Below are 115343 nucleotides of genomic sequence, written 5' to 3'. Positions count from 1 at the left end.
CGGGGATACTGGGCACGGCTTTATCTATTCTGCTATTGATGGAAGCACAGCTATACGCCGAATCGCTGCTCAATGTATATTATATTGTGATGAGTGTTTATGGCTGGGTATACTGGGTAAAAAAGCGCGATCAGCCACCAGTGAAGGTCACCTGGTCAACAAAAACAGAGTGGATCATCAGTCTCACTATATCATTGGGTGGCTGGGCGGTACTGTATTTTTTGCTCCGGTATTTTACACCATCAAACGTGCCCCTGTGGGATGCTTTTGTATCCTCCACTGCCTGGGCAGGCATGTGGCTGCTGGCCCGCAGAAAAGTGGAGAATTGGATATTTTTAAATGTATCCAACCTGTTTGCCGTACCGCTGTTATTTTATAAAAAGTTGCCCATGTTTGCCGTGCTCACTATATTCTTATTTATCGTAGCCTGTTTTGGCTATTTTGACTGGAAGCGGAAAGTAGTGAGTTTTGAGTGAAGGCTCAAAACAATGGCTAATTAATTTACTTTTTACTCACTACTCACTACTCACTACTCACTACTCACTACTTAAATGCATCCCTCAACTCACCTCAAACCCGAATGGGTAAATATCATCAGGGAAGCAGTACCCGCTGCCGAAAAGGCGGGAATGTTGCAACCATCGCAACTGGCGCTGGTACATGAGCAGGGCTGGTTTAAGTTTTTGGTGCCCCAGGTTTATGGTGGCTTACAACTCTCGCTGCCCGATATGGTTAGGCTGGAAGAAAGCCTGGCCTGGGCTAATGGCAGCCTGGGCTGGGTAGTTACCCTTTGTGCGGGGGCAGGTTGGTTTGGCGGGTTTTTATCGCCGCAGGTTGCGCCGCATATTTTTGCCCATCCCGCTTTATGCCTGGCCGGTAGTGGAGCTGCCACCGGTACAGCAACCATAACCGATGGCGGTTACCTGATTAGTGGTCACTGGAAATATGCCAGCGGGGTACATCACGCTACGCATTTAACCGCCAATTGTATCATTAAACAAGGCGAAGAAACCGTACTGAACGATGACGGCTCAACATTGATATTGCCCTTTATTTTTGATCGTAAAGATGTTACCCTGATATCGGCCTGGAAATTTATGGGCATGATGGGTACCGGCAGCGATGCCTATGAGGTACGCGATCTTTTTGTTGAAGACAACCGGTGCTTTAAAATTGACCCGGGTAATGCAGCTATCGCGGGGCCTTTATACCAGTATCCCTTTATGCAACTGGCCGAGGCTACGCTGGCCGCCAATATCTCGGGCATGGCGGTTCACTTTACCGATCTGTGTGCTACTATTTTTGATGAAAAACCCGAAAATAAATATCTGACCACCAACAGGCGGACGATCATCAAACAGCTCCATGAAAAACTGACCGGCCAACTAAACGCCGCACGACTGGAATTTTACAGCGCTGTTGATGCCTCCTGGCAGGGTGCCCTGATGGGGAAAGCAACACAGCTACAGGAAATTGGTCAAAGCAGCCGCAAGCTGGCCCGTATAGCCCGCGAATGTGTGGATGAGTTATTTCCCTACTGCGGCCTGCAAGCTGCCAATCCCGATACGGAACTCAACCAGGTATGGCGCGATCTGCATACGGCCAGTCAGCATTCGTTATTGGTGTTTGAGGAGTAATTACTGACCTTCGTTTAAAAAGCTATTTGTCATGCTGAATGGAAGTGAAGCATCTATTCTGCCGTCGGCATAGTTCAACAATAGATCCTTCGTGCCTCAGGATGACAAAATAAAATCAATCGATAAAAAGGCCTGTCACTCTGAGCTTGTCGAAGAGCGTGCGCAGAGGCCTGCCCATCATGCTTCGACGATGCTCAGCATGACACCGGGTCAGGGAATTAAAGTGTTAATCTATATTTTCCAGTGTAAAAACCTTATCCAATAGCTTTAGGTTGACGCTGTCTGGCGTTAAGTATTTTAAGGTCAGATTTCTCAGACCAATCGCAAACGGGTTGTGCCAGTGTGCCACTTCGCCAATCTTCCAGCTGGTATTAACGATGTAGTGTGCTTTTTTTCTTCTGATCTCCGGATATTTCCGGAAAGCATCTGTTAAAGGATATTTTTTCGCCAATTCGCCCAAAGTGTACGCGTCTTCTATGGCCTGGCAAGCGCCCTGGCCCAGGTTAGGTGTTGTGGCATGGGCAGCATCGCCAACCAAACAAACATCCTTTTTACTCCAGGTGCCGATCGGTTTCAGGTCATATAATGGCCCCTTGATTATTTTCTCTTCGGCCGAAGCTTTTACAAGAGCAGTAACCAGCGGATCCATATCCCTGAGTAGCGAAATAATGTCGGGGTTGTCCGTTATTAAACCAGTATCAACTACTGCATACCAGTAAACCAGATCTTTGCTTATCTGCACAAAGCCAAAACGTTTGCCTTTTCCCCATACTTCCATCGCTTCATGTGCGTATGCTTTGGGCAAAGTAAAATTAAGTACACCGCGCCAACAAATTTGTCCGGCATCCCGGTATTCGTTTTCAGAAAATAGTTGTTGACGAACCTGCGACCTGATGCCATCCGCACCAATAATGTATCCGGCCTGTACATCGGTGCCATCCTCAAAAGTCAAAACATATGCCTTATCTTCTTTTTTGATGTGTTGTAATCTTTTATTGGTTTCGATGTGTTGATGTCCAATGGCGTTGGATAAAATGCCATGCAGATCGGCGCGATGGATGGCGTGATTTTGTACCTGGTACTTTTTCTCAAAAGGAATTAAACTGACCCTGGACAATGGCGAAAAATCGGGCCTGGCAATCGTCATCGCATTAATCAGGTTACCTTTTTGATATACTTCCCGGTGAACACCCAAATGCCGAAATACCTGCATGGCATTATTGGCCATGATAATGCCCGCGCCAACAGCTTTGATTTCGGGCGCAGCCTCGTATACCTTAAACCGAATGTTGGCTTGTTTTAAGGCCAAAGCCGTTGTTAAGCCACCTATTCCTCCTCCAATTATTGCGACTTCCATTTTTGTGAAATATTAATGTTGAAGCCGCAAACTTAGGGTATGCAGCAGTCAAAAAACGTTCACTTAAGTTAACTAATTAATGTGAATGCGGATTAAGATATAGGTATGCCTTGTCAACAAAAATTTGTCATTTCGAACGACGAAGGAGGAGAAATCTTATACGGCAAGTATTTTCGACAACCTGATGTAAAAGATTTCTCCCTGCGGTCGAGAGACAGTTTCTCCTCACTCCACACATCGTCCGTCGCTGTTTGTCGAAATGACATGAGGTGTTTTCACCCGGTTATTCTTTTTCTGATACGGCTCAGAGATTGCGGTGTTATGCCCAGGTAGCTGGAAATATATTTCTGCGGTATTTTTTGAATAATTCCGGGCGACTTTTTCAGAAGATTCAGGTAACGCTGTTCGGGGTTGTAAAACAGAAGATCGTTTATCCGCTGTTTGGCATCCAGAAATACCAGATCGGATATTTTTTTGGCAAAGCCGAGCCAGAAAACATCCTGACTGATGAGCTGTTCGATTTTAGCTTTCTCAAAAAAAACAACTTCTGTTTTCAATAGCGTTTCAATGATCAGATCCGATTTTTTGCCGGTTATATAACTTTCATAATCACCCAAAAAATCGCCGTTTACCTGTAGTAAATAACTAATTTCTTCGCCTGCTTCATTAACATAATAAGCTCTTGTCGCCCCATCAACAATATAGCCCAGGCGGTCAAAAATACGATTGGCCGTTCCAATAACCTCATTCCTGTTGTACGTTACCACATAGGTTATGTCCAGCAATTCATTCAGCCTTTGTTCGGGTATCTGAAAAATCTCTAAAAGGTTTTCTTTTATTGAGGCATTCATCCCGGTAAAAGTAGTAAAAATGGTATTCTTCCGGTTTTTAGCCTGTAGCCGGCGATGAATCTGGGTAATCCCATAATCATATGAACCCGGATACAGAATGAATTTTCGCAAGAAACGGGTTTCTCAGGTTGGCCCCCTCTTGCATATTTGGCCCATAAAATAAAAAACATGATAAACTTAACAGGTAAGACAGCTCTAATAACCGGAGGAACAAGTGGCATCGGAAAAGCAACTGCAATTGATTTTATAGAAAATGGTGCAAAAATTATTATAACGGGACGCAATCAACATACGGTTAATGAAACAATAAACGAATTAGGTGATCAGGCTTACGGTATTGTTTCTGATTCCGGAAAAATGTCAGATCTGTTGGACCTCGGCAACAAGATAAAGTCAATAACACCGTATATTGATATTTTATTTGTTAACGCCGGGTTTGGAAAGTATGCACCGATTGAACAAATTGATGAAGCACATTTTGACGAACAGTTTAATGTTCTTGTAAAAGGAACACTGTTTACAGTTCAGCAAATGCTGCCACTGATGAAAGAAGGAGGAGCCATAATCCTAAATACTTCTATCGTAACCGAAATTGGAATGTCAAACTCTTCTGTTTACTCAGCCGCAAAATCAGCCGTTCAATCGTTCGTAAAAACTTTTGCTTCCGAACTGGCGTCAAGAAAAATCAAAATAAACGCGGTAAGCCCCGGACCAATTCAAACCAATTACTTCGATAGATCTAATTTAAGTCAGGAGCAAATTCAAAATATGGCCGGGGCTGTACTACCACAAGTTCCTTTAGCGCGTTTTGGGCAGCCATCAGAAGTTGCAAAAGTGGTTACTTTTCTTGCTTCGGATGCTTCTTCATTCATGCACGGTACCGAAGTATTTGTTGATGGTGGGTTCCCTAAAATAAAATAAGGAGTACGCCCAAAACTATCATTCAATTTTTCCAAAAATTGAATGATAGTTTTGGGTAATTGTGTACTTCGATGTGCACGCGGTACGCGTACGCCAGCAATTGAAATAAAAGCGACATTACCAAAACCGGATTTAATCACTAATTCACTAAATCAATAATTCAATAATTAAACTGCGATAGCAGCGAAGTCGATACCAAGTTTCCGTAACAAACATTATATTTAACAAAAAACTATACCGCATTTTAAAAGCATTGTTGATATTTGGGCTTCTCCAAACTCTTAAAAAATGAAGCTTAAACATCTACTCCTTGTTCCCTTATGCGTTGCTGCCGTTTCGGTATCGGCACAAAAAAAGAAAGTTAGTACCATTCCCGCTACCGCCTCATTATCACATCCAAAGCTGGTTGTGGGCCTGGTGGTTGATCAGATGCGCTGGGATTATCTGTACAGGTATTATGATCGTTACCAGACAGGAGGTTTTAAGCGTTTATTGAACGAAGGTTTCACTTGCGAAAATACCAATATCGACTATATACCTACCGTAACCGCTGCGGGCCATACCTGTATCTATACCGGCTCGGTACCGGCGCTGCATGGCATAGCAGGTAACGATTTTATTATACAAGCCACTGGAAAATCTATGTACTGCACAGACGACAGCACCGTGCAGGCTGTAGGCAGCACATCAAAAGCCGGTCAGATGTCGCCCCGCAATTTGCTGGTGACTACCGTAACCGACGAGCTGAGACTGGCTACCAACTTCCGCTCCAAAGTTATTGGTATTGCCCTGAAAGACAGGGGTGGTATCCTGCCAGCCGGGCATACGGCCAATGCTGCTTACTGGTTTGATGATGAAAGCGGCAACTGGATTAGCAGTACTTACTACATGACCGGTTTGCCGGCCTGGGTTACGAAATTTAATGATCAGAAAATAGCCGAAAAATACCTGAAACAGGATTGGAACACACTATACCCTGTCAATACCTATGTACAGAGCACACCTGATAACAGCCCTCGTTATGAAGGTAAATTTGGCGGAACAGAAGCACCAACCTTCCCCATTAAAACATCCGAATTATACAAAGGCAAAGTGGGTATGATCCGCTCAACTCCGTTTGGAAACAGCATGACGCTCGACCTGGCCCGCGCCGCGGTTGAAGGCGAACAACTGGGAAAAAATGTGGTGACCGACTTTTTAGCGGTGAGCTTGTCTTCTACAGATTACGTTGGTCATCAATTTGGCCCCAATTCGGTAGAGGCAGAAGATACTTATTTAAGGCTGGATAAGGACCTGGCCTCGTTTTTTAGCTATCTGGATGCTACTGTGGGCAAAGGCAATTACTCTGTTTTTTTAACAGCCGATCATGGCGCCGCGCATAATCCTACATTTTTAACCGATCATAAAATACCGGCCGGTTTCTGGGACGATTATAAGGCTGTTGTTGATATGGAGAAACTGATGGAAGATAAATTTAAAGTGAAAAACCTGATCAGGAGTATGGCCAATTACCAGGTTACCTTCAATAACTCCATCATCAAAAAAGAAGGATTGAATATCGACGCGCTGAAACAAATCTGTATTGATTACCTGCAGGCACAGCCGGCTATTGCTTTTGCTGTGGATATGCAGAGGGCTCAAACCGCCAACATTCCCGAAGATCTGCGTACCCGCATTATCAACGGATATAATGTGGAACATAGTGGTGTGATACAAATTATCCTGAAACCCGGGTACTTTACAGGGCACGGCAGCACCGGTACTACCCATGGTGCCTGGAACCCGTATGATACCCATATCCCGCTGGTATTTATGGGTTGGGGTATTAAACACGGCAGCCTTACCCGCCAAACACACATGGCGGATATCGCCCCAACAGTAGCATCTTTACTGCACATACAAGCACCAAACGGTAATATTGGCAAAACTATCAGCGAAGTGCTAACGCAGGAGAAATTATAAGTTGGAATATCCTAGTTTATAATGTACAGGCATGTGGTTGCTATCATTAGGAAATACATGTGATGAGAAAAAGTAGAATTACATTTATAATATTAGGATGCACTATTTTGTTATTTATTATAGTGAATTATTATGGAAGACAAGACATAAGGAGAAAATTTCTCAAATTCAATAACTCCAAAATAGATGGAAAACTTGTAGATGTTATTCATGGCAAAGGAGTGGTAGATATTGTAGTCAATAATCAGAAATTTACTTTTGCCCCTTCTGTAATCAATAATAAAATGGACTTCCCTTATTTTGCAAAAAAAGGCGATAGTGTTTATAAAGCGGCCAAGGCAGACACGTTAAAGTTAATTCATAATGGGAAGGTGTTTTTATACACATTTGAGAGTTATTAATGTATTTGCTTGAATTATCTCCTTACGCGGGCATATACACCCCTGTGTAAGGAGATAATTCTGACTAAGAAAGAGTATGAAAAAGTACATTTCCAAATTTCACTACCTCACGCAGGATCTGCCCGATCGCAGTCATGTTCAGCAAGTGCAGATAGCCTGCGAAGCGGGTGCTAACTGGGTGCAATACCGTTGCATGACCAAGGCAGAAGATGAACTGATTGACGAGCTGAACGAAATTGCAGGAATCTGCGATGACTGGGGCGCAACCCTCATCATCACCAATCACTATCATTTACTGGATAAGGTAGATGCCCAGGGCGTGCATATCGAAGATCCCCTGGCCAATCTGGCGGCTATACGCAGGGTGATCACAGATGAAAAAACATTAGGCGCATCGGCCAGCAACCCGGATGCCCTGTTAAAAATACAAAGCCTGGGTATTGTGGATTATTGCGGCTATGGCCCCTTTGCGCATACCCATACCAAACAAAATGATTACCCGCTACTAGGTTTTGATGGCTACCGGAAACTGGAACAGCTCCCTATTGATATCCCCGTAATAGCTGTAGGCGGCATACAACTGAATGATGTGGAACACCTGCTGCAGACAGGCATTTATGGCATAGCCGTATCAGGAGCCGTTAACCTGGCGCTCAATCCCGGAGCAGCGTTGAAGGAGTTTTACAGGAAAGTTTATTAAGTTCACAGTCTCAAGATTTATTTTTCGTATCTTTATATAAATCACAGCCTGGCTTTCTTTTTATAGAGAACCGGGCTGTTTTGTTAAGGAATAAAACAGTCCAAAAATCTATTGTTTTATATTTAGTTATTTGACAATCAATAAATTAATACTTTTTAAACTTTTCAAAACACATCAAAATCATGTTTGAATTTGTTAAAAAGTGTTAAAATGAGTGTTTTTAGGTTGATTTTTGAACAGTTTTGGCCTGTTTTTAAGCCGGAAAGTGTTAAAATTCAAGGTTTAAAAAGTTTTTTTGGAGTGGTATACTATTTTAACATTTGTTGTTTAAACACATTCATTAAATATTCATTTATTCTATCTACTTTTAATCGATGTCTTCTCACCATATTGTAAGGGAAAAGCAGGAGCCGGCATTACTGGTGCTGGGGCTTGATGATTTTCCGGAGGAGTTACTGGGGCAGTTGCTGGAGTGGAGTCCCACGGTAATAACCATCCCGCATACCGCCGAAAAACTCCATATGTTGGGTATTAAGGTGGATTGGGTGATTGGCAACGGCGGAGAAGACATGATACAATCAGATGTAAAACTGATGCCCCCCGGCGATAATACGTTGGCAGTAACGGCATTAAATTACCTGATAGCCAACCATTACCCGGCCGTAAACGTAATAACAGACGAACCTGCATTTGATGATCTGTTAAATTATGCCGGGAAAATTGATCTGGTGATATTTCAAGGGTATCAAAAAATTTATGCCATAAGTTCTGGTTTTAGCAAATGGAAACCAGCCGGCGATGAAATACGAATCCTAAACAGTACAAAAGGGTTAAATTACACTGGTTTGGAACAAATAACCCCAGGAAACTTTAAAACCACGCATGATGGTTTTTTTACGCTGAGCTTTCAACAGTCCTTTTTATGGGTTGCAGAAGGGCTGGATTAGGTCAGAAAAGTGTATAATTGAGCTGTTTTTACAGCAGAATACTATATTGGTGTACTTTTTGTTAAATATAATTAAAAACGGATTAAACCGTTTAATCATTTATTAGTCTATATACTTATATCAGCAAAGAATACCCGGCTGATTAGTTAAAAAATTTTCATCATGAAACGCACATATAAAAAATTATTCACTCTAGCTTTAGGAACTCTGTTGAGTTTGTCTTTAGCTTTTACCGCCAATGCACAGCATAGAACCGGCGGTGGTGGTGGCGGCGGTGGCGGCTCAAGATCATCCGGCGGTGGTGGCGGAGGAGGCGGTGGTTTCTCCCGTTCATCCGGTGGTGCAAGCTTTTCACGTCCATCGTTTAACGGTGGTGCGCAACGATCTGCAATAGCTGCACCTCAGCGTACCTATGGTAGCAGTGGCTTTGCCTCACGTACCAACGTTACTGCAGCTCCACAACGTACTTATGGTGCCGGAACCCGCAGCAACATAGCTGTAGCACCTGGTGGTAACCGTGTTAGTACCGGAACAGCTACACGTAGCTATGGTTACGGAACCCGTGGATATGCCAGCGTGAGCAGAAATTCATATGCCGGTGGCCGTGGTACTTACTACAGAAGCGGCGGTAACGGTTACGGTTCCCGTGTTTATCCTAGCTACCGTTATGGCGGTCGTGGCGGTTACTTCGGAAATCATTACTGGTATCCTTACCGTAACTACTATAACTCATACTATTTGCCAAGATTAGGCTTTAGCATAGGATTTTTACCTTATGGTTACTATCCATTTTTCTGGGGCGATTACCAGTACTACTATAGCGATGGTTTATACTACCAACAGGTTAATGATCAATATACTGTAGTTGAGCCACCTGTGGGTGCCGAGATCAAAACATTGCCAAAAGATGCACAGTCTATCATGATTAATGGCGAGCAGTATTATGAATCAAATGGTGTTTACTATCAGCCAATTACTAAAGACGACGGAACCGCCACTTATGTAATTGCAGGTAAAGACGGCGAATTAAATACTGACCAGGGTGGTAACGGTGATGTTCAGCAAGCACCTCAAATAGGTGATATAGTTGGCCAGTTACCACAGGACAGCAGAAAAATAAAGATCAACGGCGAAAAATTGTATGTATCTCCTGATGGTTATTACTACCAGGATACTACAGACAATAATGGTAACAGAGCTTACAAAATTGTAGGTACACCATCTGATGATCCTGCCGATCAGAATCAACAATAAGGCATATAAATTACCTTAGATAGCATATAACGGGCTGCCTCTTCATTGAGGCAGCCCGTTTTTTTATAAATTCAGGGAACACTGAGGCGGTAAAAACGTTATAGAAGTATTTGACCGGTATCCGGTGAACTAATTTTACGCTACAACTATTAACCTGATATGATAAAATATATAGCTGGTTTACTCTTTGCCCTATTGCTGCAGCTATCCTATAACGCCCATGCAGCTTCCCCTAAACAAATCTTAAAATTATACAAGGCCAATAGTGCTTATATACAATACATAGGGCGGATTGACTTCACCAATCCGCTAAGACCCAGGATGTGGTCGCCGGGGGTTTATATCAAACTTCGCTTTGAAGGCAAAAAATGTGAGTTACTGATTAATGACGAGGTGCTGTACGGCAAAAGCCACAATTACCTGGAAATTGCAGTTGATAATAATACGCCCTATCGTATACAAACTACAGGCAAAACCAATGTAATCACCGTAGCAGATGGATTGACAGACGGCGAACATACAGTTGTTATTTGCAAGGACACCGAATCGCAGATCGGCTACATTGATTTTATGGGAGTGAGATGCGTTAAACTTTTACCTCCAACCGCTCAGCCCGCACGTAAAATTGAATATATCGGCGATTCTATTACCAGCGGAGCAGGTATGGATCAGTCTACCACCCCATGCGGTAAGGGCGAGTGGTACGATCAGCATAATGCTTATATGAGTTACGGGCCGCGTACCTCACGTAACTTAAACGCGCAGTGGCAGCTTACTTCGGTTGCAGGTATTGGTATGGTACACAGCTGCTGTAATATGGATATTACCATGCCCCTGGTGTTTGATAAGGTTTTCCTGCGTAATGACTCTATTGCCTGGAATTTTAAACATTACCAGCCCGATGTAGTAACCGTTTGCCTGGGCCAGAATGATGGTGTTGGTGATTCCATCCGCTACTGCGATATCTATACCAAGTTTATTAAGACGGTAAGACAAAAGTATCCGACAGCCGATATCGTATGTTTAAGCAGTCCCATGGCCGATGATAAACTATCTGCCGCGTTGCAAAATTACCTGAGCGCTATTACTGCCGAGGTCAATAATAGTGGCGACAAAAAAGTATATAAATATTTCTTTTCCAGGCGATACTATCAGGGCTGCGGTACACATCCTGATATGAAAGAACATGAATTTATAGCCGATGAACTAACAACCTATTTAAAGCAGCTTAAAGGGTGGTGATTTTTCATCAGAGTAATTATTCGTTAATAAGTTGTTTTTCCATGGAGCTCATGAATGCTGTGTAGTTTGTTTTTTAATGGCGATGAAGTTATCATGAGCCGGTTTGCTCATTCCGGTTTGCGAGCCTTAGCTCATGATGGTTTCAAATAAAGAAAACCTTTTGGGGTTTTTGGGTATTGTTATAGTATACCAATTAATAACATAGCTATGAATAATCATGATCATCAGCAATTAATTCAGAAGCTGTTTAATTGCGTGCTGGCCTGCGAACATTGTGCAACGGCCTGCTTACGTGAAGAGGATGTAAAGATGATGGCTCAGTGTATCAGGCTCGACAGGGATTGTGCTGATATATGTAACCAGGCAGCCCGGTTATTACAACGGGACTCGGCCATTGCCTATCAGTACCTGGTTATATGCGAGGAAATATGCCGGCTTTGCGCCGATGAATGCGGCAAACATCATCACGACCATTGCCGGAAATGTGCAGAAGCATGTTTGGCTTGCGCAGAGGCATGTCATCAACACCACGAACCTGTGACACAGGATTAAGTAAAAAGCCCCATCACAGCTCAGCGATGGGGCTTTTTACTGTACAAGACGGGCAATTAATCCTTTTTCACAAATACACCGTTCTCATCAAAAATCAGGTCGCCACCTTTTATTTCCGCTTCGTAAAATGTTTTCCCGGCCGCATCGGTAACCTTACCTGCTTCCTTGATCTTTGCTCCATTATAATGTACACTCACATAAGGCGCTATGCTTTTGGGAAGATCGGTAATGGGGATGGCCTTTACAATTTCTACAAAGGCTCCGGAGGGAGTAAAAACAGCCGAATTATCTTCGCCCGATTTGCCACCCCAGTTGGCCTCGTAATTACCTTTCTCTTTTTCCCAGTTTACTTTGCTGGCTGTAGGATACTTTGATGCTAGTGCTGATTTAACAACAGCGGGCACATCCTTTGATTTCAGGTTCTGGGCTAATGCGGCATTGGCTATAAAGCCCAGGCCCATCAGCAGTGATAATGTCTTTTTCATGATATTTTTGCTTTACACAAGTATAAAATATCAAGCTGTAGGAAAACTGATGGCTTTTTGTGGAAAATCTGTACTTAAATATTTACCGGATGTTACTCGTAACTATGCCGCTCAAAATCATAATCTGATTGCGAGGTAATGATCTTCTTTCGTCTTTCAATATCGGTACCAACGGAGTGATCATAAATATTGTCGGTAACGGTGTTTTCCCTTTCCTTATCACGCTCAGCGAAATGGATATTGGCCTCGGCGGTTTTGGCTATAGCTACATCATATGGCCCTTTGGGCGACATCAGCTTTACAAATACCGGCAAGCATTCAAACAGGATAAACAGGTAGCCTATAAATGATATAGCCAGGTAAGTATCCAGATCGCGGGTGCCATTCTCGTTATAGGTTAGCTGGCCCAGGGCCCAGTTACGATCGCTGAAGCCGGCAATATTAGTTAGGCTATCCAGCTGATGCTCGGTGAAAAGGCGCGTACTATTTAATCCCTCATAGTCCTTTCGGGCGGCCAGGTATTGGTCCATCTGGCCTAAATTCTGGGTTACTTCCTTTAGACGGCTTTCTTTTTCTTCCAGTACGGCCTGCTTTTGCTTGGCATAAGTACCGTAGCCGGTAATGCCCGATGTTTGGTTGGTTTTATCGCCAAAAACCTCCTGGTTAAGCTGATAGCGTGAGCGATTGATATCCTTTTCCAGCGAATCTTTTTCCTTTTTCAGATCGCCGTTTTTGCCCATCTCCATCGCATATTTTTGCTGATAGGTTTTTTCTAGAGTGTCAATTTTGCGGTGCTGCCCCTTCAGGTACGCTGTTTTTAATTTCTGACGGATCTCTTTATCAAATATTTTCAGCTCCAACGGGCGCGAAATAACCACGCCTATCATAATGGCCAGCAAAATACGCGGCGAAGCCTGCAATATCTGCTGATTGGTACTGCCCTCTTTATTGATGCTCGATACGATGTACCTGTCCATATTAAAAATGGCAGTACCCCATAGCAAACCAAATAAAATGGCAAAGCCTACAGCAAAGGCATCGCCATTAAAAACAAAATACATAGCATAGCCGCCAGATAAGGAGGCAAACAATGCCGTGAAAAATATGGTGGCACCAATGCCCACATATTTATTATGTTCAATAGGATATTTTTTTAGGGTATCAATATGCGCTCCTGAACAAAACCAGAAAAAGCGTGTAACTTTTTTCATCTATTATGATCCATTTTATGGACGATCGTGTTGGGTTAATGTAAACCTTTTCAGCGCTCATCTCTTTTTTCATTGCACGTAAACGTAACAAAACACAAATATTGTGCAATATTATACATAAAACGCACTTAGACATCGATTGTTACAAAAATCGGGCTTAATTATTTGATATAGAAAAAAAGCTACCTTTGGATTATAATTTTATTTAACATGAATGAGATAACCGTACAGGAACTAAAAGAAAAACTGGACAAAGGCGAAGATTTTCAACTGATTGACGTAAGGGAAGAGTTTGAATATGAAACCTCAAACCTGGGCGGACAATTAATACCGCTTGGCGGCATTTTAATTGAAGCCGACAAAGTAAGTAAAGAAAAGCCCGTAGTGGTGATGTGCCGCAGCGGTAAACGCAGCGCGGCGGCCATTATGCAATTGCAGCAATTAGGCTATAGCAACCTGACCAATTTACAGGGTGGTATTTTGGCTTGGGCGGCAGAAATTGATCCATCACTTAATGTGTATTAATTATGGGTTTAAAGTTAGTGCTTAACGTGCTGTATACTGTAGGTATTGTATTATGCCTGTTTGTAGCGTACCAGGCCAACTCCAATAAAAACTTTACTTTACTGGGTGCCGCTATATTGGTTGCCGGGGTAGTTATTGTATTAAAAATAAGACTGTTAAAAGACGTAAGGAACTCGCAAAAAAAGCAGTAACTTCATTGCATGTTTATAGCAATTTTGGGAGTTATTGTGCTCATTGCGGGTATAGTGCTCAAACGCTCACCTGAGCCGGCCGGCCGCTTTAGCGGTACGGCAACCGTTGTTGGATTAGCCCTGGTAGCCGTAGGCCTGCTGCTATCCATATTTAAAGTAATTGAGCCCGGTAAAGTGGGTGTGCAAACTCTTTTTGGTAAGGTACAGGATAATGTACTCGAAAGTGGTTTGCACATCATTAACCCCTTGGTTGATATCACCACCTTTGATATACAAACCCAAACTTACACCATGAGTGCCGTAAGTAACGAGGGCCAAAAGGAGGGCGACGATGCCATCCGGGTGCTGTCGAGCGATGGGCTGGAGGTTACTATTGATCTTTCGGTATTATATAAGGTAACTGCAGACAGGGCTCCTTTTATTTTGCAGAATATCGGCGAAAATTATCTGGATAAGATTGTTCGCCCGGTATCGCGCACTGCTATACGCGATAATGCGGTTAATTATGCCGCTGTTGATCTGTACTCCACTAAACGACAGGAGTTTCAGGATAAAATAAACCGTTATATAACCGCTAATTTTGCTAAACGCGGGCTGGAGCTACAGCAGATCCTGGTGCGTAATATCACCCTGCCAGCCTCGGTAAGGGCCAGTATCGAATCAAAGATCAATGCCGAACAGGACGCTCAGAAAATGCAGTTTGTGTTGCAAAAGGAGCGTCAGGAAGCCGAACGTAAGCGCGTAGAAGCCCAGGGTATAGCCGATTATCAAAAGATCCTTTCTACCGGATTATCAGACAAGCAACTCCAATATGAAGCTATTAAGGCTCAGAAAGAAATCGCCTTATCGTCCAATACCAAAGTAATTATTATTGGTGGTAAGGGTAACCCTATTATGCTGAGCGATAAGTAACACCTGAACAGGTGGGATATTTTGTTAGAAAAAGTGGGTTTACATGGTTTACATAATTTATGGTTTATATTTAGTTAATTAGTTTATAATCAAGTAATTAAATTGAATTTTGCTGCAAAAAGTGTAAACCATGTAAACCGTTCGGCGCAAAGTATTCAATGTTAAGTTTCATCAGTATATTGCTGTGATTTTATAATATCTTCGGGCATGAAATTATCAGTATCAGACCAGAACACTGGCGGCGATCTGTTGCTGCATCACAATGAACCGCAGCTCGACCGACTATTTTACACACGTGATTACGACTATAAATACTTTACCATAGCCTGGAACCGGGGCGAAAAACAAACCGTAACCATTGATGGAGTGGCATATGATTTTATGCCGAATACGGTATTGCCACTTATGTTTAACCAGTCGTTTTATTTTGAGCGCCCCAACGATGTGGTTGCCTGGCAGTTTAACCGCGAATTTTACTGTATTGTTGATCATGATACCGAAGTAAGCTGCGTTGGTTTTTTATTTGGGATGAATGATAATGTATTCATTGACCTGGATGAGGATACGCAACGAAAATTGAAGGTGCTGCTGGATGTATTTATTGAGGAACTCAATACCAGGGATGGTATCCAGACCGAATTGCTCATGATGCTTTTAAAGCGGCTTATTATCATGATCACCAAGTTAGCCAGGGCCAGTAGTTTCCCCGAAGTGAAACTGAATGACGACCGTTTTCACATCCTGCGCAAATTTAATTTACTGGTTGAAATGAATTTCCGCGAACAGCACAGTGTGAGTTATTATGCGGGCAGGTTAAATAAGTCGCCAAAAACTTTATCCAACCTGTTTGCGCTGTACAATCATAAAACGCCTATCCAGATCATCCAGGAGCGGATATTGATAGAAGCCAAGCGCCTGTTGTTCTATACCGATAAATCGGCCAAGCAAATCACCTATGAGCTGGGTTTTGATGATGCCGCTTATTTCAGTAATTTCTTTAAAAAACATACCGCATTATCGCCATCTGATTTCAGAAATAATAAGAAAATGGTGGCCTAGGGAAAAAATTACAAGTCGTCGGGAAGTATGCCCATTCCTCAGGTGCAGGAGTTGCTGCACCTTTGTATCGTTGATTCAAACAACAAACATCAACGAACAAAACAATGAAAACTCAAACTCTGAAAAACGCATTAAAAACAGGCTTAGCTGCCTCAGCTATTATTTTATCAACTATTATTGGTTCAGCCCCTAAAGCAGAAGCCCAAACCGTAAAAAATATAGTATTGGTGCATGGCGCCTTTGCCGATGGTTCTGGCTATAAAGGTGTTTATGATATCCTGACTAAAAAAGGCTATAACGTAACCGTTGTTCAAAACCCTTTAACATCGCTTAAAGATGATGTGGATGCTACCAACCGTGTTATTGACAAACAAGACGGACCTGTAATATTGGTAGGTCACTCATGGGGTGGTACCGTAATTACCGAAGCCGGTACCAATCCTAAAGTAAAAGCACTGGTTTATATAGCCGCCTTTGCTCCTGATAACGGAGAAACTACTTTGAAACTGGTTCAATCATTACCAGCCGCTCCCGAAAACGGCATATTGCCTCCGGACGAAAAAGGCTTTGTTTATTTTGGCAAAGAAAAATTCCACGCCGGTTTTGCCGCCGACCTGAGCAAAGAAGTAGCTGACTTTATGTACGCTTCACAAGGCCCTATCGCTGCACAATGTTTTGTGGCCCCTATTACCGAAGCCGCCTGGAAAACTAAACCCAGCTATGGTATAGTAGCCACCGAAGACAAAGCCATTAACCCGGACATTGAACGTAACATGTACAAACGTGCCGGCGCCAAAGTAACCGAAATAAAAGCAAGTCACGTGGTATTCATCTCACACCCGGATGCCGTTGCCAAAGTGATTATGGATGCAGCTAATAATGTGAAATAATTTTAGGATCATAAAATAGCAAGGCCGCTTATCTTAATGATAGGCGGCCCTTTTTGTCGTTAGTTACCTCCGCATATAAAAGATTGTCATGCTGAACGCAGTGAAACATCTAATTTACAGCTTGCCAATTCACGAATAGACTCTTCGTTCATACCCATGACGTGCCCCCATCATGTCATTGCGAGGAGGAACGACGAAGCAATCTCGTAGCTATTTTTATCCATAAGAACGCGAGGGGATTGCTTCGTGCCTCGCAATGACATATTTTTATAAAATTGAAACCTTAATTAAACGCGTCATTTCACCCTTAAAGGCCCCTGATTTTACAACTCAGGACGACAAATTAAGTTAAGGCTGTCATCCTTCGACAAGCTCAGGAGGACAACTCATTCATGAAATTCGCAATAATTAGAAAAAATTCGCGCTTACTTCCTTATACCCAAGCCTGGGTCATTATTCAAAATATATTTACCATCAGCAAAATCGGGCATCTGGTAGGGGTTGTTGCTTACTAAAAAAGGCCCATCAAGGTCAACCCAGTCGCTTTGGGGGGCGAGGGCCAGGCCGGCGAGGGCGGCGCAGCTGGTTTCGGTCATGCAGCCTATCATGATCTTGAGGTCGAGTTCACGGGCTCGTTTGATCATCCGGCTGGCTTCATATATCCCTGCCGATTTCATGAGCTTGATATTGATGCCGGTATAAACGCCCTTGGCTTTATCCACATCTTCAAAACGCTGTACAGCCTCATCGCCAATAATAGGGATAGGGCTGCGTTCAGTGAGCCAGGCATTGCTGTCGGGATCGGTTTTGAGCATGGGTTGTTCTATCAGTTTTACGCCTTGTTCTTGTAACCAATAGGTCATGTCGAGGCTTTGCTGCAGATCAGTCCAGCCCTGGTTGGCATCTACATAAAGGGGCACATCAGTCACGGAACGTATGGTAGTAATGAGTTCTTTGTCGTTATCCTTACCCAACTTTACTTTGATCACCTTAAAGCCTTCGGCCTCTTTTACTTTTTTGATGATCATTTCTGGCGTATCAATACCTATGGTAAAACTGGTCACCGGCATTTTTGCAGGATCGCTACCCAGCAGTTGCCAGCAGGGTTGTTGTTTGATCTTTCCATCCAGATCGTGCAGGGCAATATCAATGGCTGCTTTAATAGCCGGGTTGCCCGGAGCTATGCTATCCAGATAATTGATCACCGCACCAAAATCAACGGGATAACTGATCTGGCTGATATCAACCTTACTCAAAAAAGCGATAGCAGTTTCGTGGCTTTCGCCCATATATGGCACCATAGATGCTTCACCATACCCGGTATGGCCTTCGTGCTTAATTTGCACCAGCATAATTGGGGTAGAGGTACGCGAAAACTTGGCTATGGTAAAAGCGTGTTTGAGTTGCAGTTCAAAGGGTTGATATGTCAGTTCCATGGGTTTTTAAATATGCGGATGTGCAAATATGCAGATGTGCAGATGAAAAATAATGTGCGGATGTGCAAATTTTAAATGTGCAGATGAAAAATGATGTGTAAGTTATGTCAAAAAATCTGCACATCTGCATATTTGCACATCCACACATCTAAAACCATCCTTATCTTTGCGGCCATGTCGGCACAAATTTATTCACCGTTCGAGCGTTTTAATTTCAGTAATAATAAGTGTTTCCTGAGCGGGCAGCCTTTGAATTCTGAAGAAGAAAAGATACAGGTTTTTCCGCAATGGCTCATGAGCCGCTACGGCCTGGAAGATAAGCCTTTTAAACTGCTCGACGAAAGTATGGCCACCTACAAAGACCTTAAACTGCCCTGCACTGCCGATATCAACGAACAATTCCTGGAACCCCTGGAAGCTGAAATAGCCGCCGCTTTTAATGCAGGTTACGATGCTGTAAAACAAGTGGATGAGCTGAAACTATTTCAGTGGGCCGGTAAACTGCTGTACGGTATTATATTTAATGAGATCCAGGCCGGTATTAAACAACAGCATGCCCAGGGCGAAGAGTTCAGCATGTCGCAGGCCATTATTCATAAATTCAGTCACCTGCACCTGATGCTGCAAAGCCTCAACCTGCCTATCGAGCTGGATGGTTTTAAGCCTTTCAGTTTAGTATTGTTCAAGGTTGATAATGCCGAAGATATTTTTGGCTATCGCGATGAGATCAATACGCTGACGTTCTCGCTCCGGATCAAAGATTTTGGCCTGATCATTTGCCTGCAGGATAATGGCGCGAATGCCAGCTATCACCAGGCGGCCTTAGAAAAAATTAAAGGCCAAACCCTGCACCCGGTACAATTTGAGGAGGTTAACGCGCGCTTTTTTTATTCGGCATACTTGTTTAACCGCCTGCCTGAATATAATATACTACCCGTTGAAGATATCATTTATATAGAAGCCATGCCGCTGCGGGGCACCAGTACCAAACCTTTGTTTGATGATTGGGTACCCAAAGTTTACGGCCAGGTACTGGAAAATTTCTGGAAAAACTGGGGTTTCCTGTTGTTCGAGATCATCAAGAATCCCGAAGACCCCATGAGTTTCCTGTTTGATGCTGATGGTAATCCTATCAGTGCAGCATCGATTGAACTCGCTCGGTAATTTGCTGAAAAAAGCCAGGTAAAATGCCAGGGTGAAAAATAATGGTGATCATCAATCCACTAAGGGCACCGTACAAGTGGGCATCGTGATTAATATTATCACGGGAGTATTTGGAAGCATAACTGCAATAAACCAGGTATAGTATACCAAATATTACCGCTGGTATAGGTATCGGGATTGGGAGGATCATCATTTGGCCCAATGGATTATATAATATGGCGCTAAAAACCACCGCACTCACCGCACCTGATGCACCAAGGCTATAATAGTTGTAATTTTCCCGATGCTTAAGCACCGATGGCATATCACTTAAAATTAAGCTGGCCATGTACAGTACAGCAAATTGCCAGTGCCCTAAAACAGGTTCCAGATTAAAGGCAAAAAAATAGAAGGACAGCATGTTAAAAAACAAGTGCATCCAGTCTTTATGAATAAGTCCGCTGGTGATAACGGTATAAACATAACGGCCGCGCGAAACGTTGTAAGGGTGTAATATCAGTTTGCCGTATAGGTTTTCGTTGGAAAAAGCCATCAGCGTGGTGATGATGGTAATAACGAATATGACACAGGCAACGGGAGCGGTAAGCAAGTTTTCCATTTATTTAAGATCGAGTTTGGTGTCGGTGAGCAGTCTGCCCACCGGATAACGCATAAAAGTTTTTTCAAAATAGGGTGAATTGCGGTAAACAAAGAATAATTGTGCCTGCGCGCTGCCGGCCAGTTTGGGGTCTTTGCTTTTCGCGTCATCGAGTTTCTTTTTCAGTTCTGGGTCTTTTTTTAATAAGTTGGCAGCGATATCTTCAAATACATAATCAGAAAAATATTCTTTTTCGCCCAGCATCGAATCAAAAAAGTTCCAGGCAAAAAAGGAATCGACACCCTGCGGCTCCAAAGTTTCCACAATATAACGGTTAATAGACTGGTTAGTATATACCACATAATCGCCGGCATAAAATTTAACCCGCGTATCCACCGGATTCAGTTTAACAGCCGAGTGCAGGTAATGTCCTTCAAAAGGTTTTTGCGGGGTTTTATAGTCTTCAATATAATACATCTGTAAACCCAAGGTGGTGTCATGCGCCAGTTGCTGCATTTTAACCCCGTTCAGTTTAAACAGGTCGATCACCTTACCCCAGGCTTGTGGTATCACATAGGCTACCGGTTTATCGGCCGTGGTGGTAACTTTATAGGTGTTCCAAAAGTTAATGGTTTTGGTGTAAGGTTTATTCCGGTCATAATACAAGCGGTTTAAGCCGCTCACTTCGCTGGTTTTATAGCCGGCCTCGTAGCCTTTGAAAGTAATGGTATCTCTGGCTTCCCGGTCTACAGTCCAGTTCAGCGCGAAATTTTTTTGCTGAGCCACCTCTGCATCGGCTTGTTGTTTCAGTTGACCTATCAGTTTGGCATCGCGCTGATAGATATTGATGAGGTGCTGCATAAAATCATACGTAGCATATACCCGTTTGTCAAAAGCCTTGAGCATATGCGTTTCGGTAATATAACTGATGATATTATGCTGGGCGGCAAAGCCGGTGGCAAAGCGGGGTGTTTCCAGAAAGCTTACGATGCCCGAGTCGGGCAGGCCTTCTTCGCCGGCACCATAGGGGATCATTTCATACCCGCTTTTTTTCATGTGGCTGTACAAATAGGGTGTAAGCGTTTTGGAGGTATAAGTAGCCAGGATAGGGTTTTGTTTATCCTTTTGCGTTTCAATAAGGGTCATTACATACTGGTAATCGGCGCCATCGCTGGTATGGTTATCCAGGAATACCTCGGGTTTCCAGGCAGTGAGTATTTGTGTAAACGCGAGGGCGTTGCGGCTGTCGGCTTTGATGAAATCGCGGTTCAGGTCCAGGTTACGATAGTTCCCCCTGAAACCATATGCTACCGGACCGTTCTGACTAACACGGCTCAAACCCCGGTTCAGGTTACCATCAATATTGTATAAAGCAATAAGGCATATCACTACGTCTTTGGGCAGCTGATCTTTTTTCAACAGATCGCGCACCAACATCATACTGGCATCTATGCCTTCGGGCTCACCGGGATGTATGCCATTGTTGATGAGCAGCACGCGTTTGTTTTGTTTTTTGATCGAAGCCGGATCAAAAACTTTATCCCGCGACAGAACAATGAGCGTAAGCGGTTTGCCTATATCGGTAGTGCCGTAATTGATCAGCCTCATTTGTTGAGGATACAGCTTATTCAGGTTTTTATAATAAGCTATAACTTCGGCATAGGTAGCGGTGTAATTATGATCCTGATGCTGCTCAAACGGCGTTAACTGAGCTTTAACCGACAAGGAGATTAAGCAAATTAATAAAGCGGATAGAATTTTCTTCATCGGGATGTATTATTGCTCAAATATAGTATTTGGGAGCCAAGAGATGAGATGCAATGGCTAAGAGAATCTCAAATAAGGTAATTAATCTTCGTTCCTGTATCTCAGCTCTTCCTTCAGCTCAGCCTGTAGTTTTTTCGATAGACCAAGAACCACCTGATCATAAGAATGATCAATCATTTCGCAGAGTTGCTTATGGGTTAGTGAACCATCCATGTAAACGGTGTTCCACATTTTTTTATTCATATGATAGCCTGGTTGTACTTCGCTATAACGCTCACGCAGGTCGACGGCAAGCTCGGGTTCGCACTTCACATTAAACCGGTTACCGTTTTCTAACCCGATCAGTAAAAATAATTTACCGCTAACTTTAAAAACAAGGGTATCCTCGCCAAAAGGAAAGCCTTCTGTTACTCCTGGCTTTTGCAGGCAATAATCACGTAATTCTTCTATATTCAAAATCTGAAATCTCTGATCAGTTTATTATAGGATACGGTATTACCAAAATTGTACCGGAAACCTATCGTGAAGTGGGCATATTGGTCGGGAGCATTGTTTTTAAACTTAGCCGGAGGGTCATCATATCCATCAAGACCTTCGCCAAAAGTATAATTATGTTCATACCCTAAGGTAATGGTATAACCAACCTGATTGTATGAATCATAAATTTTAAACTCATAGCCAAAACGTAGCGGTAAAACCAGGTTGATACTTTTGTCTTTACCCTGAAAGCCTTCTTTGGTACCCAAAGGGCCGTGATAGTAAGAATTGCTGGGATCGGAAAACGCGGGTGGGTTGCCACGCTGTATAAATTTCATGTTGTTAGATATAGCACCGATCCCCGTACCTACATAAAAGTTTTTAACCGCGTTTAAAAAACCATTGTCTGCATAATCAATAAAGCTACCTAATTGGGCATCAGCATGCAGCAATAAAGCTTTATAAGCATTCTTGTACATACGTCCGTAAGCATCTTTATCGGGGGTAAGTCCCCCTCCGGACAGTGTACCAAACTGGTATTCCAGTGCAACAGGCACGTAAGGATTAAAGTTGTAGGCCAGGTTTAGGTTATAAATAGCATGCCAGTCCTGCCTTTTGGTATCGGCATAAGCCCTGCCATAACCAATGCCGCCGCCAACACCCCATTCATAATAATTATACCCTTCCTGTGCCTTTACCTTAAACCCTGCAACTGCTAAAACAAAAAACAGAATAAATTTTTTCAAAGCTAAATTTTAATCAATATTTACAAAAGGAACATGCCGGGTACGGTTGCCGGTAAAACTTTACTAATATATAGCTTTATGAATTTTCATTCATTATTAAACTTTACCGTTACCGAACGCTTCTTGCGTTACGTTACCCTTGATACGCAATCAGACCCCTCTTCTGTTTCATTTCCGTCGACAGAAAAGCAAAAAGATTTGGCACGGCTGCTGGTTGATGAGCTTTTAGGCATAGGAGTTGCCGATGCCCATATGGACAAATATGGTTATGTATATGCCACTATACCATCCAATACAGATAAACAGGTGCCTGTAATTTGTTTTTGCTCGCACATGGATACCGCGCCCGATTGCAGCGGGAAAGACGTAAAGCCCATTGTTCATAAAAATTACCAGGGACAGGATATTATATTACCGGATGATACTTCTCAGATTATAAAGCAGGCGGAACACCCCGACTTGAAAAATCAAATAAGTAACGATGTGATAACTGCAAGCGGTACCACACTATTGGGAGCCGATAATAAAGCCGGTGTTGCCGAGATCATGGACGCTTGTTACCAGCTGATGAACCACCCCGAAATAAAACATGGTGATATCCGGATATTATTTACCCCCGATGAAGAGGTGGGCCATGGAGTTGATCATGTAGATATTGCCAAACTGGGTGCCTATGCCGGTTATACTATGGATGGTGAAAGCGCAGGTAATATGGAAAATGAAACTTTCTCGGCAGATGGAGCAAGATTAACCATTAATGGCGTAAGCTCGCACCCGGGCTTTGCCAAGGGTAAAATGGAAAGCGCCATTAAAATTGCAGGAGAGATCATCGCCGCTTTGCCTGATGATTTGTCGCCCGAGCATACAGAAGGTATGCAGGGTTTTATACACCCCGTAGCTATTGAAGGGCATGTAGAGACTGCCGGCATTGATTTTATCATCCGTGATTTTGACGCAAAAAAATTGAGTGATCATGCTGATGTGATCCGCAAAACGGCTGACTTGGTATTAAAAAAATATCCTGCATCAACTTATAGTTTAACGGTAAGCGAGCAATACCGCAATATGAAAACAGTATTGGATAAGCATCCGGAGATTGTAGAGTATGCTATGGAAGCCATCGGTCGTACAGGTATTAAAGCCAAACTTTGCAGCATCAGGGGAGGCACCGACGGATCCAGATTGTCCTTCATGGGTTTGCCTTGTCCTAATATATTCGCAGGCGAACATGCTTTTCACAGCAAACAGGAATGGGTATCGGTACAGGATATGCAAAAAGCCGTGGAAACCATATTGCACCTCTGCATGATCTGGGAAGAAAAAAGTTAATAAGATTTGAATATGTATACAATAAGAACAGCGACCGTAAATGATGTAGAAACCATCATCCAAATAGCCGACCAAACCTGGTGGGTTACTTACAGTCCGATACTGGAAAAAGAACAGATCTCTTTTATGCTGAATGAGATCTACTCGACGGATAAGATCAGCAAGCAGATTGAAACCGGTGCGCAAACTTTTATCCTGTTATTGGAAGGAGAAGAGCCTGTAGCTTTTGCAGCCTATTCGCCGCGTGAAGAGGATGCTGATATTTATAAACTGCATAAGCTGTATTGCCTGCCCAAAACACAAGGTAAAGGTTATGGTAAAGTGCTAATTAATGAAGTGATTCAAAGAACAACAGATGCCGGTAAACAGATACTGGAATTGAATGTGAACCGCTATAACAACGCCAAAACCTTTTATGAAAAAATGGGATTCGTAGTCGCTTCAGAAGAGGATATAGCCATTGGCCCGTATTGGATGAATGATTATGTAATGCGGAAGGAGTTGTAAAACATATTAAAACCGATTTGAAGTTGGCCAATAAAAGAGATCATTATAAGGATATATTGCTCGGTGTTGCCATTGGAGACGCGATGGGGGTGCCAGTGGAATTTGAAGAAAGGAGTCAGCGCGTAAAAAATCCCGTTACCGATATGATGGGCTTTGGTACGTACAATATGCCTCCCGGAACATGGTCCGACGATAGTGCCCTGACCTTCTGCCTTGCAGAAAGCATCGCTAATGGATTTAATTTACAGGGATTAGCTGGCAATTTTACATCGTGGTTATATCAAAGTTATTGGACAGCTACAGGCGTAGTTTTTGACGTAGGCATAGCTACACGAGAGGCAATAAATCGCTTGCTGGAAGGTTGCAGGGCCGATTTAGCAGGAGGATTTGATGAATCATCAAATGGAAACGGCAGCCTTATGCGAATACTGCCTTTGGTATTGTATGTAAAGGATATGCCAATAGAGAGTCGGTACGAGATCACAAAACAGGTATCGTCTCTTACACATGGACATATACGATCGGTAATTGCTTGTTTTTATTATCTTGAATTTGCCCGTCAACTTATCCAGGGTACCGATAAACTTACCATATACCATAATTTAAAAAGAGAGATATCTGATTTTTTAACATTACGATCGATCAATCCTGAAGAAGTTAGTTTATTTAACAGATTGCTTTTGGATAATATATTTCAAATAGAGACCAAAAAGATACATAGCACTGGTTATGTATTGCACACTTTAGAGGCAAGTATCTGGTGTTTATTAACTACTGATACTTATAAAGAAGCTGTGTTGAAAGCGGTGAATCTGGGATTGGACACTGATACTACAGGTGCAGTAACAGGCGGGTTGGCAGGATTGTTATATGGTGCTGATCAAATTCCGGTTAATTGGGTTAAGGATATAAAAAGATTGCCGGATATCCTGGATCTGGCCCAACGGATGAGGAATGCCTTAACATAGATGGATAAGCTTCAAAAAAACTTATCCATCTATATTACAATCTACCAAATCTTTACCCGCTTAGCCGGGTCTATCCACATTTTATCACCTTTTTTAACTTTAAATGCCTGGTAAAATTCAGGTACATCGCTAAAAGGACCGTTTACACGCAAAAATCCTGGGGCATGAACATCCGTTAGTATCTGATTGGCCAGGGCCTCATCCCGTTCCTGGCCCAGCCAGCCCAGCGCATAGCCTAAGAAGAACCGCTGCATAGGGGTTAATCCGTTTATCAGTTTACCCTGCTTATATTGCTGGGTCTTTTTAAAAGCATCAATGCCTAAAACAATACCGCCCAAATCGGCAATGTTTTCGCCAAGGGTAGCTTTGCCGTTTACGTGCAGGCTATCCAATACTACATAACTGCTAAACTGATCGGCCAGTACTTTAGCACGTTGGTTGAATTTAACCGAGTCGGTGGCGGTCCACCAGGTTTTTAAGTTGCCCTTGGCATCAAACAGGCGGCCCTCATCATCAAAGCCATGCGTAATTTCATGGCCAATTGTAGAAGCGGCTACATAGCCATAAGCTACTGCATCATCAACCTCGCTATCCTTAACACCGGGAATAGTGAACTGGGCAGCAGGCAGTGTGATCTCATTATTGGATGGGCTATAGCTGGCATTATAGGTTTGCGGTGTCATGCCCCACTCGGTATGATCAACCGGTTTGCCCAATTTGTTAATGTTCACCGCATAAGCCCAATGCCGGGCACGCATCACATTACCCGCGTACGACTCACGGTCCATCACCAGGGTCGAAAAATCTTTCCATTTGTCCGGATAGCCCACTTTAGGATGTATGGCGTTCAATTTTACGATTGCTTTTTGCTTGGTTTGGGGGCTCATCCAATCTAGCTTGGCAATATGTTCGCGGTAGGCTTGTCTGATGGCTTCTACCATTTCGGTATAACGCAATTTAGCCGTTGCCGGGAAATATTCTTTCACAAACAGCTGACCCAAAGCTTCACCCATCAATCCGTTCTCGGTATCCAGTACGCGTTTCCAACGGGGTAATTGTTCCTTTCGCCCCGATATCACCTTGCCGCTAAAACGGAAACTTTCCTGTTCGGCGGCGGCGTTCAGATAGGGGGCATAAGATGATATCAGTTTCCAGCGGAGGTAAGCTTTCCAATCATCAAGCTGGAATGTTTTCAGCGCGGTATTAACAGCCCTGTAATATTCAGGCTGACCAACTATGACGCTATCCACCGGTTTTAGTTCCAGCGTTTTAAATACAGTGGTCCAGTTGATATTGGGAGTAAGGGCGTTTAATTGCGCAACGGTCATTTTATGATAGTTGCGATATGGATCGCGCAGGTTTTCGAGTTTACGGCTGCTGTCGGCAAAAAATTGCTCTATCTTATAAATACTTTCGGCTCCTTTGGCCGCCTGCTGCTCATCCCAACCACTGATTTTGAGCATAGTTGGCAGGTGATTAGTTTTATAATCGGTACGTACACGGGTAGTGCGGGCATCGGTTTTAAAATAATAGTCGCGGTTGGGTAAACCTAAACCGGTCTGACTAAGCTGCAGCATCATTTTTGAACTATTCTTGGCATCCTGGCTAACCCGGCTGCCAATGAAATTGCGGGTGCCTGTAGTGGTTAATACCGCGGCAGCGTTTAAGATACCGTTAATGTCGATAGCCTGATCTATCAGGTCCAACTGGGCTTTTAAAGGATTGATGCCTTGTTTCTCGATGTTGACAGTATCCAGACCACTATAATAAAAGTCGCCGATTTTTTGGGTAGTGCTTCCTTTGGGCGCATTGGCGGTTAAGGCGTCTTCATTGATCTTTTTTAGCCGGTTGCGGATCTCTTCCTGCACCACATTGCCAATTCCCCAGCTGGAATATGCTGCCGGGATAGGGTTGCGTTTAAGCCAGCCGCCATTGGCATATTTAAAAAAATCGGTACGCGGATCAACGGATTTATCCAGGTTATCATAAACCGGATCGTTTGAAGTTTCGGACTGTTCAATCTGATAAGCACTTAGTGCTAAAAGCGCTATGGAGGCACAACCAAGAAGCGTTGTTTTGTAAAGTTTTATCATATGGGTATAATGTTTACCAACAAATTTAAATAAAAACAAGCTGTTGATTCACTGGTGTTTGTAACAGTGTTGTTGGGGCTTAATTCAGCTTAACGTCATTGCGAGTAAGAGTTTAGCAATCTCTTCGCGTTTATATGTATGCGAGGAGATTGCTTCGTCGTACCTCCTCGCAATGACATGTGTTGTTTATTGCTACCCCTTTAGGGGGCTGGGGGGCTTTTACCAGATCTTCACGCGCTTATCCGGATCAAGCCACATTTTATCGCCTTTTTTAATGTGGAAGGCGTCGTAAAATTCGGGTACATCGGTAAATGGTCCGTTTACACGCATAAAGCCAGGAGCGTGTGGGTTGGTCAGTATCTGGCTGGATAAAGATTCCTGACGATCCTGCCCAAGCCAACCCAGCGCATAACCCAGGAAATAGCGTTGTATAGGAGTTAATCCGTTAATGGTTTTTCCTTCTTTATATTGCTCGGTTTTCTTAAAGGCATCAAGACCAATCACTATACCGCCAAGGTCGGCAATGTTTTCACCCTGTGTGGCTTTACCGTTTACATGCAGGCCATAAATGCTGTAGCCATTAAACTGATTTACCAGCATTTGAGCACGCTGAGTAAACTTTACCGAATCTTGTGGCAGCCACCAGGCTTTTAAATTGCCTTCGGCATCAAACTGCCGGCCTTCATCATCAAAACCGTGAGTCATTTCGTGACCAATGGTGGAGGCTGCTGCATATCCATATATTACCGCGTCGTCAATATCTTCATCCTTGGCACCCGGGATAGTAAATATACCTGCAGGTAATACAATTTCATTATTTGATGGATTGTAATAGGCATTATATGTTTGCGGTGTTATACCCCATTCGGTACGGTCGACCGGTTTGCCCAGCTTGGCAGCGCTGTATTTATGCCACCAGTTATTGGCACGCATTACATTTAAAGCATAGGGGCCACGGTTAATTTCCAGGCTCGAAAAATCTTTCCATTTATCCGGATAGCCTACCTTAGGCATTACTTTGCTCAGTTTATAATATGCTTTTTCTTTAGTTTGCGGACTCATCCAGTCCAGCTTTTCAATGTGTTCCTTAAAAGTAGCACGCATGGTTTCTACCAATTTCACATAACGGTCCTTGGTTTTTTCTGGAAAGTATTCTTTTACAAATATTTGCCCCAGTATTTCGCCCATTACACCGTTTTCGGTATCCAGTACGCGTTTCCAGCGGGGTAGTTGTTCTTTTTTGCCGTTAAGCACGGTGCCGTAGAAGCGGAAAAGCTCCTGGTCAAAGGGTTTACTCAGGTAAGGGCCAAACTCTGACACCAGGTTTTTACGGAGATAGTTTTTCCAGTCGTCTATATTATAGGTATGGAGTGCCTTGCTGAGCGCCCGGTAATATTCTGGCTGACCAACAATAACGGTATCCACATTCTTGTAATCCATTTTTTCAAATGTGGGTTTCCAGTCAACCTCAGGCACCAACTTGTTTAAGCCAGCCAGCGGCATTTTATTATAGTTATGATAGGGATCGCGCAAATCTTCCAGCTTACGGCTGCTATCGGCCAGTGATTTTTCAAGAGCGTAGGTCTGTTTCGTTGCTGCTGTAGCTGCATCGGGTTGCAAGCCAATCAGCTTAAACAGGGTGGGCAGATGCTTTTGCTGATAATCGTTTCGTACAATAATACTATGTGCATCGGTATTAAAATAATAATCACGATCGGGCAAACCAATACCGTCCTGGCCCAATTGCAAAACGATCTTGCCGCTGTTTTTAGCATCCTGACCCGCATAGGTACCCAGGGGTGTAGTAACGCCGATGGTACTCAGGTGTGCAAACTCCTCTATTAATCCTTTAATATCTTTTACCTGGTCAATTTTAGAGAGCTCATCTTTAAGAGGCGATAAACCTTGCTTCTCGATGCCAACGGTATCCATACCGCTGAAATAAAAATCACCAATTTTTTGAGTATTACTGCCTTTAGGAGCATCAGCCTTAAGTGCATCCTCATTTATTTTTTTCATGCGGTTGCGCAATTCCTCTTCCACTACATTCCCTATTCCCCAGGAAGCATACGCCGCTGGTATGGGATTTTTTTTAAGCCATGCACCGTTGGCATACTTAAAAAAATCGTCGCCGGGCTTTACGGTTGTATCCATGTTTTTAAACACGGGATCATTATCGGCATAGGTCTTGGTTTTATCATTACAGGCGGTAAGTGCCAGCAGACCAAAAACAATTGCGATAGCTGCCGGGGGGAATGTTCTTTTGATCATAAATTTTTGAGTGTGTATGTTATAAAATACAACGGATGTATGGAATAATAGAATTTGAAATAGTAAATTAATAAAAAAATACCTGTTTAATAAATGCCTTGAAAAAAACCGGCTAAAGAAACATCAAAATAGTAACAAACTTTCCTTAAAGTATCTAATCTGATATCAATTTTGCCTGATTCTAAACGGGCTATATTGATGTTTGTTTCGGTAAAGAATTTCTCCTGGGTTACCTGATTCTGTCTTCTCAGGTTTTTAATCTGCAGGGCTACTTTTTTTTTAAAGGCTTCGTCGGAATTGTTAAGGTATTCAAAATCAGTAAGTAGCATAGGTAGTGTCGGCTTGGTTTATAAATTGGGTAATTACCCTTATGAAAAAATAAATAACTATAAGTATTTAAAAATGCGTAAAAATATTGATAATAATATATGTCTGAACAGATATTTACTGACGTTTAAGTTAGTGAAAAGTTAAAATTGTGGCAACAAAATTGTTTACTACAACTCGCCCTGCATTTGATCTGTGAAAAAAATTAAAAAATCATCTACCAATGAAAAACTTTTTTTGAATTCTCAGACGCCCAAGTTGAGATTTTTTGTTCTTTGTTTTGGGTTTAATCAATAGTTTAAATTAATTAGGGGAAAGGGAGCTTTGAAAAGAGCTCTCTTTTTTTATGCAATAAATTTGCTATGCGTGCATAGTAATTACTATATTTATTTTTTTAAATATTATGCAATTCGAATTTACAGAAGAACAACTCATGATACGCCAGGCGGCTCGCGATTTTGCACAAACAGAATTAAAGCCGGGAGTGATAGAACGCGACGAGCACCAAAAGTTTCCGGCCGAGCAAATAAAAAAGCTGGGCGAGCTGGGCTTTTTGGGAATGATGGTTTCGCCGCAATACGGAGGGAGTGGTATGGATGCCATATCCTACGTGTTGGTTATGGAGGAACTCTCTAAAGTTGATGCATCGGCATCGGTTGTGGTTTCTGTAAATAACTCGCTGGTTTGCTATGGCCTGGAGAAATATGGTTCTGAAGCGCAAAAACAAAAATACCTGGTGCCTCTGGCTAAAGGTGAAGTGATAGGGGCTTTCTGCCTTTCGGAGCCGGAAGCAGGATCTGATGCAACCTCGCAGCGTACCACCGCCATTGATATGGGCGATTATTACCTGGTTAATGGTACCAAAAATTGGATCACCAACGGAAATTCCGCATCAACTTATATTGTAATGGCCCAAACCGATGCTTCCAAAAAACATCACGGTATCAACGCGCTTATTATAGAGAAGGGCATGGAAGGCTTTACCATAGGTCCGAAGGAAAATAAGATGGGTATACGTGGATCTGATACGCACTCGCTGATGTTTACCGATGTGAAAGTGCCTAAAGAGAATCGTATAGGCGATGAGGGCTTCGGATTTAAATTTGCCATGAGCACACTGGAAGGTGGCCGTATAGGTATTGCCGCACAGGCATTGGGCATAGCATCTGGCGCCCATGAGCTGGCCGTTCAGTATGCCAAAGAACGTAAAGCCTTCGGTAAAACTATAGCCGATTTGCAGGCCATTCAGTTTAAACTGGCCGATATGGCTACCGAGATTGAAGCTGCCCGTTTATTATGCCTTAAGGCAGCCTGGTTAAAAGATCATGGCAAATCATATACACAGGCTGGCTCCATGGCCAAACTTTTTGCATCTGAAGTAGCTATGCGTACTACTGTCGAAGCTGTACAGATACACGGTGGTTATGGCTTTGTGAAAGAATATCATGTAGAGCGCTTGATGCGCGATGCCAAGATTACCCAGATATATGAAGGTACATCCGAAATTCAGCGGATTGTAATTTCTCGCGAAGTTTTGAAATAGTTCATAAAAGACAATTGCTCAGCAGGGGTGTCATGCTGAGCTCCGTCGAAGCATGGTGGGTAGGCCTCTGCGCTCTACCCTTCGACGGGGCTCAGGGTGACACCCTTTTTTGAACGTTACTTATTTGTCATATCTTTTCATTCGCTATAGTCCCCAAAGCTAAATAGTTTTGAAATAGCGGTCTGTTTTTATACTTTTGACAAAGTATATCAACTTAGTAGACTATTTTTAAAAATGAACTATAAATCGATCATCACAGCACTGATACTCGTTTTAACTTTACAGGCATCATTTGCGCAAACCAAACTTAAAACTGGGGTATGGCGCGGTGCCCTTAAAACAAAATCAGGTACAGATATTCCTTTCAATTTTGAGGTAAAAGATAATGCCGGCAAACAAGAATTGTTTGTGATAAACAGTACCGAGCGGCTGAAAGTAACCGATGTTGCTACCAAAGGCGATTCTGTATTTATCCACATGCCTTTGTTTGATTCGGAATTTAAGTTGAAACTGGATGCCGGTACCTTAAAAGGGAACTGGGTAAGACATTTGGGTGAACGTGATGCTTTAATTGAATTTTCGGCAGAGCCAAATACTTCCTGGCGTTTTACTTCAACGCCCGAAAAGCCTGCTTTTGACATCAGCGGGCGTTGGTCGGCCATAATTGGTGAGGGCGAGCGGGCCGATACCACCGTTGGCGAGTTTAAACAAACCGGCAACAAACTTACCGGTACCTTTTTAACCACCACAGGCGATTATCGTTTCCTGGAAGGATCGGTATCGGGCAATCAATTATATCTTTCCTGCTTTGATGGCGGGCATGCTTACACTTTTACCGCCACTGTTAAAGATGCACAAAGCATAACCGATGGCAAATTTGTAAGTGTAGGGTCGGTACAATCGTGGACAGCAGTAAAAGATGCGAATGCTAAACTGCCCGATGCCTATTCGCTTACTGCCCTGAAACCTGGATATAAAAAAATAGATTTCAGTTTTAAAGATATGAACGGCAAAGTGGTTTCTCTTCAGGATGCCCGTTATAAAAACAAAGTGGTTATTGTGCAGATACTGGGTTCATGGTGCCCCAACTGTATGGATGAAACTGCTTACATGGTAAACTACTATAAAAAATTTCAATCAAAAGGGGTAGAGGTTATAGGCCTGGCCTATGAGCGTACCAATGATTTTGAAAAATCAAAAAAAGCTTTGCAGCAAGTGAAAAACAGGTTTAATGTGCCTTATCCTTTGCTGATAACCGGTTACACCAGTAACAAGGTGGAAACGGCTAAGAGTCTGCCCATGCTGGCCAAAGTAGTTGGTTTCCCTACCACCATTATTATTGACAAAAGTGGCGATGTACGCAAAATACATACTGGTTTCAGCGGCCCCGGAACCGGCGAATATTATACCGAGTTTATCAGTGAGTTTGAAAAACTGACGAATGATTTATTGGCTGAGAGGGTAGAGGCCTCTAAGTAAAGCTTTTCTAGTCATTAAATATTAGGGCATGTCACCCTGAGCCTGTCGAAGGGCGCGCGTAGAGGCCTTTGCCCACGAGTCTTCGACAAGCTCAGACTGACAGGCTCTTTCTAATGATTCTCTTCCTCATCAATACCAGTAACCGGCGTCGCACCTGCCGTTTGCCCAACTCCAAAATAATCTTCCAGCTCGCTTAAGGTAGATGAATTGGTGGCGATATCTTTAATGATCACACCCTTTTCCATCAGCAGGATCCTGTCGCATACATCGGTAATGTGATTAAGGTCATGACTGGATACAATGGTGGTAATGCCTTTGCTTTTATTGGCGTCCTTCAGCATGTTTTTCAGTCTAAACTGTGTGCTGGGGTCGATATTGGCAAAAGGTTCATCCAGCATCAATAGTTGCGGGTTTTGCAACAGGCATGATGCCACACCAACCTTGCATTGGTTTCCTTTTGACAGGTCGCGGATGTATTTGCCCCGGCTTAATATCTCTCCATTAAAAAAATCACCTAAAGTAGCCAGCGTTTCATCAACCTGGGCACGATTTTGCTGATGCAGTCCGCCGATAAAATACAGGTACTCTTCTGGTGTAAGGTAGTCTATTAAAAAGCCCTCATCCAGGTACGATGCGGTGTACGTTTTCCAGTTTTCGTGCCCGGCAACCACTTCGCCGTTTGATAGTATTTCACCGCTTTCCGGGCGTATCAAATCCAATATCATGCGGAACAGCGTGGTTTTACCAGCGCCATTATTACCCACCAGACCAACACTTTCGCCTTTGGCTATGGTCAGGTGCGGAATATCAACAACAGTAACGTCGTTATATACTTTTTTTAGGTTTTTTATCTCAATCATATTATTTGTTTCTGAAGCCTTCGGCTATCTGGTATCTTTTAGAGTAATAGTCGGCTTCCAGTTGTTTTATCCAATAATTACGGGTTAGTATAAATAAAGAGGCAATAACTCCCAGAGCTATCAATCCCATATCAGGATGTTTAAAAACCATAAAAGGCAGGTAAACAAGGTATGGCGCCAAAATAAGCGGGAACGACAATAATAATTGTGTTGCGCCAACGCCTTCCCAATTAAATGATGCTCCTTTTGATAAGTCGATGCGTTTAAAATTGCGGTTGGCAAAAAATAATACCATTGTGGTATTGACGCCGATGTTCCATAAATACATTACAAAATGTACTACTACTATCTTCCAGCCAAAATAAGCGTAGGGCGTGGTTAATAAAAAGGCTACGGTTGATACCATGGTAAACAGCAGGTATTTGGCCTTTAAAAAATCAGAAAAACTAATGTTACTTACCAATATACCATCAAAATGCGATGCCTGCCAGCTAAACATGAATTGCCCATAGCTGATAATGAAGATACCTGTCATGAACATGCCCACAAAAATGTACCAATTTTGGCCATATAAATGGTTGGTATAAAATATAAGCCCGTAAAACATAAAGAACAAGCCCATAACCAGGGCCGAACGCGGTCGCTTATTACGGAGTATCAGTTTTATTTCGTTTGCGGCCAGGTCGCCAACAGCGCCAAAGCGTGCCAGCACCGGAATATCAGTACTGCTTTTATATATTTTTACTTTATGCGCGGTAAGTTCTTCCAGGTACATGTTTTGTTTCAGGTACAGGAAATTAAAATAGTACATCACAACGCCTAATACTAATGGTACAATGGCCAGAGCCGGAATAGCAACCAGGCGACCAAAAAAAGCATAAGATATATCGTGCAGGGAATATAAGTGCCATTTAAAATCGCAGGAGGTGATTAATATCAATACAACTGCAGAAACCAGGAAAACCCAACCGTTTAAGTTCGATTTTCTTTTGATGTATAGTGCCAGGTAATTATTAAAAACGGTGAGCCCGGCAATAGCTATGATAAAAGCAAGCGCGGTAACAAAACCAGAATCGGGAGCAATGATCTTGAATATAAATGGCAGAAACAATACAAAAGGCCACAGGTTAAATACCGAAAAGACGGCGGTCAGCGCCAGGTACCTTACCAGGGTGTTTCTTTTGATGGGGAGGTGCAGATAGGGTTGTACCCTTAAGGTAGGCAATTCCTGTAGCTGCAGCCGCATCAGCAAATCAAACAAAAAATAGATGAGCAGGATGCCGCAAAATGATTTAACCAGGTCGTCATTGGCAAATATTTCTCCGAGAAGCTTGTCTAAAAAAATGCCTACAAATAATACATTTAAAAATAAATAGAGAATGAGCAGCGCCATGACCACACGTATAGCAACGCTTTTACCTGTGTTTTTTGATCGCCAGAAAGCTTTTAATTCGTGCCTGATGAAAGTAGATACCATGGGCTGTTTAAAGTATTAGGTTAAGTAAGGGCTCAATATACAAAATAAGAAACAAGATAGGAGAGCCAGGATATAAGAATCAAGAGTCGGGAGACAAGAATGAAACAACGCCAGGAAATTAGCGGAGTAGATAAATTGCTTTAAAATATTAGTTGTAAGTGCATTAAACCAATATAAAAGAATTAGTCTATCAATTAAACAACAACTCATCTTTAACCCATGAAAACAGCAATTCTGATCCCGATATTGATTGTCGGCTCGGTTTATCATGCCTTTGCCCAGCAAAATGGCAAAACCAAACATATGACCATCTCTATTATGGAAACATACTCCGGGCGTGGGCACGCTCCCAATATGTTTATTACCCGGGATGATACGGCACAGGTTCAAAAATACGTAGAGTTTAATCTTCGCGCTAAAGCAAGCGAACAGGAGGCTGCCCATGAAAACCAGATCATGCAGCTATTGGAACCCTATTATGTTGATGGTTGGAAATTGATTACTACTTCCAGTGCAAAAATTCTGGGTGATGAAAATGTATCCCGGTTTTTCTTTACAAAAAAGGAATAAAGAATAGAGGCAAGATGTTAAAGTCAAGAATCAAGGGGGTGAAAATAAATGCGATTAACTTTTTCTCCTGTCCTGATTCTTGACTCTTATAGTCTTGAGTCTCTAAGCTAATATTTATACCTGTCGCCCCAGAGTTTTCTAAGTTTCTCTTTTGATTCGTTTTCTTTGGCATTATTGCCAGGCTGATAGATCTGGGTGCCGCGGAGGGCATCGGGTAAAAAATCCAGATCGGTAAAATTGCCTTCGTAGCTGTGGGCGTATTTATAATCCTTGCCATAGCCTATATTCTTCATGAGCTTGGTTGGCGCGTTTCGCAGATGCAGTGGCACGGGCAGATCGCCGGTTTGGCGTACCAATGCTATCGCCGCACCAATGGCAGTTGTGGCCGAATTACTTTTGGCTGAAGTAGCCAGGTAAATAGCCGTTTGTGATAATATCAGCTGCGACTCGGGCATACCTATCTTGTTAACCGCCTCAAAACAACTTTGGGCCAGTAAAAGAGCATTGGGATTGGCATTGCCAATATCTTCGGATGCCAGTATCAACATGCGCCTGGCAATAAATAAAGGATCTTCGCCGCCAACGATCATACGGGCCAGCCAGTACACGGCGCCATTTGGATCGGAACCCCGCATGGATTTGATAAAGGCCGAAATAATATCATAGTGCTGTTCGCCGGTTTTATCATACAGGGCCATGTTTTGCTGTACATGTTCCAGCACTACCTCGTTGGTTAAAACTATTTCGGGTGTATCAAAAGCATTGATCAGCAGCTCGAATATATTGAGCAGCTTACGGGCATCACCGCCGGAAAGGCGGAGCAACGCTTCATGCTCTTGGATAACGATCTTTTTATCTTTCAATATCACATCTTCCTTCATGGCCTTGTCAAGCAGGTTGAGCAGGTCCTCCTTGGCCAGCGGCTGCAGTATATATACCTGGCAACGCGATAGTAAAGCCGAGATCACCTCGAACGATGGGTTTTCGGTAGTGGCGCCAATGAGGGTTACTATGCCGCGTTCCACCGCACCCAATAACGAGTCCTGCTGCGATTTGGAGAAACGGTGGATCTCATCAATAAATAATATGGGTAATGTTTCGCCAAGATCTTTAAGCTGTGACGCTTTTTCGATTACTTCCCGAACATCTTTTACCCCCGAGTTAATAGCGCTCAGGGAGAAGAACGGCCGGTATAGCGACTGCGAAATAATATAAGCTAAAGTAGTTTTACCAACCCCCGGTGGCCCCCAGAATAACATGGATGGCAGCGAGCCCGATTCAATGGCTTTACGTAAAACCGCGCCCGGCCCTACAAGATGTTTTTGCCCCACATAATCGTCGAGCGATCCCGGGCGCATACGTTCGGCTAAAGGCGGCAGATTGTTCATAAAGGTAAAATTCAGAAAACTAAACGCTAAATCCTAAAAAAATTAGTAATTTAATCGACGCTAGTATCAACTCTATGTCATTGCGAGCGCAGCGTGGCAATCTCATCCCAAGCATAGGCTCGCGAGGAGATTGCTTCGTCGTTCCTCCTCGCAATGACATATTGGTTAATATCATTCACAACAAACCTATGTTAAAACAGTTCAACCATTCCAACTACCATTCTATTTGCGATAAGCTTGCCGAGGATGATGCCGACCTGGCCAATATCATCAAGGCACACGGTTACCCACCTCTATGGTCAAGGCCTAATACATTTGAAACTTTGGTGCACATTATCCTGGAGCAGCAGGTTTCGCTGGCCTCTGCTTTATCGGCATTGAATAAATTACGGGAATACATACAGGAGATCACCCCGGCAAGGGTATTGCTGCTCACGGATGAGGAATTTAAAGCCTGTTATTTCAGTCGGCAGAAAACCACGTATACCAAATACCTGGCTGAAGCTATCCTGAGCGGACAAATCAACCTAACCGAATTGGAACAATTGTCCGATGATGTGATCCGTGCCAAACTCACAGCCCTTAAAGGCATTGGCAATTGGACCGCCGATGTATACCTGATGTTTGTACTACAACATGCCGATATTTTCCCCATAGGTGATCTGGCCGCTGTGAATGCGCTGAAAAGAGTAAAATCGTTACCCAAAGAAACCACCCGCGAGGATGTGATAGCTATAGCCGAACAATGGGCGCCATACCGTACGGTGGCGAGTATGTTGTTGTGGCATTATTATCTGTCAGCGCCGAAGCCCCCTAACCCCCTAAAGGGGAATGAATAAAAAAGGTTACCCCCAGCTACTATAACAAACGCGTCATTGCGAGGTACGAAGCAATCTCTATGCTATGCAGAGCAAACTTTTATGGTCGACTTGCTTGTGTAGAGATTGCTTCGTACCTCGCAATGACGCGTTGAGATAAATAAAAAACGCGCAGACCAAAGGCCCGCGCGTTAAATGAGATTTTCAAAAGTTCCCCCTTTAGGGGGGTAGGGGGCTTACACGTTAAACAATCCGTTCCGTTCCTGCTCCTGGTAGTTTTGTACGGTTTCGATGGCGTTATCTATCACATCGCTCAGGGCAGTAATAAAAGTGCCGGGTTTGGCCAGACTCATGGCGTGTTTTATAGCATCCACTTCTTTGGGTACTACCTCTACAGGTTTGTTCACATCAACAGATTCGATACCTTCCTTAAGTAAACCAATGATGTTTTCGGCAGTACGACCGCGCAAGTGTTTTTCCTGGCGCAGGATGATATAATCAAACATTTCGGCCGATATTTTGCCCAACTCGCGGATGTCGTCATCGCGCCGGTCGCCGGTTCCGGCTATGATACCTATCTTAAGAGGTGAATCGATATGTTTTAAAAACTCTTTGATTCCATTATAGCCATCAGGATTATGCGCAAAGTCGATCATGAAGCGGAAGTCTCTAAACTCAAAGATGTTCATCCTGCCCGGTGTTTGCGCAGCTGATGGGATAAAGGTTTCCAGCGACATTTTGATGTCTTCAGTCTTAAAGCCCCATAAGAATGCGGCAAGTGTGGCTGCCAGCACGTTCTCGATCATGAAAGGAACGGTACCACCAAAGGTGAGCGGGATCAATATGGTGCGCTGCACGCGGATTTTCCAATCACCTTTTTGAATGGTGATGAACCCGTTTTCGCAGATGGCAGCTATGCCGCCTTTACGGCAATGCGATTTAATGATAGGATTGTTCTCATTCAAGCTGAAATAAGCAATGTTGCAATCGGCTTTATTGCCAATGCGTACACAATGCTCGTTATCGGCATTCAAGATACCCCAGCCATCTTTTTTTACCGAGTTCAACACCACGCTTTTTACGCGTGCCAGGTCGTCCAGCGAATGGATATCGGCCAGTCCCAGGTGATCTTCCTGGATGTTGGTTACCACACCTATATCGCAAAAGCCAAAACCCAGACCCGATCGCAGGATACCGCCACGGGCGGTTTCCAGAACGGCAAAGTCAACCGTAGGGTCGCGTAATATAAACTCGCTGCTTACCGGGCCGGTAGTATCACCCTTCAGCATCATGTTATTCTGTACGTAGATACCGTCTGATGTAGTAAAGCCTACCCGGTGACCGTTATTTTTTACAATATGGGCTATCAGACGTGTAGTAGTAGTTTTACCATTGGTACCGGTAACAGCAATAATGGGTATCCGCGCCGATTTACCGGTAGGATAAAGCATATCTAATACATGACCGGCCACATTGCGCGGCAGACCTTCGCTTGGGGCAATATGCATCCGGAAACCCGGCGCAGCATTTACTTCCAGCACCACACCGCCGTTTTCAGTAAGCGGCTCAGTCAGGTTTTCGGCCATGATATCGATACCACATATATCCAGCCCAATAATTTTGGAGATGCGCTCGCAGATAAAAATATTTTGCGGGTGCACATGGTCGGTCACGTCAACAGAAGTACCACCGGTGCTCAGATTAGCGGTTGATTTGACGAATACCTTTTCGCCTTTGGCCGGTACGGTTTCCAGCGTGTAGCCTTTTTTCTCCAGCAGATCGAGCGTATCGCGATCAATATCTATCAATGTTAAAACTTTCTCATGTCCGTAGCCACGGCGTGGGTCGGCATTTTCTTTGTCGATAAGCTCCTGTATGGTCAAACTGCCATCGCCGATAATATGGGCCGGATCGCGCAGGGCGGCGGCAACCATTTTATTATCGATCACCAGTACGCGGAAATCATAACCGGTAACAAAGCGCTCCACAATTACTTTGTATGATATTTTGGCAGCATGCTGGTACGCGGCAAGGGCCTCTTCTTCGGTTTTAATGTTGATAGATATGCCGCGCCCGTGGTTGCCGTTAAGTGGTTTAAATACCAAAGGGAATCCTATCTTGCGGATAGCTTCGGCCACACCCTCTATAGAAGATATGGTAATGCCTTTAGCAACCGGGATGGCCTGTTCCTGCAACATGCGCTTGGTTTCGTCTTTATTGCTGGCAATGTCAACAGCTATGCTGCTGGTTTTTTCGGTCATGGTAGCCCGGAAGCGTACCTGGTTTTTGCCGTAACCTAATTGTACCAGGGATTGATTGTTGAGCCTGATCCAGGGGATATCGCGGGCAATGGCTTCTTCTACAATAGAGCCGGTACTCGGACCCAGGCGCGTGTTTTCCCGTATCTCGCGCATTTGCTGTATATCAGCCTCCAATTGCAGGGTATAATCCTCGCCTGCAATTAAAGCCTCGGCTATGCGCACGGCAGATTCTGCGGCAAAAACACCCACTTTTTCTTCCAGGTAGGCAAACACTACATTATATACGCCTTTGGTTTTGGTTTCGCGGGTGCGGCCAAAGCCGGTATCCATGCCCGCCAGGGTTTGTATCTCCAGGGCGATGTGCTCTATCACGTGCCCCATCCAGGTTCCTGCTATTACCCGCTGAAAAAATCCACCGGGTACGCCAGGCGAACAACGGTGGCTGTACAGGCTGGGCAACAGCTTTTCGAGGCGGTCATAAAACCCCTCAATTTCATTGGTGGGTTGGTGCTCCATCTCCTGCAGGTCAAGCCGCATTTGTATTAATTTTTTACGACGGATGCTCCAGATGTTTGGTCCGCGTAACACTTGTATATTCTCGATCTTCATACCTTGGTTACAAAAATTTTAGCCGGCTTAATTTCTTTAAAACTATAAAACTTAATAGTGTAAATAAAACTTTTGAAGGTAAAAAGCATTAAATGTTCACAACAGTCTGCGTTTGTGCGGGTTTTTATCTTAATTTGTATTTAAAACCGGTTGATTAGGTGAAAAAGTTGACGGAGTAAATGGTTATTTATGGGATATTGCCCAATTTAGGCTAACTCGGTCGGCCTGAAATAGCCTGATCAGCCCCTTCAACTAAATATTAAGAACTATGACTGTCCCGAAAGGAAAACTAATCATTATAGGCGGTGCTGTTGATATGGGGAGTAACGTGACCATCCAGGAGCATATTTTGCAGCCCGATTATATTAAATTTTTTGAACAGGGAATTTTAAAGCGAATTATTACCGAATCTGATAAGCACGAAGGTTCATTAATTGAAGTAATAACCACGGCCTCGCAGATCCCCGAGCTGGTTGGCGACGAATATGTGAAAGCTTTTGGGCAGCTCCATGTAACTAATGTAAACGTATTACATATTAAAAGCCGGGAAGATGCAGCCAACCCGGAATATCTCGACAGGATCCGCAAGGCCGATGTGGTGATGTTTAGCGGGGGCGATCAATTAAGATTGACAGCCATTTTTGGCGGCACCGAATTTTTACAGATACTGAAGCAGCGCTATCAAAACGAAAATTTTGTCATCGCTGGTACATCGGCAGGAGCGGCTGCCGCTTCCACGCATATGATATACCGGGGGCAAAGCAACGAAGCCCTGATCAAAGGCGAAGTGCAGATCACTGCCGGTTTGGGTTTTATCGACTCGGTTATTGTAGATACCCACTTTGTGCAGCGTGGCCGTATTGGCCGGTTAATGTACGCGGTGGCCACCAACCCGGGTATTTTGGGTATTGGTTTGGGCGAAGATACCGGCCTGCTGATCACCGAAGGTAATATGATGGAGGCTATTGGCTCGGGATTAATTATCCTGGTAGATGGTCGTAATATTGTAGCCACTAATATTTATGATGTGGAGATGGGATCGCCGGTATCTATTGATAATTTGAAAGTACACGTGATGTCTATATTTGATATATACGATCTTGCCCAGCACCGTTTAATTATCAAAAAAACACTTAAAGTAGAAGAAGGCGTTTTTATACAAGCGCCGGATAGCGATTTGTTACAATAAAAAGCAATTATTTAAGTATATTATAATTAGGGCCTGCGCGATTCCCCTCTTGAGAGGGGGAGGGGTGTGTTCTTCACTTAAAACTAACACACCCCGCCACAACACAAAAACCACGCGCCCCCTCTCAAGAGGGGAGCAGAAAAGGCATGTAATCTTATTATAACCTAAGCTTTATTATACCGGTTTCGGTGGATTTATTATATAATTGAACCTACTATGAAAATCATTATACACGGCGGTTTCTTTAGTGAATCGCGAACCAACCAGGAAGTAAAGCAGGCCAAGCAACAGGCTTTAAAAGAAATAGTAGAGGCCGGTCATAAATACCTGCAAACGCATAACGCGCTGGAAACGGTGGTGTACACGGTTAGGCTGCTGGAAGATTGCGACCTGTTTAACGCCGGTACCGGTTCGCAAATACAAAGCGATGGCAGGATTAGATTAAGCGCCTCTTTGATGGATGGTAAAACGCAGCGTTTTTCGGGCGTGATCAATATTGAGGATGTTAAAAACCCTATTTGTATAGCCGAGAAGCTGATGGCTTATGACGACCGGGTGCTGAGCGGTAAAGGGGCGCGTGATTTTGCCACCGAAAATGGTATAGGTTATTATAATCCCGAAACACCGCAACGCAGGCAGGAGTACGAGCAAAAACTACGCGACTCTATCCGCCTGGGTACCGTAGGCTGTGTGGCGTTGGATATTTATGGCGACCTGGCAGCAGCTACCTCAACCGGTGGCAAAGGTTTTGAGATTCCCGGGCGCGTGAGCGATTCGGCCACTACTGCCGGTAATTATGCCAATGCATATGCAGGTATATCCTGTACCGGCGTGGGTGAGGATATTGTAAGCGGTTCTGTTGCATCAAAAATTGTTACCCGGGTTACCGATGGTATGCCTATATCTGTAGCAGCTCATAAATCATTGGATGAATTAAAACCCTTTGACGGTTTTGCGGGCATCATCGGAATATCATCCGACGGTCATATTTATCATGCCGATACCCATCCCTACATGGTTTGGGCCCTGCATGACGGCGATGTAGAGGTTTTTGAATAAAGCAACTGTTTAAAACGGAGATTATTCATTGCCGGTGACTTTAGTCAACGGTAAAAAGAAACTGTTAAGACGGGCTTCAGCCCAATTATCTAAGCGGTATTTTGGCTAAAGCCATTTGTTTCTCCGTCACCATTCCGTTGACTAAAGTCAACGGCAATGATTTTTACATGATAGATAAATAATCTGAATCAAACTCAAATGGCTTTTTTTGAATAAAAATTAAAATAATTAATTATAACATTAGTTAATTTACTACGTTTAAGTAGCTACGTGTAGCATTTACCCCACCCCAGGTATTGCATAACTGTAATATTATATTATTATATTTGTTTGCTAATTAATTTAATTAAGCCCGTTAAAAAGATTAAATGAGAATCATTTTACTTGTATTCTTATGTTCACTTAGCCTTTCTGCATCTGCACAGTGGTATAAGTACAACCCTTTCAGAAAGCATGAACGCTATCCGCAGATTGCGCTTTTGAAGGATCACTCCATCAAAAGATTACCCGTTGCACAGATTACAAAACCCAAAATCATGTATGCTCAAATAGAGCGTACTCCGTATGCCCTTTTCCTGATGGAGGCGTCGGTAATGAAAACAGCACAGCATAATATGCGTTTCCGGGTTTATAATTCGGCCAGCTATAATTTCAGCGATCTGGCTCAAATGTATCTGAAACAGAACAGGCTGTCAGAGGCTAAATGGTATTTGCTGCAAAGTTTGCAGATATCGCGCCAGCAAAATGATAGCCGGCATACCATCACTAACCTCATTAACCTGGCCGCGGTAAAAACCGGCTATGGCGATTTTCCGCAAGCTAAACAGGACCTGATAGAAGCCCGTACCCTGGCCAGTTCATTAGGCCTTACCATGGATGTAGCCGCAGTTGATAAACAAATGCGTTACCTGGAAGAGAACAAAACCCGCCTGAAAACCGAGATTCGTTACGCCGAAACGACTGATAGTGACGGCAATTCAGCTATAAAGTAAAAATTTTATGTAACAATAGCGTAAAATGCTGGTAGTTATATACTACAAGCAAAACATTATCGTATAATTGTTATTGTAATTAAGAGACAGTATTTCACTGTCTCTTTTTATTTACATTAGCAAATTAATAAAAGGCACAAGTATTGATGTTTTACACAAACCCCGACTTAACTACAGTAAAAGATATGTTTAAGAAAGTATATTTAGTATTGCTATTGGCTGCCGCACTTGCTTGTAAAGCGTCGCCGTCAAAACCAATAAAAGTCCCAGGCTCAACCGATTTGCAACCCGACGAACAGCAAAGCGTTGTTTGTAAGCAGATCACTTCACTGATATTGAATCACAACTACAAAAAGGTTGACCTGAATGATTCTATTTCAACCGTGGTTTTTGATCGTTACATTAAACTGTTGGACGAAAACCACAGCTATTTTTTAGCATCTGATATCAAAGATTTTGAAAAATATAAAACCGTTTTAGACGACGATCTGAAAAGCGGGAATTTGAATAATGCGTTTTATATATTCAACGTATTTCAAAAAAGGTATCTGGAGCATGTAAACTATTCTTTGGCGCAGATCAATTCAAACTTTGATTTCAATAAAGATGAAAACTTTGTTTATGATCGTGATAAACTGCCATGGCCGGCTACACAGGCTGATATGGACGCCATGTGGACACAACGTGTAAAATACGATCTGTTGAATTTAAAATTGGCCAACAGCGATATGGCTAAAAATAAGGAAACGCTTAAAAAACGTTACCAGAATTTATTAACGCAGGCCAATAAGCTATCCAACCAAGATGTTTTCCAGTACTTTATGGATGCCTTTACCGAGGCTATTGATCCGCACACTAATTACTTTAATCCATCAAATGCGGCCAACTTTAATATCGAAATGTCGCGCCAGTTGGAAGGTATCGGCGCTTCGCTGCTTACCGAAAACGAATATGTGACTATAAAAACAGTAGTTCCGGGTGGTCCGGCAGATAAAAGCCACCAGGTTAACATCAACGACCGTATAGTAGGTGTGGCCCAGGGCAAAACCGGCGAATTCCAGAATATCATAGGCTGGAGGGTTGATAATGCTATTGCCATCATCCGCGGATCAAAAGGTACCGTAGTTAAATTGGAAATATTACCAGCAGGTGCAGGTGCCGGCAGCAAACCAAAAATTGTTGAACTGGTACGTGAAAAGATCATCCTGAAAGATCAATCGGCCAAAAAAGAGATCCGTACTTATAACAGCAATGGTAAAGCGGTTAAAATAGGGGTGATATCTATCCCGGCTTTCTATATCGACTTTAACGATTATAAAGCAGGTAACCCGAATTACAAAAGCACCACCCACGATGTTAAGCTGATACTGGACACCCTGAAACAACAAAATGTAGACGGTGTGATCATTGACCTGCGCGAAAATGGCGGTGGATCTTTAATGGAAGCCATTGAGCTTACCGGTTTATTCGTTAAAACCGGTCCGGTAGTACAGGTTAAAGATACCCAGGGTCAGATAGAGGTAGATAAAGATGATGATCCTGCAATAGCCTATTCAGGTCCGTTGAGTATCCTGGTTGATCGTTTCAGTGCATCAGCATCCGAAATATTTGCCGGGGCGATACAGGATTATGGTCGTGGTATTATCATGGGTTCACAAACTTATGGTAAAGGATCGGTTCAAAGCGCTATTGATCTGGACAGGGTTTTAGGTTCGCCGATACGTGATAAAATTAACCAGCTGGCAGGCGCCGCAACTGGAGGGAAGAAACCAATATCAACCGGCAGCCAAAGCACTTACGGACAGCTTAACCTTACTATTGCCAAGTTTTACCGCATCAGTGGTAATTCAACACAGCATAAAGGGGTAACACCGGATATTTCATTCCCATCATTAATTCCGCTGGATAAATATGGTGAGGATACCGAGCCTTCGGCTATGCCATTTGATATCATCGCTAAAACTGATTATACCAAAGTAGGCAACTTTAATACGGTTTTACCGCAGCTGCAGAAACTGCATGATCAGCGTATGGCTACCAGCGATAGCTATAAATATATGCTGGAAGATATTGCCGATTTCAAAAAACATGATGCCGAAGACAGCGTAACCCTGAACGAAGCCGCCCTAAAGAAACAACGCGATGCCGACGAAAAGAAAGCATTTGAACGTAATAACCTGCGTAGGATAGCTTTCGGTTTACCGGCCCTTAAAAAAGGACAAACCAAACCCAAAGATGAGGATCTGGATTTTGTAAAAAAAGAAGCCGGCCAGATCATGACCGACTACATTAGCCTGGAGCCCAAACTAACCAGCACCGGGATGAAACCATAAGCCTCAAAGGCTGAATGCACAAATTTCAAATGTGCAGATATGCAAATGATCAGAAAAGCAGGCAATAAAAAAATCTGCACATCTCAAATTTGCACATCTGCACATTTTTTTTGAACTAACCGCCGTCCGGTTTTTACTTTCAATTGTTGAGGTGACATTATCTGTGGATGATTATATTTGGCCATAGACGATCATAAATCATACATAATGGTAGTTATCAAAAGGATACAATCAAATTATAGTCTGATACTCCGGGCTAAAATATTTTTCTTTTTTAAGAAAAGTATCTGGCGGTATTTATTGGGAATGTTGCTGCTTGCCTGGGTTTGTCCGTTAAATCAATTGGGTGTTATTATTTCGGCATTGGTTTATTTCCTGGTCTTTATTGTCGTGATCCTGATCCCTGTATACCATTTTAGTTCAAAGATGATGGCAAAAAGGAGTTCCTTTGACGCCGATGTTGAATTTAATGAGCAAAATATCATCATCAAACATCGAAATAAAGATCTATCGGAGGTAAAAGAATGGAAGGCATGGGTAAAGCAAATAGATATCAGGAGCAGTGCTGTTTTTATTGTGGTGAACCAGCCGTACCGCTTTGTGATCATATTTCAAAAAGATAAGCTATCTGCAGATGAATTGCAGTTCTTTAGCAAGGTTAGGGATGAACTATCGCGCTAAAGGGCAACGGGCTGTGCAATGCGCATTAATACATACCGCCGGATGATTGATTGTTTTTACAGATTCTGCTGTGATTAATTCATCAAATCAAAAGTTCCCCCCTTTAGGGGGTTAGGGGGCAAACCAATTGGCTCTCCGTGGGTTATGTTAACACCATGGCTAAAAAACCATTATTGGAGTTTACCGACAGGGGGATTTATTGCACCCGGGGCAAGTTTTATATTGATCCCTGGCAGCCTGTTCATGATGCTGTGATCACCCATGCACATGCCGATCATGCTTACCCGGGGCACAAACATTATCTGGCGCATCATCTGTCAAGGGAAGTATTGCTTTATCGCCTTGGCGAAATTCGGCTGCAAACCGTGGAGTATGGCGAAACAGTGATGAAAAACGGCGTATCCATTTCGCTATATCCGGCAGGGCATGTAATCGGTTCGGCACAGATCAGGGTGGAGTACCAGGGCGAGGTTTGGGTAGTATCCGGCGATTATAAGGTAGAGGATGATGGTATTTCAACCCCGTTTGAACCCGTAAAATGTCACCACTTTATTTCGGAATGTACCTTTGGTATGCCGGTTTACACCTGGAAGCCCCAAGTGCAGATATTTGACGACATCAATAACTGGTGGCGCGATAACCTGCACAATAATATGGCTACGGTTTTGGTAGGCTATTCCTTAGGCAAAGCCCAGCGCATACTGCAAAATCTCGATCTGTTTAACGGCAAGGTGTACACCCATGGCGTTATTGAAAATACCAACGAGGCTTTGCGCCGTAACGGTGTACTATTAAATCCAACGGAAAGAATTACCCCCGACTCTGCTAAAGAAGAAGTACGAAAAGGGATCATCCTGGCGCCGCCATCATCGGTAGGAACGCCCTGGATGAGCAAATTTCAGCCTTATAGCTTTGGCTATTGCTCGGGCTGGATGGCTATTCGCGGAGCCAAACGCCGGCGGGCGGCCGACCGTGGTTTTGTACTCTCTGATCATGCCGATTGGAACGGACTCATCAGTGCCATTGATGCCACCGGCTGCGAAAGCGTTTACCTTACCCATGGCTATACTGCCACGTTTTCAAGATATTTAAATGAGATAGGTTTTGATGCCCACGAGGTGCATACCTTGTATGGAGATGATGAGGAGGCTTCACTTCAGTCTCCTCCGGAGGAAAAGCAAGAAGACCAGGATAAAAATGAAAGTAATGTCCTCTCCTTTGGAGAAGATTTAGGTGAGACTGGAGGGGCAGTTTCATGAAAGCCTTTGCCCAACTTTTCCTGTCGTTAGACGAAACCAACAAGACCAACGAAAAGGTCAGGGTACTGAAAGACTATTTTAACACTGTACCCGATAACGATAAAATGCATATGCTAGCCCTGTTCACCGGGCGTAAACCCAAACGGCAGATCAATTCTACCCTGGTGCGTACCTGGGCTATCGAGGCATCTCATATACCCGCCTGGTTGTTTGAAGAAAGCTATCATGTGGTGGGCGATCTGGCCGAAACCATGGCGCTGCTGATGCCCGAAACCGCCAGTAGCAGCAATAAAACCCTTACCGAATGGATAGCCGAAATTAACGCGCTGAATGATAAAACCGAAGCCGAAAAAAAGCTGTGGCTACTGGATTCATGGGCCATGCTCGATAGCCAGGAACGGTTTGTATTTAATAAACTGCTTACCGGCAGCTTTAGGGTAGGGGTATCTCAAAACCTGGTGATCAAAGCGCTGGCAGATATTTCTGGGTTGGCAGCTACCGTGCTTACCCACCGCATTATGGGGAGCTGGCAGCCCGAAACTTATCAGTATGCCCAATTGATGGACGAGCAGGATAGTAACGAAAATACATCGAGGCCCTATCCGTTTTTCCTGGCCTATCCCATACAGGAAACCTCCGAGAAACAAAAAACTCCCGCCGAAGTAGGCGCCGCACTTGGCGATGCTGCTGATTGGCAGGCCGAATGGAAGTGGGATGGCATACGCGCTCAGCTCATCAAACGAGGCGGCGAAATATTTATCTGGAGCAGGGGCGAAGACCTGGCTACCGAAAAGTTTCCGGAGCTGCACCCTTTTTTAAATGCCCTGCCCGATGGTACCGTGATTGACGGCGAGATACTGAGCTTTCAAAACGGCTTACCCATGCCTTTTAATGTACTGCAAACCCGAATCGGGCGTAAAAATTTAAGTAAGAAAATACTGGAAGAAAGCCCTGTCGCCCTGATCGCTTATGATTGTTTGGAATATGCGGGCGAAGATATCCGTTATAAAACCCAAACAGAACGACGGGCCATACTGGAGCAATTACAGGCAGCAACGCCCTATCCGGAAGTGTTCCGGATATCGGCATTGATTAAGTTTGATACCTGGGATGAGCTTGGGCTGATCAGGGAGCAATCGCGCGCTATGATAGCCGAAGGTATTATGCTGAAGCGCAAAAGCGCCACCTACCAGGTGGGGCGCCGCCGGGGCGACTGGTGGAAATGGAAGATCGATCCGCTGTCGGTCGATGCGGTGATGATATACGCCCAAAAAGGCCACGGTCGCAGGGCCGACCTGTACACCGATTATACCTTTGCCGTTTGGGATGGCGATAAACTGGTGCCTTTTGCCAAAGCGTATTCGGGCTTAACTGATGCAGAGATCAATAAGGTTGATTATTTCATCAAACGCAACACCATCGAAAAATTTGGCCCGGTGCGTACCGTAAAGCCCGAACTAGTGTTTGAGATAGGCTTTGAAGGTATTAACCGGTCAAGCCGGCATAAATCGGGCATCGCCCTGCGTTTTCCGCGTATACTGCGGTGGCGACATGATAAACCTAAAGAAGAGGCCGATACTTTGGAGAATTTAAAGGCTTTGCTGGGCGATTGATAATTTAATACTGCTTCACCTGATTAATTTATTTACTTTGCTGTACAAATTATAAACCGCACACGGATGATCATTATTAATAACTATAACGAATTTGAGGAGCAATTAGGTAAAGATTTAGGGGTATCTGAATGGCATACCATCACCCAGGAACAGATCAATAAATTTGCCGATGCGACGCTTGATCATCAGTGGATCCATACCGATCCGGAAAAAGCTAAAACCGAAAGCCCTTTTAAAACAACCATCGCTCATGGTTATTTGACCTTGTCGCTCATCCCTTATTTGTGGAAACAGGTGGCCGATATCCGCAATCTTAAAATGGAGATCAACTACGGTATCGAAAACCTGCGTTTTGCTCAGCCAGTGTTGGTAAATGACAAAGTACGACTGAAAGTGAAACTCTCCAGCCTGATTAACTTACGCGGCGTTACCAAAACCACCATGACCATCGAACTGGAAATTGAAGGTCAAAAGAAACCCGCCTTTGCCGGTGATGTGGTTTTTCTGTATCATTTTATTGATTAGTAGCCCCACCCAACCCTCCCCTGAAGGGGAGGGCTTTAAATAGCCAAAGTGATTTTAAAAGTCTCCCCCTTTAGGGGGAGATTTAGAGGGGGCTTATATAATCCCAATGCCATAAAAAGGCGCTCATAAACCCGGGCAGCAACCCTATCATTACATTTGTGTTTATCATCATTATGGACACAAAGAAAATCCGTTTAAGCGTGCTCGACCAGTCGCCGATAAGAAAAGGCGCCACTGCCGAGCAGGCCGTAAAAGAAACCATCCAATTAGCAAAATATACCGAACAGCTGGGCTACACCCGTTACTGGGTTTCCGAGCACCATAACACCGGCATCCTGGCCGGTTCAACACCCGAAGTACTCATCGCTTACCTGGCCTCGCAAACCCAGCGTATGCGTATTGGCTCGGGAGGTATCATGATGCCTAATCACAGTACCCTTAAAGTTGCCGAAAACTTCAGGATGCTCGAAGCGCTTTTTCCGGGCCGTATCGACCTGGGCATGGGCCGTGCACCGGGTACCGATCGTATTACAGCGTCGGTGCTTAATCCTTCAAACCAATTCAGGGAAGATGATTTTGTAGAACAGCTGACCGATCTGAACAATTATTTTCACGATACCTATGAACCCGGCACCATACAGGCTCGCATCAGGGCTATCCCACAGGTGAAAACCGTGCCCGATAAATGGCTGTTAAGTTCAAGCGGACAAAGCGGGTTGTTTGCCGCGCATTTTGGTATGGGCTTTTCTTTTGCGCATTTTATAAACCCAAGCGGCGGTCCGCTCAATGTGAAGCTGTACCGCGAACGTTTTCAACCGTCGGATGATCTGGCTCAGCCGGAGGTAAACGTTGCCATATTTGTTTTTTGCTCAGAAGATGAGGAGAAAATAAAGCAGCACCGGGCCGTGATGGATCACCGGTTTTTGCAGTTTGAAAAAGGCGGTCCCATTGTTCCGCTGAGTTATGCCGATGTGAAAGACGAGGTATATACCCCAAGCGAACTGGAACGCATCAGGCAGAACAGCTACCGCGTAATTACCGGCACACCCATGGAGATCAAGAAAAAACTCACCTGGCTGGCCGAGGATTATGATGTGGATGAAATTATGGCCGTAACCATCACCGAAAATTTTGACGACAGGCTAAAGTCATATGAATTGCTGGCTCAGCAGTTTGAATTGTAATAAAATCCCAAGATACCTGTAATTCCATGAATATGTCATTGCGAGCGTAGCGTGGCAATCTCCTCGCATTCTTATGAATAGCTACGAGATTGCTTCGTACCTCGCAATGACATATAGGAGGCGTGTTGTAGGTTGTGCTGTTAGATGCCCTCTTCATCTCCCCACCGCACAACAAAAATTTTCCCCTCACAACACACACACAACCACCTTTTTTGCGTTAGATAGTAATCATTCTAAAACTGTAAAAACTTTATTTGGGTTTTAATCGTATCTTTGGAAAGATTATAAATAACATTCAAATTCTAATTCATTCAATTCAGTGGTAATCATAATATTCTTTATAGCGCATTGGTTTTTGTCGCTATTCTTCCAAACGTTCTTTTTACATAGGTATGCTTCTCACAAAATGTTCACTACGAACAAGTTTTACGAAGGGGTATTTTACCTGCTTACTTATATCTGCCAGGGCTCGTCATTTTTAAACCCACGGGCTTATGCCATTATGCACCGCGAGCACCATGCTTACAGCGATACCGAGAAGGATCCACATTCGCCGCACTTTTTTAAGGATGTTTTTCAGATGATGATCTACACCTCAAAAAGCTATAGCATGCACGTGAAAAGATTGAAAGATCCCGAAGAGCGTTTTAAAGGAAATATACCCGAGTGGCGTTTTGTTGACTATATAGGTTCATCTATGGTATCGCGTATATCATTCGGTATACTATACATCGCTTTTTACGTAGTTTTTGCTACCCAATGGTGGATGTACCTGTTAATCCCTATTCATTTTTTAATGGGCCCTATCCATGGCGCTATCGTAAACTGGTGCGGTCATAAATATGGTTACGCTAATTTTGACAATGGCGACAAATCAAAAAATACTACCCCCTTTGATTTTTTAATGCTGGGCGAATTGTTTCAAAACAATCACCACAAACACCCCAACCGGGCCAATTTTGGTGCCAAATGGTTTGAGATAGACCCCGTTTACCCGGTGATGAAACTGATGCACTGGATGCGCATTATTAAACTCAGAAAAGCATATTTGTAGTTTAGAATAAAGATTTTTGGAGCAAGGAGTAAGGACTACCTTGTGATATTATTGAAGGCGAAAAATAAATTCAGGAGGATTTATTTTTCGCCTTTTTTATTTGAGATAAAATGTGATTTTAAATAGTTTGTCATGCTGAACATAGTGAAGCATCTAATCGTCAATATGCAAAGTTCACGAATAGATCCTTCGTTCCTCAGGATGACAAATTCTTTTTGGCTTTTATTTATTCTTTATCAGTTTAAAAGTCCACTCTTCCCATGGCAGGCGATGAGATCGGGTGAGTCTAGTCATCAGGTTGGTTTATCCATGCTCTTAAAGTCCTTTATCTTTGGTCCATCTATCCTTAATCCTACCAAATACCTATATTTGCCGCTCATAAAATTCATATTTCCATGAGTATTTCCGTATTAGCTCAAAATCTGCGCGGCTCTGAGATCATCAAGATAGCAGGCGAGATAAACGAATTGAAAAGACAAGGCCAAAATATTGCCAATTTAACCATCGGCGATTTTGACTCCAATATTTATCCCATCCCAACCGAACTGAAGGACGGTATTGTTGCGGCATATAACCAAAACCAAACCAATTATCCACCGGCCGATGGTATGCTTAATCTGCGCCAGAGTGTTTCGGCATTCTTAAAGAAAAGCTTTAACCTGGATTACTCTGCAAATAATGAAATACTGATTTCCGGCGGTTCACGCCCATTGATCTATTCTACCTTTCTGGCGGTTGTTAACCCCGGCGAAAAGGTAGTATTCCCTTTACCATCATGGAACAATAATCACTACAGCGATTTATTGGGTGCTGATGCCATCATGATACCTACCAGGGCCGAAAATAACTTTATGCCTACGGCCGATGAGATCCGCCCGCATTTAAAAGGCGCGGCATTGCTGGCTTTATGCTCCCCATTGAACCCAACGGGTACCATGTTTGACAAAAAAGACCTGGAAGAAATTTGCGACCTGGTGATTGCCGAAAATAAAAGCCGCGCAGCAGGCGAAAAACCGCTGTACCTGATGTACGATCAGATCTATTCGCAACTAACCTTTGGCGATTTTCAGCATTTTGATCCGGTTACGCTGCGTCCCGAACTGAAAGATTATACCATATTTATCGACGGTGCTTCCAAGTGTTTTGCCTCAACCGGGGTAAGGGTAGGCTGGGGTTTTGGTCCGGCACACGTTATTGATAATATGAAAGCCATTGTGGGGCACATGGGTGCATGGTCGCCTAAGGCCGAGCAGGTGGCTATGGCCAGCTTTATTACTAATGATGCAGCTGTTGATACCTATCTGACAGCTATCAAGGCTAAAATTCAGGCCAGTCTGAATGCACTGCACGAGGGATTCCAGGCATTAAAAGCCGAGGGTTTCCAGGTAGATTCTATCCAGCCAATGGGCGCCATCTATCTGACCCTGAAAATTGATTACGCCGGAAAAACTACACCAGATGGCACCGTGCTGAAAGACTCGGCCGATATTAACTTCTACCTCATCAAAGAAGCAAAGGTAGCTTTGGTGCCATTCTCGGCTTTTGGTACCGGCGATGATGTAAGCTGGTTCCGTGCCTCCGTAGGTACTATTACCGCCGAAGATATCCAACAACTGATACCACGCGTTAAAGCCGCTTTGGCCAAATTGAAATAAATATCATTTATATAGATTTACAAAGGCCGTCATGCTTGCATGATGGCCTTTTGTTGTTAATAACAAAACGATGTTGATCTTCGCGCGATTGTAGAGGCGCATATTTGCGTCTCCGAATTTGCAAGGTTTACCGGCATGGTGAAAGACGAATGTGATGCGTCTCTGCATTTTATTTTCGTAGAGACACATTACATGGGTCTCAGAGAATGCATCTTGTCCACACAGGGTCTCTCGGAGAGGGGGGCCTGCGTTTTGACTTGTACAGAAAAGTACCTCAGGGTCCTTTTCAGAAAACTCTAAGGGACGGAAATTCACGCATGGCTTACTAATACGCTGATGCAATAGGTCAATAATGCCAGAGATATGATCATACAGATAACCCCTCCAATTTTTAGGTTGATCATAAACCACCGCTCTTCACTCATTTTTTTTATGAACTCTTTGCTGAAGCTATATTTAATTCTGAGATCAATTATTTTTTTTGGATGGAATACGGCAAAAAAACCAAAAACGAACAGGAAAATAATACAAAAGATAGTTGCAAGATAAGGCAGTTCGGATAATAAGGTTTTCATATCGGCTATTTAAAACTGAAGTTAAAAAATATAAAAATGATATATAGCATGTAAATGGGGCTTTTGCGAAAAGTCCGCCGCTCCCGCGAGATTAGCGCGGCGTATCTCGTGGGTTGCATGGTCAAAGCCTTCGGCTTCTGTTCAACTGAAAGCTGAAGCCACATTGATCACGAGTTGAAGACCCTCGATACCGAATGGTTGTGATATTAAAAGATAAATTATTTTACAAATAAGAAAGTAAAACTTATTCAGGTGAAAACTGTTGACTATAAAAACAATATAAACATTCACTCACTATGAAAAAGTTAAGTTTAATAATGATGGTCGCGTTGTCGGCATCGATTTTCCAGGCATGTAATAATGGCGCCAAAACTGATAGTAAAGAAAGCGCAGACAGCGCAAATCATACCAAAGACACCACTACAACCGGCGCTACAGGCATTGCGGTTGATAAGGACGACGCTAAGTTTGCCACTGATGCTGCCAACGGCGGCATGGCCGAAGTTGCCGTAGCCAAAGTGGCAGAGCAAAAAGCGGTTAACCCACAGGTGAAAAAATTTGCCGAAATGATGGTGAAAGATCACAGCAAAGCCAACGAGGAATTAATGGCCATTGCCAAAACCAAAAACATTACCCTGCCTGCTGAGCCAAGCGAAGACAAGCAAAAAGAATTGAAAGATCTTTCGGCTAAATCAACCACCGATTTTGATAAGGCTTATGTTGATGCCATGGTTGATGGGCACAAAAAAACGATATCGATGTTTGAAGATGCAGCCAAAAACTGTAAAGATGCTGATCTGAAAGCATTCGCCACCAACACACTGCCAATCATCAAAGGTCACCTTACCGAAATAGAAGCCATTAAAAAAGGAATGAAATAGATGTGCAGATATGCAAATGTGCGGATGTGCAAATTAACTCCTTTGTTTTAAATGTACAGATGATCGCAATTAATTCTGTTAATTTTAAAATTCTGTAAACGGCGAAGCCTTCAACGAAGTTAATTCTGATTCAGACGAAATAATTGCGTATCCTCAGGAGTATCATCACCACGGCCCTGCTTGCTTTGAAAAATGCAAGCGGGGCCGTTTGGTTAAAGGAAACAACCAGCTTAAAAAATGGTTTTTTGGTATACAGTTCATTAACGATCACTTTTTAAAGTTTTTAAAACACGTTAAAACCGAATTGGAATTTGTTAAATAGGGGTGAAATCAATTATTTCGAATGAGTTTTAAGCTGTTTTTATATCACTTTCGATCAGAAATTTGTTAAAATTCAAGGTTTAAAAAGTATTTTTGAGACATACGTTGTTTGTTTCTTGTAATAAGCTAAAAAACTAAATAAGCAAAAGCTTTCGGCCTTCGGCTTTGAGCTTTCAGCTCACGAATAATTATCTATCTATGTCATCAAAACCAATCGTTACCGGCCTTATGGCCTACGGCATGTCGGGCCGGATTTTTCACGCGCCATTTTTAACCACCAACCCGGGTTTTACCTTTAAAGCCGTGGTGGAACGCCACGAAAAAAAGGCAGGCAAAGTTTATCCCCATGTAATCAGCTATAATACTACCGATGAATTGTTGAACGATGCCGAAATTGAGCTGATCATCGTCAATACGCCCAACAATACCCATTTTGACTATGCCGTGCAGGCGCTCAACGCAGGTAAACATGTACTGATAGAAAAACCGGCTGCAGTAACGTCATCAGAGGTGAAAGCCTTGTTCGATCTGGGTAAAAAGCTGAATTTGAAAGTGATGATCTATCAGAACCGCCGATACGATAGCGGTTTTATATCGGTAAAAAAGGTAATTGAAAGTGGTCGCTTAGGCGAACTGATCGAAGTACATTTCAGGCTGGACAGGTACCGGATGCCTATTGGAGCCAAGGTGTTTAAAGAAACCAAAGAGACGCCCGGCAATGGCCTTACCTATGATTTGGGTGCGCACCTGGTAGATAATGCCATCAGCATATTTGGCAAACCACTGAGCTATGTGAAAACAACGGCTTCGCACCGCCCCGGCTCGCAGGTTGATGATTATTTTAATATCCATCTGTCGTACCCTAATCAGCTAAATGTATACTTAACCTCTGGCTTACTGATAGCCGAACAATTACCCGGCTTTGTGATTCACGGAACGCTGGGGAGCTTTGTAAAGCTGCGCACCGATGTACAGGAGGCGCAACTGGATGCCGGCATGATGCCAACCGACGAAGGTTTTGGCATTGAACCGGAAGGCAGCGAAGGTAAACTGGTGCTGATGGGTGTTGATAATCAGAAAACAGTAGAGTGGATACCGTCAGACAAGGGTAATTATAATGGTTTATTTGACGCGGTTTATCATACCGTGCGCGAAAACGCGTTGTTCCCTATAACCGAAGAGCAAATAGCCTGGCAGCTGGAATTGCTGGAGAGTTAAAAATATCGTAAATATGCTTAATGAAATTCTATATTAATCTAATGAAAAAGATATATCTGTTCCTTTGTTTGCTTATTGCGGCCGGCTGTACGCAGGCTCAAACCCTTGGCGCTAATTCAGGTATCCCGCCGTATCATATATTAACTACGGATAGTGTGTATGTTACCCCGGCCAATCTGAAGAAGAACAAACCGGTGATGCTGATTTATTTTGCGCCGGATTGCGGCCATTGCCAGCACCTGATGTACGATCTGAAACCACAACTAAAAAATCTGCAGGATATGCAGATCGTACTGATCACTTTTGTTACCCAACTGAAAGCCATACAGGTTTTTCAGCGCGACTTTGACCTGGCTAAGTATCATAACATTACCATTGGTACCGAAGGGTATACTTACCTGGTGCAAAAATACTTCCAGATAAAAAATACGCCATTTATAGCCATTTATGACCGCAATGGCAAGATATCCAAAACTTACGACAAGGTGCCAACTATCCCGGTATTGATAGCTGCTGCTAAAAAAGTATAGGCCTCAGATGTGCAGATATGCGAATGTGCAGATGTGCAAATGATTAAAAGATGTCCAGTTTTTTCATCCGCACATCTGAAATCCGCACATCTGCACATCGTTATTGTTGCTGCTGTTGTTGTTGAATGATCTCCATATGGCGCTGATAGCTGTTTTTAGGGTATTCGGTCACTGGTTGAAGGTGGGCTGCCTCGTGAATGGTATGGTTATCATAGGCATAAGCAGGGGAGTTTTCATCGTCAACCGTTACAGAAACTTCGAGCCTATGGCCCGATGAGCCTTTGTAAACGCCTTTTACGGGAGAGCAATCCGGGAAACTACGACCCACGGCCAGTCGTACATGAGTTTCATTAGCTATGCAGTTATTGGTAGGGTCGATACCCAACCAACCATAATCCGGTATATAAGCCTCGGCCCAGGCATGGGTAGCCCCTTCGCCGCGCATAGCGCTGCTGTTGGTGCATATATAGCCGCTAACATAACGTGCCGGTATCCTGAGCAGGCGAAGCATTACCATTAAAATATGGGCAAAATCCTGGCAAACACCGGCCTTTAGTTGCCAAACTTCGTCGAGCGTGGTTTCAACAGTGGTAACACCCTTAATATATTCAAAGTTCTGGTATACGTAGTTGCAAAAACGTAACGCTATCTGGTAAGGTGTATCGTCCGTTGATCTTTCCTGTTCAACAATAACCTGCAACTCACATAGGCCTTCAAAGTATTCCTGTTTTAAAAAGTCAATATAAGGTACCATATATTGCAAGCGTTTCAGATCCTCCCACTGCTGTTCGGGGAAAATATCGTTCACTGGCAAGGGACGGTGGCGGGTGATCACATCCAGTTTGGAGTTAATGGTGAGTTGGGAATGCGGTTCGCTATAGGTAAAACTTCCTACTTCATTGCCATAATAGTCAACATGGGTATCAACAACCGGGTTGCCGGTTATATGCAGTTCCTGCTTTACCACATCCTGGTACTCATCTTTTATGGGGAAAAGGATAATCTGATTAGCACTGTCACGTACCGGACCTTCGTAAGTATAGCGGGTTATGTGTTGTATTTTAAATTCGGGCATAATTGTCAAATTAAATTATGAATTGGCAAAATAGTATTCATTCAGCGAGTTGCCTACGTTGTATAATTCAGTCCGGATCTGGGTTAAAAAACCGTGCAGGCCTTCCTGTTTAATGCTGCGTACCGAACTGTACTTGATACGGCTTTGCAAGCGCCCTATCTGGAACGACATTTCCCTATAGGTATCCACATTGGTATCGTTTTTCAACCTGTCGAAATAGCGTTGGATATTGTTGACCGCGTAAATAACCGATCGTGGAAAATCATTGTTGAGTACTACCTGCTCCAGTATATTCTCGGCTTCAAAACCCTCGCGGTAGGTTTTCAGATACAGCTCATAGCCGCCTAAGGAAAGCAAAAGATGTTTCCAATAAGTGGTATCGGTAAGCAGGTTGGGATTGTCACTTACCGAGCTGAATTTGGTATCCAGAATATCGACCGATTGTATGGCCCGCTCCAGGTATTTGCCAATGTTCATAAAGCTGCGGCCTTCACCACGTTCCATCGTGATTTCCACGGTGCCGTAATATAGCATTACCTGCTTTATCAAAACATCCAACACACCAATCGGGTCTTCCCGCTGCAGGGCGCGTTCTATTCGCTGATCTTTTACGGTGTGATAATACTCGTTAAGGCATTGCCACAGATCCTTGGTGATATGTTCCTGAACGCCACGGGCATTTTCACGGGCCAGGGTAATAATGTTGAGTATGGAATTTGGGTTGTTTTTACCCGTTACCATATATTTTAAAACCGACCGGCTATCATTATCCAGCGTGTCTGCATCGGTTTCATGCAAACCAACAAATATCCTGATCACCGGCTCCCAGGTAAATTCCTGTACGGTATCCTGCGATGAGGCATAATTAATTTTGAGCATCCGCAGCATGCCGTCGCTGCGCTCAATGTAACGGCTTAACCAATAAAAACTTGCTGCAACTCTGCTTAACATATGTGCCCCCTAACCCCCTAAAGGGGGAATATTTTTAATAATGAATATTGAATTTCCAATATCGAATGATGAAGTACGGGCATCTCCATAAGTTTTACTTCGGTGTTCATTATTCAAAATTCGATGTTTGATATTATTGTCTTTTGTTCTTTTATCCCTCCCCCTTTAGGGGGCCGGGGGGCTTAGCACCCAGGTATCCTTACTGCCACCACCCTGCGAGCTGTTTACTACCAGCGAGCCTTCTTTAAGGGCCACCCGTGTTAAACCCCCGGGTACTATCTCAATGCCATCAGGGCCGTAAAGTGCGTAGGGGCGAAGGTCGACACGGCGGGGTTTTAACAGGCCCTGCATATAACAGGGTGCCGCCGAAAGACTAATAGTTGGCTGAGCAATAAAATTGCGCGGATCTTTCAGGATCTCTTTTTTATAATCGTCAATTTCCTGTTCAGATGCGGCATGGCCCATGAGCATACCATAACCTCCGCTGCCATTGGTTTTTTTAACCACCATGTTGTTCAGGTTTTTGAATACATGTTCGCGCTCATCAGGGTTGCCTAATTGATGTGTAGGTACATTTTTCAGGATCGGTTCTTCGTTCAGATAATAGCGTATCATATCCGGAACGTAAGCGTAAACCGCTTTATCGTCGGCAACGCCGGTACCTGTAGCATTTACTATGGCCACATTGCCTTTGCGATAGGCGCCCATAATACCGGCAACACCCAGCATACTCTCCGGGTTAAATACCAGCGGATCAAGATACTCGTCGTCAACCCGGCGATATATCACATCTACCTGCTGCAAGCCGGTTGTGGTTTTCATATATACCTTATGGTTATTAACCACCAGGTCGCGCCCTTCTACCAATTCAACACCCATCAAACGGGCGAGGGTAGTATGCTCAAAATAAGCCGAGTTATAGATTCCCGGACTTAGCAATACAATAGTTGGGTTTGATATTTGCCTGGGCGAAAGCGCTAGTAAGTTCTTATACAATATGGTTGGATACTCCGTTACACTACGAACCCCGCATTGCGGCAGCAGATCGGGAAACAGGCGCTTGGTGATCTCGCGGTTTTCGAGCATATAGCTTACGCCAGATGGGGTGCGCAGGTTATCTTCCAATACATAAAAAGTACCGTCTTCATCGCGGATCAGGTCGATGCCCGATATGTGCACATATATATCATAGGGCACTTTAAGCTGGTACATTTCGCGCAGAAAATGCGGACAGGAGTAAATAATATCAATAGGTACTATACCATCCTTTACAATAAACTGGTTGTTGTATATGTCCTTCAGGAAGAGATTAAGGGCCGTAAGTCGTTGCTTAATACCCTTTTCTACAAAAGCCCACTCACCAGCAGTAATAATGCGGGGGATGATATCAAAGGGGAATATCTTTTCGATACCCTCGCCGCTGTTATAAACCGTAAAAGTAATACCCTGGCTCATGAAAAGGCTCTTGGCGAGTTCTTCTTTTTTGTTCAGGTCGTCGGCTGATTCTTTCGAGATATATTCGATTACTTTCAAATAATGATCGCGAACGCTGCAATTGGCGCCATACATTTCGTCCCATACACCATTAATGGGATCGTATTTGTTAAAATAAGCTGATTCCTCCATGTTAAAATTGCTGTAATTAGAAATTTATCAATCAGTTATTTTTTATAAAATGTAATTTATGAAGTGTTTTTATAAAAAAGCAAAAATTTTGACAAAAAAATTCAATTATTTATATCAAATTTTCATTTTAACTGAATTTATGCTTGATAATTTCATTTTTTAATTGATTATTTATGCAATTATCAATTTTTATCAGGGAAAATTATAAATGAATTAGTTAAAACTAATAATGACTCAAGTTTTATCTTTACCATTTTTAAAACTATGATGGATTTTAAGATCACTTTTCCGGCCGGATATAACGAAACCAACGAGCTTGATGATAATATCGATGTACACATCATATTGGAAAGCGGTGATGTGTTTGTAGCGACGCTATTTACGCTGGCTAATATTCAAAGATTAATGGCCCAATCCAGTTCGGCCAGTTTCTGGGGATCTGATATGATCATCGCGGCAAATTTGAGCCGGGAAGGTATAAGAGATACGATACAGGAAGTTATTGACGATGAGTATCTGGAACATGCCTGCACCCATATTGGCAGGATAGAAAAGCGGTACGCAGGTATGTCCTTTGATCAAATACCGGATATGGCCGATGGATACAAGCTCATTGGGCAAAAAGGTTGATAATTAAGGGATATAAAAAGAGGCTGTATCATCAATCGGATTGATCCTTATTGATATTGTATCCTTTATGAATTGACGTTAATTTATGAAAAAGTGGGTTTACACTTTTTTCATATAAAAAACACTTAACTATTTGATTATTAATTGTTTAAATTGATGTTAACCTTAAAAAGTGTAAACCCATGTAAACCCACTTTTTGTTAATGGAGTCAATCCAACTCATAATTATGCATCAATTCATGATTGGCACAACAATAAGTATCCGGATAAATCAAATAAAAAAGAGGCTGATCATGATTGATGATACAGCCCCTTTAGCGATATATTTAGGTTGAAAATTAAACGCGGATATAGATCTTCTTTTTATCCAGTATCCAGCCCACACACCAGCAAATAAGCATGTAGCTAATGGCAAACAACAGTGAACCAATAGCGCCAGGAGCTATTACCTGATAGAGGGAGGTATTGATCCAATCGTAAAAACTGGTGCCTTTAACGGTGAACATATAAAAGAATATCACCAGTATTTCTGACAGTACATAAATAGGCAGCGGATTTTTGCCCAGGATAGTAAAAAAGCGCGTCCAGTTGCCTTTGTTCCAGTTGTTGATCTCCAAAGCGTAAACAAGGAAGGAAAGGATCACCAAATCGAGCCCGGTAGTAACCAGTACAAAGGAGCTTGTCCACAATTTTTTATTGATAGGGAATACCATATTCCAGCAAAGGGCCAGAAAGATGAACAGTGCCCCGGTAAGCAGCATTTTGGCAATGGTATCATAACCCTTACCTTTTTGTTGTATGAATTTGCCGGCATAGTAGCCAACAACTACGTTCACGATAGCGGGCAAGGTGCTCAGGATGCCTTCGGGATCAAATGCTATTTTTTCGCCATGATACATGTGGCTATCGCCCAGGATAAACTTATCCAGGAATATACCTGCGTTACCGGTCATGCTCAACGGATCATTAGGATCGCCAAAAACCAACAACAGCACCCAGTAGCCAATTAGTAACAGCACAGATAAAATAACGACCGACTGCTTTGACAGAAAGTGGATCATGAGTGATGCAAAGCAATAGCATAAAGCTATGCGCTGTAATACACCCATGATGCGGGTATCTGCAATAGGTGATAAGGAAATATGGCCACCCTTGAAATTAAAAAACGGGAACCAATACATGAGATAACCGATTAAGAAAATAAGGAGGGTACGTTTAAAGATTTTGCTCAAAACCGCCGTATTACCCATTTCCTGATAGCGTTTCATCGAAAAACTCATGGCATTGCCTACTGCGAACAAAAAAGAAGGAAATACCAAATCGGTAGGAGTAAAGCCATGCCAGGCGGCATGCTCAAGCGGCGAAAAAGGAGCCGCACCGCTGCCAGGCGTATTTACAATGATCATAAAGCAAATGGTCATGCCCCGAAACACATCCAGCGATAAAAACCGCGTTGATGATTTATTCATAAAAAAATAATATTAGGTTTTGAATATTTAAAACAGGAAGGGCGATAAGTGGTATTTAAAAAACATACCGGAATAAGGCATTCCGGTAAGTTTGGAGTGAATTTTTATTAATGATAGCCAGGGTTTTGTTTAAGCTGTGGTGTACCACCTTTTGAACTCAGGTCAATCTGGCTTAGTGGTATAGGGTAATATTCATTCTTGCCTTTAATGAATTTACCTCCGGTTAAATCGTTGGTAAGCGTACTTTCATAAGCTATGTAGGCATTAAGCTCGGTATCTGCTATACCCCATCTAACCAGGTCAAAAAAGCGGTGACCTTCCATGGCCAGCTCAATTTTGCGCTCAAAATAAATGGCTTTAAGGGCAAATGCCTGGCTTGTAAAGGCACCAGCCGGATAAGGACTAACCTTATAATTGGCTGCCGGGTCAGTAGTAAAACCACTGGTTGGTTTGCTGTCATCCTTATAGGTATGCACAAATCCGGTGGGGTCTGTAGCTCTGTTACGTACGATGTTAACATAACTTTCAGCTTTATCCAGGTTGCCGAGTTGTGCTTCAACTTCTGCAGCCATCAATAACACATCGGCATAACGGATAAGATTATAGTTTATGCCTGAACCTGGGGCCCATGAAGTATTATCGCCATTTACATTCTGCTCGGCCTGGCCATACACATTTTTGATGGGTGAATACGGGCCGCCAAATTTCTGATCCCTTATCCAATCGGCACCAGGATGGTTTCCCCAGTCAAGATAAGGTATACCCCGGCGGCCAACAGTCCAATCAAGACGGGGATCAATCGTTCCATCGTCCAAAGTAAAATCGGCGCTTGATGGTATGCCAATATCGGTTTTGATGGGATGGCTGTTATAATCGTCAAGATAAGGTAAGCCTGTAGCCGGGTTAGTGCGGAAATGGTTTGCCAGATCAATGGATGGTTGATAGAAGCCGCAGCAACTGAACGGACTACTATTGCCATAAGGAAAGTTTAGCATATCGCCATTGTTAGCATTTGAAGGGCCGTTTGGGTCTGTATTAGCTGCAGCCTGCACTGCAAATACCGATTCGGCGCTGTTGTTAGTAGCTGTTCTGAAATTATCATTAAAATGGGCGTTTAGCGCATATTTTTGACCACCAGCAGTTACCCCCTGAGTTATAACCGCATCAAAAACAGGTTTAGCATCGGTATATTTATGCTCGTACAAATAAGTTTTAGCTAAATATGCACCTGCCGCCCATTTATTGGCCCGGCCAACTTCGGGTTGTGTATTTGGCAGATTGTCATAGGCATATTTAAAATCAGCCTCAATTTTTGGCCAGATGTCGGTATTGTTAGGCTGGTTGATATCCACGGTTGTTTCATCAATATAGGGCACCATATTGAACATCTTTTTAAGATCGAAATAGTAATGAGCCCTTAAAAACCGGGCCTGGGCCAATATATTGGCTTTAGCAGCATCTGTAATGGAAGGTATGGCATTAGTAGCCTTGATGGTATTGTTAACACGCGATATGCCTTCATAATCGGCCTTCCATTTACTATTGAAAAAACCGTTACTGGCATCGGCATTATATTTTGCCATAGGCTCTATCTGTTGCTGATCGCCGGCTATACTGCCTTTGTGCGCGTCGGCACCCAGAACCCCTCCATATATCCAGTTATCAGGCGAAGCTTCCCATGAGCCGCCGCCTCCTATGGCTGCATCGCCGCCTTGCTGCCCGTCTAAGGCTGCATAAGCGCCAACAAGCAACTGGTTAGCGCCTGCTTCGGTTTGTAAATATTGTGGTAGTAATGCACCGGTAATTGGTTTATCAAGGTATGATTTTTTACAGGCGCCAAGCGCTAAAGCGCTTAACAAGGCTGCTGATATATATCTTTTAGCTTTCATTGTAATCCTCCGTAGTATTAATGTTATAATGAAAAATTAACTCCAAATAAGAAAGTGCGCGGACTGGCGTAGCTTCCTTCGTCAATACCAAAATCTGTTGTTGTGCCGCCAAGCTCCGGATCAACCCCTTTGTAGCCGGTTAGCGTAAACAGGTTAGTTCCCGATACATAGATCCTTAGTTTTTGGATCCCTACTTTTTTTAGTGATGCCAAATTAAAGGTGTAGCCAATCTGGGCGTTACGCATACGTACATAGGTGCCGTTTTCTACGAAATAAGAGTTAGGAGTAGCGCCGCTGCTGGTTGATGCATCCAGCTCCTGTATCGGGGCCGAAGCATTTTGATGGGTAGGTGTCCATGAGTCGTTAAGGGCAGTATAACTTTTAGCAGTTCCGAATGAAGCATAAAAATCTCTCCAGTATTTTACGCTGTTCCAGATTTTATTGCCAAAGGAACCATATAAAAATACGCTGGCATCAAAGTTTTTATAGTTTACGCCCAGGTTTAAGCCAGCAGTAATCTTGGGATTGGGATTTCCTATGAAAGTACGGTCGGCAGACGTAATTATACCATCGCCATTAACGTCCTTATACCTGAAACGGCCAACCTTTACATCTGATTGATAAACCGCATTTGGGTCATTAGTGATTTTTTGAGCGCTGGCATTAGCTGCGTCTATTTGGCTCTGGTTATTCCAGAAACCTACTATTTGATAACCATAAAATTCGCCCATAGAGTGCCCAACCTGGTTACGGGTAATAGGGCCATCGAAACGACTTGTTGATGTACCTGTAAAGTAGTCAGCATCATCAGATACTTTTAAAATTTTATTATTGTAAGTTGTTATAGTTCCAGTAGCATTAAAGCTAAGGTCGCTGCTGGCTTTAAAGTTGCCCGTAATAGAAACATCTAACCCGTCTGTTTTCATTTTGCCAACATTTTGCTGAGGCAATTTACCGTTACCGGCAGTTGCCAACTGGTTGGCTTGAAATAGGAGGTCTTTAATGTCTTTCCGGTAATAATCAGCAGTCACCGCAATTTTGCCATCAAATAAAGTGGCATCAAATCCAAAGTTGGAGTTGCCATCTTTTTCCCATACAGCATTGGGATTAGCGATCTGTTGCTGATAGAAACCAGGAGTCAGATTACTTGTGCCATCAAGCGGATAATAGGATTGACCAATATTATTGCTGAAAGTAATATAAGGGTCTTGTGCCCCCATATTGATCTGGTTACCCATTATACCATAACCGCCCCTTATTTTAAGATCGGTAAGCCATTTGATGTTCTTCATGAAATCTTCCTGCGATATACGCCAACCGGCACTAAAGGCAGGAAAGTAGCCGTAACGATTATTAACCGGAAATACAGAAGCCCCATCACGACGAACAGTAGCATTAAACAGATACTTATTGTTATAAATATAATCTAAGCGGGCAAACTCCGAGAACAGAGATGATGATGCTTTGCTGCTGTAAGTATTTTTATTGTTTGTTCCGGTTGAAAGACTTACGTAATTGGGATCAAATGTATAAAAGCCTTGTATGCTACCCCCTAAGCTGCTGGTATGACTGTCTATTGCCTCTGTACCAACTACAACGGTCAGGTCATGTTTGCCAAATATCCTTTTATAAGAAAGTGTATTTGTCCAGTTGTAACTATAGTTATTATTGGCATTTTCGGTATAAGTATTTATGGTTGAATTCTCAACGTTTTCGTAGGTTGGATAGGTAAACGAATGATCATTGCTGTTCACAATGTCGCCGCCAAAACTTGTTCTCAGGGTTAATCCTTTGATAATGTCGGCTTCGGCGAATACGTTACCCAATAAACGATAGCTTGTTGTTGCGTTGTTTTTGGTGCGTTGTTGTATAGCTACAGGGTTGTTGGCATCGCCAAGACCAGTTCCGTAGCTCCCTGCATAATTGCCCATAATGTCATACACAGGTATAATAGGTTGCTCCCTAAGTGCATGTGCAATTACACCATCGGGGTTATTGGTGCTAACCTGTGGGTTTCTGGTGATAGAATAAGAAAGATTTTCGCCTACCCTAATGTGTTTGGTGATATTAAAGTTTGTATTGGAACGCAGGCTGTACCGTTTTAAGTAGGTATCTATCAAAGTGCCCTGCTGATTGAAATAATTTAAGGAGAACAGGTAACTGGCTTGTTCTGTGCTGCCACTTAATGATATATTATGACTGGTCATCGGGGCCGATTTAAATATCTCATGATACCAGTCGGTGCCAGCTTTATTAGCCTTGGTTATTCTGTAAAAATTATTATAATCATTGGCAGATGTGTAGAGTGGATTTACGTAATACTTTGATGGATCAACAGATGGATCGCCGTTTTTGGCTCCTGCAGGTGTAATGTAGTCAGGTAAGGTAAAAGTTGTCCCTGTGCCAGTTGGATTGTATAAAGGGTCAGTAAGGTCGGTAATGCCCGAATTTTTTGTTGCGGTTAATTTGAGGTCAGCTAATTGTTGCGGAGTAATAGTATTCCAAACGTTACCGCCTTTAGGTACCTGTGAGCCGTAATAAGCATCATATTGGATGTTTACCTTGCCTTTGCCCCTTTTGGTTGTAATGATGATAACTCCATTTGCAGCCCTCGCCCCATATATAGAAGCTGAACTGGCATCTTTTAGCACCTGTAATGACTCTACGTCATTCGGGTTAATGGTACTGATGTCATAGGTTTCAACACCATCAACTACATAAAGAGGGGTGTTATTACCAAAGGTATTAAACCCGCGTATATGTACCTGTGGTTCTTCGCCTGGCTGGCCTGAGCCTGTAACCGTTACGCCGGAAGCCTGCCCCTGAAGTTGACTATTTACCGACGATGATGCTTGTTTGTTAAGATCTTTTACGTTTACAACAGCTACGGCACCAGTCAGATCCTTTTTCTTTTGTGTAGCATAACCTACAACAACAACTTCATTTAATGATTTTGACTCTTCTGCCAGGGTTACGTTTATGCTGGTTTTGTCATTAACCGGTATACGCTGCGTTGTAAACCCCAAAAAAGTAAATTCCAGCGTACCGCTACCGTCGGGTAGTGTAAGGCTGTATTTACCATTAAGATCAGTTACGGTACCTAATGAACTACCGGCCAGTTTAACGCTTACTCCGGGCAATGGAGTGCCGCTTACATCTTTAACTATACCGCTTACGGTAACTGTTGCAATAGCTTTACCATCTGCTGGTTTGATAATAATGATATCATCAACTACCTGAAAAGTTAATGACTGGTTCTGAAGCACACTTTTCATCACCATTTCGATGCTGGCGTCCTGTAACTCCACGCTTATTTTTTTGTCGGTATTTACCTGGTCAAGTCGGTAAAAAACAGTGTATTTGCTGTTTTTTTCTATCTGCTTGAACATCTGTTTTACCGAGATATTATTGAGATTGAAATTGTAAACGTTTTGTGAATAAACGGCAGCATGTATGTGCATTATACCCATAAAGAGCAAAACAGTAACAAGCTTCATAATTTTAATGGTTTTTTGCCATGCACGCACAGCCATTACAGATTTTCTGTCAAAATTTATCATAAATTTGTGTTTGTTAATTAGTTAATACAATGCTTCCCCAAGCGTAGGGTATTAGCTATTAATTCTTTACATAGCCCGGAGTGTTAGCGCACACCGGGTTTTTTTATTGAAAGGAGAGAGGAGTTATTTTTTTGCCATAGCTGCTTTTTTAATGGTTTATGTTTTATAGTTGATTAGTTGGTTCTTTTGGTAATGGTTACAGTACTGCCATCTATAGTATAATCAATGTCTGTATTTCCTTTTATTAAGCCCAATACTTTATCAATAGTGGCTATATTTTTAAAGCTTCCGGAATATTTTAAATTTTGTAGCCCGGCATCATTGATGATTATTTTTACATTGTACCGGCGCTCCAGTACGCTGGATATTTCATTGAGCGTATTGCCGTCAAATACCAGCAAATCTTCTTTCCAGCCATCATACTTATCCATATTGGCCGAGTCGACTTGTAAAACCTGGATCTCGTTCAGCTCTTTGGTTGTTTGATCATCTGAGTTATAGGTGTATTTTTCTTTCTGTTGCTGATAATATATCCGCAGTACCTGCCTTGGTTTAACATATATACGGCTCATTTCGCGGGTATTGTTATCAACATTGCCCTCAACCGAAACCTCACCTTTAATAACCGTTGTTTCAAAGAAAGAGTCGTTAGGGTATGACTTCAAATTAAACTTGGTGCCGATATCCCTGATGGTATAATTTTTTGTATTAACAATAAAGGGGATAGTTTTTTTTCCGGGTGCTATTTCAAAGAATGCCTCTCCTTCTAAATAAACTGTCCGGTTTTTTTTACCAAAATCAGTATTGTAGTTTAACTTGCTGCCTGCGTTTAGCCAAACAAGTGTACCATCCATTAAAACTATTTTTTTAATACCTCCTTTATTAACAGATACTATTCTGATGCTTTGCACATTTTGTGAATAATGCCTTATCAAGAAAACGGAAAGCACACTAAACAGCGCTACAACGGCTGCTATCTTGCTCCATTTATATAATTGTCTGTATTTAGTTTCCCGCGGTATGGTCGATAAAAATTTTTGATATGCTTTTTCTTCATCAACAATCTCCGGCTTCAGGTACATCATATTTTGCCAGGCCTCATACAGCTGCGCAAAGTACTGCTCATTTTCCGGATGTGCTTTTACCCATTCCCTTACCCGGTCTGTCTCCTGCTCATCAGCCTCTCGGGTAATATACTTTACCAATAATAGTTTTATCTCGTCGTTATCCATTCTTATTATAATAGCAAGACAATCAAAAAACGGCTTACCCTCAAAGACTTTGAAAATATTTTTTTGTAGATATTCGGTAATGGGCTTTAAAACCCCGAATTAATTGTGTTTATATTACACTATGCAAAATGTTTTATAATTACTTTATCATTATTTCCATATTAAATTTGAAACATTTAATTTTTTTTATCTAACTTGTTAAAGTTTTTTAAAAAGTGCCTCATTTTGATTGGATTATGAATAAATGATTACTAAAAACGACGAAATACTCATTACCAAGCTTACGCAAGGCGACACAAGGGCATTTGAGGCTTTATTTAAGCTTTATTATACCCGGCTTACGCTTTTTTGCAATCGTTTTGTAAATGATCTTTCTATTTCTGAAGAAATTGTTGCTGATGTCTTCGCTCTTTTATGGGAGAAGGGGCATGAAGTTACTTTTTCAACTTCGGTAGGCTCTTATTTATTTAAAATGGTACAAAACCGGAGCCTGAATTATTTAAAACATCAGAAAATAGAGAATTTATATGTGGCTTACCTGGAAAAGAATAATCTTTTTGATGAGGTACGTAACACGGTTGAAAGCGGGTACGAAGAAAAAGAATTAACCCATCAAATTAACGCAGCTATTAATACCCTGCCCGAAAAATGCCGCGAAATTTTTGTGATGAGCCGTTTCAGCGATATGAAGTATAAAGAGATTGCCAGTAAACTCAATATTTCGCCCAAAACGGTTGAGCGCCAAGTGGGCATAGCACTTGAAAAACTGCGGCAAACTTTAAAACACGTAACCTACCTGTTTTTTCTATAATTACACCTGAAATTTTTTTACAAAAAGCAAATCTTTATCGGATATTTGATCGTAAAATAGTGCTGTTACGTAACCCCCTTTTGTAACTGGATATAAGTATGCGAATAAAGCTGTTGTTGTTATTAACAGGTATGCTGTTAGCTGAATTTGGTTATTACTTGTATAAAAGATATTCTTTTGAGCCAAGGCACATATCCCGGCATGAGGTAAAACACAGGAACGAAGTACTCCGGATTGGTATTATAGGCGATAGCTGGGCCAGCGGAACTACACTGGATACCATTATTAGCAATGAGTTTTTAAAACATGGTCTAAAAACAGAGATCATTTCATTTGGCGAGCCCGAAGCCAAAACAAAACAGATCTATGACAACCTGTATACAAGCCCGGGTACGCCTTACTCAAGCAGCGAAATTTTACATCACAACCTTGATTACTGCATTGTTTTGGCAGGCACCAGCGATGCTACCGGTGAGATGGGTGCTAAATTTTACGCTTACTACTGCTCGCTCATTATTGGTGATTTATTGAAAAATAATATTGAACCTGTTTTTGTAACCATGCCCGACTTTGGTTTTAAAGAAACAACCGATAGTCTTGACGTATTACAAAAAGCCCGTAATGAAGTAGCCTCTTTAATTATTGATAATGGCAGCACCGGTAGTCTTGATGATTACAGAAAGCAGGTTGGTCAATTGTTAAAGGACACTCATCTTCAGGATTCAACCATTGTAGTGCCTTTTAACATGGTGTGTGATGATTACGAGAAGCATAAAATACTGTATCGCAATAGCGGGCATCTTTCGACAGCCGGAAAACAAAAGATGGGCAAATTGATTGTGCAATATATTTTGGATCAGCTGCATCGGAATAATTCGGCGGTTCCGATGGGAAACAGAAATATAGTCGTCTCTAAACCGCAATCAATGATTTTGCCTTTAGGAAGTTAAGGTCTCCAGCTTTTTAATGTCGCGATAGCAGATATAAAGCGGTATAATGCCAAAAATGCCGAAACAACAATCAATTAAGCGCCAGTAAATGGGTATACCCCGTATCGGGCCGGCGATGAAGGCCAGTGGAAAGACCATGACGCAGGCGATCATCCCGAACTGGATAACCCAGATGTTCTTTACAGGATCTTTTAACGGGCCTACAAATGCCATGGCTATTACCAGGTGACCAAATGCCAACCAATCAGTACCGTAACTTAGGTAAGAGTAGTTTTGATTGGTGGTTTTTACGGCCAGATAAACCTTCATGATCCAAGGCTGCATAAAGGCAGGAAAAACCTGAGCATGCGTTGCGAAAAAGGTCAGTTCTGTTTCGATAGGAAAGGCAGTTACGCCACTTAATACTAAGCCAATGATAAATATAATGATCCAGGTTTTTACCTTTTTGCGTAGTTGCTGTTCGTGTTGAACCATGCAGTGAATGTAGAGATTTTATAAATATTATTGCCCGCAATATTTTTTAATAAAACTGTCGGCTTTATCGCTGCCTATGTTGCGGATAAAGGTCCAGTCGGTACAGGCGCCTTCTTTATCTCCCTGTTTTAATTTTTGATTAGCCTGTTTTAGCAGATCGCCAATTAACTCGTCGTCAAAACCCAGTTGTTTTTTTAAGGCCAGAATTGTGGGCTCTTTGCTGGTGTCGGCCTTGCCCTTGTATTTGTTGATGTAGTAATTGGTAACGGCATTTTCTAACTCCTGTCTGTTTTTATAATCGTCAATAGCAGCTTGCATATTTGCTGCGCTATTCAGGGTGCCACAATTGGTTTGGGAAGGATCAAAGCGGATAGGTTGTACCAGGTTGGTATTCTCGTTATAATCAGCAGGTATGGTCCAATGGCCAGATGTCAATTTAATAACCCGGAGGGCTTCGTCGTCCAGATCGATACCCAGGCCTTGCTGTACGTTGGCGCTGGTTACTTTGCCTTGATGGTCAAGCCGGAAAGCCACATCAATAGTCCCCGAAATACAGTTTTTGCTGGAGTATTCAGGGTATACAATTTGGGTTCGTAAAAAATCCATAAGCGCGTTTTGCCCGCCCTTAAAAGCGGGTTGGGCAGAAGCCACATGGTCTATTATCACCATCAGCGTAAAGAGGATAAACAAGCGCTTTATCATACTATAAATATCGACAATAAAACGGATATAAAGTTTAATGTGAAGAGCTTAGTAATTAATCTCCTAATTATAATTATCAGTGTAAAACAATAGCTCTGGGTTATATGCCCGGGAAAGATGTCTAAAGGCATCATAGTCACAAGTAAGGTAACCTTCGTTATCAATAGTTATGATTCCTGTTTTGTAACACTCTGCAATTACATTGAACATGTTTGTGAGCGATGTATACGTATAGTCAGGATCTTGACCAAATGTGTTTGTCCAAAATATTTGGCCGTAATTATTGGTCCTTTCATTTAAATCAACCCAATAGCAGTTACCGGCACCATCTTCCAAAAAGGGGAATAATTTTTTATTAACCTGGAAGTCTTGTTCCCAATTATGGAAGCTTTCTTCAAAGGTTATACTCATGTTATAATATTGGACGGCGTTTTCTAAGCTTAAAAAGTTATGAATAGGTATTAAGCCTGTAAGCCCACAAGGGGTAATGTTATCAATATCCGTCCCATCTGCAAATAAATACAGTTCTCTTAGCTCGTTATTAAAGGTAATCTCAAGTGCTGATTCAATATTAAGGATATCCTGCATGCTTGCTGGTTTTCTTATTATCCTGGGAAAAAGATAATTCCATTCATGTTGCTTTTTAAGAATGATTTCGAAACTCTCAGATATAGTATTCATAAATCTATTTTATAAAAATCTAAAGTTCTAAAACCCCAGCACTAGTTTTGGGTCGGGAACGTTCAATTCATATTTTTCCTTTTCAGAATATTTGCATACTCCCGGATAGTCGCCCTGTTTGCCTTCCATGTTATATAGGAGCTGAAAATGTAGATGCGGAGGCCATTGACCATTCTCCTGGTTGTTACCCAGCGTGGCTATCTGTTGGTTTTTATGGATAGGCATATCAACAGTCAGCCCATCCAAACTTTTACGGCTCAGGTGGCCGTATAGGCTGTATAAGATTAAGCCATCGAGGTTGTGTTGCAATATAATAGTGGGGCCGTAATCGCCCAGGTTATTATTATCCTGAAAACTATGTACCGTGCCATCAAATGGTGAATAGATGGGCGTGCCCGCATCGCCCCAGATATCAACACCCAGATGCAGGCGGCGTGGTTCATTATCGGTATCAAAATGCGGGCTCATGGCATAAATGGTGCGGTGCTCCATATAGCCACCAATGCCGTAGCGACAATTGTTGGTTTTTAGCTTTTCACTTACCCAATCACTAAATTGCTGTGTATCTGCAATAATGGCCATGTTGAGCTCGGTGTTGGCAGCGGTAAAATCCAATGAAAAAAGCCGGTCGGTGCCGGCATTATAGTCAACCACTTTGCCAATGGTGGCGGGGTTATTTTGCAAATACGCTTGTAGGCGGGCATGCGGATCCATCCGTCAATATTATTCAGTATCGGGCTGGCGCTCTTCTTTGCTTATTTTTTCAAATATCTTGTCCATACGCTCCACATATTCGCTGGTATCATCTACAAAAAATTCCAATTGCGGAATGATCCTTACCTGGTCTTTAATGCGGGCTCCCAGTTTATACCTGATCTCGGAAGCATGCGATTTGATGGTTTGCAGGGCCAACTGCAAATTATTGTTGCCAAAAAAGCTTAAAAATATTCGGGCAATGGCCAGGTCTGGCGTTACGCGTACTTTAGTAATGGTTACCAGGGTATTGGGCAAATAGTTCATGCCTTCGCGCTGAAATATGGCGGCCAGGTCCTGCTGTATTACTCCGGCAAATTTTTGCTGACGTTTTGATTCCATAATAGTTAATTAACGCCACTGCGGCAAATGAGTTTTATTTATTTGGTTTAAACGGCTGAAATATAGCAGGCGTTATGAATAATTAAAGCTATTAATAATAAGTTATTAATTGCAAATGTCCTGGGGTATCTCTTTGGTTATTTTTATAACTTTTTTTACAACCAGGGTACTGTCATATTCAGATCCCATACCTTCTTTGCCAGATTTTGATTTGATACCTTCAACCTCAACATATACGGGCTCGTAAGGTTTTTCGAAATTGAGTTGTGAGTATTGCAGTTCTAATTGGGCCGAGCTGTCGGTAACCCAAAACTCTCTGCCGCTATCGCAATCCTTGAATGACTTTATTTCGGGGCCAAAACTGTACAAGCCTTTAAAAATCGTTGGTTCTTTAGTTTTTGACTGGTTCCTGTTACATGAGCATGCAGCAATTAACACAAATAAGAACGCGAAATATTTAATACCTCCCACTTGCTTAGTCTTTAATTCTGAGTTGTAGGTCAGAAGTCTGGAAAAAAGAGATTTTGACTTAGGACTTCCGACTAAAGACTGTTGGCTTGAAACTATCCTCATAATGCAAATTTACAAATCCTGTTTGATTTCATCTAAACCTTTAATACTTAATCGTGCGCTGATGCCCGATGCTATTACAGAAATAATGCCAACTGTTAAAAATACCAGGCCAACATCAACCGGGTTAATATCAACCGGATAAGCATCAATTACGGACATTTGCGCGCCCATTTTTATCCAGCCAAAATGCTGTTGCAACAAGCAGAATATCAAACCTAAAATGATGCCGGCAATGCAACCTATGAATGATATCATCATCCCCTCAAAAAAGAAAATACCTTGAATGGTTTGCTTGTTGGCGCCCAGACTACTAAGTATGGCAATATCCTTACGCTTATCAATCACCAGCATGGTTAAGGAACCAATAATGTTAAATATAGCTATGATAAGCACGAAGGTAAGTATCATGAATATCGACCAACGTTCGTAATTTAATGTTTTGTACAGTTCGGTATTTTGTTCTTTACGGTTTTTTACGGTGAACTTTGTGCCGATATCATTTATTATTTTGTTTTGTACAGATGCAAGATCAGTGCCTTTTTTATAGGTAAGCTCAATAGATGATACTTCTTTGGGCTGATCGAGCAGATCGCGGGCAAATTCGAGTGGTGTTACCACGATATCATCAAACTCCTGCTGTATACCAAACACGCCGGATGGATTGATGGAACGAACCACAAATTCATTAAGCGGATTGTCTGAGCTTTCGGTCCCTCGCCGGGGCGAATATATTTGTATGGGTGAAAGCTCATCATGGACATTAATGCCAAGATTATTTTGGATAGTTGCGCCAATAACCGCGAAGTTTTGGCCGCCGCTTTTTAAGGTGAAGGAGCCCACCTGCACGGTACTATCTAAACGCTTATTTTTTAAAAAATCGTCGCTTACACCTTTTACGGTTCCTAAAAAAGTTTTGTCGCCGTATTTGATCAGGGCCTTTTCCTGAAGTACTTGTGTATAGGAAATAAGGCGTTTATCCTGGTGTAATGTATTAAAGTAAGGGGTATCCGGATTAAAAGTTTTACCGAGCCGGGTCTCGATCTTTATTTCGGGTGTAAAGTTACTATACAACGATAGGATCACTTTTTCGAAACCATTAAATACCGATAAAATAATGATAAGCGCCGCGCTGCCTATTAAAACGCCGAGCATAGAAATGCCCGAAATGATGTTAATAGCGTGCATTTTTTTGCCCGAAAACAAGTACCTTTTAGCGATATATACCGAGGTGTTCAATTAGTTTTAGAGTTGTAAGTTGCAAGTTATGAGTTGCGAAGGACTTTTGACTTTTTAATTTTGACTTTTAGTTTAAAAACGGGTTGTTTTGTTTTTCGTAACCGATAGTGGTTTCAGGACCGTGGCCTGGATAAACCGTACAATCATCGGGCAGGCGAAACAGTTTGGTAGTGATGTTATCCATCAGCGTGCTAAAATTTCCACCAGGGAGATCATACCGGCCAATGCTCAACCTGAATAGCACATCGCCGCCTATCAGGATATTGGCTTCTTTATCATAAAAACACAAGGATGCAGGTGAATGACCGGGTGCAAAGATCAGATATAGGGTGGTGTTACCAAATTGTATGCTTCCGGTTTCTGGCAGATATTCATCGGGTAAGGGTGATACTTCATAACGGATCCCCATTTGCGGCGCGTAAGCTACCACTGCGGCCAGTATTTCTGATTCGCCTATGTGGAACTTTGGTTTTAATCCGTATTGATCAAATACAAATTTATTCCCCAGCACATGGTCAATATGGCAATGGGTGTTTAACAGCATTACCGGCGTTAAATTATTATCCTTTATAAAATTGGTAACTGCATTTTGTTCGGAAGCGGTATACATGCCTGGATCGATAATGACACATTCGCCGGTTTCGTCGTATAAAAGGTAAGTATTTTCCTGGTAAGGATTATTTACAAATGATTTAACTTTTGCCATGGCGTAAAAGTAAGGATTTAATTGATTTCGGAATTCGGATGTTCGATTTCGGATTTAAAGAATTTAGAAATTTTTGATTTCAGAACCTTAACATGAGGCTCAAATAAATCCGGAATCGAACATCCGAATTCGGAAATTAAAACTAATCTTCCACCAACTCCACCTCAGCAACCGGACTAAACAAATAAACCCGTTTGGTGGCTATCTCTGTACATTTAAAGCGCTTGCGCAATTGCTCTTCCTTGCGGAAAATCCTGCCGCCTTTTATTTTGAATAGCGCTTTCAGTGGTACTTTTTCTACGGTGAGTACAGATTCTTTTGGCGCGTCATATTTGCGTAGGGAGCGGTATAGATTTAAATCTGAGCAACTTGATGCTGCCGGGTTGTTCAGGTAGCTGGTGATGGCGTGTTTTACATCGGCAGGGAAAATGTCTTTTTCAAAAAAAGGCTGCATCATTTTTTTGAAGTTGGCTTTCCACTCGGTGCCGTGTGGTTTGGCTTTTTGCTTATGCTCGTTCCAGGTATGCAGATGCGCAAATTCATGCACCGTAGTTACCAGGAAAGCGTATGGGTTAAGATCGTAATTAACGGAGATGCGATGGCCTTTACCACCGTAAGGTGCCCGGTAATCACCAAATTTACTACCGCGATTACGCGAAATTTTAAACTCACATTTAAAGTAATCTATCCAGCGGCCAATCAGGGGCGCCGCGTCTGGCGGAAGATACTTTTCTAAAACTTTTACTTTATCCAATTTTTACCTCTACACAAATATAGGGATTTCATCAGTTCATAGTTGATGGTTCATAGATCATAGCCGGAAGTTTTTAAGTAATGACAAAGAGATTATTATCTGTTCATGATTCGAAAATCAAGTAACCATGAACTATGATCTATCAACCATGAACCAAGACCTCACTTCAACCAATGGTAAACAATAAAGCTGGCGGTGTAGGCCAATACGGTCATATAAGCAAATTGCGCAGCTGGCCAGCGCCAGTTCTTGGTTTCGCGGTATACTACGGCTACTGTGCTGGCGCATTGCATGGCAAAGGCATAAAACATCATGAGCGAAAACGCCACTGCCAGCGTAAACACGGGTTGCCCGGTATTGGGATTAGTAGCACTATGCATTTTTTGCTGCACCGATTCCATCTTGTCAGCATCGCCTTCCACGCTGTAAATGGTGGCCATGGTGCCTACAAACACTTCGCGGGCGGCAAAAGAACTGATAAGCGCTATGCCTATCTTCCAGTCGAAGCCCAGTGGTTTAATCACCGGTTCAATTACGTGACCGAATACACCGGCATAGGAGCTTTCCAGTTTTTCAGACGCGATAACTTTGGTGAGGCTATCTGGCGTCATGGTTTTGGTGTATTGTGGCTGATGATATTTTTGATCGATTTTGGCAAAGGTATCTCCGGGGCCATATGATTTCAGTACCCATAATATTACTGATACGGCTATGATCACCTTCCCGGCCTGCAGTACAAACGTTTTGGAACGATCATACATCGTAAAGCCTACATTTTTCCAACGGGGCATACGGTACACTGGCAGTTCCATTATAAAGTATCCACGCTCGCGGGCCTTTAAAACAAACTTCATGACAAAGGCTACGGTAACTGCCGAAACGATGCTGAGCAGGTACATGGCAGTAAGCGCCAGGCCTTGGAGGTTGAAGATCCACCATACATTGCGGTTAGGTACCACCAGGGCAATCATCAGTGTGTAAATAGGTAGACGGGCAGAACAGGCTACCAAAGGGGTAACCATAATGGTGATCATTCTGTCTTTCCAGTTTTCGATGTTACGCGTGCTCATGATAGAAGGCACCGCGCAGGCAAAACCACCAATAAGCGGCACTACCGATTTGCCGTTGAGGCCAACTTTGCGCATCACTTTATCCATCATAAATGTAACACGCGACATATAACCGGTATCTTCCAGTATCGATATCAGCGCAAAAAGTATGGCTATTTGTGGTATAAATACCATTACGCCGCTTAAACCAGCCAACACCCCATCAACTATTAAACTTACCAGCGGCCCGGCAGGCAGTATATTGCTGATCACTTTTTGTAACCAGAGAAATAGATCCCCGATCAATGACATAGGGTAGGCCGACCAGGAAAAGATAGCCTGGAAAATGAACATCAGTACGGCGAAGAAGATCACAAAGCCGAACACTTTATGCGTCAATATCTTATCAATTTTATTACTTACGGTTTCGTCATGGGCTGTTTCGGGCTTTTTAACGGTATCGTATAATAAATCGTTGATGAAATTATAGCGAGCGATGGTTTCCGTAGCCTGCGACTTTTGCGAGTGGAACGAAAACTCCTGTTCCAGTTTCTCTATCCGGTCGCTTTGTTCTGTCGAAAGATAGCTTAACGTTTCATGCTGATGCGCCAGTTGCAGGGCTAGGTAGGAGTTATCGATCTTCAGGTCGTTTTTGATCTGCGCTATAATTTGCGGGGCAATAACTTCTACATCAATGGTATCCTGTTGCAGGGCGATTTTATTGGTGTAGGCAATGGCATTTTTAAGCTGGTCAATACCTTTTATCTTGCGTGCTGAAATCGGGACTACCTGAACTCCCAGTTTTTTAGCAAACAGGTTGATATCGATATCAATGCCGGCTTTTTCAGATACATCGATCATGTTTAAAGCCACCACTATGGGTATTTTCAAATCGGCTATCTGGGTATAAAGCAACAGGTTGCGCTTGAGATTTGAAGCATCCAATATCACCACGATCAAATCGGGTGTTAATCCTTTGGCCTTATCGGCCAATACCGAAAATACAACAGATTCGTCTTTACTTTTGGGGTAGATGCTGTAAGTACCTGGCAGGTCAATGATCTCGGCGGTGCGGCCATCAGGCAACTGGCAAAAACCTGTTTTTTTGTCGACAGTAACCCCAGGAAAATTTCCTATTTTTTGATTAAGACCGGTTAGTATATTAAAGAGAGTTGATTTACCGGTGTTGGGATTCCCTACAAGTGCAACTCTTATATCGGCTTTCAATTTTTATAAAACTACTGCAACACAATGGTGGAGGCCTCAAATTTACGCAGACTTAACTGGTAGCCCGAAACATGGATAGCGATGGGATCACCAAGAGGGGCAATACGTGAAATTCTTATTTCCTCGCCCGGCAGGCAACCCATTTCCATCAGCTTTACCGACATTTCCAAATCAGTAAATTCCTTTACAATTCCTATTTCGCCTACTTCAAGTTGTGAAAGTGTCATCGTATAATTTTAAACCACAGCAAATGTAATCTTATTTATATTAAATCCAAATAAGGAGTGCGCGATTGATGTGCAAAAGTGCAGATTTTGGATGTGTGGATGAGAAATGATAAAATAATGACAAGGAGATATGTGGATGTGCAGATTATTCCCACTCGTCATTGCGAGGCACGAAGCAATCCCCGATAGGCAGAACCTCTGTTTACCGTATAGAGAGCAATGGCCGATCATGGTTAAAAGCCGCTTATGATAGGTGGAAACTATCCCATCATCTGCACATCTGCAGATTTGTGTATCTGCACATCAGAAAAATGCGGACAGTTGCAGCTTTTTTTAAATATGCCACATGATGATAGGCTCATCAATAGTACGAATACGCCTAATACAATGAATTTATTTTTTACCATAACCCGTTGCTCCTAATGTAACCAATATCGCGAACATGCCCATGCAGGTCCCCAAAGTGTCTGCAAAAAGATCACCCCATTCGGCACTGCGCCATGTAAAAAGGGTGAGCTGAAGGATCTCTATCAGCCCACCGAAAAAAATGGCAACTATTGTAACTAAAACTATCTGTTTATACGAGAGCGACCGCGGTTTTTGTTGCCTTATTATCCCATTGCATAAAAGTACTACCAGCGTGAAAAAGAAGCCGGTATGGGTCAGCTTATCAAAGCCCGGGAAAAACATCGGCGATTTGCCGGCATCTCCCAGATCAACGGCGCACATGGTAAAAACAAATAAGGCCCACAAAATAGTGAGCCCGTGATATTTTAGAAATATTTTCATTTAAGCATTTACCAAAGCCTCATAATCTGCGGCTGATAGTAATGAATCAACAGATGCTGCATCAGCAATGCTAATCTTAACCAGCCAGCCTTCGCCATAAGGGTCGGTGTTCACCAGTTCGGGCTCTCCATCTAAATCAGGATTAACTTCTATAATGGTGGCGGCAACGGGTAAAAATAGGTCAGATACAGTTTTTACAGCCTCTATCGTTCCAAAAACTTCATCTTGTTCAAGTGCTTTTCCTTTGGTAGGAACATCAACGAAAACAATATCGCCTAATTCGCGCTGTGCAAATTCGGTAATGCCTACAGTTGCTTCTTTGCCTTCAATGCGTATCCACTCGTGATCTTTAGTGTATTTTAACTCAGCTGGAAAATTCATATTGTTAATTTTGTGAGCTCAAAAATAGTAAAACTTTAGGCTCTCACAATATCTTCTAATTTATTGTTATAGGCAATAAACTTTCAGGATTCCAGCAAAAATAGACGAAATATCACGACCTTTAGATCAATAGCACAGGAAAAGAATTTACTGATCTACCAGTTTTCTATAATCGTCTGCAGACAAAAGCGAATTAACAGATTTTGGATCTTTGAGCTTAATCTTAACAATCCAGCCATCGCCATAAGGATCAGAGTTTACCAATTCGGGCTCACTTTCTAATTCTTCATTAAATTGAATGATCTCGCCGGCAACGGGCATAAATACGTCAGATACGGTTTTTACAGCCTCTATTGTACCAAAAACGTCCTCTGCGTCAATTTTCTTTCCTACGGTAGGGATGTCGACAAAAACAATATCGCCCAGCTCGCGCTGCGCGAATTCGGTAATACCTATAGTTGCTGTGTCCCCCTCAGCAAGTACCCATTCATGGTCTTTGGTATATTTTAAATTACTTGGAAAATTCATGCTTGTTGGTTTTGGTTGGTTAAAAATAATAAAACTTTGTACCACTACAAGGGGTAAGGCGCATTCATTTTAGTCAATGAGTTTTTACACGGTTAAGGGATTAGAACGATTTTATCAATCAAATTATCATAATCCCTTAATCGTGTAAATCATGGTTTGGAAACGGTTTATGCCGCGTTCGAAATATATTTTACCAAGCTTCTCTTAGCTACCGGTAATAAGGTTTGCTCTAATGGGAAGGTGATGTCGCTGTGTACATAATATACCGCTGGGTTAGGTAAAAATTTGTTACGATTAATCAGGTTCAGTTTCATGGCCTCGGGCGTATTGGTGATACTGTGCTCATAAGTATCAATAAAGGATATGTTGATGCCGCGGTATTTATCATCCTTATCTTCAAAAATAGTGAGGTGATACTCGTATATCCAGTTAGTACGCTCCTTGCCGTTTCGTAGCGAAAAATAGCCGTGATAAGGCATCAGTGGCACAATACCTACCGGGTCGATATTAAGGCGACTCTCTACAAAATCATAAATCTCTTTACCGGTTTGTATAGCAGGATTCATCTGCGACATAGCATAGGCGATGATCTGTTCAATCTCCTGCATGTTTTGATCGTCTTTAATGATCTTTTGATAGGTAAGCTTTACTGCATCGATGTCCGCCTGCGTTAAACGCTGTGGAAAGGCTTGCTGGAGCACCGTTTTGTTCTTTCTAAAATCAACCAGGTTATTGTAGTGAAAAATAAGATCGGCCAGGTTAGGATATAACCGACTCTTATCAAAGTGGCGGTTAATTTCCTGTAAATAATTCAACAGGACGTACTTTTTTTGCTCAAAATCAATATATCCCTCAATAAACCAGTTTACACCCAATGAACTCATTTTTTCAGGCTCCTTTCAATAGCTTAATTTAAACAAAAAACAGCAACTTTGCAATATGCCTTATGGAACCCTTTATTTAATACCCGTACCACTGGCCGAAGAAACGGCCGCCCAGTCATTTACCCCCTACCTGGTTGATACCATTAACAGTATCAAAGAGTACATTGTGGAGAATGAGAAAACCGCCCGCAAATTTTTAAAACTGGCTGGTTTAAAAACGCCTCAAAGCGAACTGATCATTCACGATTATAGCAAGCATAACCGGGATATGGGCAAGGCCGACTTTTTTAAAGGCTTGCAGGCAGGTAACGATGTGGGCCTGATGAGCGAAGCAGGCTGCCCCGGCATTGCCGATCCTGGTGCCGAAATTGTGGATAAGGCACACCGCATGGGTATTAAAGTGGTGCCTTTGGTGGGCCCAAGCTCTATTTTGCTTGCGCTGATGGCTTCGGGCTTTAATGGCCAAAGTTTTACCTTTCATGGTTATTTACCTATTGATAAGGTGTTACGCAGCAAAAAGATCAAAGAGCTGGAAGCCGCAGCTATTAAGCTCGATCAAACACAGTTGTTTATCGAAACGCCGTTCCGCAATAACCCTATGCTGGAAGAAATATTAAAAACAGCCAATCCCAAAACCAAGCTCTGCATAGCCACTGATTTGACGGCCCCTACAGAGTTTGTGCAAACCAAAACCATTGCCGAGTGGCAGAAAAAAGTGCCCGAGCTGCACAAACGGCCAACAATTTTCCTGCTTTTTCACCCATAAATAAAAAATGACGGTTACGCAGCAGCATACCAGTGTGTTGATAGTAGGGGCCGGGCCTTCGGGTTTGATGATGGCCGCCCAGCTATTGCGTTATGGTGTGCAGCCTGTAATTATTGATAATAAACAAGGGCCAACCACTCATTCCAAAGCACTGGCCGTGCAGGCCCGTTCGTTGGAGATATACCGGCAAATAGGTGTTATTGATACCATTATAAATGGGGGAAAGCAAGCTGCAGGTGTTGTATTTAATCAGGAAGGCAAAGAAGTAGCCGAATTATCATTAAGTAATGTAGGCGATACTCAAACAGCATTCCCGTTTGTACATCTGTATCAGCAAAGTAAAAATGAACGCCTTCTGCTCGATTTTTTAACGCTCAATTGCTGCCCGGTCTATTGGAATACATCGTTATTGACCATAGAACAACAAGCGGGTAAAGTGCTGGTGCAATTGCAGGCTGGTGAAGAAACCCAGCACATCACCTGCGATTGGCTCATTGGAGCCGATGGTGCACATAGCCTGGTGCGGAAACAGCTGCAGATACCTTTTAATGGCGATACTTATCAACACCAATTTTACCTGGCCGATGTAAAAATCAATAATGCTTTTGGCGATAAGGTAGCCCTCTTTTTAGCAAAAAAAGGGTTTGCTGCATTTTTTCCAATGCCCGAGGAGCAGTGCTACCGTATTGTTGGCCAACTGCCCGAAGGGTTTGATCAGCAGGAAGATTTACAAATAGAAGAAATATTGCCTTTTCTGAATGCCATTACCAGGCAAACTATTGGGGTAGAACATACCAACTGGTTTACCACCTACCGCCTGCATCACCGAATGGCCGATAATTTCAGGCAGAACAGGTGTTTTTTAATTGGCGACGCCGCGCATATCCATTCGCCTGTGGGCGGACAGGGCATGAACACTGGTTTGCAGGATGCTTATAACCTGGCCTGGAAACTGGCCGGCGTAGTCAACAAACAATTGCAGGAAAAAGTATTGGATAGCTATGCCGCCGAACGTATGCCGGTAGCTAAAGACCTATTGAATACTACCGATCGTATTTTTAAACTGATACTGTCGCGTAATTGGTTTGTAGGCCTGTTCAAAAAATGGGCGTTACCTGCCATACTGAAAAACGTTTGGGGTAAACCGGCATTAAGAGAAACTTTTTTTAGGAGAATATCCCAAACCGGGATCAGCTATCGCGAAAGCCAGATCAATCTGCACCTCAGTCATGATTCGCCCATAAAAGCCGGCGACAGACTTCCTTACCTCAAAGTGTTCGACGAAAAGAAACAACAGGAAACAGATTTGCATGAATGGTGCAGCAAGCCTGGTTTTACCATGATAACCATAGGCAAATTGCAGGAGCTCGATCTGTTTACCCTTGCCAAATGGATCACCCAGAATTATACAGGCACCCTTAACTTTTTTTATCTGCCACCATCAGCTAAAAACCAACACGTGTTTGATGCTTTTGGTATTAAAGAGAAACAGAAAAAGGCCCTTATCATTCGCCCGGATATGCACATCGGTTTTATTAATGATGTGGTTGATATAGACATGATGGATAACTACCTGCAGAATGTAGTTGGCTTTGTTAAAACATAACCAAAAAGCGCCTGCATGTAAAAACACACAGACGCCCGACCTGACATCATGAAAAAAAGGATAATAGAATTAACCCTGCTGGAAACTATCTTTAAACAGTGGTTCGGGCTGATACTCCTGGTAACTGGTTATGGAAAGCCCATGTTGCATTTTTAATATAAAAGTATCGACCACAAATTTTTCTGATACATCGCCTTCTGCCAATACCATAAACTCCGCCAATTGATTAACCAGGGTTAAAATACCGGTAGTATAAGTAATAGCCACTTGGTGCGAAGAAATATCATTGATATGCGATTCTATCAGTTCAAATTGCGGTAATTCAAATTTTACAGGGTTACCCAGATTGTCAGCAAGTCCGGGTATCTTATTATCCAGCGTTTGTATAAAATGCCCAACCGCAAAACTCAATTTATAATGCAATGAGTTGGCCCGGCCATCATGTGCTTTTAACGCAGTAAAAGTTTTAAACTCCCGGTTGGGATTGTAGGTCTGCATTTTGAGTAAAAACTCCTGGTACGATGCCTGTAATACATTTCTTTCAAACTTACCCCGTACCGATGCATCAATAATCTGTTTATATGCTAATTTGATAAGTGCCATTTTCTTGATTTTTAGAGTTTTTAGGTTGTTCGTTTTACGTGATACGTTATATGTTTTGAAAGGGGAATAACGTACAACGTCAAACGTATCACGTCAAACTTTTAAAGTGCTACGCCAAGGGTAAAAGTGCCCGAATATCCTGCTGAAACGCTGCCAGTTAAAGCCAGGGTTTCCAGAGCAAGATCGGTTGCCGAATCACCAAAAACACTATCGTTTGCGTTGCGGATAGGGTTTATACCATGCGCGGCATATAGAGTGGAAACATGCACGGCATCAGATATAGTTTCAGAGAAAGTAAGCTGTGATACTTTTTTTAATACACTATTCACAAAAACTTCCATGTGTATGTGCGTGGCCCTGCCGCCATACCAACCAGGGTAAATGGTAGTAAATTTGGCTAGTCCTGAGCTATCTGTCAATAAGTATCCGCGCAACCAGGTTTCGCCCACATAGCTTTTGCTGCCCAGTAAGCCCGGTTGGTTGGCATATCCGGAGTAATAGCCATCTTTATTGCAATGCCATATGTCTACCCGGGCGCCAGTAACTACGTTACAGTTGTCGTTTACGTTCACTACCAGGAAATTTACAGTCAGAGGTACCCCGGCTTGTCCACTGGTAACATCTGCCCGGTTTAGCGGGTTAGTTATTTCGCCACCAACATAAGGGTAAGGTCCCTCTGTTTCCGTTGGGGTAGTAGTACATGTAGTGCCGTTGGTTGATGTAGTAGTGGTAGTGGTACTGTCTGTTTGGGCAGCTGCCGAATCTTTTTTACAGGCTTCAATGAGCAGAGGGCCCGCTGCTGCGGCTACAGCAAAGGTGCGAAGAAAGCTTTTACGTTCCATGGTCTACAGGATTAATAAGGTTAAACAATGTTTATTAACGCCTGTAAATGTATATAGGGAAGTAACCAGGACGCGGAATGTATCGGTAAACAGTGATTTTGTGCCGATAGACACGGTTTTTTCATCTGAATTTCATCCAGTTACGGATAATATCATGATAGCTGTCGCTTACCGGTAGTTCTACATCGGTTAATTTAATTTTACGGTTCTGGATAGAACGGATCTTGCTCAATGGTACAATATAACTGCGGTGTATGCGCTGAAATTTATCGGGAGGTAATTTTTCAAGTACTTTTTTCAGGGACATCAATGTAAGGACCGTTGGGGCATTGGTTTGATGTATCTTAATATAATCTTCCATACTTTCGATATATTCAATGGCGGCCAGGTCTATTTTTACCATGCGGTATTCCGAATATACATACAGACTTTCTTCTGGCTGTGCGTTACTTGCCGGGTTTTTGTATCGATAATAATCCACAGCCTTTTCCACGGCTTTTTCAAAGCGTTTAAAATCGATAGGTTTCAGGATATAGTCCAGTGCCTCCAGCTCAAAGCCTTCGTAGGCAAAGTTTTTATAGGCGGTGGTAAATATTACTATGGGTTTTACCGGTAACGATCGTACCAGATCGATACCGGTAATATCGGGCATATTAATATCAATAAAAAGCAGATCGACGGGTTTAGTTTTTAAAAACTCAGCGCCGGATATGGCATCATCAAACGTTTTAATCAGCTGCAGGGCCGGAAAGTGCGATACGTATTCTGCTATCAGTCTTAGCGCCAGTGGTTCATCGTCAATAGCGATACATTGTAATGCCATAAATTATACCTGGTTAATGATAAGCTGTACCGAATACTCTTTATCCTCATTCCATATGTTGAGTAAATGCTTTTCAGGGTACAAATGATTTAAACGCAGCTGTGTATTCCTGATGCCTATTCCACCGCGCTGATTTTCCTCGCGGCGCACAAAAATATGGTTTCTGCAAAAAAAAGAAATATCAGTATCACTCACGCTAATCTTAATATCGATAGTTGTTTTTTCATGTTTGCTTACGCCGTATTTAAATACATTTTCAATAAAAGTCATCAGCACAAGTGGCGCTATTTTTTTGCTTTCAATATCGCCCGTCACAATAAAATTGACCCTGGTATTATTACCAATGCGTAAACGCTGTAATTCGATATAATCGCTGATACAGTCTACCTCGTTTTGCAGCGGAACCATATCGGCTGCCACATCATCGGTTACATAACGCATAATATTGGATAACTTCATGATGCTATCTGCGGCGTGATCATCCTTTATAACGGCTAGTGTGTAAATGTTATTGAGCGTATTGAATAAAAAATGCGGATTGATCTGGGCCTTTAGGAAGGATAGCTCGGCCGTGGTTTTATCAGCCTCGGCCTGTATGGCGCGGCGCTCGGTGAGCCGCCATTGTTGTATGATCCTGATGGCGGTACTTAATGCCATGATCATGATAAATATAAATATGCTGATGCTGTCGGTTGGTCGTAAACGCCAAAAACGATGTTTACCATAAGGTTGCCCGTTGGGGAACATGGGTGGTGGGAATTGTCGCGTCGTATCTCCCGAAAATCCGGGACGAGATCCCATTATTCCATCTGTTGGCATGGTTTCAGGACCTGGATAACCCGGCGGAAATGACCCAAATGGCGGCCGGGCACGTCCATACATACCCATTGTTCGGTGCCCGATACTGCGTAACAATTTGTCAAAAGGCTGCAGATAATATACCCCGCCAAACAGCAATAGTACAATGATGCTGTATAACACGTATCTTCTTTTTAAAAAGAATGCAGGGATAAAAAAGTATGCATTGCTGTAAAAAAGAAAAACGTAGGTATAGCAGAATAACCAGTAGCTGTGCTTTTCTAATATAGACCAGGTGATATCGCCCTGCCAGCGATTACTTAAGAATAGCAGCGGGAAGGCCATAAATAATAACCAGCCGGCAATATGTATAATAACGGAAAAGGCTTTAAAGCGCGACATGTATAAAGTAACGCATTCAAAGCCGTTAATAAAAAATGTATCGGTATTTAGGCTGTTTGTATAGATGAATTACCCGTGTATGGTTTCGCTTTTGCCGTAGTTCTGGATCACCTGGGCTTCATATTTCAAAAACTCGGCCCAGCGTTTATCCACATCAATTTCAACAGCGTATTTTTTGGCCAGGCGAATGAACATAGCATAATGGGTGGCTTCGCTCACCATGAGCTCGTGGTAAAATTCGGATAAATGAGTATCGTCAATATTTTCTGACAGTACTTTGAACCGTTCGCAGCTGCGTGCTTCTATCATGGCCGAAAATAGCAGTCTGTCGATCAATTGAGCTTCACGACCACCGCCTATGATGATGAATTTGCGCAGCTCATTCACATAATTATCCTTGCGCTCGCGGCCTAGTACAAAGCCGCGTTGGAGTATAATATCATGTACGCGTTTAAAGTGATCCATCTCTTCCTGAACCAGCAGCGCCATCTCCTGAACCAGGTCGTTCAGATTAGGGTTTTGTACAATAAGGGTAATGGCATTGCTGGCGGCCTTCTGCTCGCAAAAAGCATGATCGGTCAGTAACTCCTCAATATTGCTTTCCACCACGTTTTTAACCCAAAGCGGATCGGTAGGCAGCTGTAGTTTCAATATGGTTTTTTCGCTCACAGGAACAAAGATAGGAAGATAGAATCAAGAAATAAGAATCAAGACCAGATGATAGATTACCTATATAGTCCCTTGCTTTCAATAAATTTCAAGACCGGGTCGGGTACAAAATATTGTACGTTCTTTTTTTCGGCGATGGATTTACGGATGAAAGTTGCCGATAGTTCCATTTGCGGGGTCATGGTGATAGTAACCGCTGGATGATCGGCGAGCTCGGCATTTTCATAACCAGGACGGGGATATACATATATTTTATAATCGCGCAATATCAGCTTGTAATTCTTCCATTTATGCAGCGTACCCAGGTTGTCAGATCCCATGATGAGGGCAAAGTCATGTTCGGGATATTTTTCTTTCAGATGGGCGAGTGTATCAATGGTGTAGGATGGCTGGGGTAATTTTAGTTCCACATCGCTTACGCTAATATTGGTGGCATGATCTGTAGCTAGTTTGGCCATTTCTAACCTGTCATAAGTATTGATCAGATCGCCATACTTTTTAAGCGGATTTTGTGGCGATACCACCAGCCAAACTTTATCAAGCGTGGTATGATTAGCCATATAATTGGCAATAATCAAGTGCCCAATGTGTATGGGATTAAATGAACCAAACAGTAAGCCTATTTTCATGTGGTGCCCCCTAACCCCCTGAAGGGGGAATGATTAATAATGTTTTTGTAGGGCCCCTGCTCTGAATGAGTTATTCAGAACTCCCCCTTTAGGGGGCTGGGGGGCTAATAAAGTTTTTTACCAATTCCTCGGCTTCCTTACAAGCCGTTTCAAGATCGTAATTTTTGAGGATAATGTCAAACTGTGGGGCGTATTTTAGCTCTTTTTCGGCTTTGGCAAAGCGTTCTTTTAGCTTTTCCTCACTGTCAGTACCACGACCAGTAAGGCGTTCTATCAAAACTTCCAGCGATGGGGGCTGTACAAATATGGCCAGGGCCTGCCCGTCGTACTTGCGTTTCAGGTGCATGCCGCCTTCTACGTCAATGTCAAATATCACGGTTTTACCTTTTGCCCAAATGCGTTCAATTTCGGTACGCAGAGTACCGTAAAATGTACCGCTGTAAACCTCTTCAAACTCCACAAACTGTTTTTTGGCAATACGGTGCAAAAATTCTTCCTTGCTGATAAAGTAATAATCTTTTTCATGCACCTCATCGCCACGGCATTCACGGGTGGTTGCCGAAATGGAAAATTCAAGCTCCGGCATTTTGCTAAGCAGGTGATGTACGATGGTGGTTTTGCCTGCTCCCGATGGGGCTGAGAATATGATGAGTTTACCTTCTATGGACATTCTTGATTCTGTCATTGGGTCATTAGTATCATCGGGTCATTATTCATCTTATTATGTAATGACTTAATGACCCGATGACTCAATGACTATGCTATAAAACGTTTAACAGTTGTTCTTTAATTTTTTCAAGCTCTTCTTTCATGCCTACTACCAGTTTCTGGATGTTGGCATCGTTGGCTTTGGAGCCCAGCGTATTTATTTCGCGACCGATCTCCTGCGAGATAAAACCGAGCTTTTTACCGTTTGCATCAGCATTTTTCAGGGTTTCGATAAAATACTCACAATGTGTTTTCAGTCGTATTTTTTCCTCGGTGATATCCAGTTTATCAATATAGTATATCAGTTCCTGCTCAAAACGATTTTGGTCGATAGCTTCCCTGTCGGCAGCTTCGCTTAAAAATGTATTCAGACGTTCACGTATCAGGGGTACCCGTTTAGGATCTTCCAATTCCACCAGTTCCAGGTTTTTCAGGATGATATTGATGCGGTGTTTTACATCATTTTCGAGTACGTTGCCTTCATCCGATCGGAATTGCTGAAATGCAGCCAAAGCCTGTTGAAATGTTTTTTCAACCAATTTCCATTCATCTTCTGATGCCGTTTCGTCGTCATATTTTACCACCTCGGGCAAACCTAAGGCAAGCTGTAACAGGTTGGTAGTGGGTTCGTTAAGTTCCTGACTTACCTCTTTTAGCTGCAGGTAGTATTGTTTAAGTAAATCCTTATCAATACCCGCAGCTTTTACTGCCGTATTTACCTGTTCAATGTTGATAGACAGGTTTACTTTACCACGTTCAATTTGCTTACTGCAATCATTACGCAGCTGAAACTCTTTTTCAGAGAATATTTTTGGCAAGCGAAGGGATAGTTCAAGGAATTTGCTGTTCAGGGATTTGATCTCAACGGTATATTTAGTATTACCGGAGTCAAAACTGGCAATTCCATACCCTGTCATGGATTTTATCATGTGCAAAGATAGGGTTTTTGTTTTGAAGTTTGAAAAGTATGAAGTTCTGAGCCTGAAGTCTTGAGTTCTGAGCCCAAAATTCAAATTATTAATTGATTTTTAACTAAACTCGATATAATCAAGAGCCCTTTTTATTCAGTTACGACTTAAGAATCAGAACTCAAGACTTTAGGCTCAATCCCAAGTTTAACACTTTTTTACATTTGGTGTAAAATACAGTTGGTATCTTTACGTTATATCACATTCATGTATTATCGTTTTCCCCTGCTTCTTATAGCCTGTATTTGTTCCGCTTTAATAGCTTCAGCTCAGGAATTTACACTCAAAGGAGTGATCTCCAAAAAGAGTACACCTGAGCGTATTGGCCAGGTTTTGATCAAAAACCTCAAAACTAACAGCCTCATGATCAGTGACGACCTGGGTTGGTTTTCGATCAAGGCTTCTGCCGGCGATACCTTACTTTTTACAAAGGAAGAGTTTACCCCGCAAAAAGTTGTGGTGCTGAATAACAGCGATATGCCGGTATACATGCAGCCGGTAATCAAGCTGGCCGAAGTAAAAGTGCTTGGCCGAACAAAAAAGCAGGAACTTAACGCCATCATGAACGATTACCGTAAACAAGGTACTTATTATAGCGGTAAGCCTCCCGTGCTCTCGTTTTTAAGCAGCCCAATCACAGGGCTTTACGAACTGTTTGGTAAAACCCCTGGACGTGCACGCCGATTTGCCAATTTTGCCAAAGGAGAAGCCGAGCAGGCCGAAATTAACAGGCGCTACAATGTATATTTTGTAAAACAGTATACCAAACTGCCAACAGATAGTGCCGCTCGCAGGTTCATGAATTACTATACCCCATCCTACGAGGACCTGAAAGGCTGGACCGATTATGACCTGATCAAACAGATGCAAAAGTCGTATGAGTATTATAAAAACAGTGGAGAGAAAGATATGCTCGAGGGCTTAAATTCGCCAACTTTTATCAAAAAAGATACTACACTGAGGCTCTCAGAACCGGGAGAGACATTGAAAAAAGAGAAACATTAATTTTTTGGAGTAAGGATTAGGGGAACAAGGAGCAAAGATCTTTGGAGTAAAGAGCAAGGACCGAATAAAGATTTGGGAGAGGGTATAGGAGTAACGCTTTTTGCAACAAATAAGAAAAAGATCGTTAATCCAAAGATCCTTGTTCTTTGCTCCAAAATAACTAAATCCCCAAAGACTCACAGGCTTTTTCGGCGGCTAGTTTTTCGGCGTTCTTTTTGCTGAATTCTTTGCCTTCGCCTACCACCTCGCCATCAACGCTCGCTTGTACGGTGAAAAGTTTGGCACTTTCACCTTCCAGGTTGGTTACCAGTTCAAAGATAATATCACGACCATGGCGCTGGCACCATTCAATCAATTTGCTTTTAAAATTGGTTTCGGTTTGTTCCAGCTTGTGGATATCAATATGCGATTTGATGATGTGGTTGATCAGGAAGTTTTTGGTAAAGTCGTATCCCTTATCCAAATAAACGGCACCCACAAGCGCTTCAAAAGCGTCCCCTAGTAACGACCCCTGCCTGCTTGAGTTAAGCATGCGGCTATCATACTCAATGAGTTTATCAAAACCCAGTTTACGGGCAAGCTGGTTAAGATTTACGCGGCTTACTATCTTGGAGCGTAGCTCGGTTAAAAAGCCTTCGTCTTCATACGGATATAATTTAAAGAGTACCTCGGCAACCACGCTGCCCAGCACGGCATCGCCCAGAAACTCCAGGCGCTCGTTGCTGTTTTTTACCCCTTTTTTTACGTTTTGGGCAACCGACTTATGCCGGAAAGCCAAACGGTATAAAGACAAATTGCCCGGCACAAAACCGAGCAAATTCTTTAAAATCTTAACGTATTTCCTGTTGGGTGATATATATAGCTTATAAAACTGACTGATAGGCATCCACAACCACAATTAATCTTCGTACTTTTTAAATATAACAGAAGCATTATGGCCACCAAAACCAAATCCGTTGCTTTGAACTATCTTTATTTCACGCTTTTGGGCAGTGTTAAAGGTAAAGTTGATTTTAGGGTCAAAAGCAGGATCGTCGGTAAAATGGTTAATAGTAGGGGGAATTATACCATTTTTTAAAGCTAATATAGATGCTATGGCCTCAATTGCGCCGGCAGCACCCAGGAGGTGACCAGTCATTGATTTGGTTGAACTGATATTAATACGGTAAATATCATTGCCAAAAACATCATGTATAGCCTTAATTTCCTGCGGATCGCCAATTGGTGTAGATGTTCCGTGAACATTTACGTAATCGATATCGGCAGGGGTAAGGTTAGCATCTTCTAAAGCTGCACGCATAACGGCTGCCGCGCCTAAACCTTCCGGGTGTGGAGCGGTCATGTGGTAAGCATCGGCACTCATGCCTCCGCCTATCATTTCGGCATAAATTTTTGCGCCGCGTGCTTTAGCGTGTTCCAGTTCTTCAAGAATAATGGTACCAGCACCTTCACCGGCCACAAAACCATCACGATCCAAATCAAACGGACGCGAAGCCGTTGCCGGATCGTCGTTACGGGTTGACAGGGCGTGCATTGCATTAAAACCGCCAATACCGGCTTCGTTAATGATGGCTTCAGAACCACCGCTGATAAACATATTAGCTTTACCCATGCGGATATAGTTAAATGAATCAATCAGGGAGTTGTTTGATGAAGCGCAGGCAGATACCGTTGTAAAGTTGGGGCCACGTAAGCCATATTTAATAGAGATATGACCAGGGGCAATATCAGCTATCATTTTAGGTATAAAGAAAGGGTTAAAGCGAGGTGAACCATCGCCTTTGGCAAAGTTCATCACCTCGTCAAGGAAGGTTTTTAAACCACCTATGCCCGCTCCCCATATAACACCTATACGGTTAACATCTAATTTTTCGAAATCTAATCCTGCATCCTTTACGGCTTCTTCAGTTGAAAAAAGAGCGTATTGAACAAAAGGATCTAATTTTCGGGCGTCTTTACGGCCCAGGAAACCATCCGCATCAAAGCCCTTAACTTCACATGCGAATTTAGTTTTGAACTTTTCAGTGTCAAAACTTTTAATTAAGGCAGCGCCACTTACCCCATTGATCAAACCGTTCCAGTATTCTGAAACTGTGTTACCAATAGGAGTAAGTGCTCCAAGCCCGGTTACTACAACTCTTTTAAACTCCATTTAATCCAGTTAGGGAGTCTTATTTAACGTTTTTTTCAAGATAAGCAACTGCCTGGCCAACAGTACCAATAGTTTCAGCCTGATCGTCAGGAATAGCCACGTTAAATTCTTTTTCAAACTCCATGATTAGTTCCACGGTGTCTAACGAGTCGGCACCAAGATCATTGGTGAAACTCGCTTCTGGTGTAACTTCACTTTCGTCAACACCCAGTTTTTCTACGATAATAGCTTTTACTCTTGAAGCGATATCAGACATAGTCTTTATAGTTTAATGATTAATAAAAATTCAGTGCAAAGAAAAATAAATTCTGTCAATTATCAAATCTAAAACTTTTACAATATATTTCGGTAACAAAATTTTATTCAAACGGTTTGTATTCGTAATTTTGACGTTTGTAAAAGTAATGATTTTGAACAGGAAATTTTTAAAGTTTGAGATCGATTTTGATTTTGTGCTTATCGCCATAACCACATCATTAAAAGATTACCGTATTTGTTACCTTATCAACAAATCTTTAAATTTTAATTTCGTGCGGTCAAACGACCTCTCTGTCGATATCTATCAGGGGGCCGAACCTGTATTGTTCTCCCTTTTTCATTACCAGTGGGAAACCACCGAAACCGACTTCTATTTTATTGGTAATAAGGGGTCTGACGGTTATCTGGTGCCCGAGATCAGGAGCGCCGATTACTTTGTTATGATCAAGAATTATATTGACGATGACGACCTGGACAGCCTGGTATCAACCATTAATAAGATACCCGAAGTTGTGGCCGCCGTAAAGATTGATCCGAAAAAAATAAAATCACGGGAAAATCTGTTATTTTAGCGCAAAATTTAAAAAAAGAGTGTTGGTTTTACACTAATATAAATGTAAGCCAGTTTAACCCGAACAATATGAAACTATACTATAATCGTACTAAAATTGTAGCCACCATGGGCCCGGCGTCAGCTAAAAAAGATGTTTTATTAGCTATGATCAAAGCCGGTGTTAATGTTTGCCGCCTTAATTTTTCGCACGGAAGACCGGAGGATCATAAAGCCGTAATTGACATCATTCGTGAAATTAACGAACAATACAAAACCAACGTTGGCATCCTGGCCGATTTACAGGGCCCTAAAATCCGTATCGGTTTGGTAAAAGATGGTGGCATACACCTGGTTAACGGAACTCATATTAAAATCACCACTCAGGAATGTATCGGTAATGATGAGCAGATCTACATTACTTATGATACCTTCCCACAGGATGTACAAGCCAACGAAATTATTTTGTTGGACGATGGTAAACTGCAGTTACGCGTTATTGAAACCAACAAAAAAGACACCGTTATCTGCGAAGTGGTACACGGCGGTATCCTAACTTCACGCAAAGGAGTTAACCTGCCAAATACTAAAGTATCTATCCCAAGCTTAACCGAAGAAGATTTGATCAACCTGCAATTCGCACTGAAATATGATGTGGAGTGGATAGGTTTATCATTTGTACGTACCGGTCAGGATATTACTGAATTAAAACATATCATCGCGCAAAGTGGTAAAGCTGCCAAGGTTATCGCCAAAGTAGAGAAGCCGGAAGCTATTGATAACATCGACGAAATTATTGCCGCTACAGACGGTGTGATGGTAGCCCGTGGCGACCTTGGTGTAGAAATGCCATTGGAAGAAGTTCCATTATTACAAAAAATGATCGCGAGCAAATGTCGTGCGGCTTCAAAACCGGTAATTGTAGCTACCCAAATGCTGGAATCTATGATCACTACCCCACGTCCAACACGCGCCGAGGTAAATGACGTAGCCAACTCGGTACTGGATGGCGCCGACGCGGTGATGCTTAGCGGCGAGACTTCAGTTGGTGAGTTCCCGGTTATTGTTATCGAAACCATGGCTAAAATTGTGCGTAACGTGGAGGAGTTTGGTTACAGCTTTAATACTGCTAAAGTTAATAATACTGATCCATCTTCGCCAGATTACCTGAGCAACGCGGTTTGCGAATCGGCCGTTCACCTGGCGCAGCACACCAATGCGGTAGGTATCGTATCCATGACCACATCTGGTTATACCGCTTTCCAGATCTCGAGCCACAGACCACAGGCAAGTACTTATATATTCACCTCCAACAGGCAATTGCTAAATGCTTTAAGTTTGGTTTGGGGTGTACGTGCCTTTTTCTATGATAAACTGGAAAGTACCGACCAAACTATCAGCGATGTAAACGGCATCCTGAAATCAGAAGACCTCATCAAAGCCGGCGACGTAGTGATTAATACCGCCGCTGTGCCTATTATTAAACAAGGTAAAACCAATATGCTTAAAGTAAGCATTGTTGAATAACCTTATTTAAATATACTTTTAATGGAAAAAGGCTCGCCGTAATGATGAGCCTTTTTTGTTTATATAGGTTTTTGTTCCGATTGAAGCCTTATGTTGCTTTCTGTTTCTTCACCCCCATGATCAGCAGCCACAGGCAGATGCTTATTTCGCCAATGCTGGCGGGTATGGTAACAAAACTAGAAATGGTCATTTTACCGTAGCCTGTAAATAGAAAATCACAGGTAAAATCTATCAGGTAACTCAAACCTCCCAGTATCAAAAAAACACCTAAAATCTTCGGCAGAAAGCCCGATTTATATACCAGGTAACCAAAAGGGAGCAGCCAAAGTCCCCAGAATATAGAAGCTACCTGATTACCCTGGCTATAAAAGTGAAGATTTAACATCACCTGGGCCTGCAGATGGGGCAGATCAAATGTGTGCAGGTAGCTGGCTTTACCAATAAGGGTTAATACCGCAAAATAGTTAAGGATATTTACAAAAGCCATTGGTATCTGAACCAGGGCCAATATGACCATCAGAATAGCATAGTTTTTATTTACCTCTTTTAATAATTTGTACAAAGCAAGTGGAAGTAGCAAAAAGAAGATATAACAAATGAAATAGACCAAAATGCCCAGGCGGAATAATGTTTCAGATTCGGTGATATTTTTAAAAGTTGTAGCCGCATCGCTCCAAACAATAAGCTTTCCGGGAATATACATCAGGACAAAAATGCCCGTAACTATATTGACAAGATATAATAAGCCTGCGATCCTGGCATTTTTTTGTGGGGGTAGACTGGTGGAAAATTCAGTCATGGTGGTGTAGGTTAGTGATTAGCTGTCATTTTGATTCGAGCACATCAAAATTGTTACAGCTATTAAAGGGGCGCGAGCAAAAAAGGGCTGTCACCCTGAGCTTGTCGAAGGGTAGAGCGCAGAAGCCTGCCTACTATGCTTCGACTGAGCTCAGCATGACAGTCTTATTCATATTTAAGGGATTAGAAGGGAGTTACTTCGCCTTCTCGTAAGTTTTGGGATCAATTGCCGCGGGCGACCAGTCCTTTAAAAAATCCATCACCTTTTCTTTGCTGTGCCCTTTGCCTTCTTCCAGGTAACCTGAGTTTTGAGTATGCAGACGTGTGCCTTTGTCATCCAGCACTACAAATACCGGGAATCCGAAACGTTGCGGATAACCCAGATCGGCCAGCACGGCTTTGTTCTCATTTTCTTTACTGTAGTTTACATGCAAAACCACGTAGTTATCATTCAGGTATTTGTTCAGGTCGGCATCTTTGGTCACCAGATCGTTAAACCGCAGGCACCAGACGCACCAGTTGCCGCCAATTTGCAAAAGCACGTTTTTATGCTGTTGTGCCGCCTGTTTTACCGCGGCTGCGATCTCTGCTTTAGCATCGGCATTGGGGTTATATACGTGAGGTTGTTCCTGCGCGCGGACGCTCCGTGTAAAAGCAGCCAAAAGTACTATCAGAATTAATTTTTTCATGTATAGGGATTGATAATTTAATTGACAGTTTAATATAACTGATCAATATGCTGTAAGCTACAAAAAATGATATAAAAAGATAATTTTTTAATTATTAACACGCGTAAGGAATTGATAATCAAAGTATTGCTATTTTATATATAATGCGGGAGCCTATTAATTGACATGTGTGGAAAACTCTGAAATAAAAGGTAATACCGATACTGATAGCTTTGATTAAAACACCCTTAGTGTTTTGAGTTATCGCTCTCTCATCTTCTAAATCTATAATACTATGGCCAAAAACATTACCTCCAAAATGTCCGCCTCCAGCAGCGGGAAAGGGCTTAAAACAACACGCTATTTCACTAAAGAAGGAATTAACGTATTCGATCTGTTTACATATGATAAGCGATCGTCGGTAATCCGCAACCCATCGGGCGATGCGGTGTTTGAAATGAACGATGTAGAAGTGCCTGTTACCTGGAGCCAGGTGGCAACCGATATATTGGCACAAAAATATTTTCGGAAAGCTGGCGTACCGCAGGCCGATGGCAGCATCGGGACCGAAAAAAGCATCAAGCAGGTGGCTCACCGCATGGCCAACTGCTGGAAAGACTGGGGCGTGCGCTATGGCTATTTCGCCAGCCCAAAAGACGCTGATATTTTTTATGATGAAATAGTTTATACCATTGTTGGGCAACTGGCCGCGCCAAACTCGCCGCAATGGTTCAATACCGGGTTGCATAATTCGTATGGTATCACAGGTAAGCCACAGGGGCATTACTTTGTTGATCCGCTTACCGAAACGCTCAGCAAATCAACTTCCGCTTATGAGCGCCCACAGCCGCATGCCTGTTTTATATTGTCTGTTGATGACGATCTGGTGAACAAGGGCGGCATCATGGATCTTTGGGTACGCGAGGCCCGTATATTTAAATATGGATCGGGTGTGGGTACCAACTTCTCCAAGATTCGCGGCGAAACAGAAAAACTGGCCGGTGGTGGTTATTCCTCAGGCTTAATGTCTTTCCTCAAAATAGGTGACCGTGCCGCCGGTGCCATCAAATCGGGCGGTACAACACGCCGGGCGGCCAAAATGGTTTGCCTCGATCTGGATCACCCCGAAATTGAAGGTTTTGTGAATTGGAAAGTAGAGGAGGAAAAGAAAGTGGCCGCGCTGATAGCCGCCGGTTATTCGTCCGACTATGAAGGCGAGGCTTATCGTACCGTATCTGGCCAAAATTCTAACAATTCGGTGCGCGTACCCAATAGCTTTTTCCACGCCCTTAGAGCAGAGAACCCCTGGGAACTTACCAGTCGCATTACTGGTAAAGTGACCAAAACCGTCGCCTCGCAAAAACTTTGGGACGATATCGCTTTTGCTGCCTGGGCCTGCGCCGATCCGGGTGTGCAGTTTGATACCACCATTAACGAGTGGCATACCTGCCCCGAAGGTGGTCGCATCAATGCCTCCAACCCCTGCTCCGAGTATATGTTCCTGGATAATACGGCCTGTAATCTGGCTTCTATTAACCTGGCGCATTTTTTTGATCCGCAAACCCGGGTATTTGATGTAAAAGGATTTGAATATGCCTGCCGCATGTGGACTATCGTATTGGAGATCTCCGTACTGATGGCACAATTCCCATCCGAAGAAGTAGCGCAGTTATCTTACGATTACCGAACCCTGGGCCTGGGTTATGCTAATCTGGGTTCGGCACTCATGGTGAACGGTATTCCTTACGACAGTGATAAGGCCCGCGCTATTGGTGGGGCCATCACCGCTATTATGACGGGGACGGCCTATGCTACTTCGGCCGAAATGGCCCGTGAGCTGGGACCTTTCCGCAAATACAACGATAATAAACAGCATATGCTGCGGGTAATGCGCAATCATCGCTACACGGCTTATAACTCTACCGAAAATTATGAGAATCTGGAGATAGCCCCTCCGGGTATCGATCCAAAATATTGTCCGGATTATCTGCTGTCGGCCGCCTGCAACGCCTGGGATAAGGCTGTAGAAATGGGCGAGAAGCACGGCTATCGCAACGCTCAAACTACCGTAATTGCCCCAACAGGCACCATTGGTTTGGTGATGGATTGCGATACTACCGGCATCGAACCCGATTTTGCGCTGGTGAAATTCAAAAAGCTATCGGGTGGTGGTTATTTCAAGATCATCAACCAGGCGGTGCCCGAAGCCTTACGCAATTTGGGTTACCGCGAGCACGAGGTTACCGCCATTGTAAACTACGCCAAAGGTTCGGCCAGCTTAAAAGGCGCGCCGCATGTGAATACCGACAGCTTAAAAGCTAAAGGTTTTACCGATGATGAACTGGAAAAACTCGATAAAGGACTGGTATCGGCCTTTGAGATCAGCTTCGCGTTCAATATCTGGTCGCTGGGCGAGGAATGTCTGAAACGCCTGGGCATCACTGCCGACCAATATAACGCGCCCGACTTTAACGTACTGCGTGCGCTCGGTTTCAGCAAAAAACAAATAGCCGAAGCCAATGAGTACATCTGCGGCACCATGACCATTGAAGGTGCCCCTTATCTGAAAGAAGCACATTACCCCATTTTTGATTGCGCCAATAAATGCGGCGCCAAAGGCGAACGTTACATCCACGCGCATGGTCACATCAAAATGATGGCTGCGGCGCAACCTTTCCTGTCAGGCGCTATATCCAAAACCATCAACCTGCCTAATGAAGCTAAGGTTGATGAGATCAAGGATTGCTACCAGCTATCATGGGAGCTGGGGCTGAAAGCCAACGCGCTTTACCGCGATGGCTGCAAGCTGAGCCAGCCGTTATCCACCAAATCCGACGCCAAAGAAGAGGCAGACGATAAACTGGAAACCGTAGAAGAAGTACTGGGTGAAGCGGCCAACGTAAAACTAAGTGATCTGACACCTGAGCAGGTGATCGAGGCGGCGATAGCCATTATGGAAAAATCAAAAGACACCAACTTTATGCGCGAACTGTCGCGCGTGGTGCAAAAGAAGAGTTTGCCCTTTAAACGCCGCGGGTTTACGCAAAAAGCCACTATCGACGGGCAAAATGTATTTGTGCGCACCGGCGAATATGAGGATGGTACCCTGGGCGAAATATTTGTGGATATGCACAAGGAGGGTGCTACCTTCCGCTCGCTCATGAACTGTTTTGCCATTGCCGTTTCGGTGGGCCTACAATACGGAGTGCCGCTGGAAGAGTATGTAGAGAAATTTACTTTCACTCGTTTTGAGCCTGCCGGTATGGTATCGGGCCATGCCAATATCAAGAGCGCCACCAGTATTATCGATTATATTTTCCGGATGCTAGGTTATGAATACCAGAACCGTACCGATCTGGTGCATGTACTCACTGAAAACAATGCACCTCTCGGCAATCCGCAAATGGGCGACGAGGATTTTAATACCGATGAAAGCAATGTATATGTGCCTGTTAATAATGGGTTTAATAATGCTAAAAGACAGGGTTTGTCCGTCGATCTGAGTATGGGCGTACAAAGCGATGCTCCCGCCTGTAACGTATGCGGGCATACCACCCTGCGCTCGGGTACCTGTTATAAATGTCTCAACTGTGGCAACTCTATGGGTTGTTCATAAAGTTGGGTTAAATTGTAGTTTTTTGTTCAGTATAAATAGTTAAATGTGCGAACCCTGCCGCAAGGCAGGGTTCTTTTTGTTTTCTAATGATGCCTATAAATAAAAACCGGGTGTCATGATGAGCTCCGTCGAAGCATGGTGGGCTGGCCTCTGCGCGCGAGTCTTCGACAAGCTCAGACTGACAGGCTTTTTTATCGATTTTATACTTGCGCTCGTTTGTAACGAGCGCTTAACAAGGGTTTGCGTTTAAAAACGCTATGGCGATGCAATCGCCGCGCCACAATAAGCACTCATTACAAATCTCAAGAGAGGAATCGCACTATCCTCAGCTCTTTTTTAACCTTTTCTACCCAGTAATTACAAATGAATGCAGGGTTGAGCCAATGAAAAAAAGCAACCCAAAAATCACGGTTTTCGGTTATTTTATTAATAGTTAATTTTTTTAAAATTTATGTATCAGCCCGGAAATTCATCCAGCGATTACTATATATGCTATGAAAAAGATTATTAAGCTGGTTTTTGCCATAGCATTCACCGCTTTGGCGGCCTGTAACAAAAACGAATCGGCAAAAACGCCAGCTCAAAAAAACGACTCCTTGCAACTCGCTTCCCCCGTTACATGCACGGCTACCAAAGCCGATGTCGAAGCTATACCAATCTTCCCATCCACCAACGCCTGGAATCAGGACATATCAGCGCTTCCGGTAGACCCGTACAGTACGCAAATCATAGCAAAATATGCGGCAACCGGATTGCATCCCGATTTTGGAAGCGGCACCTATGATGGCGAAACCATGGGTTTTCCCTTTACAGTAGTTTGCGGCAGTCAGGCAAAAGTGCCTATTGTATTCCGGGCAAATGATGTTGACGATAATTACGGCGATGAAAGTGATCCGGGACCTTATCCTGTTCCCTTAAACGCGCCTGTAGAAGATGGCGGCGATGCTCATGTTATTGTGGTTGATAAAGATAATCACATATTATATGAGCTTTATAACGCCAATGTGAACGGCAATCACTGGGAAGCTTCGAGCGGAGCGGTATTCAACCTGAACTCCAACGCGTTGCGCCCCGAAGGATGGACCTCGGCTGATGCCGCCGGTTTGCCTATATTTGCCGGATTGGTAAGATATGATGAAGTACTTAAAGGCGAGATAGATCATGCCATCCGTTTTACGCTGCAGCGCGGCAATACGCTTAATTCGCACATACTACCGGCCAGGCATAATGGTAATGGCAGTGGTATACCCCACGCCGCATTACCATTCGGCGCGCGGCTTCGTCTTAAAGCCGGTTTTAACATCAGCGGGTTTCCGCCGCATATTCAAACCATACTCAAGGCATTCAAAAAATATGGTATCATACTGGCCGATATTGGCAGCAATATGTACATCAGCGGTTCGCAGGATGAGCGTTGGAATAATGATGAACTAGCCTTATTGCATCAAGTAAAAGCCTCTGATTTTGAGGTGATCAAATTTAATAATTAATTGGCCGGATCTCCCTTTGTCATCTTGAGTGCAGAGGGGGATCTGTTATTAAACGTGCTGGTTCTTCCGGCAGTGATGATTGCAGCATCCGGACTTTCCTCCCTTTTTCGAAAGCATAGCCGTTTTGCAAATGCTGGAATGATGCATGCCTTTTTTGTTTAAGATGGGTGGCGGAGGAGCCAATATCAGCGGCACGGTGGCCATTAGAAACACGATTGCAATATGGATACTTTTCATGGTTTTGGTTTTTGATGGTAATTAAATATCGGAAATTTTTAACCACTGATCGCCAATATTTCAATCAATTACCCCATATTTTAAACCATCTTCTCTATTCTTATAGTTGTTTGCTGTATAGAACTTTCTTAATAAACACTAAAGTCGAATCAATTCTTACGGTAATCTTTTTATTAATCGCCTGTTCAGAATAATAAATATCTATATAGGTTGATATTATAGAAGACCCAAACTTCGAACCTGGGACAAGAATCAATTTATCATTTTTAAAATCACCGTGATTAAAGAAACCAAGCCATTTATAGTCGATGTATCCATATCCTTTATCTTGTAATTTGGGCTTGATGAACTTTTCTATGGCTTTGCTTATCACATGCTTTAGAGCATAAATATTTAAGAGTATAATAATGGTGAAAAAAGCTAAAAAGAAGGCTAGCAGTACAACGGTGTACATAATTAACTATGATTGATTAGTCATAAATATAAACAAAAAGGTAAATCAATTTTAACTCGCTTCTGATCTCAGTGATGATAGGGTAAATTTAACCGCCATAAGTTAAAAAACGTTAAACCAATTTCATCAAGCTTATCAGGTAGTTATGTTTGTAATGATTTGATTATCAAAACATATAAATTATGCGCGGCCTGCTCACCCTGCTCCTGATATATACCTGCTTAAACACCTTTGGGCAAAGTATAAACGGTATTGTGGTCGATAAAAAAACGGGCCAGCCGCTTACCGGTGCCTGGGTAAGTGCTTCCAAGGCAAATACTATTAGCGGTATACAAGGAGAGTTTAGCATAAATGCAGATAAGGCGAAAGACACGCTCCGCGTAAAGATGCAAGGCTATAAACTGTATATACTGCCGCTCAATCTGGTGAATAGCAAAAATATCCGGATTGACTTAGAAGCGGCGATTATTGAACTGAATGAAGTACATGTAACGGCTAAAAGAGACCGTATAAAAGATTCATTGAATAACCGTAAAATGTTTGCGAAGGAGTTTAACTCTTCGGCTCCAAAGCTTAAAGATATGATAGCGGCATCGGGCAGCAATGCGGGACTTTTACCCGTGGCTGGTGTCACCATTGTCCCATCTGAGTTTATCCGGGCCTTAACTTACAAACACAGCCGGGAGTATAAATTAAAAAAGGAACTAATCAGGGATGAGCAGAACCGGTACATCGACAGTCGGTTCAGCGAAAATCTGGTCAGCACCATCACTAACCTCAAAGGAGATTCCCTGCTGGATTTTATGGATAGATATCGTCCGGGTATCGAACAGATCAAAAAAATGTCTGATTATGATATCAGGGCCTATATAAAAGCGAGTAAGCAAAAAATGATGGGAGATAGTTTGGCGAAAGCGAAATAAGAGCTCATTCCAACCCTCTCCAAAGGAAACAGAGCCACTTGGTATCCTGAGGAACGAAGGATCTATTCGTGGGCTTTGCATATTGACGAATGGATGCTTCACTTCGTTCAGCATGACAAAATATTTGTATAATAAGTAACAGCCTTAGTTGCAAAAGTGTGCATTTTACCGAACTGACCAAAGTCATTTCATCTTCAGAAATTTCAGACAGAGTATAATTGCTGCTTTTTTAAATTTATTTTTACCATCAAGATGCCCGGCGACTAAGGCCTTTGCTTCACTACTAATTCTAAAACCGATGAGTAACATATTGCATATTTTAAATGGGGATGCAACCCTGTCCGGATTTAACGAAACCGGGCTTGATGGCGATGTACTGGTATGGCGCGAAGTGCTTTCTGAGGGCCCTTTGCAGGAAAATATCCTGTCGGGTAGTTTTTGGAGTACACGGGCCCAATGGATCAGCCAAACCTTCAAAGAGAACATTGACACCTATCAGCACAAGGTAATTGAAGAGCTGGGTAAACTCAACAGTGATTATTCTGAAATTAACCTCTGGTTTGAGTTCGATCTGCATTGCCAGGTGAACTTGCTGGGTGTTTTACAGATGCTTAGTCGAAAAACGGATATGTCTGAACCCGCTATCTATCTGATTTGTCTGGCCGATTGTGCTCAGTTTAATTTTGCCAAAGGACTGGGTGAACTCAACGGCGAACAATTTGAGGAATTATATGATAGCCGTGAACGCCTGAACGAATGGGAGTTTGAACTGGCCACCGAGGCCTGGCAGTTATATGTACAGGGAGATGCAGGAAAACTGGGAAAATGGCTCAACGAAAATAACTTCTGGGGAGGCATCCCTTTACTAAAACCCGCTTTGCAGGCTCATTTGAAACGTTTGCAGATAAATGAGGCCGGCCTGGGTTATATTGAACAAAGGCTACTGGATATTTACAATAGTGGCGCGAACACACGATCGGCCATATATGCTACCTTTTGGAACGAAGATAAAATATTTGGAATGGGCGATGCGGAGATTGATATTTACCTTGATCGCCTGCAACAAAAACAACTCATCAGTTTATAAAAATAAATATGACCAACACCTATATCATTAGCGGTGCCGGGAGCGGCATTGGACAAGCTATTGCGCAAAAGCTGGCACAGGATGGTAATACCTGTATTTTGCTGGGGCGTAATGAGCAAAAATTACAACAAACATTGCAAAGTTTGGTGGCGGGCAATCATAGCCTGCTGGTGGCAGATATCCGCGACAAAAAAAGTCTTGCCCGGGCTTTTGAACAATTGGGTAACACCACAGTGAATGGACTGATAGCCAACTCGGGTATCGGTGGAGAAAATTATTGGGGCGATGATGACCGCTGGGTCGATATCATCAACACTAACCTTACCGGTACTTATAATTTTGTCAATACATTTTTACCTGCATTGCGGAACACAGCGGTTGAGAAACATATTGTAATCACCTCATCTGTACTGGCGCGATTGGGTGTGGCTAACTATTCTGCCTATTGCGCCTCTAAAGCAGGTTTGTTAGGCCTGATGCGTTCCTGGGCAGTACAGTTTGCTCCCGAAAACATCCTGGTAAATGCCATTTGCCCGGGTTGGGTAGATACCGAAATGTCGCAGGACGGTTTGCAGGGCATTGCCGATGGTATAGGTATCAGTAAACAGGAATTTTACGAAATGGCTATGCAAAGCGTACCACTTAGACGAATGAGCCAGCCCGATGAAATTGCCGGTTTGGTAGCCTACTTACTGGGCCAGCGATCTATCACCGGGCAAACCATCGATATTAATTGCGGCTCGGTAATGAATAGTTGATTAACGAACGGTTACGGCGATAGTGGGCGATCGGTCACTCTCATTTTTTAACCGGTCAAGCGCGGTGATCACGTACATATAAGTTTTACCTCTTTGTGCAGTAGTGTCCTCAAAGGTTAAGCCGTTGTTATATTGAATTCGGAGTATGTTTTTAGGATCGTCGATATTGATTTTTTCCCCGTCGGTAAACCTGTAGATCACGTAGCCATAAACGGGCTGTTCGTCTCGGGCCAGGGTGGGCGCCATCCATCTTAATTGTACATGGCCCTGTATAGCTTTCGCGGTAAATTCCCGGGGCACATTAGGGGCAATGGAATCGCGCCAAAGCATCACCGGTGGCAAAGCCGGGTACTTGTAATAATTTTCACGGAGCGAATCGGTAAAGCCCAGTGGATTATTGGTTAATGAGTTGGAGCTGAAATAAACACTGCCCTGAACCCTGGGGTTGGCACGCATCATATTAATCTGGTCGGGTAGTTGTTTGGGATTTTTAAACGCCACCGTTTTACGCTCGTTGATACGATACGCGGCTTGCCCTATATACAGATGCCTTCCAAAAGTATTATCGCTCCACCAGTTGAGCAATTTTTCAAAATCAGCTGCGCGGTTACCGATGGGCCAGTAAAGCTGAGGATTGATATAATCTATCCATCCCTGTTTTACCCATTCGCGCGAGTCGGCGTAGTTTTCGTAATAGGATGAACCTCCGTTAGTTTCAGAACCCTCGTCGTTTTGTGATTTATTGGCCCATATACCAAATGGACTAATGCCAAATTTGATGTCGGGGTTATGAGCATGTACGCTGTCGCCTATCATTTTGATCAGCAGGTCCACATTGTGGCGACGCCAGTCTTTAATATTGTCATACCCCTGACCATATTTTTTATAGGTATCATCGTCATTGATCTTTTGACCGGCAATAGGGTAAGGATAAAAATAATCATCCATGTGTACACCGTCGATATCGTAGTTGTCAACCACATCCAATATTACTTGTACAATGTATTCACGAACCTCGGGCAAACCCGGGTTAAAAGTTTTGATGCCACCATAGGTGAAAAACCAATCAGGCTTCATTTTAGTAATATGTTGTGGACTTAGTGCGGCGAAATTACCATCGAAAGTAGCACGGTAAGGGTTAAACCAGGCGTGCAATTCCATACCGCGTTTGTGGGCCTCGGTTATGGCAAATTCCAAAGGGTCATAAGCTGGATAAGGACCTTGTCCCTGTTTGCCGGTTAAATACTTAGACCAGGGTTCCCGGCTCTTAGCATAAAAAGCGTCGGCGGCCGGGCGCACCTGCAACATCACCGCATTGATACCTGTTTCCTGATGCGAATTGAGTATATCTATCAGTTCCTGTTTTTGCTTATCAGCGGTAAACTTGGTACTCGTAGGCCAGTCGATATTGACTACTGTTGCTATCCACACTCCCCTGAATTCCCGTTTGGGTTCGGTTTTAACTATTGGTTCATCAGAAGCGGGTTCGGCTGGCTGCGCATAAACAGTTGCCATAGTAAGCAGGGGTATAATCAGTAGTATAAAGCGGCGAAATATATGCATCAATGAGAATTAAAATAAAAGTTGCAAAGATATAAAACTCATAACGTTGCACTTTTATTATGAAGTATAAAATTTGAAGGTTTATTGTGATTTTAGCATATTGTATTTATTTTTAACCGTTGCCTAAGGTATTTGTTTACTTGAGATTCTATTAAAAATCATATTTTTAATGTTTCAACGTTTACATATCGTTGGGCATGAAAGTGCTGATCAAAGGAAAAATACAGGTAAAGCGGGCAATATCTATCCGTTTAGATTTGCTTGTAAATTAATCACGATAGTTAAATAGCTGCACTTTTTTAAAACAGCTTTGCTTTTTAACTGTATTAAAACATTAAACATTTAATTGCTATGGAAAATCAATCCGGTCAACCATCTAAGAAAAACTCCAACGTCATTTATTTCCTCATTGTGGTGGTATTGGCTCTATTGGGTACTGATGTGTATCTGTACTTGCAAAAAAACAAGTCGGATACTAAAATCGTGTACCAGCATGATGAACAAACCCGCCTGCAAACCGAATTAGACAGTCTTGAGTCGCAAATTGAGCAGGTAAATGCCGGTAAAGCTAAAATGTCAGCAGCATTGCAGGCCAAAAATGATTCGTTGCAGTCCAAGATCCATGTGTTAAGAACACAGTTGGCTAAAGGTAAATTAACCAAAGAAGAATTGGCAAAAGCTCAGGAGGATGTAAAACAATTAAGGTATTTTGTAACTAAATACACCGCCGACATTGAAGAGCTTAAAAAGCAAAATCAATCATTAACAACCGAAAGGGATACGCTAAAAACCAATTTGGCAACGGTAGCTAAAAAGGCTGATACGCTTACCAAGCAAAACCAGGATCTGGATGCCAAGGTAAAGGTAGCGCAGGCACTCAAGCTGGCACAGGCAAATGTGGTAGCATATAAGGTTAAGAGCAGCGGTAAAGAAGTTGATGTTACCCGGGCCAGCCCAGCTAAGAAGATCAAGATCAATTTTACAGTAGCGAGCAACAGTATCGCTATAAAAAGCATGCATGATATTTATGTGCGTATTATTGATCCAACCGGCAACCTGATAACCCCTGCCGATGGTGGAACTTTCAGCGCTGATAATCAGGATCTGCAATACACCTACAAAACATCAATTGATTTTAAGGATGATGGCAGTCAGTACACTATTGATTGGGTAAATCCAAACCTGCCCTTCCAGAAAGGTACTTATACCGTATTGCTTTATGCCGATGGTGGTACCATGGGTAAAACAGGCTTTACACTTAAATAAGCTTATTTAAACAGATATATAAAGCCCCGTTCCGGACTCCGGAACGGGGCTTTTTGTTTTTGTCATCCTGAGTTGCAAAATATTGAACTTCTAAGGGTGAAATGACGCATTTAATCGAAGCTTCCCTTTATAAAAAACATGTCATTGCGAGGCACGAAGCAATCTCCTCGCGTTCTTATCGGTGAGAATAGCTACGAGATTGCTTCGTCGTTCCTCCTCGCAATGACATGATAGAGACACGTCATGGGTAGCAATAACGAAGGATGACAATGATTAATGGGATCAAAGATTAAAAAAGTTATACTCCAGCCTTACCAGGTACATGTTCTTGCTGTTGCGTATCATATCGTTGTAAAGTGGCGTACGGTATGACAGATCCAGGCGGCAAACGCTGTTAAATATAAACTGTACCGCTGGCGCTATATCCAGATAACTTTGCCCATGGCCCGGGTTGGTTTTACCCAATAATTCAGCGTACAGATTAACATTGGTTTGCTGATAGTCCTTATAGTTTTTGGGGAACAAAAGATACCCCGCTGATAGAGTATAAGCTACCGAGTTGCGGGCTTGTAAAGGTGTAAGATCATAGCCGCCCCGGTTATCAAAAGCACGTAGATAGCTTGCTGAACCGGATAACGCCAGTTTATGTAAAAGCTGGGTAAATACTACACCGCTTTGCAAGCCGGAATTGTCACCTTCTAATGTTATTTCCTGATTAACGATGGGATTATTGATGCTGGATGCTTTGGCGAAAAAAGCTCCCCGGAAATGCTTCTGTACCGTATCTATTGACAAAAACCGGTATTTGGCATATACACTACCACCTTCAAAATGCTGGTTGTTGCTATAATAGTTGGATGTATATAATGATCCATGTACCATTAAGTGCCGGCTTACACCGTACATCACCTCAAAACTTGTACGGTTTTTATAATCAGGTTTAAAAAATCCCTGGTTTTCTAAACGCAGGCCCAATGAACCGGTGGCCATGTTGCTGGCCGGTTCGGTATTTACATACAGTTCCTGCGAAAACGCAGGGCATGCCATAGCCATAAGGCCGATAGCCAATATTAATTTCTTCATGATGGTTTGATGATGAAGATTATATGGCTAAATGATAGATGCGCCCACTTGCAGGGGCAGTATCGGTAACCTGGGCCAGGTATTTTTTGGATACCGATTTTGGGGCAAAGCCATTATCAACTATAGTGAAATTCACAGTGCCGCTTAGGGCTTTGTCTGCGGGGTTCAGTAGCCTGTAAGTATCGCCGCCATAGCTAAATATGTTATCGGCAACTTTGGTATTATCAAAGTTAAAGGTAGCCTTTAAGCTGTTTACCGAAAAGCCTGAACCCTGAACCTTTTTGCTGATCTGCTCAAAATTTACCGGTACATCACTTTTAAAAGTAATAAGGTATAAATTGTGCATCAGATCGGTTTTAATCTCGCTTACAAAAGGGAGGGTACGTAGCGCTTTTTCGGTTGATTTGGCACATAACGCGCAAGTAAGGCCGCTCACCTGCAGCTCGGCTTTGGTAAACTGGGCTTTTGCAGCTGTAACGGTAAATACAAAAAGTATGATAAATATTTTTAGAGTTTTCATTTTGATCTTTTAATTAATTGTTGGAAAATAAGCTACCGGTAATTTTACCGGGTATTCTGTAAACAATCAGTGTTGATCAAATACGAAAAATGCAATTTTTAATAAATGTGGCAATGTTTTGCCAGGACATACCAGGTGGCCCGCGTTCAAGGGACGGATTGGCAAATGATTGCCTGGACGGTGTAAATAATCCGTTGAAAGACAAACGGGGCACATCGAAACCAAAAAGTTTGGAGATGATGGAAACCGGTTCAATCTGATGCGCATCCTTTACTTTAATTTGCAGGTGCTTATCCTTGCAGCATTTCATTTTGCCGCAGTCTTGAGCCATTTTGCAACTAATAGCCGGCGAATCAATTTTAACAGAGGCTATCTGCGTACCACAATAATGCAGATTAAGAGCAAAGCCCAATACTGTAACCGTGTACAGTAAGGTCAATAATAAAGCTCCTGATCTTTTTACCATAATAACAAAAATAATAGATTAACTTGTTGATTACAAATTGTTTTATGTATTAACGAAATATAACAGAATCATATATAAACACAAAGCACCGGGCCCTCGCGGCACGGTGCTTTGAAATTAACTTGATCTTATTATATGGTTATTACTGAGCAGCTTGTTTAGCTTGCTGTTTCATTTGGTCATTAGCAACAATTACAATTTCAACCCTGCGGTTTTGTGCACGGCCTGCAGGTGTTGCATTGTCTGCAATTGGCTCTGTTTTACCTTTGCCAGATGTGGTTAAACGGGATGAGCTTACATTATTAGATACAATGTATGATTTTACCGCCTCGGCCCTTCTGATAGAAAGATCCATATTATGCTGTGCCGTACCTGTACTATCAGTATGGCCTACTATCAAAATATTGGTGTTTGGGTTGTTTTGTAATGATGTAGCCAATTTTTGCAGGTTGGCCTGGGCTGCAGGTTTAACATCAGATTTATCGGTATCAAATAATATACCTGAGTCGAATTTAACCAAGATGCCTTCACCTTCACGTGTAACGGTAGCTCCCGGAACAGTTTGCTTTATTTCGGCAGCCTGTCTATCCATGTTACGACCAATAAATGCGCCTGCGGTACCACCTACTGCGCCACCAATAATGGCTCCCAATGCGGTGTTACCAGCTGCTTTACCAATAAAAGCACCTATTGTACCGCCTGCACCTGCACCAATTGCTGCACCTTTTTGTGTTTTGGTCAATGAATCGCAACCTGAGCCTAAAATACCGACGGTGGCTAAAGCCAAACTCAGGGTGGCTATCTTAATTCTAAGAGTTTTCATATATAATTATGATATGTTTTATACTTCATTGGCAAAGCCAATGCCAAAAACAGCAAAAAACAATGATTGTTTTTTAAACGGTATAAAAGCGTACTGTAGCTATATTTTTTTAATGTTTAGGAAAGGAATTTTCAAAGAGGTAATTGACATTTTGTCCAAACTTCAAAAAATGGCTTGTTTTTAGTACAAAGTATGTAAAATTGTCGATACAAATATAACGGGTGTCGTGCTTAATTCACCACGATGAGCGTGGCCGGAAACATCAGTTTAAAGGTGCTGCCAGTATCTTTAGCAGAAATCACCTCAATGTCGATATCATGAAAAGTAGCTATTGATTTAACAATAGGCAAGCCTAAGCCAAAACTATCCTGCTGAAGTGACTGTCTGAATTTTTTAAAACGATTAAATATAAAAGGGATAACTTCGGCGTCGATACCGATACCATTATCAGTTATGCTGATGATAAAGTTATTGTGTCCTGCGGTTGCGGTTATTTGAATATAGCCGCCCTCGTTGTTGTATTTGATGGCGTTGTTGATGAGGTTGAAAAATAAATTGAACAGCAGGAACTTATTAATATTTACCAAATTCCAATTTTCTGGTACGTCGATACTATAACTGATATTTTTGTCCTGCAGGCGTATGGAAATTTCATCATACACATCCTGAAGCAGTTCAACCACAGGCACCTTGTCTTCTTTCAGGAACTGTTCGTTTTCAATTTGCGATATCAGTAACAGGGTTTTGGTGATACTTTTTAAACGGTTCAGTATTTTCTGCATTTCGATGAGGCGCCCTTTCAAGTCATCGCTGATATCTTCTTCCTCAAACATGTTTTCGATCTTGGATTGCAGAATGGATATAGGCGTCATCAGTTCATGTGATGCATTGGAAATAAACTCCCGTTCTTTCTGGAATTTATCGGCAATGGTCTCCACCATTTTATGGAT

The 115343-nt window shown here is 42.7% G+C and carries 110 protein-coding genes (2 of these 110 only partly in view); 51 read left to right on the top strand and 59 right to left on the bottom strand.

Annotation, left to right across the window (positions count from 1 at the left end; all coding sequences use genetic code 11):
- Positions 1-476 carry the 3' portion of a nicotinamide riboside transporter PnuC gene (gene pnuC / locus G7092_RS27915; RefSeq protein ID WP_166095083.1) on the top strand. It extends 127 nt beyond the left edge of the window, so only the last 476 of its 603 coding nucleotides appear in the window; its start codon lies beyond the left edge, outside the window; it ends in the stop codon at positions 474-476.
- Between the two features lie 75 nt (positions 477-551).
- Positions 552-1637, top strand: coding sequence for an acyl-CoA dehydrogenase family protein (locus G7092_RS27910; RefSeq protein ID WP_166095081.1), 1086 nt, complete (start codon positions 552-554; stop codon positions 1635-1637).
- Positions 1638-1863: 226 nt separating this feature from the next.
- On the opposite strand, the gene G7092_RS27905 is transcribed toward G7092_RS27910, so the two are convergent.
- Positions 1864-2994: an FAD-dependent monooxygenase gene (locus G7092_RS27905; protein WP_166095078.1), complete on the bottom strand. Its 1131-nt coding sequence runs from the start codon at positions 2992-2994 to the stop codon at positions 1864-1866.
- Positions 2995-3269: 275 nt separating this feature from the next.
- On the bottom strand, positions 3270-3956 hold the full coding sequence (locus tag G7092_RS27900; RefSeq protein WP_202985448.1) for a Crp/Fnr family transcriptional regulator: 687 nt from the start codon (positions 3954-3956) through the stop codon (positions 3270-3272).
- A gap of 57 nt (positions 3957-4013) precedes the next feature.
- Here G7092_RS27900 and G7092_RS27895 point away from each other — a divergent pair, with 57 nt between their 5' ends.
- From G7092_RS27895 to G7092_RS27860, 8 genes are all read left to right on the top strand, one after another.
- Positions 4014-4766, top strand: coding sequence for an SDR family oxidoreductase (locus tag G7092_RS27895; RefSeq protein WP_166095077.1), 753 nt, complete (start codon positions 4014-4016; stop codon positions 4764-4766).
- A gap of 288 nt (positions 4767-5054) precedes the next feature.
- Positions 5055-6728 (top strand): alkaline phosphatase PafA, encoded by a 1674-nt coding sequence (pafA, locus tag G7092_RS27890; RefSeq protein ID WP_166095075.1) that lies wholly within the window; start codon positions 5055-5057, stop codon positions 6726-6728.
- A gap of 62 nt (positions 6729-6790) precedes the next feature.
- Positions 6791-7129, top strand: coding sequence for a hypothetical protein (locus G7092_RS27885; RefSeq protein ID WP_166095072.1), 339 nt, complete (start codon positions 6791-6793; stop codon positions 7127-7129).
- 76 nt (positions 7130-7205) lie between these two features.
- Entirely contained in the window at positions 7206-7829 is a 624-nt protein-coding gene (locus tag G7092_RS27880) for a thiamine phosphate synthase (RefSeq protein ID WP_166095070.1), read from the top strand.
- 374 nt (positions 7830-8203) lie between these two features.
- Positions 8204-8776: a thiamine diphosphokinase gene (locus G7092_RS27875; protein WP_166095068.1), complete on the top strand. Its 573-nt coding sequence runs from the start codon at positions 8204-8206 to the stop codon at positions 8774-8776.
- Positions 8777-8938: 162 nt separating this feature from the next.
- The gene (locus tag G7092_RS27870; protein ID WP_166095066.1) at positions 8939-10030 is read left to right on the top strand and encodes a DUF6515 family protein; all 1092 of its coding nucleotides are present in this window, start codon (positions 8939-8941) and stop codon (positions 10028-10030) included.
- 159 nt (positions 10031-10189) lie between these two features.
- A complete protein-coding gene (locus tag G7092_RS27865) occupies positions 10190-11272 on the top strand; it encodes a GDSL-type esterase/lipase family protein (RefSeq protein WP_202985447.1) in 1083 nt (360 codons plus the stop codon).
- 207 nt (positions 11273-11479) lie between these two features.
- Positions 11480-11824 (top strand): four-helix bundle copper-binding protein, encoded by a 345-nt coding sequence (locus tag G7092_RS27860; RefSeq protein ID WP_166095063.1) that lies wholly within the window; start codon positions 11480-11482, stop codon positions 11822-11824.
- 56 nt (positions 11825-11880) lie between these two features.
- On the opposite strand, the gene G7092_RS27855 is transcribed toward G7092_RS27860, so the two are convergent.
- Together G7092_RS27855 and G7092_RS27850 are read right to left on the bottom strand one after the other, a co-directional pair.
- Entirely contained in the window at positions 11881-12309 is a 429-nt protein-coding gene (locus G7092_RS27855) for a PepSY-like domain-containing protein (protein WP_166095061.1), read from the bottom strand.
- Positions 12310-12401: 92 nt separating this feature from the next.
- Positions 12402-13520, bottom strand: coding sequence for a DUF4407 domain-containing protein (locus tag G7092_RS27850; protein WP_166095059.1), 1119 nt, complete (start codon positions 13518-13520; stop codon positions 12402-12404).
- Between the two features lie 210 nt (positions 13521-13730).
- On the opposite strand from G7092_RS27850, the gene G7092_RS27845 reads away from it, so the two are divergent.
- From G7092_RS27845 to G7092_RS27825, 5 genes are all read left to right on the top strand, one after another.
- Positions 13731-14045: a rhodanese-like domain-containing protein gene (locus tag G7092_RS27845; protein ID WP_166095056.1), complete on the top strand. Its 315-nt coding sequence runs from the start codon at positions 13731-13733 to the stop codon at positions 14043-14045.
- A 2-nt stretch (positions 14046-14047) separates the two neighbouring features.
- Complete coding sequence (locus G7092_RS27840) at positions 14048-14236, top strand: DUF6358 family protein (RefSeq protein ID WP_076376413.1); 189 nt, start codon at positions 14048-14050, stop codon at positions 14234-14236.
- A 9-nt stretch (positions 14237-14245) separates the two neighbouring features.
- On the top strand, positions 14246-15148 hold the full coding sequence (locus G7092_RS27835) for a prohibitin family protein (RefSeq protein WP_166095054.1): 903 nt from the start codon (positions 14246-14248) through the stop codon (positions 15146-15148).
- A 207-nt stretch (positions 15149-15355) separates the two neighbouring features.
- Positions 15356-16207 (top strand): helix-turn-helix domain-containing protein, encoded by an 852-nt coding sequence (locus G7092_RS27830; protein WP_166095052.1) that lies wholly within the window; start codon positions 15356-15358, stop codon positions 16205-16207.
- A gap of 104 nt (positions 16208-16311) precedes the next feature.
- Positions 16312-17097, top strand: a complete 786-nt coding sequence (locus tag G7092_RS27825) for an alpha/beta hydrolase (RefSeq protein WP_166095049.1) — start codon at positions 16312-16314, stop codon at positions 17095-17097.
- Positions 17098-17522: 425 nt separating this feature from the next.
- On the opposite strand, the gene G7092_RS27820 is transcribed toward G7092_RS27825, so the two are convergent.
- Positions 17523-18533 carry a dipeptide epimerase gene (locus tag G7092_RS27820; RefSeq protein ID WP_166095047.1) on the bottom strand — a complete coding sequence of 337 codons (1011 nt, stop codon included), beginning with the start codon at positions 18531-18533 and terminating at the stop codon, positions 17523-17525.
- Between the two features lie 174 nt (positions 18534-18707).
- Here G7092_RS27820 and G7092_RS27815 point away from each other — a divergent pair, with 174 nt between their 5' ends.
- On the top strand, positions 18708-19697 hold the full coding sequence (locus G7092_RS27815) for a hypothetical protein (RefSeq protein ID WP_166095044.1): 990 nt from the start codon (positions 18708-18710) through the stop codon (positions 19695-19697).
- On the opposite strand, the gene G7092_RS27810 is transcribed toward G7092_RS27815, so the two are convergent.
- The 4 genes from G7092_RS27810 to G7092_RS27795 form a co-directional block, all read right to left on the bottom strand.
- Positions 19666-20295, bottom strand: a complete 630-nt coding sequence (locus tag G7092_RS27810; protein ID WP_166095042.1) for a rhomboid family intramembrane serine protease — start codon at positions 20293-20295, stop codon at positions 19666-19668. The two genes, G7092_RS27815 and G7092_RS27810, sit on opposite strands and share 32 nt — an antisense overlap.
- Positions 20296-22041, bottom strand: a complete 1746-nt coding sequence (locus G7092_RS27805) for a M14 family zinc carboxypeptidase (protein WP_166095040.1) — start codon at positions 22039-22041, stop codon at positions 20296-20298.
- An 81-nt stretch (positions 22042-22122) separates the two neighbouring features.
- Positions 22123-22497 carry an MmcQ/YjbR family DNA-binding protein gene (locus G7092_RS27800; RefSeq protein WP_166095037.1) on the bottom strand — a complete coding sequence of 125 codons (375 nt, stop codon included), beginning with the start codon at positions 22495-22497 and terminating at the stop codon, positions 22123-22125.
- Positions 22494-23264: a hypothetical protein gene (locus G7092_RS27795; protein ID WP_166095035.1), complete on the bottom strand. Its 771-nt coding sequence runs from the start codon at positions 23262-23264 to the stop codon at positions 22494-22496. The genes G7092_RS27800 and G7092_RS27795 overlap by 4 nt, the downstream gene beginning before the upstream one ends.
- A gap of 78 nt (positions 23265-23342) precedes the next feature.
- Between G7092_RS27795 and pepT the strand changes: the two genes are divergently transcribed.
- The 3 genes from pepT to G7092_RS27780 are packed head-to-tail and all read left to right on the top strand — an operon-like array spanning position 23343 to position 26068.
- Complete coding sequence (gene pepT / locus G7092_RS27790) at positions 23343-24593, top strand: peptidase T (RefSeq protein WP_166095032.1); 1251 nt, start codon at positions 23343-23345, stop codon at positions 24591-24593.
- Positions 24594-24605: 12 nt separating this feature from the next.
- Positions 24606-25100: a GNAT family N-acetyltransferase gene (locus G7092_RS27785; RefSeq protein WP_166095030.1), complete on the top strand. Its 495-nt coding sequence runs from the start codon at positions 24606-24608 to the stop codon at positions 25098-25100.
- A 23-nt stretch (positions 25101-25123) separates the two neighbouring features.
- On the top strand, positions 25124-26068 hold the full coding sequence (locus tag G7092_RS27780) for an ADP-ribosylglycohydrolase family protein (protein WP_235953958.1): 945 nt from the start codon (positions 25124-25126) through the stop codon (positions 26066-26068).
- Between the two features lie 41 nt (positions 26069-26109).
- Here the strand turns inward: G7092_RS27780 and G7092_RS27775 are convergent, their stop codons facing one another.
- The 3 genes from G7092_RS27775 to G7092_RS27765 all read right to left on the bottom strand — a co-directional run bounded on the left by G7092_RS27775 (position 26110) and on the right by G7092_RS27765 (position 30761).
- A complete protein-coding gene (locus G7092_RS27775; RefSeq protein WP_166095028.1) occupies positions 26110-28161 on the bottom strand; it encodes a M13 family metallopeptidase in 2052 nt (683 codons plus the stop codon).
- Positions 28162-28380: 219 nt separating this feature from the next.
- Positions 28381-30432: a M13 family metallopeptidase gene (locus G7092_RS27770; protein ID WP_166095026.1), complete on the bottom strand. Its 2052-nt coding sequence runs from the start codon at positions 30430-30432 to the stop codon at positions 28381-28383.
- Between the two features lie 86 nt (positions 30433-30518).
- Positions 30519-30761, bottom strand: a complete 243-nt coding sequence (locus tag G7092_RS27765) for a helix-turn-helix domain-containing protein (RefSeq protein ID WP_076373966.1) — start codon at positions 30759-30761, stop codon at positions 30519-30521.
- 401 nt (positions 30762-31162) lie between these two features.
- Here G7092_RS27765 and G7092_RS27760 point away from each other — a divergent pair, with 401 nt between their 5' ends.
- Together G7092_RS27760 and G7092_RS27755 are read left to right on the top strand one after the other, a co-directional pair.
- A complete protein-coding gene (locus G7092_RS27760; RefSeq protein ID WP_166095024.1) occupies positions 31163-32302 on the top strand; it encodes an acyl-CoA dehydrogenase in 1140 nt (379 codons plus the stop codon).
- Between the two features lie 234 nt (positions 32303-32536).
- Complete coding sequence (locus G7092_RS27755; RefSeq protein ID WP_166095021.1) at positions 32537-33781, top strand: peroxiredoxin family protein; 1245 nt, start codon at positions 32537-32539, stop codon at positions 33779-33781.
- A 110-nt stretch (positions 33782-33891) separates the two neighbouring features.
- Here the strand turns inward: G7092_RS27755 and G7092_RS27750 are convergent, their stop codons facing one another.
- Complete coding sequence (locus G7092_RS27750) at positions 33892-34641, bottom strand: ABC transporter ATP-binding protein (RefSeq protein ID WP_166095019.1); 750 nt, start codon at positions 34639-34641, stop codon at positions 33892-33894.
- Position 34642: 1 nt separating this feature from the next.
- A complete protein-coding gene (locus G7092_RS27745; RefSeq protein ID WP_166095017.1) occupies positions 34643-36118 on the bottom strand; it encodes a DUF5687 family protein in 1476 nt (491 codons plus the stop codon).
- Positions 36119-36337: 219 nt separating this feature from the next.
- Here G7092_RS27745 and G7092_RS27740 point away from each other — a divergent pair, with 219 nt between their 5' ends.
- Positions 36338-36688, top strand: a complete 351-nt coding sequence (locus G7092_RS27740) for a hypothetical protein (protein WP_166095014.1) — start codon at positions 36338-36340, stop codon at positions 36686-36688.
- A 107-nt stretch (positions 36689-36795) separates the two neighbouring features.
- Here G7092_RS27740 and G7092_RS27735 read toward each other — a convergent pair whose 3' ends face one another.
- Positions 36796-38076, bottom strand: a complete 1281-nt coding sequence (locus G7092_RS27735; protein ID WP_166095012.1) for a replication-associated recombination protein A — start codon at positions 38074-38076, stop codon at positions 36796-36798.
- Positions 38077-38264: 188 nt separating this feature from the next.
- On the opposite strand from G7092_RS27735, the gene G7092_RS27730 reads away from it, so the two are divergent.
- Entirely contained in the window at positions 38265-38915 is a 651-nt protein-coding gene (locus tag G7092_RS27730; RefSeq protein WP_166095010.1) for a DNA-3-methyladenine glycosylase family protein, read from the top strand.
- 215 nt (positions 38916-39130) lie between these two features.
- Here G7092_RS27730 and cphA read toward each other — a convergent pair whose 3' ends face one another.
- Positions 39131-41764 (bottom strand): cyanophycin synthetase, encoded by a 2634-nt coding sequence (cphA, locus tag G7092_RS27725; protein ID WP_166095008.1) that lies wholly within the window; start codon positions 41762-41764, stop codon positions 39131-39133.
- A gap of 268 nt (positions 41765-42032) precedes the next feature.
- On the opposite strand from cphA, the gene G7092_RS27720 reads away from it, so the two are divergent.
- The 14 genes from G7092_RS27720 to G7092_RS27655 all read left to right on the top strand — a co-directional run bounded on the left by G7092_RS27720 (position 42033) and on the right by G7092_RS27655 (position 58836).
- Entirely contained in the window at positions 42033-42953 is a 921-nt protein-coding gene (locus G7092_RS27720; RefSeq protein ID WP_166095006.1) for a cyanophycinase, read from the top strand.
- 216 nt (positions 42954-43169) lie between these two features.
- Complete coding sequence (locus G7092_RS27715) at positions 43170-44012, top strand: isoaspartyl peptidase/L-asparaginase (RefSeq protein WP_166095004.1); 843 nt, start codon at positions 43170-43172, stop codon at positions 44010-44012.
- A gap of 368 nt (positions 44013-44380) precedes the next feature.
- Entirely contained in the window at positions 44381-45004 is a 624-nt protein-coding gene (locus G7092_RS27710; protein ID WP_166095001.1) for a tetratricopeptide repeat protein, read from the top strand.
- 185 nt (positions 45005-45189) lie between these two features.
- On the top strand, positions 45190-47337 hold the full coding sequence (locus G7092_RS27705) for a carboxy terminal-processing peptidase (RefSeq protein ID WP_166094999.1): 2148 nt from the start codon (positions 45190-45192) through the stop codon (positions 47335-47337).
- Positions 47338-47544: 207 nt separating this feature from the next.
- On the top strand, positions 47545-48018 hold the full coding sequence (locus tag G7092_RS27700; RefSeq protein ID WP_166094997.1) for a hypothetical protein: 474 nt from the start codon (positions 47545-47547) through the stop codon (positions 48016-48018).
- Positions 48019-48173: 155 nt separating this feature from the next.
- Entirely contained in the window at positions 48174-49277 is a 1104-nt protein-coding gene (locus G7092_RS27695) for a ligase-associated DNA damage response exonuclease (protein WP_166094994.1), read from the top strand.
- Positions 49274-50890 (top strand): ATP-dependent DNA ligase, encoded by a 1617-nt coding sequence (locus G7092_RS27690; RefSeq protein WP_166094992.1) that lies wholly within the window; start codon positions 49274-49276, stop codon positions 50888-50890. The genes G7092_RS27695 and G7092_RS27690 overlap by 4 nt, the downstream gene beginning before the upstream one ends.
- A 66-nt stretch (positions 50891-50956) precedes the next feature.
- Positions 50957-51418 carry a MaoC family dehydratase gene (locus G7092_RS27685; protein ID WP_166094990.1) on the top strand — a complete coding sequence of 154 codons (462 nt, stop codon included), beginning with the start codon at positions 50957-50959 and terminating at the stop codon, positions 51416-51418.
- A gap of 173 nt (positions 51419-51591) precedes the next feature.
- Positions 51592-52602, top strand: a complete 1011-nt coding sequence (locus G7092_RS27680) for an LLM class flavin-dependent oxidoreductase (protein WP_166094988.1) — start codon at positions 51592-51594, stop codon at positions 52600-52602.
- Positions 52603-52921: 319 nt separating this feature from the next.
- Positions 52922-53656: an acyl-CoA desaturase gene (locus G7092_RS27675; protein WP_166094986.1), complete on the top strand. Its 735-nt coding sequence runs from the start codon at positions 52922-52924 to the stop codon at positions 53654-53656.
- A 395-nt stretch (positions 53657-54051) separates the two neighbouring features.
- On the top strand, positions 54052-55311 hold the full coding sequence (locus G7092_RS27670) for a pyridoxal phosphate-dependent aminotransferase (protein ID WP_166094984.1): 1260 nt from the start codon (positions 54052-54054) through the stop codon (positions 55309-55311).
- A gap of 871 nt (positions 55312-56182) precedes the next feature.
- Positions 56183-56767: a DUF4142 domain-containing protein gene (locus G7092_RS27665; protein WP_166094981.1), complete on the top strand. Its 585-nt coding sequence runs from the start codon at positions 56183-56185 to the stop codon at positions 56765-56767.
- A gap of 519 nt (positions 56768-57286) precedes the next feature.
- Positions 57287-58306, top strand: coding sequence for a Gfo/Idh/MocA family oxidoreductase (locus tag G7092_RS27660; protein ID WP_166094979.1), 1020 nt, complete (start codon positions 57287-57289; stop codon positions 58304-58306).
- Between the two features lie 41 nt (positions 58307-58347).
- Complete coding sequence (locus tag G7092_RS27655; protein WP_166094976.1) at positions 58348-58836, top strand: TlpA family protein disulfide reductase; 489 nt, start codon at positions 58348-58350, stop codon at positions 58834-58836.
- A 100-nt stretch (positions 58837-58936) separates the two neighbouring features.
- Here G7092_RS27655 and G7092_RS27650 read toward each other — a convergent pair whose 3' ends face one another.
- The 3 genes from G7092_RS27650 to G7092_RS27640 form a co-directional block, all read right to left on the bottom strand.
- Complete coding sequence (locus G7092_RS27650) at positions 58937-59911, bottom strand: transglutaminase family protein (RefSeq protein ID WP_166094974.1); 975 nt, start codon at positions 59909-59911, stop codon at positions 58937-58939.
- A gap of 15 nt (positions 59912-59926) precedes the next feature.
- Positions 59927-60862 (bottom strand): alpha-E domain-containing protein, encoded by a 936-nt coding sequence (locus G7092_RS27645; RefSeq protein ID WP_166094972.1) that lies wholly within the window; start codon positions 60860-60862, stop codon positions 59927-59929.
- Positions 60863-61027: 165 nt separating this feature from the next.
- On the bottom strand, positions 61028-62488 hold the full coding sequence (locus tag G7092_RS27640) for a circularly permuted type 2 ATP-grasp protein (protein ID WP_166094970.1): 1461 nt from the start codon (positions 62486-62488) through the stop codon (positions 61028-61030).
- A gap of 264 nt (positions 62489-62752) precedes the next feature.
- On the opposite strand from G7092_RS27640, the gene G7092_RS27635 reads away from it, so the two are divergent.
- Positions 62753-63118, top strand: coding sequence for a hypothetical protein (locus tag G7092_RS27635; RefSeq protein ID WP_166094968.1), 366 nt, complete (start codon positions 62753-62755; stop codon positions 63116-63118).
- A gap of 338 nt (positions 63119-63456) precedes the next feature.
- On the opposite strand, the gene G7092_RS27630 is transcribed toward G7092_RS27635, so the two are convergent.
- The 4 genes from G7092_RS27630 to G7092_RS27615 form a co-directional block, all read right to left on the bottom strand.
- Positions 63457-64587 (bottom strand): acyltransferase family protein, encoded by a 1131-nt coding sequence (locus tag G7092_RS27630; protein WP_166094966.1) that lies wholly within the window; start codon positions 64585-64587, stop codon positions 63457-63459.
- A 107-nt stretch (positions 64588-64694) separates the two neighbouring features.
- The gene (locus G7092_RS27625; protein WP_166094964.1) at positions 64695-66476 is read right to left on the bottom strand and encodes a RagB/SusD family nutrient uptake outer membrane protein; all 1782 of its coding nucleotides are present in this window, start codon (positions 66474-66476) and stop codon (positions 64695-64697) included.
- A 23-nt stretch (positions 66477-66499) separates the two neighbouring features.
- A complete protein-coding gene (locus G7092_RS27620; protein WP_166094961.1) occupies positions 66500-70036 on the bottom strand; it encodes a TonB-dependent receptor in 3537 nt (1178 codons plus the stop codon).
- 173 nt (positions 70037-70209) lie between these two features.
- A complete protein-coding gene (locus G7092_RS27615; protein ID WP_166094959.1) occupies positions 70210-71268 on the bottom strand; it encodes a FecR family protein in 1059 nt (352 codons plus the stop codon).
- 244 nt (positions 71269-71512) lie between these two features.
- Between G7092_RS27615 and G7092_RS27610 the strand changes: the two genes are divergently transcribed.
- Positions 71513-72079, top strand: a complete 567-nt coding sequence (locus G7092_RS27610; protein WP_166094956.1) for an RNA polymerase sigma-70 factor — start codon at positions 71513-71515, stop codon at positions 72077-72079.
- A gap of 131 nt (positions 72080-72210) precedes the next feature.
- Entirely contained in the window at positions 72211-73029 is an 819-nt protein-coding gene (locus tag G7092_RS27605) for an SGNH/GDSL hydrolase family protein (RefSeq protein ID WP_166094954.1), read from the top strand.
- On the opposite strand, the gene G7092_RS27600 is transcribed toward G7092_RS27605, so the two are convergent.
- The 15 genes from G7092_RS27600 to G7092_RS27530 form a co-directional block, all read right to left on the bottom strand.
- Positions 73018-73503, bottom strand: coding sequence for a hypothetical protein (locus tag G7092_RS27600; RefSeq protein ID WP_166094952.1), 486 nt, complete (start codon positions 73501-73503; stop codon positions 73018-73020). The two genes, G7092_RS27605 and G7092_RS27600, sit on opposite strands and share 12 nt — an antisense overlap.
- Before the next feature lie 27 nt (positions 73504-73530).
- The gene (locus G7092_RS27595) at positions 73531-74205 is read right to left on the bottom strand and encodes an energy transducer TonB (protein WP_166094950.1); all 675 of its coding nucleotides are present in this window, start codon (positions 74203-74205) and stop codon (positions 73531-73533) included.
- Between the two features lie 63 nt (positions 74206-74268).
- Positions 74269-74886: an SMI1/KNR4 family protein gene (locus tag G7092_RS27590; protein ID WP_166094948.1), complete on the bottom strand. Its 618-nt coding sequence runs from the start codon at positions 74884-74886 to the stop codon at positions 74269-74271.
- A 27-nt stretch (positions 74887-74913) separates the two neighbouring features.
- A complete protein-coding gene (locus G7092_RS27585) occupies positions 74914-75600 on the bottom strand; it encodes a peptidoglycan DD-metalloendopeptidase family protein (RefSeq protein WP_166094945.1) in 687 nt (228 codons plus the stop codon).
- Positions 75601-75609: 9 nt separating this feature from the next.
- Positions 75610-75981 carry a 30S ribosome-binding factor RbfA gene (rbfA, locus tag G7092_RS27580; RefSeq protein WP_166094943.1) on the bottom strand — a complete coding sequence of 124 codons (372 nt, stop codon included), beginning with the start codon at positions 75979-75981 and terminating at the stop codon, positions 75610-75612.
- A 105-nt stretch (positions 75982-76086) separates the two neighbouring features.
- The gene (locus tag G7092_RS30860) at positions 76087-76554 is read right to left on the bottom strand and encodes a hypothetical protein (RefSeq protein WP_202985446.1); all 468 of its coding nucleotides are present in this window, start codon (positions 76552-76554) and stop codon (positions 76087-76089) included.
- Positions 76555-76563: 9 nt separating this feature from the next.
- Entirely contained in the window at positions 76564-77739 is a 1176-nt protein-coding gene (locus tag G7092_RS27570; RefSeq protein ID WP_235953956.1) for an FtsX-like permease family protein, read from the bottom strand.
- 118 nt (positions 77740-77857) lie between these two features.
- Positions 77858-78496 carry an MBL fold metallo-hydrolase gene (locus G7092_RS27565; RefSeq protein ID WP_166094939.1) on the bottom strand — a complete coding sequence of 213 codons (639 nt, stop codon included), beginning with the start codon at positions 78494-78496 and terminating at the stop codon, positions 77858-77860.
- Positions 78497-78638: 142 nt separating this feature from the next.
- A complete protein-coding gene (locus G7092_RS27560; protein ID WP_166094937.1) occupies positions 78639-79250 on the bottom strand; it encodes a SprT-like domain-containing protein in 612 nt (203 codons plus the stop codon).
- Between the two features lie 161 nt (positions 79251-79411).
- On the bottom strand, positions 79412-81526 hold the full coding sequence (gene feoB, locus G7092_RS27555; protein WP_166094935.1) for a ferrous iron transport protein B: 2115 nt from the start codon (positions 81524-81526) through the stop codon (positions 79412-79414).
- Positions 81527-81537: 11 nt separating this feature from the next.
- On the bottom strand, positions 81538-81753 hold the full coding sequence (locus G7092_RS27550; protein WP_076373926.1) for a FeoA family protein: 216 nt from the start codon (positions 81751-81753) through the stop codon (positions 81538-81540).
- A 393-nt stretch (positions 81754-82146) separates the two neighbouring features.
- Positions 82147-82542, bottom strand: a complete 396-nt coding sequence (locus G7092_RS27545) for a VanZ family protein (protein WP_166094933.1) — start codon at positions 82540-82542, stop codon at positions 82147-82149.
- Positions 82543-82923, bottom strand: a complete 381-nt coding sequence (gene gcvH / locus G7092_RS27540; protein WP_166094931.1) for a glycine cleavage system protein GcvH — start codon at positions 82921-82923, stop codon at positions 82543-82545.
- Positions 82924-83070: 147 nt separating this feature from the next.
- The gene (gene gcvH, locus G7092_RS27535; RefSeq protein ID WP_166094929.1) at positions 83071-83451 is read right to left on the bottom strand and encodes a glycine cleavage system protein GcvH; all 381 of its coding nucleotides are present in this window, start codon (positions 83449-83451) and stop codon (positions 83071-83073) included.
- Positions 83452-83618: 167 nt separating this feature from the next.
- Positions 83619-84335 (bottom strand): hypothetical protein, encoded by a 717-nt coding sequence (locus G7092_RS27530; protein ID WP_166094926.1) that lies wholly within the window; start codon positions 84333-84335, stop codon positions 83619-83621.
- Between the two features lie 55 nt (positions 84336-84390).
- On the opposite strand from G7092_RS27530, the gene G7092_RS27525 reads away from it, so the two are divergent.
- Together G7092_RS27525 and G7092_RS27520 are read left to right on the top strand one after the other, a co-directional pair.
- The gene (locus G7092_RS27525; RefSeq protein ID WP_166094924.1) at positions 84391-85101 is read left to right on the top strand and encodes an SAM-dependent methyltransferase; all 711 of its coding nucleotides are present in this window, start codon (positions 84391-84393) and stop codon (positions 85099-85101) included.
- 7 nt (positions 85102-85108) lie between these two features.
- Positions 85109-86707: an FAD-dependent oxidoreductase gene (locus G7092_RS27520; protein WP_166094921.1), complete on the top strand. Its 1599-nt coding sequence runs from the start codon at positions 85109-85111 to the stop codon at positions 86705-86707.
- A 69-nt stretch (positions 86708-86776) separates the two neighbouring features.
- Here G7092_RS27520 and G7092_RS27515 read toward each other — a convergent pair whose 3' ends face one another.
- From G7092_RS27515 to G7092_RS27480, 8 genes are all read right to left on the bottom strand, one after another.
- A complete protein-coding gene (locus G7092_RS27515) occupies positions 86777-87310 on the bottom strand; it encodes a hypothetical protein (RefSeq protein WP_166094918.1) in 534 nt (177 codons plus the stop codon).
- 101 nt (positions 87311-87411) lie between these two features.
- A complete protein-coding gene (locus G7092_RS27510; RefSeq protein WP_166094916.1) occupies positions 87412-88152 on the bottom strand; it encodes a dioxygenase family protein in 741 nt (246 codons plus the stop codon).
- 121 nt (positions 88153-88273) lie between these two features.
- A complete protein-coding gene (locus G7092_RS27505) occupies positions 88274-88975 on the bottom strand; it encodes a LytR/AlgR family response regulator transcription factor (RefSeq protein ID WP_166094913.1) in 702 nt (233 codons plus the stop codon).
- A 3-nt stretch (positions 88976-88978) separates the two neighbouring features.
- Positions 88979-90175 carry a sensor histidine kinase gene (locus tag G7092_RS27500; RefSeq protein ID WP_166094910.1) on the bottom strand — a complete coding sequence of 399 codons (1197 nt, stop codon included), beginning with the start codon at positions 90173-90175 and terminating at the stop codon, positions 88979-88981.
- Positions 90176-90244: 69 nt separating this feature from the next.
- Positions 90245-90844 (bottom strand): MiaE family protein, encoded by a 600-nt coding sequence (locus G7092_RS27495; protein WP_317170015.1) that lies wholly within the window; start codon positions 90842-90844, stop codon positions 90245-90247.
- A gap of 56 nt (positions 90845-90900) precedes the next feature.
- The gene (gene nadD / locus G7092_RS27490; protein WP_166094908.1) at positions 90901-91473 is read right to left on the bottom strand and encodes a nicotinate (nicotinamide) nucleotide adenylyltransferase; all 573 of its coding nucleotides are present in this window, start codon (positions 91471-91473) and stop codon (positions 90901-90903) included.
- An 88-nt stretch (positions 91474-91561) separates the two neighbouring features.
- Entirely contained in the window at positions 91562-92158 is a 597-nt protein-coding gene (gene gmk / locus G7092_RS27485) for a guanylate kinase (RefSeq protein WP_235953955.1), read from the bottom strand.
- Positions 92159-92234: 76 nt separating this feature from the next.
- Positions 92235-93110, bottom strand: coding sequence for a YicC/YloC family endoribonuclease (locus G7092_RS27480; protein ID WP_235953954.1), 876 nt, complete (start codon positions 93108-93110; stop codon positions 92235-92237).
- Between the two features lie 246 nt (positions 93111-93356).
- On the opposite strand from G7092_RS27480, the gene G7092_RS27475 reads away from it, so the two are divergent.
- Positions 93357-94154, top strand: coding sequence for a hypothetical protein (locus G7092_RS27475; protein WP_166094906.1), 798 nt, complete (start codon positions 93357-93359; stop codon positions 94152-94154).
- A gap of 160 nt (positions 94155-94314) precedes the next feature.
- Here the strand turns inward: G7092_RS27475 and rnc are convergent, their stop codons facing one another.
- The 3 genes from rnc to G7092_RS27460 are packed head-to-tail and all read right to left on the bottom strand — an operon-like array spanning position 94315 to position 96562.
- Positions 94315-95040, bottom strand: coding sequence for a ribonuclease III (gene rnc, locus G7092_RS27470; protein WP_166094904.1), 726 nt, complete (start codon positions 95038-95040; stop codon positions 94315-94317).
- Between the two features lie 12 nt (positions 95041-95052).
- On the bottom strand, positions 95053-96306 hold the full coding sequence (gene fabF, locus G7092_RS27465) for a beta-ketoacyl-ACP synthase II (RefSeq protein ID WP_166094902.1): 1254 nt from the start codon (positions 96304-96306) through the stop codon (positions 95053-95055).
- Positions 96307-96325: 19 nt separating this feature from the next.
- Positions 96326-96562 (bottom strand): acyl carrier protein, encoded by a 237-nt coding sequence (locus G7092_RS27460; RefSeq protein ID WP_031266521.1) that lies wholly within the window; start codon positions 96560-96562, stop codon positions 96326-96328.
- Positions 96563-96716: 154 nt separating this feature from the next.
- On the opposite strand from G7092_RS27460, the gene G7092_RS27455 reads away from it, so the two are divergent.
- Positions 96717-97136 (top strand): IPExxxVDY family protein, encoded by a 420-nt coding sequence (locus G7092_RS27455; protein ID WP_166094899.1) that lies wholly within the window; start codon positions 96717-96719, stop codon positions 97134-97136.
- Positions 97137-97204: 68 nt separating this feature from the next.
- Positions 97205-98641 (top strand): pyruvate kinase, encoded by a 1437-nt coding sequence (pyk, locus tag G7092_RS27450; protein WP_166094896.1) that lies wholly within the window; start codon positions 97205-97207, stop codon positions 98639-98641.
- Between the two features lie 88 nt (positions 98642-98729).
- On the opposite strand, the gene G7092_RS27445 is transcribed toward pyk, so the two are convergent.
- Together G7092_RS27445 and G7092_RS27440 are read right to left on the bottom strand one after the other, a co-directional pair.
- Positions 98730-99440, bottom strand: a complete 711-nt coding sequence (locus G7092_RS27445) for a DUF4386 domain-containing protein (protein WP_166094894.1) — start codon at positions 99438-99440, stop codon at positions 98730-98732.
- A 193-nt stretch (positions 99441-99633) separates the two neighbouring features.
- A complete protein-coding gene (locus G7092_RS27440; RefSeq protein ID WP_166094893.1) occupies positions 99634-100128 on the bottom strand; it encodes a thioredoxin family protein in 495 nt (164 codons plus the stop codon).
- 274 nt (positions 100129-100402) lie between these two features.
- On the opposite strand from G7092_RS27440, the gene G7092_RS27435 reads away from it, so the two are divergent.
- Together G7092_RS27435 and G7092_RS27430 are read left to right on the top strand one after the other, a co-directional pair.
- Complete coding sequence (locus G7092_RS27435; protein ID WP_202985445.1) at positions 100403-103723, top strand: vitamin B12-dependent ribonucleotide reductase; 3321 nt, start codon at positions 100403-100405, stop codon at positions 103721-103723.
- Between the two features lie 494 nt (positions 103724-104217).
- Positions 104218-105213 (top strand): hypothetical protein, encoded by a 996-nt coding sequence (locus G7092_RS27430; protein WP_202985444.1) that lies wholly within the window; start codon positions 104218-104220, stop codon positions 105211-105213.
- A 48-nt stretch (positions 105214-105261) separates the two neighbouring features.
- Here G7092_RS27430 and G7092_RS27425 read toward each other — a convergent pair whose 3' ends face one another.
- Positions 105262-105450, bottom strand: coding sequence for a hypothetical protein (locus G7092_RS27425; RefSeq protein WP_166094891.1), 189 nt, complete (start codon positions 105448-105450; stop codon positions 105262-105264).
- Between the two features lie 100 nt (positions 105451-105550).
- Positions 105551-105904: a hypothetical protein gene (locus G7092_RS27420; RefSeq protein ID WP_166094889.1), complete on the bottom strand. Its 354-nt coding sequence runs from the start codon at positions 105902-105904 to the stop codon at positions 105551-105553.
- A 182-nt stretch (positions 105905-106086) separates the two neighbouring features.
- On the opposite strand from G7092_RS27420, the gene G7092_RS27415 reads away from it, so the two are divergent.
- From G7092_RS27415 to G7092_RS27405, 3 genes are all read left to right on the top strand, one after another.
- Positions 106087-106827 (top strand): carboxypeptidase-like regulatory domain-containing protein, encoded by a 741-nt coding sequence (locus tag G7092_RS27415; RefSeq protein ID WP_166094887.1) that lies wholly within the window; start codon positions 106087-106089, stop codon positions 106825-106827.
- Positions 106828-107125: 298 nt separating this feature from the next.
- Complete coding sequence (locus G7092_RS27410) at positions 107126-107914, top strand: DUF1835 domain-containing protein (protein ID WP_166094884.1); 789 nt, start codon at positions 107126-107128, stop codon at positions 107912-107914.
- Between the two features lie 8 nt (positions 107915-107922).
- Positions 107923-108672 carry an SDR family NAD(P)-dependent oxidoreductase gene (locus G7092_RS27405; protein WP_202985443.1) on the top strand — a complete coding sequence of 250 codons (750 nt, stop codon included), beginning with the start codon at positions 107923-107925 and terminating at the stop codon, positions 108670-108672.
- On the opposite strand, the gene G7092_RS27400 is transcribed toward G7092_RS27405, so the two are convergent.
- Complete coding sequence (locus G7092_RS27400) at positions 108673-110187, bottom strand: glycoside hydrolase family 10-like protein (protein ID WP_235953953.1); 1515 nt, start codon at positions 110185-110187, stop codon at positions 108673-108675.
- A 399-nt stretch (positions 110188-110586) separates the two neighbouring features.
- Here G7092_RS27400 and G7092_RS27395 point away from each other — a divergent pair, with 399 nt between their 5' ends.
- Complete coding sequence (locus G7092_RS27395; protein WP_166094880.1) at positions 110587-111501, top strand: DUF8428 domain-containing protein; 915 nt, start codon at positions 110587-110589, stop codon at positions 111499-111501.
- A gap of 282 nt (positions 111502-111783) precedes the next feature.
- On the opposite strand, the gene G7092_RS27390 is transcribed toward G7092_RS27395, so the two are convergent.
- From G7092_RS27390 to G7092_RS27370, 5 genes are all read right to left on the bottom strand, one after another.
- Entirely contained in the window at positions 111784-112584 is an 801-nt protein-coding gene (locus G7092_RS27390) for a hypothetical protein (protein WP_166094878.1), read from the bottom strand.
- Between the two features lie 19 nt (positions 112585-112603).
- Positions 112604-113104, bottom strand: a complete 501-nt coding sequence (locus tag G7092_RS27385) for a heavy-metal-associated domain-containing protein (protein WP_166094876.1) — start codon at positions 113102-113104, stop codon at positions 112604-112606.
- 76 nt (positions 113105-113180) lie between these two features.
- Entirely contained in the window at positions 113181-113570 is a 390-nt protein-coding gene (locus G7092_RS27380; protein WP_166094873.1) for an HYC_CC_PP family protein, read from the bottom strand.
- Positions 113571-113712: 142 nt separating this feature from the next.
- A complete protein-coding gene (locus tag G7092_RS27375; RefSeq protein WP_166094871.1) occupies positions 113713-114393 on the bottom strand; it encodes a YiaD family glycine zipper/OmpA-like lipoprotein in 681 nt (226 codons plus the stop codon).
- Between the two features lie 230 nt (positions 114394-114623).
- Positions 114624-115343, bottom strand: the 3' portion of a protein-coding gene (locus tag G7092_RS27370) for a sensor histidine kinase (protein ID WP_166094869.1). Its footprint extends 612 nt past the window's final position; the window shows 720 of its 1332 coding nt (coding positions 613-1332); its start codon lies off the right edge, out of view; its stop codon occupies positions 114624-114626.

This window comes from Mucilaginibacter inviolabilis (assembly GCF_011089895.1).
In the GTDB taxonomy this organism is placed as follows: domain Bacteria; phylum Bacteroidota; class Bacteroidia; order Sphingobacteriales; family Sphingobacteriaceae; genus Mucilaginibacter; species Mucilaginibacter inviolabilis.
Note: the sequence above shows the minus strand (reverse complement) of the source record. Positions and strands in the feature narration are given on the sequence as shown.

What these genes read in the sequence shown, in the direction of transcription:
- G7092_RS27910 (WP_166095081.1), top strand. Translation starts at nt 552, where the DNA reads ATGCATCCCTCAACTCACCTCAAACCCGAATGGGTAAATATCATCAGG.
- G7092_RS27905 (WP_166095078.1), bottom strand. Translation starts at nt 2,994, where the DNA reads ATGGAAGTCGCAATAATTGGAGGAGGAATAGGTGGCTTAACAACGGCT.
- G7092_RS27895 (WP_166095077.1), top strand. Translation starts at nt 4,014, where the DNA reads ATGATAAACTTAACAGGTAAGACAGCTCTAATAACCGGAGGAACAAGT.
- pafA (WP_166095075.1), top strand. Translation starts at nt 5,055, where the DNA reads ATGAAGCTTAAACATCTACTCCTTGTTCCCTTATGCGTTGCTGCCGTT.
- G7092_RS27885 (WP_166095072.1), top strand. Translation starts at nt 6,791, where the DNA reads ATGAGAAAAAGTAGAATTACATTTATAATATTAGGATGCACTATTTTG.
- G7092_RS27880 (WP_166095070.1), top strand. Translation starts at nt 7,206, where the DNA reads ATGAAAAAGTACATTTCCAAATTTCACTACCTCACGCAGGATCTGCCC.
- G7092_RS27875 (WP_166095068.1), top strand. Translation starts at nt 8,204, where the DNA reads ATGTCTTCTCACCATATTGTAAGGGAAAAGCAGGAGCCGGCATTACTG.
- G7092_RS27870 (WP_166095066.1), top strand. Translation starts at nt 8,939, where the DNA reads ATGAAACGCACATATAAAAAATTATTCACTCTAGCTTTAGGAACTCTG.
- G7092_RS27865 (WP_202985447.1), top strand. Translation starts at nt 10,190, where the DNA reads ATGATAAAATATATAGCTGGTTTACTCTTTGCCCTATTGCTGCAGCTA.
- G7092_RS27860 (WP_166095063.1), top strand. Translation starts at nt 11,480, where the DNA reads ATGAATAATCATGATCATCAGCAATTAATTCAGAAGCTGTTTAATTGC.
- G7092_RS27855 (WP_166095061.1), bottom strand. Translation starts at nt 12,309, where the DNA reads ATGAAAAAGACATTATCACTGCTGATGGGCCTGGGCTTTATAGCCAAT.
- G7092_RS27850 (WP_166095059.1), bottom strand. Translation starts at nt 13,520, where the DNA reads ATGAAAAAAGTTACACGCTTTTTCTGGTTTTGTTCAGGAGCGCATATT.
- G7092_RS27845 (WP_166095056.1), top strand. Translation starts at nt 13,731, where the DNA reads ATGAATGAGATAACCGTACAGGAACTAAAAGAAAAACTGGACAAAGGC.
- G7092_RS27840 (WP_076376413.1), top strand. Translation starts at nt 14,048, where the DNA reads ATGGGTTTAAAGTTAGTGCTTAACGTGCTGTATACTGTAGGTATTGTA.
- G7092_RS27835 (WP_166095054.1), top strand. Translation starts at nt 14,246, where the DNA reads ATGTTTATAGCAATTTTGGGAGTTATTGTGCTCATTGCGGGTATAGTG.
- G7092_RS27830 (WP_166095052.1), top strand. Translation starts at nt 15,356, where the DNA reads ATGAAATTATCAGTATCAGACCAGAACACTGGCGGCGATCTGTTGCTG.
- G7092_RS27825 (WP_166095049.1), top strand. Translation starts at nt 16,312, where the DNA reads ATGAAAACTCAAACTCTGAAAAACGCATTAAAAACAGGCTTAGCTGCC.
- G7092_RS27820 (WP_166095047.1), bottom strand. Translation starts at nt 18,533, where the DNA reads ATGGAACTGACATATCAACCCTTTGAACTGCAACTCAAACACGCTTTT.
- G7092_RS27815 (WP_166095044.1), top strand. Translation starts at nt 18,708, where the DNA reads ATGTCGGCACAAATTTATTCACCGTTCGAGCGTTTTAATTTCAGTAAT.
- G7092_RS27810 (WP_166095042.1), bottom strand. Translation starts at nt 20,295, where the DNA reads ATGGAAAACTTGCTTACCGCTCCCGTTGCCTGTGTCATATTCGTTATT.
- G7092_RS27805 (WP_166095040.1), bottom strand. Translation starts at nt 22,041, where the DNA reads ATGAAGAAAATTCTATCCGCTTTATTAATTTGCTTAATCTCCTTGTCG.
- pepT (WP_166095032.1), top strand. Translation starts at nt 23,343, where the DNA reads ATGAATTTTCATTCATTATTAAACTTTACCGTTACCGAACGCTTCTTG.
- G7092_RS27785 (WP_166095030.1), top strand. Translation starts at nt 24,606, where the DNA reads ATGTATACAATAAGAACAGCGACCGTAAATGATGTAGAAACCATCATC.
- G7092_RS27775 (WP_166095028.1), bottom strand. Translation starts at nt 28,161, where the DNA reads ATGATAAAACTTTACAAAACAACGCTTCTTGGTTGTGCCTCCATAGCG.
- G7092_RS27770 (WP_166095026.1), bottom strand. Translation starts at nt 30,432, where the DNA reads ATGATCAAAAGAACATTCCCCCCGGCAGCTATCGCAATTGTTTTTGGT.
- G7092_RS27765 (WP_076373966.1), bottom strand. Translation starts at nt 30,761, where the DNA reads ATGCTACTTACTGATTTTGAATACCTTAACAATTCCGACGAAGCCTTT.
- G7092_RS27760 (WP_166095024.1), top strand. Translation starts at nt 31,163, where the DNA reads ATGCAATTCGAATTTACAGAAGAACAACTCATGATACGCCAGGCGGCT.
- G7092_RS27755 (WP_166095021.1), top strand. Translation starts at nt 32,537, where the DNA reads ATGAACTATAAATCGATCATCACAGCACTGATACTCGTTTTAACTTTA.
- G7092_RS27750 (WP_166095019.1), bottom strand. Translation starts at nt 34,641, where the DNA reads ATGATTGAGATAAAAAACCTAAAAAAAGTATATAACGACGTTACTGTT.
- G7092_RS27745 (WP_166095017.1), bottom strand. Translation starts at nt 36,118, where the DNA reads ATGGTATCTACTTTCATCAGGCACGAATTAAAAGCTTTCTGGCGATCA.
- G7092_RS27740 (WP_166095014.1), top strand. Translation starts at nt 36,338, where the DNA reads ATGAAAACAGCAATTCTGATCCCGATATTGATTGTCGGCTCGGTTTAT.
- G7092_RS27735 (WP_166095012.1), bottom strand. Translation starts at nt 38,076, where the DNA reads ATGAACAATCTGCCGCCTTTAGCCGAACGTATGCGCCCGGGATCGCTC.
- G7092_RS27730 (WP_166095010.1), top strand. Translation starts at nt 38,265, where the DNA reads ATGTTAAAACAGTTCAACCATTCCAACTACCATTCTATTTGCGATAAG.
- cphA (WP_166095008.1), bottom strand. Translation starts at nt 41,764, where the DNA reads ATGAAGATCGAGAATATACAAGTGTTACGCGGACCAAACATCTGGAGC.
- G7092_RS27720 (WP_166095006.1), top strand. Translation starts at nt 42,033, where the DNA reads ATGACTGTCCCGAAAGGAAAACTAATCATTATAGGCGGTGCTGTTGAT.
- G7092_RS27715 (WP_166095004.1), top strand. Translation starts at nt 43,170, where the DNA reads ATGAAAATCATTATACACGGCGGTTTCTTTAGTGAATCGCGAACCAAC.
- G7092_RS27710 (WP_166095001.1), top strand. Translation starts at nt 44,381, where the DNA reads ATGAGAATCATTTTACTTGTATTCTTATGTTCACTTAGCCTTTCTGCA.
- G7092_RS27705 (WP_166094999.1), top strand. Translation starts at nt 45,190, where the DNA reads ATGTTTAAGAAAGTATATTTAGTATTGCTATTGGCTGCCGCACTTGCT.
- G7092_RS27700 (WP_166094997.1), top strand. Translation starts at nt 47,545, where the DNA reads ATGGTAGTTATCAAAAGGATACAATCAAATTATAGTCTGATACTCCGG.
- G7092_RS27695 (WP_166094994.1), top strand. Translation starts at nt 48,174, where the DNA reads ATGGCTAAAAAACCATTATTGGAGTTTACCGACAGGGGGATTTATTGC.
- G7092_RS27690 (WP_166094992.1), top strand. Translation starts at nt 49,274, where the DNA reads ATGAAAGCCTTTGCCCAACTTTTCCTGTCGTTAGACGAAACCAACAAG.
- G7092_RS27685 (WP_166094990.1), top strand. Translation starts at nt 50,957, where the DNA reads ATGATCATTATTAATAACTATAACGAATTTGAGGAGCAATTAGGTAAA.
- G7092_RS27680 (WP_166094988.1), top strand. Translation starts at nt 51,592, where the DNA reads ATGGACACAAAGAAAATCCGTTTAAGCGTGCTCGACCAGTCGCCGATA.
- G7092_RS27670 (WP_166094984.1), top strand. Translation starts at nt 54,052, where the DNA reads ATGAGTATTTCCGTATTAGCTCAAAATCTGCGCGGCTCTGAGATCATC.
- G7092_RS27665 (WP_166094981.1), top strand. Translation starts at nt 56,183, where the DNA reads ATGAAAAAGTTAAGTTTAATAATGATGGTCGCGTTGTCGGCATCGATT.
- G7092_RS27660 (WP_166094979.1), top strand. Translation starts at nt 57,287, where the DNA reads ATGTCATCAAAACCAATCGTTACCGGCCTTATGGCCTACGGCATGTCG.
- G7092_RS27655 (WP_166094976.1), top strand. Translation starts at nt 58,348, where the DNA reads ATGAAAAAGATATATCTGTTCCTTTGTTTGCTTATTGCGGCCGGCTGT.
- G7092_RS27650 (WP_166094974.1), bottom strand. Translation starts at nt 59,911, where the DNA reads ATGCCCGAATTTAAAATACAACACATAACCCGCTATACTTACGAAGGT.
- G7092_RS27645 (WP_166094972.1), bottom strand. Translation starts at nt 60,862, where the DNA reads ATGTTAAGCAGAGTTGCAGCAAGTTTTTATTGGTTAAGCCGTTACATT.
- G7092_RS27640 (WP_166094970.1), bottom strand. Translation starts at nt 62,488, where the DNA reads ATGGAGGAATCAGCTTATTTTAACAAATACGATCCCATTAATGGTGTA.
- G7092_RS27635 (WP_166094968.1), top strand. Translation starts at nt 62,753, where the DNA reads ATGATGGATTTTAAGATCACTTTTCCGGCCGGATATAACGAAACCAAC.
- G7092_RS27630 (WP_166094966.1), bottom strand. Translation starts at nt 64,587, where the DNA reads ATGAATAAATCATCAACGCGGTTTTTATCGCTGGATGTGTTTCGGGGC.
- G7092_RS27625 (WP_166094964.1), bottom strand. Translation starts at nt 66,476, where the DNA reads ATGAAAGCTAAAAGATATATATCAGCAGCCTTGTTAAGCGCTTTAGCG.
- G7092_RS27620 (WP_166094961.1), bottom strand. Translation starts at nt 70,036, where the DNA reads ATGATAAATTTTGACAGAAAATCTGTAATGGCTGTGCGTGCATGGCAA.
- G7092_RS27615 (WP_166094959.1), bottom strand. Translation starts at nt 71,268, where the DNA reads ATGGATAACGACGAGATAAAACTATTATTGGTAAAGTATATTACCCGA.
- G7092_RS27610 (WP_166094956.1), top strand. Translation starts at nt 71,513, where the DNA reads ATGATTACTAAAAACGACGAAATACTCATTACCAAGCTTACGCAAGGC.
- G7092_RS27605 (WP_166094954.1), top strand. Translation starts at nt 72,211, where the DNA reads ATGCTGTTAGCTGAATTTGGTTATTACTTGTATAAAAGATATTCTTTT.
- G7092_RS27600 (WP_166094952.1), bottom strand. Translation starts at nt 73,503, where the DNA reads ATGGTTCAACACGAACAGCAACTACGCAAAAAGGTAAAAACCTGGATC.
- G7092_RS27595 (WP_166094950.1), bottom strand. Translation starts at nt 74,205, where the DNA reads ATGATAAAGCGCTTGTTTATCCTCTTTACGCTGATGGTGATAATAGAC.
- G7092_RS27590 (WP_166094948.1), bottom strand. Translation starts at nt 74,886, where the DNA reads ATGAATACTATATCTGAGAGTTTCGAAATCATTCTTAAAAAGCAACAT.
- G7092_RS27585 (WP_166094945.1), bottom strand. Translation starts at nt 75,600, where the DNA reads ATGGATCCGCATGCCCGCCTACAAGCGTATTTGCAAAATAACCCCGCC.
- rbfA (WP_166094943.1), bottom strand. Translation starts at nt 75,981, where the DNA reads ATGGAATCAAAACGTCAGCAAAAATTTGCCGGAGTAATACAGCAGGAC.
- G7092_RS30860 (WP_202985446.1), bottom strand. Translation starts at nt 76,554, where the DNA reads ATGAGGATAGTTTCAAGCCAACAGTCTTTAGTCGGAAGTCCTAAGTCA.
- G7092_RS27570 (WP_235953956.1), bottom strand. Translation starts at nt 77,739, where the DNA reads ATGCACGCTATTAACATCATTTCGGGCATTTCTATGCTCGGCGTTTTA.
- G7092_RS27565 (WP_166094939.1), bottom strand. Translation starts at nt 78,496, where the DNA reads ATGGCAAAAGTTAAATCATTTGTAAATAATCCTTACCAGGAAAATACT.
- G7092_RS27550 (WP_076373926.1), bottom strand. Translation starts at nt 81,753, where the DNA reads ATGACACTTTCACAACTTGAAGTAGGCGAAATAGGAATTGTAAAGGAA.
- G7092_RS27545 (WP_166094933.1), bottom strand. Translation starts at nt 82,542, where the DNA reads ATGAAAATATTTCTAAAATATCACGGGCTCACTATTTTGTGGGCCTTA.
- gcvH (WP_166094931.1), bottom strand. Translation starts at nt 82,923, where the DNA reads ATGAATTTTCCAGCTGAGTTAAAATACACTAAAGATCACGAGTGGATA.
- gcvH (WP_166094929.1), bottom strand. Translation starts at nt 83,451, where the DNA reads ATGAATTTTCCAAGTAATTTAAAATATACCAAAGACCATGAATGGGTA.
- G7092_RS27530 (WP_166094926.1), bottom strand. Translation starts at nt 84,335, where the DNA reads ATGAGTTCATTGGGTGTAAACTGGTTTATTGAGGGATATATTGATTTT.
- G7092_RS27525 (WP_166094924.1), top strand. Translation starts at nt 84,391, where the DNA reads ATGCCTTATGGAACCCTTTATTTAATACCCGTACCACTGGCCGAAGAA.
- G7092_RS27520 (WP_166094921.1), top strand. Translation starts at nt 85,109, where the DNA reads ATGACGGTTACGCAGCAGCATACCAGTGTGTTGATAGTAGGGGCCGGG.
- G7092_RS27515 (WP_166094918.1), bottom strand. Translation starts at nt 87,310, where the DNA reads ATGGCACTTATCAAATTAGCATATAAACAGATTATTGATGCATCGGTA.
- G7092_RS27510 (WP_166094916.1), bottom strand. Translation starts at nt 88,152, where the DNA reads ATGGAACGTAAAAGCTTTCTTCGCACCTTTGCTGTAGCCGCAGCAGCG.
- G7092_RS27505 (WP_166094913.1), bottom strand. Translation starts at nt 88,975, where the DNA reads ATGGCATTACAATGTATCGCTATTGACGATGAACCACTGGCGCTAAGA.
- G7092_RS27500 (WP_166094910.1), bottom strand. Translation starts at nt 90,175, where the DNA reads ATGTCGCGCTTTAAAGCCTTTTCCGTTATTATACATATTGCCGGCTGG.
- nadD (WP_166094908.1), bottom strand. Translation starts at nt 91,473, where the DNA reads ATGAAAATAGGCTTACTGTTTGGTTCATTTAATCCCATACACATTGGG.
- gmk (WP_235953955.1), bottom strand. Translation starts at nt 92,158, where the DNA reads ATGACAGAATCAAGAATGTCCATAGAAGGTAAACTCATCATATTCTCA.
- G7092_RS27480 (WP_235953954.1), bottom strand. Translation starts at nt 93,110, where the DNA reads ATGATAAAATCCATGACAGGGTATGGAATTGCCAGTTTTGACTCCGGT.
- G7092_RS27475 (WP_166094906.1), top strand. Translation starts at nt 93,357, where the DNA reads ATGTATTATCGTTTTCCCCTGCTTCTTATAGCCTGTATTTGTTCCGCT.
- rnc (WP_166094904.1), bottom strand. Translation starts at nt 95,040, where the DNA reads ATGCCTATCAGTCAGTTTTATAAGCTATATATATCACCCAACAGGAAA.
- fabF (WP_166094902.1), bottom strand. Translation starts at nt 96,306, where the DNA reads ATGGAGTTTAAAAGAGTTGTAGTAACCGGGCTTGGAGCACTTACTCCT.
- G7092_RS27460 (WP_031266521.1), bottom strand. Translation starts at nt 96,562, where the DNA reads ATGTCTGATATCGCTTCAAGAGTAAAAGCTATTATCGTAGAAAAACTG.
- pyk (WP_166094896.1), top strand. Translation starts at nt 97,205, where the DNA reads ATGAAACTATACTATAATCGTACTAAAATTGTAGCCACCATGGGCCCG.
- G7092_RS27445 (WP_166094894.1), bottom strand. Translation starts at nt 99,440, where the DNA reads ATGACTGAATTTTCCACCAGTCTACCCCCACAAAAAAATGCCAGGATC.
- G7092_RS27440 (WP_166094893.1), bottom strand. Translation starts at nt 100,128, where the DNA reads ATGAAAAAATTAATTCTGATAGTACTTTTGGCTGCTTTTACACGGAGC.
- G7092_RS27435 (WP_202985445.1), top strand. Translation starts at nt 100,403, where the DNA reads ATGGCCAAAAACATTACCTCCAAAATGTCCGCCTCCAGCAGCGGGAAA.
- G7092_RS27430 (WP_202985444.1), top strand. Translation starts at nt 104,218, where the DNA reads ATGAAAAAGATTATTAAGCTGGTTTTTGCCATAGCATTCACCGCTTTG.
- G7092_RS27425 (WP_166094891.1), bottom strand. Translation starts at nt 105,450, where the DNA reads ATGAAAAGTATCCATATTGCAATCGTGTTTCTAATGGCCACCGTGCCG.
- G7092_RS27420 (WP_166094889.1), bottom strand. Translation starts at nt 105,904, where the DNA reads ATGTACACCGTTGTACTGCTAGCCTTCTTTTTAGCTTTTTTCACCATT.
- G7092_RS27415 (WP_166094887.1), top strand. Translation starts at nt 106,087, where the DNA reads ATGCGCGGCCTGCTCACCCTGCTCCTGATATATACCTGCTTAAACACC.
- G7092_RS27410 (WP_166094884.1), top strand. Translation starts at nt 107,126, where the DNA reads ATGAGTAACATATTGCATATTTTAAATGGGGATGCAACCCTGTCCGGA.
- G7092_RS27405 (WP_202985443.1), top strand. Translation starts at nt 107,923, where the DNA reads ATGACCAACACCTATATCATTAGCGGTGCCGGGAGCGGCATTGGACAA.
- G7092_RS27400 (WP_235953953.1), bottom strand. Translation starts at nt 110,187, where the DNA reads ATGGCAACTGTTTATGCGCAGCCAGCCGAACCCGCTTCTGATGAACCA.
- G7092_RS27395 (WP_166094880.1), top strand. Translation starts at nt 110,587, where the DNA reads ATGGAAAATCAATCCGGTCAACCATCTAAGAAAAACTCCAACGTCATT.
- G7092_RS27390 (WP_166094878.1), bottom strand. Translation starts at nt 112,584, where the DNA reads ATGAAGAAATTAATATTGGCTATCGGCCTTATGGCTATGGCATGCCCT.
- G7092_RS27385 (WP_166094876.1), bottom strand. Translation starts at nt 113,104, where the DNA reads ATGAAAACTCTAAAAATATTTATCATACTTTTTGTATTTACCGTTACA.
- G7092_RS27380 (WP_166094873.1), bottom strand. Translation starts at nt 113,570, where the DNA reads ATGGTAAAAAGATCAGGAGCTTTATTATTGACCTTACTGTACACGGTT.
- G7092_RS27375 (WP_166094871.1), bottom strand. Translation starts at nt 114,393, where the DNA reads ATGAAAACTCTTAGAATTAAGATAGCCACCCTGAGTTTGGCTTTAGCC.